This window comes from Rhizobium sp. CG4 (assembly GCF_023701965.1).
Classification (GTDB): Bacteria; Pseudomonadota; Alphaproteobacteria; order Rhizobiales; family Rhizobiaceae; genus Agrobacterium.
On the sequence record NZ_JABAEG010000012.1, the window covers coordinates 1 to 115,343 of the forward strand.

Sequence of the window (115,343 nt, forward strand, 5' to 3'; positions counted from 1 at the left end):
TCGATGAGCGTGTTGCCCGCTCATCCGTCGGTGCTAGCTGGTGTGAGCGCCAGAATTTTAGCGACGCCTGTGCGTCTCTGTGGATCGACGGTGAGTTGGTGCATCTCGAAGACCTCGTCCTCCATGACGCCACCCGTGATGTCCGCGCGCCCACCCATGAACTGACCATCGCCCGCGACGTTCTGAAAACCCGTCGGCGGATTGTTGCACAACCGACAGCCTGGGCGCTGTCGCCAGACGGCATCAGAAGTTTGCGACAAACGTCACCCGACCAGGCTTGGCCTGCAGCATCGTTGGGTAATGCTAGATCGGTCGTGGTGAAAGAGATCGCGGATGACGATCAGGCTGCGGCAGGGCAGGGGACGTCTGAAGACGGTGACGCAGATCAGCCGCCTGACGAGTTTGCCGAGATTGATGCGCTCTTGGCCCGCACGGAAGCCGCCCTCGAGGACGCGCTGCGGCCCGGCCCGGCGAAAGGCAGTCATGACCGGAATTCTTTGGTCTACGATCTCGACTGGGATGAAGACGCCCGGCTTGAGGAATGGCGCACCGTGCTGCGACAAGCCAAGGTTTTGCCGCCGATGCTGCAGGCGATTGTTGTGCTTGATGCCTGGAACAGTCTGGATGTATTGCAGCATGCGCCGTGGCTTGGTCGTTTGTTGTCGGCCGCGCTTTTGCGGCAGGCAGGCATTACGACGCAAAATCATCTCTCCGCCATAAACACCGGCCTGAAAACCATCCCCGTTGATCGCCGCCGCCATCGCAGCCGCGAAGTCCGCCTGCTGGCAATCGCCGAGGCATTTGTCGCCACAGCTGAGATCGGTTTAAAAGAACATGACCGGCTGGCATTGGCCCGTCAGATGATGGAGCGCAAGCTTTTGGGACGACGCACCTCGTCCAAACTGCCCGAACTGATCGAACTGGTCATGGCAAAGCCGTTAGTGTCGGCCGGCATGATTGCCAAAACTCTCGATGTCACCCCGCAAGCCGCACGGCGCATCGTCTCCGAACTGGGCCTGCGCGAGATGACGGGCAGGGGGAGGTTTCGGGCGTGGGGGATTATATAGCCAGCTACGGTTCGACATCGTCGCACACAGAGCAAATCGAGGAGCACTACCCGAAACGCCTGCCACCCGCGAGACATCACCAACAACTGCTCCGGCCTATGCCTCGAGGAGCTTTTTGCGTTTGACCTCCATGTCGATATCGCTAAGGCGCAATTCGGCCCAACAGAGCGTTTTGGGTTAAGGTGACGACTTGCTGCATCTCCGCAATTACATCCATCGCGGCCAATATATTGGCGATGTCGCCTTGCACCTGCAAGGTGCTGGTCGGTGGCCGGGTCTTTTGCCGATCACCACTATTTTTATAAGGTCTTGCTCGATAGGAATGAAACGGAACTTCGCCCTCCGCAGTCCTGTTGCGGGAGTGTATAGTTGAGATGAGTAGTCGATTTTCATGCCTGAAGTGGGCGTGACGCCAGGTTTCACATCGAACACCGTGCGTTTGTCTCAAGTGACCTTGGCGCATATCCGCTTCACGATAGTCGCTTTGATCTTAATCCCGCTTCTATGAGTAATCCGAAATAGCTACGTTGATGTAGGTGTATTTTATAAGTACTCAAAATGTGCTACATTGACTTGAAATTACTATAGTAATATCAATCATGTTTACTCTATGTGGGGTGTAATCATGAGTCCGATCTCGGTGGCGCTGGTTGATGATCACCCCTTAATGCTTGCTGGATTGACTGAAATCCTCAGGAAACAGCCAGAATTTTCAGTCACAGCAACTGGGTCGAGCGCTGATGATATACTGGATATCGGCCTGAGATTGGCGCCAGACGTCTTTGTCGTCGACCTGATGATGCCGGGAAACATTTTCGAAACAATCGCAAAACTGGTCGAAAAAGTCCGAACGAAAATTCTGGTGTTTACCGCAATGACGGGTAGCGATTACGCTGTGCGGGCACTTAATGCTGGCGCAAGCGGCTACGTTCTCAAAGGAAGCAGTGCACAGGAGCTCCTCCAAGCCATCGCAACCGTCCATAGGGGCGATATGTTCATTACTCCTGCATTTGCCTGCAAGGTCATCGAAGAGCTTAAGTTGGCCTCTCTCAAGAAAATCACCGGGGCCGAAGTAAAGCTGAGCATACGTGAAGGCCAGATCATTAGGATGCTTCTACGAGGTTTCACAAATCGGCAAATTGCGGCCGACCTGCAGATCGGCGAAAAAACCGTCAAAAACTATATGACTATCCTGATGCAGAAGTTGAATGTAAGAAATCGTCTGGAAGTATTACTTGCTGCTCAGAAACTTGAAGGCGGCTCTGATACTGTCATACGTCACTAGATGCCATTCCCCTCCATCGGCACCACGACCTGAAGCTCCGTTCCAGAGCGTGGGCGCTTCCGGATTTCAACTCTACCGCCAAAGGCTTCGACGCGGTTGCGAATACCCTGCAGGCCGAGCGGCCTGCGACGGCCTTGGGCGAGGTTCAATCCAAAACCAGGTCCATCGTCGGCAATGACGACGGTGATGGTCAATGGGTCTGCTGAGGCCGATACCCGCTGGTCGCGTCCACCGCCATGCTGGAAAGCATTGTTGAGCCCTTCCTGTACGACGCGATAAAGACAGATCTTCAGCGGGTGCACGACACGCTCGGGCAGGCCGTCATAGTGCTGTGTGACCTTCGAGCCGGTTGTATATTCGTGTTGATCGACCGCCATGCCTAGAGCCGACTCCAACGTCATGTGTTCGATTTCCGGCATTACCAGTCCGGTTGAAAGCTCTCGTAACTCCGTCAAGACCTGACCTGCAATATGCGAGGGAGTAAGATCGACCTCCGAGACGACGGGCGCGCTGTCAATCGTCGTCGTACATCGGATGGGTGCCTCTGAAAATCCTCCAAGTTTGAGGATCAACAGGCTGAGCAGTTGAACGGGACCATCGTGCAGATCAGCACCGATCCGGTTCAGGATCTGCTCATTGGACTTCGTTGCATCCATTCGCGCCCTGTCGGCTGCCTTACGAAGCTCGGTATTCTGCTCCGCCAAGGTCTGGGCCTGAGCAAGCTGCATCTTCAACGTCGTCCTTTGATGAGCGATGATATTGCTCGCCCGCTGGACGATGAGGTACAACAACGCCATGATGGCGAGTGTTGTTGCACCTACGATCGCCCATGTCTGACGCTGAACCATATCGCGCTGAACGACGAATTCGTCAGCATCCTCGTAGAGCTCTCCGACTGCGATGATGTCGTGCGTACCGGCACGGTAGATCGGTGCATAGATTTCGATGAGAGATCTATCAGCCTTCTCTCCATCGCCTTCACCGTCGTCGTGGCCGTATTCAAGTTGCGCGACGACTTGACCGGCGAAGGCCCGCTTCAGATCGGGCGATGGAAACACCCTTCCAATCAGGGACTTGTTGGTGCTGTAGATGACCATCCCATCATTGCGCCAGATCTTGAATCCTTCGACCCGGCGTGCGAGGTCAGTGCCGATTAGCAGGTCGTCAAGTTCCTTGCTGCGGGTTTGGGAAACCTGTGGATCTTGTGCAGACCCCTCGACATGGCGGGCCAGGAAACCCTCCATGTAAAGGGCGCCGGACTCGGTCCTGCTTCTCAGCTGATTTTCGGCAATCTGGCCATTGAGCCACTCGCCAAGAATTGCCATCGAACTGCAGATGACCAGCCCGGCAACTATCAAAAATTGCTGTTTCAGATCAAGAGTATGCCAATAATTTAAGAACCCGGTTCTCATGTAGACAGAGCTCTTCTTGAAAGGGACGTAAGTCACATTTGTTTCCGGGCCTAAAGTCCCGGCCTCCTGAAGACCAAAGTCCATGAATGTCAGTGGACCTTTGGAACTATCTCCTAGCCTTGCCTCAAGACATTATCTGATCATCGCAGACAATGCTGAAGATTTTCTATTGGCGTTCGCAATCTCATCTCCAGAACCCCAGTCCAAAAACTGCAGCAAAGCAGACGATGCCTGCGAATGCAGGGTGGGGAAAAGCATCGCCGGAACAATAGTGTTTTCCGGACAATCCGAGGGGAGAGTAAAATGGTCACCTATATTCGGTCGGATCTCGATTTCATCTTGAAACAGATCAAAATCGCGGAAGCGGACGCCGCCTTCCGGCAAGGCACATCGACCGGCGATCCGAACAACGTCGCAAAGCCGTTATTCGGGGTCGGTGGCTCGATCCCGACCTATAATCTCTCCTGGGGGTTGCGCACCGTTGACGGGACCTACAACAACCCGCTGCATCCGGAATGGGGTGCTGCCGATAACGAATTCCCCGAACCCCTAGGCAACCAATTCAAGACGATCATGGTGCCTGCCGGTCCTGGTGGGGCCTTGGTTCCCGTCACCTATCAGCCCGGCGTCGACAATGACGGGCCTGGCTCCGCAGGTGCTGGTGATGTCTTCGACCCCTATGTCCGTACGGTCTCAAACCTGATCGTCGATCAGACGCTCGGCAATCCCTCAGCGATACTGACTGCGCTGCAGCGTGCGGGCATTGTCCCCGCAGCCCAGCAGATGACGGTAACGGCACAGATTACCGCCGCCTATCAGCCACTCAAGCCACTGTTCAACGACGTGGGGACAGCCGAGCGGCTGAACGCCGAAGCCCAGGCAGCGGCATCTGCGAGCCCCGGTAATCAGGCTTTGCAGGATGCTGCAGCAGCGACCGCGGCCAACCTGGCTACCGCCCGGGCCGCTCTCGATGCCCAGGATGACGCACTGGTCGCGCTGCTGGATGCCAACGGCGTCGAGCTCGATGGTGTCAATGTCGTCATCACCAATGCGGCGCCTGACGAAGGACTGTCGGCACCGTTCAATTCCTGGTTCACCTTGTTCGGCCAGTTCTTCGATCACGGTCTCGACCTCGTCGCCAAGGGTGGCAACGGCACCGTTTTCATCCCGCTGATGCCCGACGATCCGCTTTATGTTGAAGGCAGCGATACCAACTTCATGGTTCTGACACGCGCTACCCTGGCTGGTCCCGGCGCCGACGGAATCATGAACGACGATCCGACAACGGCGGTCAACGAAGCCGCTGATAATACCGATCGTCCGGTCAACACGACCACGTCGTTCGTCGACCAGAACCAGACTTATACCTCCCATCCGTCTCATCAGGTTTTCCTCCGCGCCTATGTACTAAACCCTACTGGCGATCCGGTCTCGACGGGCAAGCTTATCGAAGGCGGCAATGGTGGCATGGCCACCTGGGCTGATCTCAAGGCGCAGGCAGCCGACCTGCTGGGCATCCAGCTTGTCGACGCCAATGTCGGCAACGTCCCGTTGCTCGCCACCGATCCCTATGGCGAATTCATCCGCGGCGCCAATGGCTACCCGCAGATGGTGACAGCAACGGGCCTCGTCGAAGGCGACCCCACGGCCAATGGAGGATTGGGCGTCCTCGTTCCGGCGAATGCTATCTTTACCGGTCATGCATTCCTGGCCGACATCGCGCACAATGCGGTACCGGACGGCCTGGCCGACGGCGATATCGAGATCGGGCTGGAAAACCCCGGCAATGAGCCTGGTGTCTACGACAACGAATTGCTCGATGCGCACTATGTTGCCGGCGATGGCCGTGCCAACGAGAATATTGGTCTGACAGCAGTACACCACGTGTTCCATTCGGAACATAACCGGCTGGTCGAGCATACCCAGGAAGTGGTGTTTGCAGATGCCGTTGCGATGCTGGACGGCGGCGCGTCGCAGGCCGAGGCTGTTGCCTTCCTGAACGAATGGCTCGTTAGCGATGTTACCGAGGTTCCCGCCAACGCGGATAGCCTCGTCTGGGATGGCGAGCGCCTCTTCCAGGCTGCCAAATTCGGCACCGAGATGCAGTATCAGCACCTGGTGTTTGAAGAGTTCGCCCGCAAGATCCAGCCGAACATCAACGTGTTCCTGGTTCCAGACGGGTTTGACGTCACCATTGATCCGTCGATTGTCGCCGAGTTCGCCCACGTAGTCTATCGCTTCGGCCACTCGATGCTGACGGAGTCGATCGACCGCTTCGATCCAAACTTCAACCCCGACCATATTGGCCTGATCGAGGGTTTTCTCAATCCACTCCAGTTCGAGAACAATGGCGGGACAGCGACCGTTGATGCGGATATCTCAGCAGGCGCAATCGTTCGCGGCATGACGCGGCAGGCAGGCAACGAGATTGACGAGTTCGTCACCAGTGCGTTGCGCAACAATCTGCTCGGCCTGCCGCTCGATCTTGCGACCATCAACCTGGCGCGTGGCCGTGATACCGGCGTGCCATCACTGAATGCGGCACGCACGCAGTTCTACAACGCCACCAATCAGGATGTTTTGCTCAAGCCCTATGAGAGCTGGGTCGATTTCGCCGGTCATCTGAAGCACGAGGCCTCGATAATCAATTTCGTCGCAGCCTACGGCACACATGCACTGATCGACGGCCAGACGACACTCGAAGGCAAGCGTAACGCGGCGCTTACCATTATTACTGGTGTGTCGGTCGGCGGACTTGCAATCCCGGCAGATCGCCTCGACTTCCTGAACGCGACCGGAGCCTATGCCGGCGGAACGCTTGGGGGGCTCAACAATGTAGACCTCTGGATAGGCGGCTTGGCCGAAGCGATCATGCCATTCGGTGGCATGCTTGGCTCGACCTTCAACTTCGTCTTCGAAATGCAGATGGAAAAGCTGCAGAATGGCGACCGCTTCTACTATCTGCAGCGTCTTGACGGTCTGCATCTCTTCGGCGAGATGGAGAACAACTCCTTCGCCGCGATGATAATGCGCAATACCGATGCCACACATCTGCCGTCGGACGTGTTTTCGACCCCCGGCCTCATTCTCGAGGTCAACCAGGCCCGCCAGTTTAACGATCTCGATGGCGACGGCACTCTGGAGAGCACCGATCCGCTCGGCGATGGCATTCTCACGCAGCTTGTCATCCGCAACAATCCGGCAACTGTAGGCCCAGACACCAACTATCTGCGCTATACCGGAGGCGACCATGTGGTCATGGGCGGTACCGAAGCCAACGATATCATAATTGCGGGTATCGGCGACGACACGCTGTTTGGCGATGGCGGCAACGACCGTCTTGAAGGCGGGTTCGGCAACGACATCATCAATGGTGGTGACGGCGACGACATCATCGTAGACAGCGGCGGTGACGACAACATCAAGGCAGGCAAGGGCAATGACGTCGTCCATGCCGGGCCTGGTCTCGACCTTGTAATGGGCAATGACGGCCAGGACTTCATCTTCCTCGGAACGGACATGGGCTCGGAAGTCTTCGCTGGCACCGGCAACGACTTTATCTACGGCAACAAGAACGCCGAACGCATCCTCGGCAACGAGGGTAATGACTGGATCGAAACCGGCACCTTTGACGGCGCCCCTGGCGATAACTTCGACGAAGTTTTCTCGCATGACGAAATCGATGGCCACGATGTTTTCCTGGGCGATGGCGGCTTCGACGAGTTCATCGGCGAAGGCGGCGACGAAATCTTCGTCGGCAGCGCCGGTCGCGGCAAGATGGTGGGCATGTCCGGCTTCGACTGGGCAACCTATAAGGACAATCCGAACTTCGTGAACGCCGACTTGTCGATCCCGATCGTCTTCGACGAGGCCCCGACACTGCCTCAGAACGCTGCGCTCGACGAATATGAATCGGTCGAAGGTCTGTCGGGCACGCGGTTCAACGACGTCCTGACGGGTACCAACCTGCTCGCTGCAGATCGGCTTCCCACGCTTCAAGGGGGTACCGAAGGTTATCAGGGTAGCGCCCTCGACGCTGAAGGCATCGCCCTGATCGCTGGCCTGCAGGAAGTCCTCGGAGCTGGGGTCACTGAATATAGCGCTGGCGACATCATTCTCGGCGGCGACGGCAGCGACGTCATCACCGGCCAGGCGGGCGATGACATCATCGACGGCGACAAGTGGCTCGACGTGCAGATCGGTGTCTTTGCAGCAGGCGACACGGAGCACACCGGTCAGCCGATCGCGCTGCACAATAGCATGACGACGCTCGCGGCCGCCATGTTCAACGGCACGATCAACCCCGGCCAACTGTCAATCGTTCGGACGATCCGCAACAGCAATGATCAGCCGGACAGCGACAACATTGCAGATGTAGACAGAGCTGTATTCTCCGGTGCCAGGGCCGAATATGACATCACCTTCAATCCCAACGGCACCGTGACAGTGGCCCATACCGGTGGGCTGGCCACCGACGGTACGGACACCGTCCGCAACGTCGAGGTTCTGGATTTCACCGATCAGGACATCTCGCTTTTGGCGCCGACGCTCGACCTGCATGGGCCGACGGCGTCTACGGCCACTGCCACAGTGGCACAGGCCTACCGGGACACGTTTACCGCCAACGCTTATAATAACAATAACGGCGTTTCGGCCTGGGGAGGCGCCTGGACCGAGACCGGCGACAATGCGAGCGCGGCAGGCGGTGACGTGAATGTCGGCGGCGGCAGGCTGCAATTTGTTGCAGGCATAGATGGTGGCGAGGCTCTGGCCCGCTCGGTAAACCTTACAGGTGTCACCAGAGCCACCCTGACGTTCGACTGGCAAGCCGTTGGCCTTGACGCTGGCGAAACGGTGTCAATCCAGGTGCGTAATACAACAAATCCAAACGGTGCATGGACGAACCTGCAGACGATTGGCGGTAACGCGACCGACACCTTCTCGTTGGCCCTCCCCGCAGGCATGATCGGAGCGAATACGCAGATCCGCTTCCTGACAGCAGGCACTTTCGAAGGCGGCGAGAACTTCTTCGTCGACAATGTCAACATTCGCACGGAGATCGATACAGTCACGCCTGTTCCGGGGGCGCCTGGAAACAATTACGAGACGAATTATGCTGAAAACGGCGCGCCCGTCGCAATAGCGCTGGGCGCTATGATCACCGATGACGGCACAAGCATCGCTTCGGCCCGTGTCGTCCTCACCAATGCCAGCGCAGGCGATGTCCTGTCGGTGCTTGGTATCCTCCCGGGCGGCATCACATCGTCGGCCGACAATACTGTCGCGGGGCGGATCACCCTGACGCTGACGGGCAATGCCTCGCTGGCCGCCTATCAAACGGCGATCCAGCAGGTGCGGTACGCCAACAGTTCTGAAAACCCTCTAGCAGGTGATCGTGCACTGCAAGTCACCGTCAATGACGGTCTGCTCGACAGCCCGGTTTCGACGACGACAATCCATGTCACTGCTACCAACGATGCGCCGGTCGCCAATAACGACACTGTCATCACCAACGTGGCCCAGAATACCAGCTTCACGATCTCGCATGCGGCTCTGCTCGCCAACGATGCCGACCCGGAAGGTTCACCGGTCACCATCACAGCTGTGGGTGGCGCTAACGGCCTGGCAACGGGTCCGACATCGGGAGCAGGCATCATTACCCTCTCCGACAATGGAACGGCCGGAGGCTCCTTCACCTATACAGGCAGCGACGGAACCCTGACCGACCCTGCAACGGTTAACATCACCCGCGTCGAGACCGCCAACATTGCCGGCACCGGCGGCAACGACATCATCATTGGAAACGGCGCGGTCAATACGATCACCGGTGGCGGCGGCAACGACAACATCAATGCTGGCGATGGCAACGACACGATCAGCGGCGGTACCGGCGACGACATCATTTTCGCTGGCACCGGCAATGACACCATCACCTGGAATGCAGCGGGCGCGACAGATGGTTTCGACATGGTCAATGGCGAGGTCGGTGGCATAGACACGTTCATCGTAAACGGGGTGGCCGGAACAGCCGAAATATTCCGCATCTATGAAAAGTCAGCAGCCATCGCGGCCGGCATTGCGGTGTCTGGAGCCCTCACAGAGATCGTCATTACCCGGACCGTCGGACTGACGACCACCATCATCGCCGAGCTCGACAATATCGAGGAGATCAGCGTCAATACGCTCAATACGACCGCTAACAACAACAACAATCCGAATACACCGGACGGTGGGCTGAATAACGGTGATACGATCCAGGTCATCGGCAATTTCAATGCGCCATTCACCAGCCTGAATTTCAATACGATCACCATCGACGGCAATGCCGGTGACGATACGGTTGACATCTCGGCCCTGACCTCTGCGCATCGCATCGTGTTCCGCTCGAATGGCGGCAACGACACGATCGTCGGCACCTTGCGGCCGCAGGACGTCATTGAACTGCCCGCCGGCGCAACTGCCGACGATTATGTGGTCACGACCGATGCGAACGGCGTGACGACAATGACAAGCAGCCAGCACAGCATTCATTTCACGAGTGAGGGAGGCCTGCCGCAGTTCAGCGACACCGCCACTGGTGAAGACGATACGCCAGCTGCCGACCCGTCAGCCGGCGCTCCTGTCGCCGGTACGGCCAACGCTGATGTGCTCGTCGGCACGGCAAGCGGAGAAATGATCGTCGCATTCGCCGGCAACGATGTGGCGACCGGCGGTGCCGGCAACGACATTATGCGTGGCGATGACGGCGACGACCTTCTCAGTGGGGAGGCGGGCAACGACATGGTCTTCGGCGGTGCCGGCAACGACGACCTGCTGGGCGGCGCTGGCAACGACATGCTCTACGGCGATGCGGGATACGACCGCGTATTCGGTGACGCCGGTGACGACATGATCCAGACCGGTCTCGGCAACGACACAGCCCATGGTGGCAGCGGCAACGATATGTTCATCGCCGAAGCCAGCGATGGCGATGACGTCTACTACGGTGATGCCGGAAACGACACGCTGGACATGGCGGCGATAACTGCAAACCTGACTGTCGATCTCGGAAGCGGCTTCATGGGCAGAGGCTATGCATCAAGCAGCCAATCGGGCAACGATACGCTGTGGAGCATCGAGAATGTCGTCACGGGTTCCGGAAACGACACGATCACGGCCAATGCCTCCGTTAACATCATTGACGGCGGAGCTGGGAACGACAAGTTCCTGTTCAACTCCGAAAAGGATGCAGATGGCGATACCATCCTCGGCTTCCAGCCAGGAGACAAGATCGACCTGAGCGGCACGGACGCCAACAATGGTGTCTCCGGGAATCAGGCGTTCACGCTGGTGGCCGGTTCCACACTCAGTGGTTCGGCGCAACTGATCGTCACGCACGAGACGCGTGACGATGGTGATTATACCGTCGTCCAGGGAAGCGTCGACGGCGACAGCAGCGCCGAACTACGCCTCAGCATCAAGGGGAACCACAACCTCACCACTACGGACTTCAACCTGTAAAGCGCGAAATGCGGCGTGCCGGCCTCTCCGGCACGCCGCATAGTCCAATATCAGCAAGAAGTGGTGAATGACATGCGTCCTAAAACTCCGTTGACCGGCACGAAGCGCAGACAGATCGAGAAACTCACCCACGGACTGAGAGGAATTTTCGTATTCCTCTTCATCACGTCGGGTGTGATCAACGTTCTCGCGCTGACCGGTTCCTTCTACATGCTGCAGATCTATGATCGCGCGCTGACCAGCGGCAGCGTTCCGACCCTGCTTGGCTTATCGGCACTGGCGATCGGCCTCTACCTCTTCCAGGGATTTTTTGACATCATCCGATCGCAAATTCTGGTGCGCATGGGGGCGAGGCTCGACAGCCGGATCGCGCCCATGGCGCATCAGGTCGCAATCGACATGCCTCGCTTCGGATTTTCGACAGCCGAGGCTCTCGAGCGCGGACGCGATGTCGATACGGTGCGATCCTTTCTCGGGAGCCAGGGGCCGGTCGCCCTGTTCGACCTGCCCTGGGTGCCTCTCTACCTGGTCTTTGTCTATATTCTGCACCCCTATCTGGGCGCTCTCACCTTCGCCGGAGCTTTCATCCTGTCGATACTGACGATCGTCACAGAGCTCATGACCCGCCGCCTCGCGAGTGCCACCCACAAGTCGGGGATAGAACGCAACGCGATTGCCGATTCCAATGCTCGCAACGCCGACATCCTGAAGGCAATGGGTTTTGCAGGGCGCGCGGTCGATCGTTTCAATCGCGCCAATCAAGACCATCTTGAGCTGCAGACACGTACGAACGACATCAGCGGTACGTTCGGAGCGATATCCCGTGTGCTTCGCATGATCCTGCAATCGGCCGTGCTCGGCCTTGGCGCTTGGTTGACGATCCAGGGAGAGCTTTCGGCAGGCGCAATCATTGCAGCATCGGTTGCCTCGGCACGTGCCCTTGCGCCTGTCGATCTCGCCATTGGAAACTGGAAGGGCTTCGTCGCAGCGCGCACGGCCTTCAACAGACTGAAGGAGACTGTGATTGCATTGTCCGGCACCGCTCCGCCAATGACATTGCCGGCACCCGCTTACTCGCTGAAGGTTGAAAAGATAACTGTTGCTGCTCCCGGATCCGGACGGGTTCTTTTGAGCGAAGTCAGTTTCGAGATCGCCGCAGGACAGGCGCTCGGTATCATCGGCCCAAGCGGCGGCGGCAAGACGACGCTCGCACGCGCCTTGACCGGCGTCTGGCCGACCCTGCGCGGCAGTGTCAGGCTTGATGATGCCGAACTTACGCAATGGTGTGATGCGGATCTCGGGCAGCATGTCGGATATCTGCCACAGGATGTGGCGCTCCTGGATGCGACGATCGAAGAAAACATCTCGCGCCTCGAGCCTCAGGTCGATCCCCGCGCGATCGTCGAAGCCGCCCAGACGACGGGCATTCATGAACTGGTCGTACGTATGCCCGATGGTTACCGTACGGCGCTCGGGCCTCAAGGCATTTCGCTTTCGGCCGGACAACGGCAGCGCATCGGTCTTGCGAGAGCGCTCTATCGCAATCCCTTCATCGTCGTCATGGATGAGCCCAATTCGAACCTAGATGGCGAGGGCGAAATGGCGCTCACCCAGACGATCAAAGCGGTTCGCGCCCGCGGCGGCATCGCGATCGTCATCGCTCACCGGCCGAGTGCGCTTGCGGCCGTTGACATGGTTGCCGTTATCCAGAATGGAAAGATGGTGGCGTTCGGACCCAAGGACGACATCCTCAGACCATCGGTAGCGGACACTAGCAGCAAACCTGCGGCCGCAACACAGGTCGGCTCGCGTATCATAGCGAGGATGTCGGAATGATCGAGGTAAAGGGAACAAAAACCGCAAAGGAAAGTGATGATCCGCACGATCGCTATGTCTTCAGGAATGAGGACAAGCTCTCCAAAGTGCCGATGTTCATGACACTCTTTCTGACGGGATTTGCAGTCTATCTGAAGAGTGCACTTTCGCACCAGCAAGAGGGTTTGCCCCTAGAAGAGACGGAACCTAAGCCACCCACGGATCCTGCAGAAAAGCTGCCGTCGATCGATCCCGTCACCAGCGGCACCGTAATGCAAACAGAGGCCGAAGAGGGAGAGAAGGCGCAACCCGCAAAGAAGAGTGGTATTCACCTCTCCAACTACAAGAACGCAATAAGTCATCCTCTGGAGGATTCTCCGCCGATCGAATTCAACAGGCTCAACCTGCCCAGTCTGGCATTCCTGAAAACATCGGGTGGAGTTTCGGTGTCCTTCCACGCCTCAAACGATAATGCTTGGACGGTTTCAAAGCCAATATCGCCCGCCCGCTTCCACATGTCAGATGACAATGCCTGGACAGGCCCGAGTCGAACTTCGGCTCCTGACCCAGGTGACTTCAAGCCTCCATCAGCGCCGGTCCCGGAAAAGGCGCCTAACCGTGCACCGCGTGCCGGCAGTTCGGTCACACTCGCCGACGTTTCCGGTTGCGCCATCGCCCTGATCGGTCTTACCGATCTCTTGCGCGGCTCGGTGGATCCCGATGGCGACGTGATGTCGGTCAAGAATATTGCTGTTTCTTCCGGCAAGCTTGTACAGACGGCCGGCGGATGGACATATCAAGCCGAGGGGTTTGGCCCCGTAACCATCAATTATCAGATCTCCGATGGCATGGCCTCCGTCGGCCAGACTGCCAGTTTCTCTGTCGTCAAGGCTGCGCCTGTTGTAGGCACAAATGGCGACGACCTATTGGTTGGCACCAGTTGCGGCGATGATATCGACGGCCTGTCCGGCAATGACAATATCGACGCGAGAGATGGCAGCGATACCGTCAATGGCGGCGATGGAAATGATAACATCGTCGCCGGCAACGGCAACGACACGGTCTTTGCGGGTAGCGGCAATGATATCGTTCTCGGCGGCCTGGGCGACGACCACATTTTTGGAGGCACTGGCAACGATCGCCTTTACGGCGAAGACGGCCGCGACAGCCTCTTCGGTGAAGCTGGCGACGATCTGCTGAGCGGCGGCGGCGATAGCGACATCCTCCATGGCGGTGACGGCGATGACGCCCTGAACGGCGACGCCGGCAATGACGTTCTGGAAGGCGAAGCTGGTGATGACAGCCTCTTTGGCGGCGACGGCGCCGACATTCTTCTTGGACAAACAGGCGCCGACAACCTCAATGGCGGTATGGGTAACGACTTTCTGAGCGGCGGCGACGAACGGGACGTCGTCAAGGGAGACGATGGCAACGACACGGTTGCCGGTGATGCCGACCGCTTCGACGACGCCTATGACGGTGGAACGGGGACAGATACCCTCGACTATTCAGGGCTTGCCGAGGCGGTAGAAATCAATCTGGCTGCTGCCAGCGCCTCCGGCATCGAGATCGGCACCGATAAGATCTTGAATTTCGAAATCGTTCGCGCCGGTGCGAGCGACGATTCGGTGACCGGCAGTGCAGAGGCCGAGGAAATGCATGGCAACGCCGGCGATGATTATCTTCGCGGCGGTGACGGTACGGATATTGTGAATGCCGGTGATGGTGATGACGTCGTTGCCGGAGACCTCGATTGCGTGGCTGACAGCTATGACGGTGGAAGCGGCATAGACACGCTGGATTATTCCGCCGCTGTCATGTCCATTGTCGTGGATCTCAATGCTGCTAATGCAACTGGTCCGGAGATTGGAACCGACGCAATCAGCAATTTCGAAATCATCAAGACCGGCGACGGTGAGGATATCCTGCGCGACGGAGACGCCGCCGAATGCCTCTCGGCCGGCGATGGCGATGACATCATCGTCGCGGCGGCCGATGCGTCGGATGATGATTTCCAGGGAGGTGATGGTGTCGATACGATCGACTATTCGCAGGCCGCCCATGCCGTGCTCATCGACTTGAACACGGGCACGGCCACGGGCTTCGATGTAGGGCATGATGCCATCGATGGTTTTGAAAAGGTCCTTGGCGGAGCCGGTAACGACGTCATCCGTGCCGGTCCGGTGGCTGCTGTCGTCGAAGGAGGCGAGGGCGAGGACACGTTCGAGTTCAGCGTCCCTGCCGGCGAGAGCAGCGCTGCTGTTGTCCATCAGATCCTGGATTTCATGGTCGGGGACCGCATCGACGTGTCCAAATACAAGATCTTCGAAGAGGTTATGGACGGACTGGAGGATCACTTCGAGGAGGTCTACGGCGACAAAGCCGATGCTGATCCATTGCCGATCCGCGTTCGCCATGAGGGAACGGACGAGATGAGCCTTACCTTCATCGAAGTCGATATGGACAGGGATGAATATTACGAAATGACGATCAATCTGACAGGACACCATCTCCTCGTGATCGTAGAGAATACTTGATGGCTGGGGGGAGAAAAGGCGTGCTTCAAAAAGAACCGGACACTAAGCTTGGGCAATCGTCCGAGACGAACAATATGTTTCCTGTCGGAACGCGTGTTCTTGCCGGCGTTGCGCTTGGCTTCCTGCTCTTTGCAGGAGCCGGCGGATGGGCAGCGACGACACAGTTGCGCGGCGCAATCATTGCGTCCGGCGTCATCAAGGTCGATCGCAACCTGAAGTCGATCCAGCATCGCGATGGCGGCATCGTCAGCGAGATCGCCGTTAAGGAAGGTGACATCGTCACCAAGGGGCAGATCATGCTGCGCCTTGACGATGCGCAGACGCGCGCCGAACTCTCGATCGTCAAAACGCAACTCGTCGAGCTGGCGGGACGGCAGGCAAGGCTGATCGCCGAGCGGGAAAATCAGGACGAAATCACCTTTGAGCCTAATTTCTCCACCGAGTTTGCGCTCATCTCATCCGGTGAGCGCCGCCTTTTTGATGGGAACCGCCGCAACAGGCAAAACCAGAAACAACAGCTCCAGTATGGCATATCTCAGCTCGAAGAAGAGCTGAAAGGCCTCATCGCACAGTATGATGCAAAGGACGACGAACTGGACCTCGTGCGAACCGAGCATCACAAGATTAAGGGCCTCGCGGAAAAGAAGCTCATCGATACCTCGCGCAAATATATTATTGACCGCGAACTGGCGAAACTGACGGGCGAGAGCGGAGAGATTCACGCTAATATCGCCCGGTCGAGAGCACGGATGAGCGAGATCCAGGTTCAGATTATCGCCATCGACGAAGCCGCGCGCACCGAGGCTCAGCGCGAGCTCAGTGTCGTCGAACCGAAACTATCCGAATTGCGCGAGCGGCGCATAGCTGTCGAGGATCGACTGGCGCGAACCGATATCCGGGCACCACTATCGGGAACTGTGAACGAGCTTTTCGTACACACCATCGGCGGAGTCATTACGCCTGCGGAGAAAGTGGTGACGCTTGTGCCTGCTGACGCTGCACTGAAGATAGAAGCCAGACTGTCTCCCACCGACATCGACCAGGTCTCCATCGGTCAGGAAGCTAGGATGCGATTTTCCGCCTTCAACCAGCGCGCGACGCCGGAGCTTGACGGCAATATCGCTTACATCTCCGCTGCCACCAGCACCGATCCTGCGACGGGCCAGATATTCTATCTCGCCGACGTTGCCGTCCCCGCTACCGAGATCGCCAAACTCGGCGTCAACAAACTACTTCCCGGCATGCCGGTTGAGGTTTTCGTTTCCACGGAGGAGCGAACCGCCATATCGTTCCTGGCCAAACCGCTCACGGATCAATTCAACAGGGCATTCCGCGAGGAATAATTCCGTCCGAGCTAAGGTGATGAACTTGGAGTCAAAACAAGAGCAGTGAAAAATCGTCCGCTAAGGGCGAACGGACTAAAAACTTATGCTACCCGCCGTAGTCCAACTGCCAGACGGAGCGGTCGAAATCCGTTGCGCATCTGATGTTCGGCATCCCAGGTGTAGATGCCTGTAAGGTTGATATGTTCCCAACTCAGCCGCGAGATGTGCTTCAACAGAGTATCGGAAAGTCTCGTCCCACTCGTTTCAGCTGTGTGGCCGCGCGATCAAGATAGACCGTATTCCAGTGCACGATTGCACTGACGACGAGATTGAGCCCTGACGCGCGGAATGCTTGGCTCTCGAACGACCGGTCGCGGATATCGCCCTGCTCGTGGAAGAACACGGCCCGTTTCATCTTATGGCTCACTGGCAAATCCGCTTCTACCAAGCGTGATAATGAACAACATGCACAAAACAGCGATCTTCATGGGAACGACAGCAATAAGCACAAGACAGTTAAGCGACAGCCCATCTTTGACAGCATTATTGATGAATATGTTTTGGAGGGTGAAAGGCTCCTCATAGAAAAAGAAACGACAAAACGTGATGCCAGAATTGTAGCAAAAGCAAAGAGGCAGTTTGGCAGCGTATGTCAGGTTCGCAGTTTTGATTTTGGAGAGGTTTATGGCGAAATTGGGCGGGGTTTCGTCGAGGCTCATCACATCGATCCACTGCATCTTAGGGCGGGTAAGAGCCGTCGCACCTCTGTCAATGATTTCGCACACCGGACTGTCAGCGCGCTTACGATTGAGCAACTCAAAGCCATCGTCGCCGGGAACAAAATTCGTCCGACATGATTAACACTGCTCAAAGCGGCGGTTTTGGTCAGATTACCCCCGCATCCACCTTTTGCTTTTCTCAGCAAATTTCTTTTATGTACATTTTGTCAGACTTGGGCGTTAGCGCACTCCATAGTGGACACATAGCCTGATATCGCAGATCGAAGTTGCATTTGGATTGAGCAGTAGACCATCGCATCTCCTAATTGTTGACTACTCATCTAGAACGCTTCACCTCGAGATACGAAGCGAACACGGTGTCCATAGCCCAGAAGTCCGTCGCGCTTTACGAATGGGGGTTCGAATCAGCTCAAGGCGATCGCAGCTTCGCCGCTGCCGGTGTTGTGCCTAGGCGGCGCACTGTTTTTACAGCCTCTTCGGCCATTTCTGAGAGGCATGCATTACGGTAATGATCTCGATGTCCTGTCGAACCCGATAAGGGATGATGTAAGGAATGTCGGACAATACCACTTCGCGCGTGCTGGCGATGCGAGCGATGCGTCCAGCGGCTGGCATCTCTGCCAGCATATCGACTGAAGCTACGATTCGGGCAACGACCCGTGCAGCGGCATCTGGGTCGTCTTGTTCTATGTACGCGCCGATTTCGTCAAGTCGCCGCAACGCCCGCACGGTCCAGCGGATGCGCCTCTGCTTCATGACTGAGAAGTCGCCTTGACGTATTTGCCGACGACCCGCGCCACGTCGTCGTCACTGGCGAATTCGCCGCGGTCAGCCTCGACAATTCCGGCTTCAATTTCCGCGAGCTGCCATTCTTCGCGCGACACAAAATCTTCAATGGCCTGAGCTGCCATGTAAGAGCGCGAACGGTCGAGCTTTTGAGCAATCTGGTTCAGACGGTCGGCCACCTCGTCCGGGACGCGGATCGTGAATGCGGTCATGAAAAGGTCCTCTCCTGTTCACCTTGAATATCATTGAACCACTTTGGTTCGTCAAGGTTCAACTGATTATTTTCTAAATCCCCCGTGTTGCCTTGTTTCAGGCTGGCCAATCGATGATCATCCCGCTGATGCCTACCACCCCACGCTCAACAGCGTTACCACTGGGCCGTCAGTTCGGCTCCCTTCAAGAGCTACAGGCCGATGATCACCCCTGTGATGTCATAAAGTGAACCGTTGCGCACTGACTGTATCCGCGCCGTCAGGACTTCGGTTCCTGCCGCAGCTTCTCGATATGCTCCCTACAGAGTGTTTCAATCAGGGTATGAAGTTCAGCCGTTCGTTCCTGAAGCCACGAAGCGCCTCTTCGCTGATCTCGAACTGTTTCGAATAGCGCGCCTTGACGTAGGCCTCGTTGAGAATGTTGTACCATGCGGTAAAGCGCTGCTGGTCACGCGGCCAGATGTCGACCAGCCGCCGGTCACGATCCTCGGAGAGTCCGCGCAGGAATTTCAGGTTATGTGAGGGTGGGCTGTAATTGGTCAGCGTCAGAAGATAGCAGGAATATGCTGTCTCCACCGCTTGGTGGAGATTGAAAGCCGCGTGGTTGTATTGACTGTGAGCGATCGAATATAGCGCGAGTTCAAGGAAAAACTTAGCACTGTTAAGCTGGATACCAAAATGCTCCTCTGCCACCCTGAGCGCGTCGGCAGGGCTAAGCGGCTTTGGTTCGGCCAATGGTCGGTCATCGAACTCGTAGAGGACAATGCCCTCACGGGCGAGATCGACAAAGAAATACTGCCCGTCATGCAGGAAATTGCTGATCTCGCGGGCACCATGCAAGATCAGGCCGACGGGTGTCTCGATTTCCTTGTCCCACATCACCCGGTCGGTGGCCTTGTCCCAGTATTTCGGGTCGGCCAGTTCCTTGTTGCTGACGATGACGAGAATATCGAAATCCGAACGATAGCCTTTCGAGGTATGCGGTTCGTCGACAAAGGTACCGCGGGCATAGGAACCAAACAGAATGATCTTGTAGATCCGCCCGTCTTTTTTCGCATCCGACTGCGAACGCTCGACGACGCCAGCAAACTCTTCATGGATGATGCGGACGATCTTTTCCAGTTCGACCTGCTTTGCCTGCGGAAGATGTCCGATATCCGATTTCATCGCCTTCACCATCGATTCTTCTGAACCGTCACCTTAACCGCGATCGGCAGGCCATTGCTACTCCACAATCTTGTAGTGGTTATGAGGAGAACCGTCGGTGCCAGTGGGGAGCCGAAGCAGACAGCGAGTGGCGGATGGGAATGTTGCCGGGGTCGGAGGTTGGGACTGAACCATGGAGCTTCAAGATCGTGTGGATTCCGCTCAAACGAATGTTGGGACCGTCTGCAATTATTGACTACCCATCAATTGATGTGGAAACGCATCATGTGCTGGAAGATGCTCCGTTCGGCCTAATTCCTGCGGTGAGGCTTGCAGAAATCGCTCAAGTCGAAACGCCCCGCACAAAAGCGGCGTCGAATTCCTGAGCGCCTGCTACGGTCGGGCGTGTGCTGACGACGACCTACTCAAGGAGCTCGATTTTGGCGATCAGGATTTGATTTTGGTGGGCTATGAAGCGCTGACCAATGCGCGCAGTGAGAGCGCTGAGCGCCAAGCAATATGTGGTAGTTCTCAAAAGCGTTGATACGTCACCTTCCCCCGATCTTGTTTTAGTCTGCATTGCGCCACGTATTCATTCCGTGCCTTATTCCAGGCACATCTAGACGGTTATCAGAAAACACCTTCTGCAGTGTTAGCGGATATCTCCGAAAAACAGTCCTACGTCAGATTAAGCTGCCGCTATAAGACGCTGACGGGCGCCGTCAGCATGAAGCAGTCCGCATATGCGAGTATCTTAGATCGAGCAACATTATCAAAAGATATCTAAAAAGATCTTATGTTAAGATATGATCCTAAAAGGTATCTTATTATTGACTTGTGTAATGAGTTTAAGGTATTTCGTCGTATATCGAGCAAAATAGTCGGGTAGGGATATGACACGGTCTAAATCAGATGCCTTGCTGGGAATCGGGCAATTGCTGAAAGGCGCCCGTAAAGCCCGGCAACTGACACAGGAACAGGTTGCCGAGATGGCAGGCATATCGCGTCCCCGCTATCGTGAGATAGAAACCGGAAGCAGTGCTGCGCGCACGACGACCCTCATCAACATCTCCCGCGCGCTCGGGCTTGAATTGATGCTCATCCCGCAAGCGATGGTTCCGGCTGTTGATGCCCTGCTGCGACCGCACGACGATCTGGATGATCTCCCGGCATTCATTGCTAACCCAGATGAGGGTGAGAATGTCTGAGGTTGGTGCCGATCCGAGATCTATATCTTCGCTTGAGGTGCTGTTGAACGATGTGAAGGTCGGCACAATCGTTCGGACGCCCGGCGATTTTAACGCTTTCAGCTTCGAGGGCAGTTATCGCGCAACCGGCGGCTTGCCAGTGCTCAGTCTGTCTTTTCGCGCAGCTACTGGCGGCTTGCGTAAGGATCCGAAACCCGTCGCAAGAGCGTTACCGGCGTTCTTTGCCAATCTGCTTCCCGAAGACAAGCTGCGCGAGGCGATGGAAATACACCACGCGGGGAGTGTTCGCGCGGGAAACGATTTCGACCTGCTTGTCGCTCTCGGTTCGGATCTGCCTGGCGCAGTCCGCGTCGTGCCGAGTGACAGAACGGTTGGGCGTTTCGACAACCTGCCTGCTCCCAAGCCGAAGGCCCGGTTCTCGCTTGCCGGCGTCCAGATGAAGCTTTCGGTCATCAAGAATACGGGTAAGGGCGGTGGACTGACACTGCCGCTCGGCGACGACCAAGGATCCTACATCGCCAAGTTTCCATCGACCTCGTTTCCCGGAGTGTCGGAAAACGAATATGCCAATCTCGCATTAGCAGAAGCGATCGGGATGGAGGTGCCGGAACGGGAACTTGTCGAGCAGTCAGAGTTCGAGGGTATACCAAAGGAATTTGAGACGCTGGCTGATGGAAAGGTCCTGCTCGTCAGACGCTTCGATCGCGGCGCAAACGGCGAGCGCATCCATATTGAGGATTTCGCGCAGGTGTTCGGCGTTTATCCCTCGCGGAAATACGAAGGGGGGGCCTATCATGATATCGCCGCAGCCCTGAACGTTGCCATATCGTCCACCGCCGCTCTTGAGTTCGTCCGCCGGTTGGCTCTCGCTGCCATCACCGGAAATGGCGACATGCACTTGAAGAACTGGTCACTGATCTATCGCGAGGCAGGCGAGAAGCCGCAACTCGCACCTGTCTACGATATGCTCGCGACAATCCCTTACATCCCCGCGGATGCCATGGCTCTGTCGCTGGCCGGCGAGCGGTCCTTCAAGGCGCTGAACGTGCAGCGGTGGAAAGCCTTAGCCAATCGTGCACGGCTGCCGGAAGCGGCCGTGCTCAAAGCGGTGGTCGATACAGTTGAACAGGTGAACGGATTTTGGTGGTCGCTGCCGGAACGAAAAGTCGTTCCGGCGAAGGTCCTCGAGCGTATCGATACGCATGTAAGACTGATGACGCCGATACTTGGCACGTGTGCGGAGCGATGCCCTTCGGCCGAGCGGTAGACTCCCTATCCTTAGCTCGTTCCCCAGTCCTCCTGGCGCGTCTTCACCCGTTGCCAGAGGGCATCGTCGACAATTCTAAGCGACGGCACCTCCTGCACGACATGGTGCTCGGAAGCATTCTCCCGTGAGACCCGACGTTCCGTTGTCGGATTTTTGCGATAAGCGAGTCCCTGCAGGCTTCTGATCTTGGTCCCCGTCGACGGCTTCTGCGGGTCGGTGCCCGCGTTGGCCACGGCACTGGCAAGCCGACGACCAAGGTGATCGAGGAAGCGACCGACATGCTGGCTTTCGTAGCCCGTTGGACAGGCCTCGAAGTAGGAGGGTAGACCGTCACCACCAACCTGGAGTAGTGTCGCTCTCGATACGGATCTCCGCTGAAAGTGCCTGCTTCTGGAGTTCAGCGGTGATGATCGGTGCAACCCTGTCAGCTACCCAGGTCGGTAGTTGCCGGTGCACCTCGCTCGACCAGCGCTTCTATAGGCCTTCGATAGTGAGGTTCCGCCCTTGAAGACAAAACGCGGGAAAGAAGAACATTGCCGCAGAAGTCCGTGTTCACATCTTTCGCATGCGCCTTTTGATTGTGCACAGCCCGCGACAACCGACTGTCACAATTTCATTGCAGGTTCATCTGTTTTCGTTTTCAATGCGAGTTGCTTCAAACGAAGCGAGCTCACGTTGGATCGGGAGGATCTGTCGTGGGACCATACTTGGTCAGTGTATAGCTAAACCAAGTGGAACATCAGGGAGGCACCATGTCCACGAAACTCTTCGTTGCATCCGCAGCGACCCTCGCCTTTTCGCTTTCTTTCGGCGCATCCGCCTTTGCTGCCACGGAGCTGCAGTGGTGGCATGCCATGACCGGCGCAAACAACGAAGTTGTCGATCAGCTCGCAAAGGAATTCAACGAAAGCCAGAGCGACTACAAGATCATGCCCGTCTTCAAAGGCACCTATCCGGAAGCTCTCAACGCCGGGATCGCTGCATTCCGCTCGAAGCAGCCGCCCGCGATCATCCAGGTCTTCGATGCAGGCTCCGGTGTCATGATGGGCGCAGAGGGTGCCATCGTTCCGGTCGCCGAAGTGCTCGAGAAGGGTGGATTCGAGTTTAAGAAGTCGGACTACCTTGCCGGTATCGTTGCCTACTACTCAAAGCCAGACGGCACCATGCTGTCCTTCCCGTACAATTCTTCATCGCCGATCCTCTATTATAACAAAGACGCCTTCACCAAGGCCGGACTTGATGCAGAGAACCCGCCGAAGACATGGCCTGAGGTGTTCGATGCTGCGCGAAAGATCAAGGAGAGCGGTGCGGCGCCTTGTGGCATGACGTCAACCTGGTTGACCTGGATCCAGACCGAAAACTTTGCCGCATGGAACAATGTTTCCTATGGCACAAATGAAAACGGGCTTGCTGAAGGCACGGTCGAGCTGAAGATCAATTCGCCGCTTTATGTGCAGCATTTCCAGTCCATCGCAGACCTAGCCAAGGATGGTGCGTTTCGTTACGGTGGCCGCACATCTGAGGCAAAGCAGCTCTTCCTGTCAGGCGAGTGCGCCATCATGACCGAGTCGTCGGGTGGTCTGGGTGACATCGTGAAGTCGGGAATGAACTACGGTATCGGCCAGCTTCCCTACTACGAGGGCAATGGCCCGCAGAACACCATTCCGGGCGGCGCCAGCCTCTGGGTCTTTGGCGGCAAGAGTGATGAGGAATACAAGGGCATTGCCCAGTTCTTCAATTTTCTGTCTCAGACAGAGATCCAGGCACGCCTGCATCAGGTTTCCGGCTATCTGCCGGTGACCAATGCCGCCTACGAGGCGACCAAGGCGTCGGGGTTTTACGAGAAGAACCCGGCGCGTGAAACGCCGATCCTGCAGATGACCGGCAAGGCGCCGACCGAAAACTCCAAGGGCGTCCGTCTCCCGAATCTGCCCCAGGTTCGTGACATCATGAACGAGGAGTTCGAAGCGATGTTGGCCGGTTCCCAAGATGCCAAGACGGCGCTTGACCGCATCGTCGATCGCGGCAATGCGGCCATCGCCGCCGTCTCCAGCAACTGATCTGCCAGACCCAAAACACTGTCCGCATCGTCAGGTGCGGGCAGTGTTTTTTTCTTCGGCCGACTGAGGAGCTTCACCTTGCACACGGTTCACTTCCCGAACAAAATCCTGCCCTACCTGCTCTTGGCGCCCCAGATCATATTGACCGTGGTCTTCTTTTTCTGGCCCGCGAGCCAAGCGATTTATCAGTCCATGCTCAGGGAGGATCCCTTCGGGCTGAAAAGCACCTTCGTGGGGTTTGCCAATTTTTCGGATATCCTTTCGGATCCCAACTATCTCCATGCGTTCCAGGTAACGATCATTTTCAGTGCGCTGACCGCTCTTGTATCGATGGCGGTTGCGCTACTTCTGGCGACGGCCGCTGACAAGGTTGTTCGTGGCCAAACCTTTTACCGCACCCTATTGATCTGGCCCTATGCCGTGGCTCCCGCCGTTGCCGGTATGTTGTGGCTCTTCATGTTCAACCCAGCCATGGGAACCCTGGCATATCTGCTGCGCTCAACAGGCTTCGACTGGGATCCACTTCTGAAGGGCGACCAGGCGATGGCTCTCATCGTCGTTGCCGCTGCATGGAAGCAGATCAGCTACAATTTCCTCTTCTTCGTCGCCGGTCTTCAGGCAATTCCGAAGTCCCTGATTGAAGCTGCCGCGATCGATGGTGCCCGTGGCAGCCGACTCTTCTGGACGATCATCTTCCCGCTTCTGGCACCGACGACCTTTTTCCTGCTGGTGGTGAATACGGTCTACGCCTTCTTCGATACCTTCGGCATCATCCATTCGGTAACCGGAGGCGGCCCCGCGAAAGCCACTGAAACCCTGGTGTACAAAGTTTACAATGATGGCTTCGTAAACCTGAACCTCGGCTCATCCGCCGCGCAGTCCGTCATCCTGATGATCATCGTGATTGGCCTGACCGCCTTCCAGTTCCGCTTCGTTGAGAAGCGGGTCCATTACGGATGAGGACCGGACATGATTGAAAATCGACCCATTGCCAATCTGATTGGCCACCTGATCCTCGTGATCGGCATCATCATCGTTGCCTTTCCAATCTATTACACGTTCATCGCCTCATCGATGAGTTCGCAAGACATCATCCGCCCCCCGATGTCACTGCTCCCGGGCGGCCATCTGGCGGAAAATTATAAAGAATCCATGTCCACCGGCGTCGAGCGTGTTGTCGGAGTCAGCCTTGAGCGCTTGCTCTTCAACTCGTTCGTGGTTGCGATCGCAATTGCCGTCGGCAAGATCATCATCTCGTTCCTGTCGGCATTCGCCATCGTCTTCTTCCGCTTCCGTTTCCGGATGTTCTTCTTCTGGATGATCTTCATCACCCTGATGCTGCCGGTCGAAGTGCGCATTCTGCCCACCTACAAGGTGATCGTGGATCTCGGATTGATAGACACCTATGCGGGTCTGACTTTGCCGTTGATGGCATCAGCCACCGCCACCTTCCTCTTCCGCCAGTTCTTCCTGACAATTCCAGGCGAACTGGTCGAAGCTGCGCGAATCGACAACGCCGGCCCCTTCCGCTTCATGAAGGATATCCTCCTTCCGCTTTCGACCACCAACATCGCAGCGCTCTTCGTGATTTTGTTCATCTACGGCTGGACCCAGTATCTCTGGCCTCTTCTGGTCACGAATGACGCAAAGATGAACACGATCATCATCGGCTTGCGCCGCATGGTCGATTTCACCGACGCCTCCACGCCCTGGAATTACGTCATGGTTACGGCGATCCTCGCAATCATCCCTCCCATCGTTGTGGTCGTTCTGATGCAGCGATGGTTCGTCAAAGGTCTTGTGGAGACAGAAAAGTAATGGCCCAGATTGTTTTGAACGATGTCCGCAAGATCTATGGTAATGTCGAAGCCATCAAAGGCGTGTCTCTAGAAATCGCCGATGGAGAACTGGTTGTCCTCGTTGGGCCTTCAGGCTGCGGCAAGTCCACGCTGTTGCGCATGATAGCCGGGCTTGAGAGCATTTCGGGCGGCGAGATCGCGATCGGGGGCCGGGTCGTGAACAAGTTGGAACCCTCTGAGCGAGACATCGCCATGGTGTTCCAGAACTACGCACTCTACCCCCACATGACGGTTCGCCAGAATCTGGCCTACGGCCTGAAAAACCGCAATATGCCAAAGGACGAGATTGACCGGCGTATCGAGCAAGCTGCAAAGGCGCTCGAGATCGAACAGTTCCTGGAACGCAAACCGCGGCAACTGTCCGGTGGCCAGCGCCAGCGTGTCGCTATGGGCCGCGCCATCGTGCGGGAGCCGGCGGCCTATCTCTTCGACGAGCCGCTGTCGAACCTCGATGCAAAGCTTCGCGTGCAGATGCGCGTCGAGATCAAGCGGCTGCAACGCTCGCTTGCCACGACCAGCGTCTACGTTACCCATGACCAGATGGAAGCGATGACGCTCGCCGACAGGCTTGTGGTCCTGAATGCCGGACGCATCGAACAGGTCGGCACGCCGATCGAGCTCTATGAGCGTCCGGCCACGACTTTTGTGGCGACCTTCATCGGTTCACCCTCCATGAACCTGCTTCAGATTGCGAGGGCGACCGGTAGCTGGTCCATGACCGACGCGTCGGTTCCAACCGGGACCGCCACCCTCGGCATCAGACCGGAAGACCTCCATATGATCACGGATGTGCCCGGGGACGAGATCTTCACCGCAAACGTCAAGGTCGCCGCGGTCGAGCTGGTTGGGGCTGAAAGCTATGTCCATGGAACGCTCGCCGATGGCAGCGACATCGTCTTCCGCGTGGCAGGTCGCTCGCGGATCGAGATGGACGACATGGTGCAGATCGGCGCAAGGGCATCTGACTTGCATTTCTTCGACGCGAATAGCGTTCGTCTCGACTGATGCTACGGGTGAAGGTCTAGCGGGGTCATATCCAGGCCCCGCTCGACACCGCGGCAATACGGAAATCATTTTCTGACAAGGCTGGCGCCTCCAATTGCGATTCGACGGAAGATGGTGTCGGAATGTCACCTGAAGTCTTCGACCAGGCGATGGAACCCTATACGACACGCTCGATAACCGGTGGCTCGGGACTCGGACTGGCATTGGTCTACGGGTTCGTCCGTCAGTCAGGCGGTAAGGTCAGGATCACCTCTCGTCTGGGAGAAGGCACACGCGTGGCGCTTTGTTTTCCTTCCGTCCAAGTCAGATACGACACCGAAACAGGCTGATTGTGAGCAGGTCTGACCTTGGCCTATGGCCATTGCTGTTGAGTTCAGCAGGGTTTGATTCGTTTCATTTCGCGTTAGCCCACCAGATCCGGTGTAGTGAATTGTCAGCAAACAAATTTATTCGGCCTGAGTGGATCACGGCGAGTGGAAAACTGGATCGAACTCACGCGAAAATTAACAACTTTGATCGCTGATTGATTTTTTTTGGCGGCATGTGGGATAGCATCATTTGATCCTTCTTTGGATCGAACCGGCGCTGTTGCGGCGACTTGTCTCGAAGCTATTTCGAAAGTCGGTTCATCAAATAACAAGAGAGACCTAACGAGAAAATTGAAACCATCGATCACTTGTTTGTCAACGTCACGAATGTCGAGCAGTCAGCTCAATGGTACCAGCGGGTGCTTGGAATGCGGCGAGTGGACTATGGTCAAGGTGCAGATCATTCGCGGACAGCGATGCTTTTTGGAGAGCAGAGGGTTAATCTTCGGTCGGTAGCTGTAAGCACGCAAGAGTGGTTCACTGCCGATCACGATGCTGCAGGCCGCGATGATCTCTGCTTCCTTAGTCCTCTCGCTTTCCAGCGTCAGATGCGTCTTCTGGAAGCACGACAACTCCTGTCTACAGGCGGCAGGAGCGTCTCAAGCGTGGCATTTTCAGTAGGGTATATAAGTCCTTCGCAGTTCAGCCGTGAATACAAAGGCATGTTCGGCACGTCGCCCGTCGCTGATCTTACAAGCCCCGAAGCCAAGACAGCTGTACGACGGTGATCTAATAAAGGCTGGCGGCCCAGAAAATCGATGAGCTTGGCCGCATGGGGCCGAAAACGGCCTGATGCCCACGTGAAAAACCGCCCGACTAATTCAACAATATGGACGCAATGCGGTCATGGGCTCATGATTGTTGACTACATAACAGTTTTAGGTGGGTAGCGTCTTGGATGTAGCATCACGAATGCTCATGCTGTTTCTTTCGACGCCAATGTCGAGGCAACCGGAGATGGTTACCTGTCTACCATTGTCGTGTTGATTGGTAGCCCTAGATCGTGGTGCTGCGCTATAGATGTGCTTGCAATAGCTCATCTATAGCGGCAAATATGAGCTATAGAAACGGCGGCTATAACTCATGAAATGGAACTGGCAAAACACTGGTTGGCCGAATTTCAAGTACGATTCCGCAAGCCTAGCACCGCTAGAGCAGAGATTCTTGCAGTCCGCCGGCGAGGTTATCGGAGCTGTGCGACATTTCAACGATGACGACAGCAATCAACTTCGTATTGAATTGCTGAGTGACGAAGCGGTCAAGACCTCAGAGATTGAGGGGGAATTCCTGGACCGCATGAGTGTCCAATCATCCCTCGGTCGGCAGTTCGGGCTGGACACTGATGATAGGCAGATCCGTCCCCAAGAGCGGGGGATCGCCGAGATGATGGCGAACGTCTATCAAAGCTGGCATAGGCCTCTGCATCATGAGGGACTGTTCCACTGGCATTCAATGCTGATGGCCGGAAACCGGTACATTGAAACGGTTGGTGTTTACCGCAAACATGAAGACGCCATGCAGATCGTGTCAGGTCGATTGGATAAGCCGACAATCCACTTCGAAGCTCCCCCGTCTCATCAAGTTACCGGTGAGATGGATACTTTCATCGCATGGTTCAATCAATCCGGGCCAGATGGTCAAACGTCGCTTCAAGCGTTGACGCGCGCAGCAGTAGGCCATCTATATTTTGAAAGCATACATCCATTTGAGGATGGCAACGGCAGAATTGGGCGTGCGCTTGCTGAGAAATCCCTGGCTCAAAACATTGGGCAGCCAACTCTCATTTCACTCGCCTTCACAATCGAGAAGCGCCGGAAGGCCTACTATTCCGAGCTTGAGCGGCACCAGCGCACGCTCGATATCACCAACTGGATCATTTTCTTTTCAGAAACTATCCTGGAGGCTCAACAGGCGACGCTTGAGCGCATAGATTTCTTCATTCAGAAAGCAAAGTTCTATGATCGGTTTCGGGGCCAGCTAAACCAGAGGCAGCAAAAGGTAGTCGCGCGCATCTTCAAAGAAGGCACGGCTGGCCGCAAGGGGGGGGCTATGTGCCGAAAACTACATTTCGATCACAGACACATCCCGGGCTACAGCAACACGCGACCTTCAACAGCTCGTGGAGATCGGTGCACTGACGCGGACAGGCGAGCGTCGCCATACCCGGTACTCGCTGTCATTGAAGAAATAAACTGTTGCTAGTCTCGTGAACTCCCCCAACATAATTATCTACGTGAACGATTGTTCGATTCCGCTCAAGGCGTTAGCCGGGGTAATTGTGGCCGCTCTACAATAGAGATTATCTACTTCGAGTATGCCATTCCTCCTGTACGTTCTGCTTCCGCTGAATATCATCGGCGCACGCCCGGTCGTCGCGCAGCTTTTGCCACATCGAAATTTTTCGCTCGCCGGCCAGCAGTTCCGGCTGGGCCTCGTGCCACGCAGCGCGATAGGGCCGGGCGAGCTGCACGGTCAGAACGTCCTCGTGGCTTTGCCAGGTTTCGTGCAGCATGAAGCGGTTCTCGTCTGCCGGATCCGCATGTAGCGCCGCGTCAACGAACATTTCTTCGTGGCGCATGGCTTCCAAGACGCCGGTCAACAGATCCAGGAAGCGCGTTGCTCCTCAGGTTTCACGGCGAACTCGATCAGATAGGTGACGCTCATCAGTCGTTCCTTGAGGTCTCATTCATATTGCATTAGCGCCGACCGCGTCTCCGCATCGGCAGGGTAGAAGCATTCGAGCGCCAGTTCCGCAAGGGTGACGCTGGTGGCGGTGCTAAACACGGTCGTCGTCGACATGAACCGCAGTATCTGGTCGCTTCCCGGCATCCGCAGTTCCAGCGGCACGGCGAGAAGCGAATGCAAGGAAGGCGCGTTCAGATCAGCTGGAACTGGATACGCGAAAAGTTCTCTGAAGAGTTCGGACAGGAAGGGATCGTCAGATCCCTCAATTTGTACCCGCAACCGCTCCAGCACATGCTGGCGCCATTCCGCCAGGTTCACGATCCGCGTCGCGAGCCCCTGCGGATGAAGACTCAGCCGTAGTACGTTGAGCGGCGGCGTAAGCATCTCCGGATTGATGCCCTCGAATAGGGCGCCTGCGGCCTTGTTCGCCTGCACCAGCGTCCACCGGCTGTCGATGGCAATGGCCGGGAAAGGATCGTGGCCATCAAGGATCGCGCCGACCGTCGCCCGTATCCCGGACATATCGGGCGCATTGAACACGGTCTCCGCATAAGCGGGTGCGTAGCCGGCCGAGAGCATCAGCCTGTTGCGGGCACGAAGCGGCATGGCAAGCCGCTCGGCCAGTTTCAGAAGCAGGTCGCGGCTCGGCGAGGAGCGTCCGCTTTCCACGAAGCTCAGATGCCGCGCGGAAATTTCCGCGTCGAGCGCGAGTTCGAGCTGGCTCATGCGTCGCTTCGCGCGCCATTCGCGAAGCACGGCGCCAACTGTGGTGTGAGGAGCAAGTGGGGCGGTATTGGTGACTGCTTCGGTCATACTGGGAGCCTAGCAGAGTAGACGCGAAAATCGATTACCTCAGAGGTAATTGTTTCGCGGCTAAAGTCGCGTCAGCCTTGAGATCACAACCAAAGACAGGAACATCACTATGACCGACCACCTCTCGATCGCCAACGCCTATCTCGCCCTCTGGAACGAAGCTGAGGACGTGAACCGCACCCGGATGCTGTCAGAAAGCTGGGCGACAGACGCCCGCTATGCCGATCCGCTGATGCAGGGGGAGGGGCCGGATGGAATTTCTGCCATGATCCGTGCCGCTCGCAGCCGTTTCCCCGGCCACCGTTTCGAGCTTTCTGGCACGCCCGATGGCCACGGACCGTTTGTCCGCTTCGCCTGGGACCTCGTCTCGCCGGAGGATGTGACCATCGCTCGCGGCATGGACGTTGTGTGGCTCGACGATGCCGGGAGAGTGCGAGAAGTCATTGGCTTTCTTGAGCGGTAGATTCCAGAGCACTTTGTGCCTCTCCAACCTACAGTCGGCGGGTGCTTTGTGCCCGCCTTGATGATGAGCTTGCAGAGATGCGTTCCCGGGGCATTCACCTTATCGCCGTGCAATCTTCGGAGCCATGTTTATGGCAATGTCCAAGAGCCCTTTGCGAGCGATCAGATCGACCACCTCATAATGAAAGCGTTCGACCCGATCTTAGACTTGCCCGGTCGACAAATCGTGTCGCGTTGGTGCGGCACCTTCGCGTCAGCAAGCGATAGTCCTGTTATGGTGGACGAACCAGCTGAGAACGTCCGGCTTATTATTGTGACCAATGGCAGCGGCGCGTCGACCGGTTTTGCGCTCGGTGAGCAGGTCATTGAGACACTCTATTCATAACGTCGTTGCCGGCAAAACGCGTGCCGCGCGCAACACCATTGCCATACCCTTGGTTTCCGCGCCAATGGTGATGGCCAGTAAGTAGGCGACAACGACCGCGAAAGGACATATTGCGTTCATGACACCTAATTCAAGGTGCTGAATGAACTGCACTACTTTAACAACTTTTTACCAATCCGGATTTCGGCACAATTCCATAGCCGGGCGGCAGCCAATGGAAGAGCCTGATCCCGTAATCGGCCGGGCTAAGGTGCGATGCCAGTCGGTCATGTCGTTTGTATTCCCTTTTTATCGCGGTAATCCTGTGGAAAAGTATCGGGATACTGCGCTCTATCGACGCGTCCACGGCGAGAGCGTTGCTATCGCGATAAGGATGTTCAACAGGAAGCTCCCACATCACGCAAGTGATGCATCGTTGCCCTAGTGTTGCTTGACTTTCGGAACGGCTTCCCGCGCGGGTGCTCTCTATTACCACATTTGTCACGCGGCGTAGGACTCAGCTTGCAAGGTTCTTTGCTTCAAGGCCAATGGTCACGGCGAGTGTGAAAGCAACGAGCGTGGCGACCAGGAATGCCACAGCGAAGGCGGCGGTTGCCTTCACAACGCCCATTCCAGGACTGAACCACCTTATCTCGGCTTGCGCGTACCACAGTACAGCGAGCACCATTACGAAGACGCCGACAATGACACCTTGGGCATGCGGCATGAACAGAAAGTCGAATGCCAGGCCGACGACAAATGCAAATGGTGCGGCGACATAGCATTGACTAAAAAAAGGAGGGCGCAGAGAGTCCCGTGTGATCCTCGTCGAATGATGGACCAACGTGGCGACAGCCATGCAAAGCGGGTAAATCCCGAACACCACCCCGCGCGCGATCAGCAGGTTCGACCCGGACCCCAGTTCCTTCCCCGCAACCCCCGGTATCATAAGCGGACGGAAAGGCACCTGACAGCCCCTGGGACAGTAGAAGCGTGATTAGCAGAAACAAGGGAGGACTCAGGGTGTCTTCGTACTGGTCCTCGGGCCTGTCGGTCAGTTCGCTGTCGGCATACCGCATCATGCTCAAGGGTCTGACAACCGCGCGCCACATGGTGATCGGATAGAAAAGTAGCCAGGAAACCAGTTCGTAAAGCAACTCCTCAAGGGACTTGAGCAATTTCATGAAGTCCAAGGCCATCTCCTTCGCCGTCAACGCAGTGTCGTCCAATCGCCCAGCATGCTTGGCACCGTTACATGAGATCGTGGCGGACACCATTTGCGAGAGCCGCTATTTCAACCTGACAAAGCTTTATCGTGTTCTAGGTAAATATTGGCTGTTTTCAACTCCTCGATGCCTGGTCATGATGGCATTGCAATTCCTGGAGATCCGGTTTCAATTCTCCGTGGAGATACACTCTGAGAGGCCGAGCGAAGAAAACGGTCCGCAATCTGATGATGCTCGTCCTTGCGGTCCTCGCCGCAGCACCGACTTTTGCCGACGAGGTTCGGCGCTAACCCGTCCACTTCTCGCCCGGATCATCAGGCTACAGGATCAAGGCTAAACTGAAAGGTTACGAGACCGTCGAGTACTCTGTCGGGGTAAACGCCGGGCAGAAGATGAGCGTACAGCTCGGTTCAGGTAACTCGAGCCTTTACGTCAATGTGTTGGCGCCTGGTGCCAGTGCCGCCATGTACAACAGTTCGATGGAGAGCAACGGAACGACCATTACAATCCCGTTCAGCGGCAAGTACGTGATCCACGTATACCTGATGCGCAATGCCGCCCGTCGGGATGAAGCGGCGGACTATACGCTGACGCTGTACGTCGAGTGATTTCCCGGTGAGGAGGGAGGATATCGCGAGAATGACGACACCTTGCAGTTCAGGTCTGCGACGAGGCGAGGTCGATTCGCGGGTTTCCAAGTGGTGATTGCCACGCGACAGGATTTTCCCCTTTTAGAGGCTCAGCCGATCGTCGTTGGCGGAGCGGGCTGGTTGCTGCTTCTGGTGTATGTCGCGGTCGCCTCCTGCGCTGCAGCGATATCGAGCAGACCGTTCTGCCCGCTATACTGCACGACTGGAACACCGGAAACTTCAAGCTTCTCGCCAGCCTGCGTGGTTAAGAGCAGACGGCCTTCCTTCTCCGTCACCAGAATCCTTCCGTCTGGTATGAACGCCATCGCCCAAGGCGTGGCAAACTGCGCAATTGTTTCGATCTTGAAGGGCAGGGTCTTTTCAGCGGGTTTAGAGCCTACGTTCACTTACGCCATCAGGCAGAAGGGCCATAGGGCAGAGATCATCAGAGTTATGAGCATCGCCCGGTTTGTTTTCCGCGTTCATAAATACATCGCCTGTTCCTGATCCAACACATAGTTCGTATCGTGATGTCACGTCTTCGGAGCTTTGTCATAACGCTTTCCACCAATCGTTTCGTCTACGGATCACACACAATCTGACTGACAATGTTCAATTGTAAGAAATGGTTCATGCAATTTATGGTGGTTGCTTGGCGCAACGAAGCGTGGTGGTTAGGTGACGGGCTGCGACTGTTAAACGGGTCGTCGCATGTGAATAAGGATAAATCGAGGGACGTGACGGATTGGGCTTATTCTTGTCGGTGTTAAGCTCCTTGTACCCACTGAACAATGCCATGTGGGTCTGCGTTTAGCAGCTCGGCCAGCCCACCAGAAAATGACATAAACGCATCAAGATTAAGACCTTTGACGCCGATGACCACGGGTGTGTCGTTTTCCATAGCCTCGACGATCAGCGGTACGAAACCACGGCCTTCGGCTTCGTGTTTGCCGAACTTATTGACGACAAGCACTGTGGCACCGTCGGAGTGCGCAGCAGCCGCTACTGTTGCAGCTTCGAGAGCTGCGCTATCCAAACGGCAGCCGGTTGAAAGTTCGCCCAAGTCTTGGCTGATACGAAGAACCGGTCCATCGGGCAATATTTTCAGATCCATATCGCATTTGCTGAGATTGGCCCCTTTATACGGTGCATGGATGGCGCCGGATGGCTTGATGCCGACTTCTTCGAACAGCTTGACCACCTGTGACAGGCACAGGTCCATCTCTTCACCGTCGGTCATGTTGACGTATCCAAGCCGCATGTTTTTTCCTCATATGCTCTTTCTTAGTACTGGAAACTCAGTGAACAGATTGGTGTGCATCTGCAATGGCACGTTTAAGGTCGTCAATTGCGGAAGCAGACGGCAGTTGTTCGCCCTGAAGTTCAGGTGGCATTTTCCAACCGGGATCAATACCTTCCATGCTGGGAAGTTCATGAGCGATACCCTTGTGACAATCAATGCACGTCGCCTTGCCAGGGAGCAAAAACCTGGAATGGATGTCAGCCGCACGTTGTGTCTGCTTGGTGAAATCCATGGCAACCGATGCATGGCAATTGCGGCACTCAAGGCTGTCATTTGCTTTTAGACGAGCCCACTCGTGCTGGGCAAGTTCAAGCCGATGGTCGAGAAACTTCTTGCGGGTATTAATGGTGCCAAAGATTTTGCCCCACACCTCCTTGGATGCCTGCATTTTGCGGGCAATCTTGTGGGTCCACTCATGTGGTACGTGACAGTCAGGACACGATGCCCTCACCCCTGAACGGTTGGAGAAGTGCACCGTTCGGGTTAGTTCCTCGTAAACATTGTCCTTCATTTCGTGGCAGGAGATGCAAAATGCCTCCTTGTTGGTCATTTCCAGCGCAGTATTGAACGCACCCCAGAACATGACCCCGCCAACAAAACCGCCAAGCGTCAGGAAGGCCAGGCTGAGTGTCGCTGCCGGTGTTGAAAGCACGGTCCATACCCAGAGCAGCAGCTTTTTGACACGAGTAAACATCATTCGCTTCCTGCTTTTTTGACACCCATCTCGCTCATATCCTGAAAGGTGTTTGGCACGAGTGGGCGCGTGTCCGCCTGCGGCACGTGGCACGCTGTGCAGAAATAACGACGCGGTGAAACGTCAGCCAGCATCTGGCCTTCGCGCGTCATGTAGTGGGTGACGCTGATCATCGGTGCACCAGCATCCTGAGAGAATTCACGCTTGTGACAGGATAGACAGCGGTTCGCGTTCACTGACAGCTGGTAGCCGTCAATTGAGTGCGGAATGACCGGGGGCTGTTCAGGATAAGCGCGCATCCGTTTCAGGTCGTCAATGATCCACTTGGGAAGCGGTTTGGCCGCTTCCGTTCGCATTGGATCGCCACTTGGGCCTGAAAGTTCAGGCACCATCTGGGCAAAAGCGCCTGTTGTAATAAGCGCAATAGTACTGGCGGCGACAATCCAGCCGCGTCTCGCAATTATGCGACGGGTTCTAGTTTGACTGCGCATTTTTTGTAATCCGTTTGTTTGGAAATGGGATCGGTTGCATCCAGCGTCACCTTGTTGATGAGCTGGCTGGCATCGAACCACGGCACAAAGATCACGCCGGGCGGCATGCGGTTACGGCCGCGTGTTTCAACGCGGGAGCGTATTTCACCCCGCCGTGAGATGATGCGGATTTCTGAGCCCTGATTGAAACCACGTTTGCGCGCATCCTCTGCATTCATGAAACAGCGTGCACCCGGGAATGCCTTGTAAAGTTCCGGGACGCGCATGGTCATGGAACCGGAATGCCAATGTTCAAGCACACGGCCGGTAACCAGCCATGTGTCGAATTCGTCATCAGGGGATTCCGCTGGTGGCTCGTAGGGCACGGCAATGATTGCCGCCCTGCCGTCCTTGTTGCCGTAGAATTTCACGCCTTCGCCCGGCTTCACATAGGGGTCGTATCCCTCGCGGTATCGCCAAAGGGTTTCCTTGCCATCGACAACCGGCCAGCGCATGCCCCGCACTTCGTGATAAGCGTCGTAAGGCGCCAGATCATGTCCGTGACCACGGCCAAAAGCGGCATATTCCTCGAACAGACCCTTCTGCAGGTAGAAGCCGAAGTGTTTGGCCTCCTGATTTTCATATTCAGTGCTGACTTCGCTCAACTGGAATTTGCCGACATCGCTGTCCTTATACAGGACGTCGTACAATGTCTTGCCGCGATATTCCGGGTTGGCATCCAGAATGTCGGCGGGCCAAACCTCATCTGTTGTAAAGCGTTTTGAAAACTCGACCAGTTGCCAGAGATCCGACCGCGCCTCGCCGGATGCTTGTACCAACTGATGCCAGACATGGGTGCGGCGTTCGGCATTGCCGTACGCGCCTTCTTTTTCAACCCACATGGCCGCGGGCAGAATAAGGTCGGCACTCATTGCGGTGATCGTTGGATAGGCATCGGAAACAACGATGAAATTCTCTGGATTGCGATAACCGAGATAGGTCTCGTTGCTGGTGTTGGGACCAGCCTGAACGTTGTTATTGACCTGAACCCAGTAGAAATTCAATTTTCCGTCATGCAGCATGCGGTCCTGCTGAACCGCATGATAACCGGGCTTTTCCGGAATGATGCCATGCGGTACTTTCCAGATTTCCTCGGCATGTTTGCGATGATCGGGGTTGGTAACTGTCATATCCGCCGGCAGGCGGTGCGCGAACGTGCCCACCTCACGCGCTGTCCCGCAAGCCGAAGGCTGGCCTGTCAGTGAGAACGGGCTGTTGCCCGGCTCGGAGATCTTGCCCGTCAGCAGGTGAATATTGTAGACCATTTGATTAGCCCACACTCCGCGCACGTGCTGATTGAAGCCCATGGTCCACAGTGACATGACCTTGCGATTTGGGTCGGCATAAAGCTCTGCAAGCTCTTCCAGAAAGCTTGCTTCGACGCCGGTCATCTTCACCGCTTTTTCCAGCGTATATTCGGCAACGAAGGCCTTGAACGTCTCGAAGTCAATAGCTTCCGTCTTGGCCGGATCGGCAGAGTTGGCAGCATTGATCTCCTGCGGGTCATCAGGGCGTCTGCCATAACCAATATCAGTCACACCTCGGACGAATTTGGTATGGTTCTTGACGAAGTCCTTGTTAACGCGACCTGTCTGGATGATGTGGTTGGCGATGTAGTTGAGGATCACCAGATCCGTGCCCGGCTTGAACACCATCGGGATGTCGGCCAGGTCCATACTGCGGTGGGTAAAGGTCGACAGAACAGCAACCCGGACATGTTCATGGCCTAGACGACGGTCCGCGATGCGCGTCCAGAGAATGGGGTGCATTTCTGCCATGTTCGAACCCCAGAGTACAAAGGCGTCTGCGTGTTCGAAGTCGTCATAACAACCCATCGGCTCGTCCATGCCGAAAGTGCGCATGAAAGCGTAGGCGGCTGAAGCCATACAATGGCGAGCGTTCGGGTCGAGATTGTTCGAGCGAAAGCCAGCACGCATCAATTTGGTTGCCGCATAACCTTCAAAAATCGTCCACTGGCCCGAGCCAAACATGCCAACAGCAGTCGGTCCTTTGTCTTTCAGGACACGCTTGCACTGCTCAGCCATCACATCGAAGGCCTCATTCCAGCTTACCGGTTCGAATTCACCATCCTTGGCATAAACGCCGTTTTTCTTGCGCAAAAGGGGTGTTTGCAGACGGTCCTTACCGTACATGATCTTGGACAGGAAGTAGCCTTTGATGCAGTTCAGGCCGCGGTTAACTTCCGCCTGCATGTCGCCATGCGTGGCAACGACCTTACCTTCCTTGACACCAACCATCACACCGCAACCGGTGCCACAAAATCGACAGGGTGCCTTGGACCATTTTATTTCCAGCGCACTAACGCCGCCTGAAACAGGCTGTGCGGAGGCCGGCAATGCAATACCTGCCGTTGCCGCTGCAATGCCTGCGGCATGCGCCTTTACTAAATCACGCCGCGTTAATTGGCTGCTCATCGCCGCTATTCTCCTCTATGTCGACGTGTTCAAAAACCATGTTGGCCGAGATCACCCCGTCGAGTGTCGAAATATAAGTCAGCACACCGCCCATCATGCCGCTGCTGGAACCTTCGATGACGATGACAATCTTGCCGTTACCCTCGCCGTGGATTTCCACATTTTCCAGTCCCTGCAGTGTCGCCATGACTGACTGGGTCAGTTGGGGCAGCGTGGCCACGACAGCACTGGAAACGTGATATCGCTGTGTATTTTCAACCATATTGAACCTCGGCAGATCGTTCGTTGATCTCGATCACATTGGCCGGACAAACGGACACACATGCTCCGCATCCCGTGCATAGGGCCTCGTTGAGTTCTGGAATAAAAGGACCGCCGAGCCTTGGACGGAAGCGGATGGCCTGCGTGGGGCAGGCGTCACGACACGCCTGGCAGTCCACTTTCTGAAATGCCAGACAGTCGCCACCGATTACCATGGCATGATCGAAATGTGCTGCGAGGTCGAGCTTAAAAACCGGTTCCGGGCATGCGGCGGCACACTGACTGCAAAAGGTGCATTCACCTTCTGAAAAATCCAGTGCAGGCAGCCGGTCGACCATTGAAATGATCTTGGTAGGACACTGTTCCACGCACTTTCCACAGCCGCTGCATGCAGTGAGATCACTCAACGTGACCCCGGGAGGACAGATACGTTGTTTTGGGGGCTCAGTTCGGCCTCGCAGTAGGTCTCTTCTGGAAATGAGGTTTGACATCACCACAGCTCTCAGTGACCGGGAGGGCCAGGGGGCCCGTAAATGATCTGGAATGCCCAGACGATGAAACCGTAGGCACCGACAAATCCCACAGCCAGGACCGGCCAGATACCGAAGGCAAGAATGCCAAACGTAATCAGTTCTCTTGTCCGACTTGGTTTGGGTTGCCCCGCCTCGGCAGATACAATTTTAGGCATTGCCGTATTCCTCTCAGATTCATGAGGGATTATAGCAATATGATTGACGCACTCAAGTGTTTGATTTTGTTAATAATTCGTCAAAAATGACGAAAGTCAAAAGATAGTATGCAAGTTGTTGATTTTAAAATAGGCAGGCGCCTTCAAATTGGGCGCAGAAAGGTTGCCACAGCTTTTTTTGGCAGAATTTTGACGGTCCTGATGTTTCAATACTGGACGCTTCAGACAATCCGAATTGTCGCGGGAAAATGGTGTTGCTAATATGAGATTATTTCCACTTAGTCGGCGGGCAGGGTACAACCTATGGAAATCCGGAAACTGAGGCAGCACTTTTGCGTAATTTTGAAAGCGGGGCGCGTGGATTATTAATTACAACACGCTCGCCCTAAACAGGGCTGTCGTCGCTATTGGCACATGGTGCGCATCGGCGAATTGATTTTCAGACGTTGCGCTGGCCTTTCTGGCAAGTTATGTCAAATCATGAATACCTCTCTCATGTTTGGTTCGTCCATGCGCTTCATCACTCTTGCTTTGCTCGGTAGCCTGTTAGCATTTCCCGCTTTCGCCCAATGTGAAGGCAGGCTTATTGAGAACGGTGCGATACTTCATCCGCCACTGTGCGCACCTAAGGAGCCCAAGCGCATCATATCTCTTGTCCCTACCTTCAGCCTCGGCATCGCGCTTGAACTGGGTCTGCCTATTGTCGGTGCTCCCCTATTCGGTATGAGCGATTTGGATCTGAAATCGAAAGCGGAAGCTGCGGGTGTGGTTGATCTCGGCTCATTTATGGAACCGAGCATCGAGAAAATCATCGCACTTCAGCCAGACCTTATCATCGGCAATGACTTTATTGGTGAGGAAGCATACCAGATGGCCTCGCAGTTAGCGCCGACGGCATTGCTTACCGGTGCGAACTGGAAGGAGTTCTATCATACTCTGGCAAACGTCGCGGGTATCTCGGACGGTATAGCGGGTCGCTTTGCTGAATACGAAAAGCGTGTTGCAGCAATTCGCGAGCGAGTTCCAAAAGACCTGCGTGTCTCCGTCGTCCGCATCACGCCGTGGGAGTTTCAAGTCTACCTCGATGAACCCGATGCATGGGCACCGTTTGATGTGATGCGCGAGGCAGGTGTGCGGCGTACTGATTTCGAAACGTCGAAGACCAATATCGGGACGAAACGCCTCGATTTCGAAGGACTAGCTGGTCTCGATGGAGACATCCTTCTCTACATCGTCGGGGGCTCCAACGATTCCGCGACCAGCGGTCGACATGAGGCCGTACTTGCGAATCCGTTGTGGCAAATGTTGCCAGCGGTCAAGGCGGGACGCGTTTACCGCGTTGATGCCGCCACCTGGATTGAGTTCAGCGGATTGGCGTCGACTCACAAAGTTCTCGACGATATCGAGAAATATATCATCGCGAGGCCCTGAAGTGGCGCTCGTCACGCCCAAGCGGAGGTCGGCAACGATCCGATTGATTTCTTTTGGCCTGCTAGCGCTTCTGCTCGCATTTCTCAGCCTGTGGTCACTAACCGTCGGTACAACTGCGATACCGCTTAGTGATGCATTACGTGCCGTAACGTCGGAGGGTACTAGCCACCAGGATGTGATTATTTCGACGATCAGGTTGCCACGAGTTCTAACAGCCATCATCGTCGGTTCGACATTGGGTGTAGCAGGAGCATTGATGCAGGCGGTGACAAGCAACCCATTGGCGTCACCTGATCTGCTCGGGATAAGCGCCGGAGCCGCTTTTGCGGTTGTCATATCCATCGTTTTCTTTAATGCGCAATCGCCACTCGTATTTCTATGGTTTGCCTTCGGCGGCGCTGCGGTCGCAGGTGCAATCGTTTATGTCATCGCAGCGGCCGGAATATCGGGTGTGACACCCGTCAAACTTGCCCTTTCCGGCGCTGTACTCAGTGTTTTTCTGGGCTCGGTTTCTGCGTCGCTACTGATCTTTGACATGAAGGCTATCGATACTATCAGAATGTGGTCTGTCGGTTCTTTGGTGGGGAAAGAAATGGCTTCTGTCGTCGCCGTGGCGCCCTTTGCCCTTGCGGGCGTAGCTGCCACTCTGCTGCTTGCCAAGGAGGTCACGACGCTGAGCCTTGGAGCGGATGTCGCGCAGGCGGTCGGGCAGAACGTCGTGGTATGGAGGCTTATCTCGGGAGCCATGGTTATTCTAATGGCCGGAAGTTCCGTTGCACTTGCCGGCCCGATTGGTTTTGTGGGGCTTGTAGTGCCGCACATCGTGCGCCTGAGTGTTGGGATCGACTACCGATGGATTTTGCCTTTTTGTGCACTGTCAGGTGCTTTGTTGGTCGTGACAGCAGATGGGCTGCAAAGAAGCCTGACCGGGATTGATATTCCAGTCGGGGTCACGCTTGCTCTGATTGGAGCACCTTTCTTCGTGTGGCTGGCGCGATCGCGTTCAGGCGGTATTGCTTGATGCGAAGCGTTCTCGCGTTATTGGGATTAACGGCTGTCTTGCTTTTGAAGGCGTTGGCGATTGGTGATCATCCGATCGGGTTGGAGCAGGTCCTAGCTGTCCTTACCGACAGCCCCTCGGCTGAACCATTGTCGACACGGATCGTACACGATGTTCGGCTCCCTCGGGTTGTAATGGGATTTCTGGTCGGTGCATCGTTGGCCGTCTCGGGCCTCATCGCGCAATCGGTACTTCGCAATCCACTGGCGGAGCCCGGGTTGATCGGTGTCAATGCCGGGGCAGCACTCGCCGCCGTCATCGTAATCGTCAGGTTCGAAGTGCCACCCACTCACCTTTTATCGTGGCTTGCGTTTGCCGGAGCGCTGACAATGGCGCTAGCGATCTATGCATTGTCATGGAACAGCGGCAGTTCATCGCTGCGTATCATTCTCATTGGTATTGGCCTCAGTTCTTTGGCTTGGGCCGGAGCCAATTTCATTTCCGCCTTTGGCGACGCACAGGCGGTGCAGCGAGCAATGGTCTGGTTATCGGGTAGCATCTACAACAGCACCTGGGAAAAAATCCGTACGCTTGCGACGTGGTTGACAATGAGCTGGAAAACGGGATCAATGCATCGCGTGAGCAGGTGACCACTCTGTTTAATGAAGGGCAAAAACGGCTCGAGACGATGCGTGGTCTGGTCTCTGCTCCGGGCGTCGTCGAACCACGGGCCGACAAATTCTCATCAGAAGTCGTGGCCCTCACCGGTGTCATCGCTTCGCTGGGCCAAACTTCGATTGCGCCCTCCATCCGCCGGGCCGCCGACGACCTTTCCCTTGGCTTCATCGCTCCGATTCCAGACGGTGGCGTACAGGATCTGATCAGCCGTCAGGACCGTGTGATGGAGACGATCCGAACCTCTGTTGCGGCTCAATCCAAGGTGCTGTCGGAAGCCGCCGACGAGATCCTTTCGCGTGCTCCCGTGGCCGATCGGCGTTTCGTGCCGCTCTCATCGGCGGAAGCCGTTCTGCGGTATGCCTCGGATTTCATTCCCGCATGGGCAGGGGCCATTTCGATCGATCTGTTACCAGGGGTCATGGTGTTCATTCTGGCGGTGGTAAATGGCGCAATTCGTAGACAGGATGAGACGATGCCGCTTGCCGAACGTATTACGGTGTCTGAGATGATGCAGACAATGGAAATGCAGAAAGCCATCGCGGCCGGATCCATGTCGGCTAGTGAAGTGAAGGCCACAGAGGAAGCTATTGCGGAAACTGAAGGTAGCGCGGACGACACGGAGGTCAATAACATCACTAGTCTCGGCCTCAACAAGACGCCGCGTAAAGGTCCGGCGACATGAAACCAGCATCTGCGCTCAAGGCCGTACTCAGCATCGATGATGGTGTATTAATGCGCGGTGCCTTCTACGTCCTGCTCGCGGCATCATTGGCCTTTTTGGTGGTCGACATCCGGGAGATCAACACAGCCGAAGCGGCGCGACCCGCTTTTGAAACAATGCCGGACCTACCAACCCTTCTCCCACCGACGACCGCGCCAGGTGCCCCAGGCGCACCACTTGTCCAACCCTCTAGCCCCGAGGAAATCTTACGCAAGCCGATGACGTTTAATCTAGTCTCAGGCGGCGTGCTTCGGATGCCATAGTGGGCGTGCATCAGGTGTTCAATGGTAACATCGAGCGCCCGTCGCCGGAGCAGGCGATGTCTAGTGCTCAGGCAGCCACGGCGCGTATAGCGCGACATCTTGAGGAAATGGATATCGGTGCTGGTTTGTGGATCCACGCGCTCGAAACCCCGCCGAACCAGCTCTATTATCTCACCCCCGCTGAGATGGCGGAATACCGCCTGACGACCGACGCAATCGCTGCAAGTGAACCAAACGCTGGATGACGCTTTACCGGACTTGTCCAAACGCGGTGGGCGAGATGCAATACCGGGACTGTTTTCATCAAAGATGGCACATCAGCCGTTAGCTTGTTAGACGATGACCGCCATCGATTTGTGGCGTGTTTTTCTGCTAGCGCACCACCCCCTTAGACTCCGTTGATCATTTCTGACAATTGACAATTCTGATCCATGTTGTGTGTGATCCGTCGACCAAACAATTGATGGAGAGCATTATGACCAAGATAGCAACCGAGCCCGTCGAGATAGCTGCAAAATGTCTCGCATGTCATATCAGATATTCCGGAATTTGCGCTGTCATGTCCGTTGAAGAATTGAGCGAGGTCGGGCGGAGAACAATCCGGCGAACGTTCAAGGCAGGCACTCCGATCTTCTTTGAGGGCGACAACGTACGAGCCAAGAACATTGTGAAGGGCGTGGTCCACCTGTCAAAGGGACTATCAGATGGTCGCCAACAAATTGTTGGGCTGCAGTTTTCTTCTGCACTATTGCCCGCTAGGATCAGTCAAGTGACAGCTCAAGCTGCCACCGACAGCGAATTATGTGCCATTCCGAATGCATTGCTCAATGACATCTTGGGCCGTAATCCCAAGGTAGAAGATGCGATGTACAAACAAACGTTGGATGAGCTTGATCAGGCCAGGCATTGGATGTTGTCAGTCGGACGCAAAACCGCCTTTGAAAAGGTCGCGAGTCTTATTCTGATGTTTGTCACGAAGGCGAGTTCCACCTCAGGCGGTGGTTATAAATGTGACCTTCCCCTCACTCGAGCTGAAATTGCTGACTTTCTGGGACTGACGGTTGAGACTGTGAGCCGCAACATGACGAAGTTGAGAGCAAGTGGCATCATTCAACTCGACAACGGAAGAGCCGTTGCAGTCAACAGCCTTCCACTCTTGAAAAAAGCTTCGGGCGATTAGTGTCGGAAGTGCAATCATGCCATTTGACGAAAATCTGGGCGATTAGCTGTCAAGGAAACATCGACGCGTCAGCGCTTATATTACGCTAAACTAAAGCGCTCTGAACAATGCGCGAACCAAGCTCGAACATTCTATCACCAGTTGCCAGGTGAAACGTTTAAGCAGTCACCAGTCAACTATGCATCGACTTGAGAATTCTCAGTCTCGTTGACTGACCGGGCTTTTATAGCCCACTGGCAACGGGGCCGCGATAACTGAGGCGTATTTAACAGAGAGCTTTTTGGAAAGTCTCTTGTCCTGAGGCGCAAGTCACTCAAGTGCATTGAGGGATGATAGCAACTTCCGAAGCTGGGGCTCATCGACAAGTGGTGCCGCAACCGATGGCCTAAACCACGCCTTCTGTCGCTGTTCAGTTTCCTTGAACTTTGCGGTGTCCTTAGTCACTCTGAGCAAATGAACAGAAACCTGTAGCTCCCTGTCTCCGTCTTTAAGGTACGAATAAAATCCGATCGGCCTCTTTCGTACCTTCCCCTGAACTCCGGATTCTTCGGAAGCTTCGCGTTGCGCGGCGAGATATGGTGCTTCCTTCCGCTCTATATTTCCTTTGGGTAAAATCCACCGGCCAGTGTCTCGGCTTGTCACGAGAAGTAATTCAAGCTCGCCATGTGGTGAAAACCGGCAACATACTGCTGCTGCCTGCTGACACGGTCTACCGTGTGCTTTCAAGCTATGACCTAAGAGTCGATCAATGTGCCTGCGAAAGTTCACGGCTTTCTCCCGAAACACAGGGTATGCGCCAATTCTCTAAAATACAAAGTGTAAGTGTCGTTGCTGACCAATGAGTTAATGTCAGGCCAATGCCTTGGCTTGTGAAAGACTCCGAAATCTAACGATCGACATTTCTCGTGCGTTGTTTGGGATCGAATTATGGATCGGATGTTTCGAACCAGTGCTTCGGCTGGGGCCAACCAACCAGCTAATCAATGTGCCCCACTACGCTGCGACTTAGGGTGCTGGCGTCAGATAATGAGATTTCTCCGTTCAGAACGCCGATAATCTCAGGAACCGTCATCTCGCGCAGGATAACTTGATAGAGGGCCATCGGCGCCAATGGCCCAACATGTCCGGAAACGATTGACTTGATATCGGCACGTTGTTTTTGTGCTTCACTTCGGCATAGCTCCTCAGTCGCAGCATAGAACAACAACTCGTCAGTGCCAGGAATGATCTGATAAGCCCAAATCCGAGTTTCCATCGTCCATTTCCACGTAATAGTTCGCCACGACTTATACGTGTATCTACAGCACGATGGCAACGGACAACCGGAGTTTTAAAACACGCGGTTTGACGCAGACGTCATGAACACCGGCATGGGAGCAACAGGATTTTCTCAGGAGTTTGAGCCAGAGGACCACATGGCTACGAGCAACAGTGGAAGGCTCTAAATCTGTTTGTTGCAAACGATAGGTATGCAATAAGGAAGAAACCACAAGTCCTGCGGAAATAATGTGCGTAACTTACAAATCGCTCCATAAAAGTAGATTGCGATAAAATTATACGCAATTACTACAACTCATTTCAACTGACGGTGGCATATTGGCCTCAACAGCACGCAAATGGCGAGCGTGGACTACCCGGCATGAAGCCACTTTCTAAACGCTATACTTCATCTATTCTTTTAGAAAGAACAACATGCTTAGCCTTAAAACCAACCAGCTTCCCTCAGTGCACAGCAAAATCTTGCCCGCACGAATAATAGCTTGAGAATCTCGATTGAGCGCCTTTCGACGGGCCTACGCATTAACGAAATGGCACAGCTACCTGTCTCACCAGCAAAGGCCGGTAATTCTGCTGAAGCTGCTGCGAGCCAGGTGATCGCCAAGGCGCAGACCGAGGATGCCAATCTCAGCAACGCCCAGCTCGTACGCACAAGAATGTCTACGCTGGTACAACAGGCTGGCGACAGCGCAACAACCGCTACCGACTGCGATGCAATCAACCAGGAACTCTCCAGTCTGAAAGGCGAGTTAAAGACTATTTCTGTTAGCGCCAACAACGACGCATTGTCCAAATCGTATGCAGGCGGCAATGGCGCGTCTTACAGCTTGGTGGGCGCCGCCGGTTCGCGCGACATCAGCATTTCCGCATCGACAACCGCGGAAGACTATGCCGGTATGCTGACGGCTCTGAACGGCGCGCGCGATGGCGTTTCTGCAGCCCAAGCCGGCAACAGTGTTACCATGACCACGGCGTGTAAAGATCATACGGACAGTCTTGTAAACTCTGCAAAAAGCTCTGGTCTGGATGTGCGTGAACTGACCCAGAATGCTGAACTATTTTCGAGCGCTACTGCGGCTCGTGAAGCACTGTTTGCAAGCAGCCTGCCCATCGGCAATTCCAGCATCGCCCTCATTCAGGCAGCACTTCTGCGCGGCTAACCAGCCGCGAATTGCGAAATGAGAACGCGTGAGATATCTCTCACGCGTTCATTCGACGTTAATGGATTATTTATCTTTAGCTGCTGGCTCAACCCGGTCTGAGCTCTGTCATCGCACGCCCACTGCCATCCATTGCCATGGGATAACTACTGTGCTCGTGAATGATCTTCCACTGGCCGTCGCGCCGGCTCAGAACAACTGTCCTTCTGTTCCAGGCATCAACTGGCCCTTCGCCTTTCTTGACGCCCTTCATTTGGCTAAGGCCGAACACGACAGCCAAATCACCTTCGACGATGACTGTCGGGTTTTGAAGTTCGACGGATACGCCGTTTTCCCAGGTATCGAACCATTCCTCGAGACCGGCGATCCCATCGTCTGCGGTACCGACTATTTGGAGCGGTGGAGGCAGATCGAATAAGACAACGTCTTCAGAAATTGGAGCAACAATGGCCCTGGCGTCGCCACGGGCATGCGCTGCGTCCTGATCCTTGATAATCTTGAGAACATCGTTGGCGTCAGACATGTTGGTTCCTCCCTATGTCCGTTGAACTGTACGTCAGTTTACTCGTTCATAAAACGCATTCAACGCCGCGACCTCGATACGCAGTTTCGTCAATGAGGCACGCACACTCATGTGATCTTCATCTTGAAGGAAAAACCAGTCATCAAAACCAAAATTGGTCTTCGAACCATCTGCCATGGGCACACCGCGGGGATGTTTCCATCGAAAGGCATTTCCGCATAGTCGGCCTTCAGATCTACAGCCCGATGATCACCCCTGTGATGCCATAAAGTGAACCGTTGCGCACTGGCTGTAACCGCGACGTTAGGACTTCGGTTCCTGCTGCAGCTTCTCGATATGCTCCCTACAGAGTGTTTCAATCAGGGTATGAAGTTCAGCCGTCCGCTCCTGAAGCCAGGCAAGTGCCTCTTCGCTGATCTAGAACTGTTTTGAATAGCGCGCCTTGACGTAGGCTTCGTTGAGAATGTTGTACCATGCGGTAAAGCGTTGCTGTTCGCGCGGCCAGATATCGACAAGCCGCCGGTCACGATCCTCGGAAAGCCCACGCAGGAATTTGAGATTGTGCGACGGCGGGCTGTAATTTGTAAGCGTTAGGAGATAGCAGGAATAGGCTGTCTCTACGGATTGGTGAAGATTGAAAGTAGCGAGGTTGAGGTTCTCTTCCTGAACGAAGAATTTTGAACCTTTCAGAAAATCGACTGCATTCCGAAACTGCTTTTCAAAATGTTCCTCTGCCACCCTGAGCGCATCCGTTGGGCTGAGCGGCTTTGGTTCGGCCAACGGTCGGTCATCGAACTCGTAGAGAATGATGCCTTCACGGGCGAGATCGACAAAGAAGTACTGCCCGTCATGCAAAAAATTGCTGATCTCGCGGGCACCATGCACGATCAGACCAACAGGCGTTTCGATATCCTTGTCCCACATTAGCCGGTCGGTGGCCTTGTCCCAGTATTTCGGGTCGGCCAGTTCCTTGTTGCTGACGATGACAAGAATATCGAAGTCCGAACGATAGCCTTTCGAGGTATGCGGTTCGTCGACAAAGGTACCGCGGGCATAGGAACCAAACAGGATGATCTTGTAAATCCGCCCGTCTTTTTTCGCATCCGACTTCGAACGCTCGACCACGCCAGCAAACTCTTCATGGATGATGCGGACGACCTTTTCAAGTTCGACCTGCTTTGCCTGCGGAAGATGTCCGATATCCGATTTCATCGCCTTCACCATCGATTCTTCTGAACCGTCACCTTAGCCGTGATCGGCAGGCTATTGCTACTCCACAATCTTGTAGTGGTTGTCAGGAGAACCTTCGGTGCCATTGCGGAGCCAAAGCAAACAGCGAGTGGCGGATAGGAATGTTGCCGGGGTCGGAGGTTGCGACTGAACCGTGAAGCTTCAAGATTGTGTGGATTGTTGGGACCATCTGCAACTATTGACTACCGATCAACAAAAAGCTTCTCGAAGTCAGACCGGAACACACCGTGTTTCAACACACGAGAACCACACGTCGTATACTAGTTTCGCAATAATAATATAGTCATGCCGTCGTGTCGCTGGGCGATGATCTCGCCCGTTCACTCGGTGTCAATATTCTGCAGGCCGTATCCTCACCCTCATTGCTGTAACATTGCTGGCAGGGGCCGGAACAGCTGCTTATGGTCCAGTCGGATTTGTCGGGTTGATGGTGCCGCATGTGGTGCGCTGGTTTGTCGGACCCGATCAACGCTGGATCATCCCGCTGACGATGATCTATGCACCTGTGCTGCTGCTGTCCGCCGACATTGCTGGACGGCTGATCTTGTTCCCCGGCGAACTCGAAGCTGGCATCATGAGCGGGGCGATCTTCCAGTCATTGACCCGCAATCCCTTGGGCTCGCCTGATATCATTGGTTTCTCGGCGGGCTCCTACACCGGAGCACTGGTTGTCATGTTGCTTCTGTCGGGCGGCTATTATGAGACGGCAGCCGGGGCGCTGAATGGTGGCATCATCACGGCGATGGCCGTTTATCTGCTCGCCTACCGGCGTGGTGTGCAGGGTTTTAGGTTGATCATCGTCGGTATTGGTGTGGCCGCCATGCTCTCTGCCTTCAACACATGGATGATCCGCGAGGCCGATCTGCAGGTTGCGATGTCGGCTGCCATATGGGGCGCAGGCTCGCTCAATGGTCCTGGCTTCGAACAGCTTCTGCCTGTTGTCATCGTGCTGTGCCTCGTCTCGCCGCCGGCACTTTTTCTGTCGCGCCCGATGCGCCAGCTTGAGGTGGGCGATGACATGGCGCGCGCATCAGGCGTTAACGCCAACTGAACGCGCGCTTTGCTGATGGTGTGTGGTGTGGCGCTGACCGCCATCGTCACCGCTGCAGCAGGACGATCTCCTTCATTGCACTGGCTGCACCACAGATCGCCCGGCGAATTAACTGCTCGGCTGGGGTTGCGTTGATACCGTCTGCCCTGATGGGTGGTCTTCTGCTGCTGGCTGCCGACTGGGCTGCACAACATGCATTCGGGGTGCAGCTATCCGTTGGGGTGATGACGGTCAGAATCGGCGGCATTTATTTTCTCTGGCTTCTTACGCGCGAGGGTCGCAAATGACCGACACAAACACCGGCAATAGCGAAAGCACCAATACCCATTCCGGTACAGATACCAACCCGAACTCGAACCAACAACCAACGCCAAAACCCAATTCCTGCACATCCGGCCGCACGTTTGCATGCGGACAGTGTGACGCTGCGCTATGATGAGTGCACCATCTCGTAGAACCTGTCAGTATCGATCCCCGACGGTTCCTTCACCGTCATCGTCGGGCCGAATGCCTGCGGCAAGTCCACGCTGCTTCGAGCCCTGTCACGGCTGCTGGCACCGTCATCGGGTCAGGTGATCCTCGATGGCACAAGCATAACCGACATCCCCGCTAAGGAAACCGCAATAAGATCATCGAAGGCGTCATGGCAGATGAAATGAAACGCCTCCTATAGCTTCTCACATTCAACCACTCGAGAATGCGTTCACCGGACGCTGGCTATGGTATGTGGGTGCGAGGTTTCGGGCGGCGCGGGGAAGCCGCCGGTCTGATCCGCAGTGGAACGCCTCGCCCGCGCCAATCGGACGAGGCGTCAGAAACCTATGGCACCCGTACGGTGACCCGCAGGAACGAGGCGGGGATCGTCGTGGCGTCATTGGTCTTGGCTTGGTTCTGGCGGTTGAACAGCAGATCAAGGTCATTCTGCAATTCCTCGCCGTTTCCAGTCTTGGCTGCCGCCTCGAAGGCATTCATAGTCGGACCATAGAAATTACGGAACTGACTGAGGAAATTCGTAGCCGGGCCGGGGTAATTGAATGTGTAAGTATCTTTCTCGCAGGTGATGTTAACAGGAGGGATGCCGGCGGCTTGGAAGCGCTCGATCACGTTGGCTTCCACGCCCCAGGTCATCGGACTGATGAAGCCTTCCGGCGGAGGCGGTGAATAGACCGAGCTGATCCTGAGTATCTGCGCCACGAGGGTAGGGTCGCCGGGGATCCAGTTGCCCATGACGATCCTGCCGCCGGGCTTGGTGACGCGCACCATTTCTCTCGCGACATCGCCGGGCCTGGGTGCGAACATGGCGCCGAAGATCGAGACGACGACGTCGAATCCCCTGTCTTCGAGGTTGACCAGATCGCTCGCGTCGCCCTCTTCGAAGCGAATGTTGGAAAGCTGTAGGGCCTTGGCACGGGCATTGCCGGCCGTGACAAGATTACGGGCGATGTCCACGCCCACAACATTCGCGCCGGCCTGCGCCGCCGGTATCGCTGTCGTACCGTCCCCGCAACCGAGGTCCAGCACCCTTAGGCCTTTTTCGACGCCGATCGATTTAACGAGGGCCTCACCGCTTTCGCGCATGGCAGCGGCAATACGTGTGAAGTCACCCTTTTCCCAGAGCGCCTTGTTGGCGTTGGGAAGGGGAGTAGCGGTCAGATTGGGATCCATCGGGATTTCCTTTCGTGGTTTGAACGAGACCAACCAATCACTGGCTCGACCCGCCAGATAGTGCAGAAAGTGGAGCAAGCCGATACAGATTGCTAAGCGCTGGCTCTGGTTGCGGCCTGATGCTCCGGAGCGGCGGCATAGCTGCTACGCACCATCCATGTTTCCAGCGTGGCAATCAGCTTGCGGTCGCCGATCAAGACAAGAGAATTTGAATTGATTTCACTGCGCAGGGTCGACCATCCCATCCAGGCCGAGGTCATCGCCTTCAGATCGGCCCTTATGAACAGATCGACGTCATGGCGTGGATCGAGCAGGCAGAGATCTACGGGGTGACCCGGACGGGCCACGAGCCAATAGTGCCGCTCGCTTTCGATCAGTTCCGGATAGGTGAACTGGATGACCGTCGTCGTGCCTCGCGGAAAGGCGTTGGTATCGATCTTCTGGCGCATGTTCCACATCAACAGACGCGCATCAAGTTTGCTAAGCGAGACTTCCTTGTCGATATTTCGATGCGCCCATTTGCCTAAAGCCTGCACCACGGGCTTCAATTCGTCAGCCATGGCGGTCGTGGTGTAGCCCGGCTCACCAGCATCGCTTTCGACACGACGAACCAAGCCGTGCTGTTCCATTTCCTTCAGGCGTTTCGACAGGAGAGTAGGAGAGATACCGGGCACACCGCGGCGGATCTCGTTGAAGCGCGTGGCGCCGTGCGACAGTTCACAGAGGATCAGCAGTGTCCAGCGCGGTTCGATGATGTCGCAAGCTTTGGCCACGGGGCAAAAGCTGTCATAGCAGTCGGAAGACATGATAACCTCCCAAAGAAACCATTCTTAATACGGCCTTTGATGGCGTCCAGTCCTGAAAGTGTAGCACTTTCTGGCGGCCGCGTATTAGCTGTCTGGATTGCGTAGAACTGCGTTGCTCCCATCGCCGTGGGAAACGTCCGTTCTTGGCCCAACCTGCGTAGGAGATCTGATGGCGGTAGAACCGACAGTCCGTCTCCGGCCCGATAACGCTGACGGTGCGCCGGACAGGAACGTCGGCTGCCGAGAACCCGACCAGGAGATTGGAATGGCGACAATGGCTCGGACGCGGTCATAGGGCTCGCCCGCGCTCTATGCAGCTATTTCATCCCGGCCTCCAAGACCGGACGGGCCGTTGTGGCCCGATATTGGTCATTCCATACAGTCAAAGTCCGGCACTGAGTGCTTTCAAACAGATCACTTCAGCGAAAACCGGGTCTCGGGTTCAAATCCGTTCAAGGCGGACACGGGCAACACATCTGCTAAAGCACCGTTTCAATTGCCCTTTATAGGCGATGACCTTTAGCGGCATTTAAGGGGCAGCTTTATTCCGAAGCTCGGCGACAAGCGCCTCTTGCCGTGCCTGCAGTCTGCGCAGATCGTCAACGTCGGTCGATGTTCCCAGCCATTCGATAATGTTCCCCTTCTCGTCGCGGACAGGAGTGGCGCGTGTGTGAAACCAGCGATACTCGTTCGTACTCGCTTGTCGAATCCGATACTCAACCTCGAATCCACCCGTTTCTCCAGCTTTCGACCAGTTCATATGCGCAGTGTCACGGTCGTCTGGATGCACCGGTTCCAGCCAGCCCATACCATGGCTCTCTTTTTCCGCCTGTCCCGTATATGCTGTCCACTGTGGGCCAGACCACGTTAAATTTCCACCGTCGCCAGCGCGCCATACCAACTGTGGAATACCCTCCAAGAGCGCACGTTGGCGTATCTCCGCGCGGGCTAGTTCTTGTTCAACATGTTTGATTTCAGTAATATCGTGGACGATGCCACCAACGTGGATGACTTCCCCTCGATTGTCTTTAATAGGAAAGTCTGTGTTCCTCAGCCATCGAATTTCACCGTCTTCGGGTCGACGTATGCGATACTCAAACGTGACCCATTCGCCGTTTCGAACCCTTTGTAAGTATCCTGCGACGGCATCACGGTCTTCAGCCAAGATCAGTTCAAGCCAGCCGACCATATTGTCTCCGCGTAGCGCCGCTTCCCGGTCAAGTCCGTAGATTGCTTCGAATGCAGGGGTGAGGTAGGACCATTGAAACGTTTTTGCATCGCGGATCCAAAGAATGTCTTGGGATGCCTCGCCAAATTGACGGAGCCGGTCTTCGGATGCTCTCAAGGCCGCTTCTATTCGTGCCCGCTCCGAGACGTCCACAAAGGTAACCACTGTGCCATCGATGCGGTCTTCTACTGTTCTATAGGGCCGTAGCCGCATAGTGAATTCTCGACCTTGCCGACTTGTTACCTCACGCTCTATGGGAATCAGGTCCTTAAGAACCTTGCGTGCGTCCTTATCCATCGCGTCATAGTCAAGTTGGTGAGTAAAGTCTGTAATGGCACGACCAATGTCATGCCGCGTGACGTTGAAAAGCTCGGCCACAGGAGCCGTAAACATGCGGATGCGTAGGTCGGGGTCGAGAAACAGAGTGCCTATCTCGGTAGCTGCTGAAAGATTTTGCAAGTCGCTATGGGCGGCTGAAATGCTGTCGAGTTTGCTCTTCAACTCGGCATTGACCGTGTGCAGTTCCTCGTTAATGGATTGCAGCTCTTCCTTGGACGTTTCGAGTTCCTCGGCCGTCGACCGATATTCCTCGTTCATTGATTGGAGCTCTTCGTTTGCTGCGCGGAGTTCCTGAACCAAGGCCTCATGGCCGTTGCGGCTCATCATGAGTGCCTCTTGCGAGGCCTTTAATTCGGCGTAGACGCGCCGCACTTCTCCTGGCCGAGTGTCAGACGCGTTCTCAAGTTCGTCGTTGTCGACAACGATCCCGCCATCCATAAAAAATACGAGAACCTGAGATACCTTACCTTCGCTCGGAAGCGGCGTTACTTGCAAAGAAACCCGCCTCTTTCCTTGATCGAAACTGACCACGCTTGGAAGCGTGACGCTGGGCTGCCCCATCTCGAACGCCCTAGCAAGCGCAATTCCGAGATCGAGACGCAACTCGGGTCTCACAACAGATGTCAAAGACTTCGAGACAGGCCCCGCGGAGTGGAGAATAAAGCGACCTGCCGTTGGCGACAAATGCAAAATGTTTTGAGCGTCGTCAACTAGCGCGCTGGCCGGTGCGTGTTGCTCCAATGCAGCTACATGGACGGCCGCCGGGATCGATGCCCGTTCCGTAACGAGTGAAGTGGGTCGAACGTAATTTGCGGGTTGTTCCGGAGCGGCAAACTGCGGAAGAATTGGTAGTAGATGACCACTTTGCGGGCGAGAAGCATAGATGCGAGCCTGTCTGTCAATACTCGCAAAGAGGTCCGCGGCTACATCAACTGTTTCTGCTGACCCGAGGAAAAGATATCGCCCTGTTCGCAAACCGTATTGAAACAGTGAGCAAACTTGTGCCTGAAGCGCACGCTCGAGGTAGATCAGCAAATTTCGACAGGTGATCAGGTCGAGCCGCATGAAGGGCGGCTCTTTTAGGACGCTATGTTTTGCAAATAAGACGGTGTCACGCAGTTCTTTCCGGACGCGAAAGTGGGTACCTTCATCGATGAAGAACTTTGCAAGCCTCTCCTGCGAAACATCAGCTTCGATGGCGCGTGGATAGCGTCCTTCTCTGGCCACTGCGAGTGCCGCGTCATCAAGATCGGTTGCGAAAATCTGCAATGGAATCTTAATGTGCTGCAAGGCCATTTCTTCTTGCAGCAGAATTGCAACACTGTAGGCCTCTTCGCCGGTAGCACAACCGACGACCCACACCCTAATGCTGTCTGCGCTTTCGGCATCGTAATCACTGATTATAGGCCGTATCGCCTGAACGGCCAAAGCCTTGAAAGCGTACTCATCTCGAAAAAACATAGTGACGGAAATTAGAAGATCCGAAAAAAGGTTCTGGGCTTCTTCTGGAGTGGTTGTCAGATGGTCGGCATAGTCCGCCAGACTTTTCATCCGACAAACCTGCATGCGCCGGACGACACGGCGCATCACGGTGGCGCGCTTGTATGCGGAGAAATCATGACCAACTCTAGAACGTAGTAATGCCACGATACGGCGAAGGTCGTTGGCAGATCCGGCCATATCGAGTGATCGTACAGCATCCTTGCTGCGGGCAACTTCTATTAGATACTCGGCAAGGCGAGATATTGGAGCCACAAAGTCTGCCGCACCTGTTGCGATCGCATTTGCTGGCATATCAGGAAAGCTGGCTTCCGAGGGTTCCTGCACCATTATAACGCCGCCAGCTTCTTTGACCGCTTTTACTCCCAAGGCACCATCTGCACCCGCACCAGACAAAACGATTGCAACACCATCACCGCGAGCTGCCGCAACGGAGCGAAAGAATATGTCGATCGGCGCGCGCTTGGCTCTGGGTTCGCTGAAACGACGAGCCTCTATCCCATCTCCATTGATGACAACTTCATGGTCTGGCGGGATGACGTACACACAGTTTGCATTGAGCGTAGTATAATCGCCAATCTCGTATACCGGCATGGGCGTGCAAACCGACAAAATTTCGCTAAGGGCGCTGGGCTCGTCAGGTGAGAGATGAAGAATAACGACATAAGCTAAGCCCAGGTCGACGGGGATCTGTCGAAACAAACTTTGTAAAACGCCACCCCCACCTGCCGATGCACCGATGGCGCATACCGGTAGGAGTTCATGGTTCGTGGACGACACATGGCCCAAGTAATCCGTCATATCGTGTTCGCCATCATCATTTGTCACGCTGCCGACTAAAAAACGGCCTGTCTCGACGTGACACTATAGCTGTCGAGCGATCTAAGCTAGGCAACTGTTTTGGCGTCAGGCGAATTGCTGTAGGAAATTTCATCGAGCGTGGCCAACATTTTCGCAATCGCTTCCGATGAGCATGAGTAATAGATAGTCTGAGCGTCTCTCCTGACGTCGACCAAATTGGCTTGTCGGAATCTACTGAGATGTTGAGACAATGCGGATTGGCTGACTTTCACCTCATTTGCAAGTGCCGATACGCTCCATTCTTGCCCCATGATCAGCCCAAGAATTTCCAAGCGACGTGTATTGGCTAGAACACTAAGTAAATCTGCAGCTTTCTCAGCATCGAATTTGAAATCGTGACTCACCAGCATTTCCTATCATTGGATCGGGTGGAATAATTCAGCTTCAGCCACACTCTTTTAAATTGCATAAAAAAGCCTATACTAATTTGCTTATATTTACAAATGCCACCAAGGAGCTTTGTCAGATGCAACAAGCGGAGCGTGCTAAAGTTCTTGCTTCAGAAATTGCAGGGCTCTTAACCGACGTCAGGGTAACCTTGGATGTCAGTAGAGGATTGCTGAATGAAATTCCTGCTGGTGGAGCTCGTAAGGAGGAAAAAGTTCGACTAGTGATCCCGGAGATGGGATTTTTCACATGGTTCGTTTCAGGAAATTTGTTTCACGGGGACAGCGTGTTTGGTGCTTTACATGCGTTGAGTTTGGAAGATCTATCATCGGGCGTTGGTGTTGAAGATGTACTATCACGGATCGCTACAAACGATCAGCCACAGGTAGCTAGAGGCCTTCGTTTTGCAATATCGTCTGGCCAGCGGTGTACGCTTAGCTACGCCACATATTGTGACAATACTCGCCGCGACATTGTGCTAATCGGTTGCTGCCTTCGCAACGAAGAGGGCATGCCGTCGTTTTTTTCCGGCATTGTGATTGAGAAGACTGAGGCAGTGTTCCTGGACGGGTCCGATCCCTTCAAGGCTTATTGCGATGCCGCTTTGTCGTTGGCGCAAGCGAGAGGTAATCTTCTCGCAACCCGGTATCTTAGGTCGGCACTGAATTCGGCTGCGAACTAGATCGCGCCTTCCTAATCGACAATCGAATGGGATCAGTCATGTTTGTCTTGCGAAGGACCTTCTCCGCTAAGGAATAAATTCCGAGACGATCGGAAAATAATGGAGGCCAGCCGCCGGAAATATCGCGCGGCGTTTGCAGGATCTCCGGTTCGATTCCGTTCAAGAGTATACAGGCCCATGATCACCTCCGTGATGCCATAAAGTGAACCGTTGCGCACTGGCAGTATCCGCTACAGCCCGGCCAGTCGGGATTAAGTTTTTGAAGGTCTGGCCTGATCGCACGAACGTGAAGCAGTGGAACTCCAGTCGCTCAACGCAGTGGGTTGGTCGGAGAACGACGCGAGGTCCGCACATGTTCAAACCACCATTTGTGATCGTATTTGCCGCACTCGCAGCTTCTCCAGCTTTTGCTATATCCCGCTATGACACGCCGAGCATGACATGTTCTGCGGTTCAGCGAACGATTGACCAGGAGGGCGCGGCCATACTTCGCTACCCATCCACGCGTGTGAAAAACATGACGCTTTACGACCGCTATGTCAGGAATAGTCGGCAATGTGAATTCGGCGAAAACGCTGAACGGACCACGGTTCCGACACGTGACCGACAGAACTGTTCGGTGTACCAATGTGAACCGCGCTGCAGCCCTTCAGCTTTTCGCGACTGCTGAGCGTTCACGCAATATCGTTAATAGCACGCCGCGAGCCGGCAATTTTTCAAGGTTTGATATTCATCTGGATCAGTGCGGTTTCCAACTCGATTCCAGAAATCGGCTTCGAAAGGTAAAGCGCTTCATTGGGGAGAATGCCTTGAGATGGACTGTAGCGGCCGGAGATAACGACAATCTTGCAATGCGGCCGTTGCTCTTTGACACGGTGAGCCAGACGAAGACCATTGATTGAGCCAGGCATGTCGATATCGGTCAGCAGCGCAGAAATGGCAGGCTCACGCTCCAGAACCTCAAGTGCTTGATCAGCATTAGCTGCTTCAAGCACTTGATAGCCAGCGTCAACCAGCATGTCGACGAGATCCATTCTGATCAATCCATCGTCTTCCACGACAAGCAAGCGGTTGGACTTCATTCAATGTTCTTTCTGAAATGTTTCAAGGTCAGCAGTGATGAAGCAGCGAATGCCTTCGGGACCATATTCTATGTTGACCGAACTGTCGGATGTGCCGTTTAAACCGGCCGAGATGAGACGCATGCCAGAGCCGTTGGACGCTGGTGCAACAATGCACGGCACTCCGCTCTCAATCCATTCCAATTCGAAACGATCCCTCTGAAGTCCCCCGACACGCCATTTAAGATCGATCCGTCCAGTGGCTAATGACAGAGCACCATGCTTTACGGCATTGGTGGCCAATTCGTGCAGTATAAGCGAGAGCGACAGAGACGGTCGCGAGCCAATCCGCAGGTCTGGACCCGATGTCGAGATGCGAGGCTTGGCGACGTCGTCGTGCAGCGCAGTCATCTGACCAACCAACTGCCGGACTGTGGAAGAACCGCGTCCACCCTCCAAGATTACGTCGTGAGCATCGCTCAACACTGAGATCCGGTCCGACAATCTCTTTCGCGCTGTCGCGATATCTGGGGCTGTCCTCAGCGTCTGTGAGGCAATAGCCTGAACCATAGCAAGCTGGTTTTTCAGCCGGTGACCAAGCTCATGTGAAAGAAGCGTCTGGCGCTCTTCCTCAGCGCGGAGTTGAGTAACGTCCTGAGCCTGCACCAGAATTCCAGTCACTGAGCCGTTTTCACCCCTCATCGGTTGGTAGACGAGATCAATCAGACGGGTCTGCATCTCTCCTTCAGGGCCACGGTTGAGCTCAACCGGGAGGTTCTTCGCGATGAACGGCTCTCCGGTAAAATAGACATCATCGAGTATTTTGATAAATCCTTGCCGAACAACCTCGCTAACCGCCTCGGCCACCGTCTTGCCGATGATCTCGCGTCCAACGCCGATCATCGCGTAATATTGCTCGTTCGCATAATCGAAGGTGTGATCCGGACCGACAAGCATGGCAATACCGCCCGGATTAAGCTCGAATACCTGCATGAAGCGTTCGCGCTGCGTGCGTTCCTTTCGGGCCATCGCTACCTGGGCAGTTATTTCGTTGCAGGCGCAGAACATACCCAACACTGTTCCCCACGGATCTCGCACGGGCGTGTAGCTGAAGGCGAAGTGGGTTTCCTCAGGATAGCCGTTGCGATGCATGGTGAACTGGATATCGTCCATAGCCGTGCCATGTCCGTTGTAAGCCGCGGTGATAATCGGATCCACCTGATCCCAAATATCGTGCCACAAATCACGGAAAGGCTTCCCAAAGGCATGTGGATGGCGGTTTCCACACATTGCCGCGTAGCCGTCGTTATAAAGCGTGATCTGGGATGGGCCCCACACCATAAGCATTGGCTGGAGCGAACCGAGCATGACGTTTGTCAGGGTCTTCAGTTCGACGCCCCACTCCTCCATCGGCCCAAGGGGCGTCAAGGCCCAGTCAAGGTCGCGGAAGAGACGCCCGCAATCCGGGTTCGTAGCAGTCATACATTTTCCTGAAGTTGAGCCCAATCCAACAGCGCGTGAACGCAACTGTCGTCCTTATGTTCCATAAGAATGCAATGTTTGTGCAATTTTACGGACCTGCGCGCCCATGTCAGGACGAGAGATGTTGTTGACAATCCCGTTGTTCTTTTTCAGCTTCGTCTTTGATATAGAGTGGGCCCATCTGAAAACCTCTAAAAATAGATATCCCTATTTATACCGAAACGATATCCAAACTGTAATAACAAAGACTAAAATAGCCGGATTTGGCCTGTTTTTTCAACGGCGTGAACGTGCTTCGGTTGCTCTTCAATTTTGACGGTTGGAACCGATACAGGCACAGCCGCAGACGACAACAGCATTTTATTCTCGTCTATCGGATCCCACTGCTTGAAAACTTTGCATCCCATTGCTCAAGGATGTGCGCCGGGGTTTCCATTCATCGCGAAACTCAAGGGAAAGCGTGTTGCGCGCGCTATTGGAGGGGTCGGTCATGCTATTAATTCTTGGGATTCTGGTTGTTGAGCCGCGATCAACGCGCCATGCTGACGCAGGTGGTGGCGAAACAGGTCGGGATAGGTGTCGATAACGGCGTCCTTGACGCTGGATCGCTCGGCAAGTGCCACGCGCCACGCCGTCACACGGGGCAGACCAGCAAAGATCGGGTCCACCAGTTGGCGATTGAGGATCCCGAAATAGCGGAACAGAGGCGCGTAGACCGCATCGACCAGACCAAATTCTGCTCCGCCGAAATAAGGGCCGTCGCCCAGTTCGGCCTCGATCTTGCTCAGCCGATCGCGGAAGGCGGCTCGCCGGACGTCGGCGGTCGCCATGTCCTTGGCGTGGAGGAACTGCCAGCCCTCCGTAAAGGTCTGGGTGGCGAATTCGATCCACGCGCGATGTCGAGCGCGCAGCAACGCATCGTCGGGATACATCGCCGCGCCGCCCTGCGTCTCGTTCAGATATTCGCAGATGACCACGCTTTCGAAAAGGATTGCGTCTTTGCCGCTCAGTTGGCGCACCTTCAGCACCGGTACCTTGCCGGTCGGCGACAGGGCCAGAAACCAGTCGGGCTTGGCGGATAGATCGATGTTGACCCGGTCAAACGCCACCCCCTTTTCGAGGAGGACGATCGCGGCACGCTGGACGAATGGGCACAGCGGGTGGCTGACAAGAGTGAGGTTTTGCTCGGTCATGATGGTGTCTCGATGCACTATAGATCAGAGCGACTGGCCGCCCGACACGTCGAATGTCGTGCCGTTGGCCCAGCCGAAATCGTCGGACAGGATCGCCGCGACCGCGCCACCGATATCGTCGGGCTGACCGACGCGGCCAAGCGCGATCTTGCTCGCGACGAAGGCATGAGCCTGTTCGTCGTCGCGGACCCGGCCACCGCCGAAATCGGTGGCGATGGCACCGGGCGCGATGGCGTTGACGCGGATCTGCCGCGCGCCGAGTTCCAGCGCCATGAACCGGGTCAGCGTCTCGAGCCCCGCCTTGGCCGCCGCATAAACGCCGAAGCTGGCCATCGACGTGCGGGTGAAGCCCGTCGACACGTTGAGGATGCGTCCGCCGTCAGCGATGAACGGTAGCAACGCCTGCGTCAGGAACATCGGTCCACGCAGGTGCATGTCGATCATCATGTCGAACTGTTCCTCGCTGGCGTCAGCGACCTGCACGTGGACGACCGCACCGGCGTTGTTGACCAGATAGTCGAACCGGTCGCTGTCGAAGCGGTTCCGGAGCGTCTCGGCGAAGGATGCGGCAAAGACCGGAAAGCTTGCCACCTTGGTGACGTCGAGCGCGAGCATCGCCGCTGTGCCGCCCAGCGCTTCGATCTCGCTTGCCAGAGCATCGGCTTCCGCGGCGCCTTGGCGATAGGTGCCGACGATGCCGACACCGCGACGGGCGAGGTGCAGCGCCATGCTGCGACCGAGGCCGCGGCTGGCGCCGGTAATGAGTGCAATCTTCTGTGACATGGCTACGTTCCTTGTGATTTGGATTTTCCGGACGGCACGCCGCTGAGGCGTCGCGTTCGCTGCCAGTGGAATAGGCGATCGCTGTGTCCGATACCCCGCCTAATGCTCTCAATTGTTTGCCTGATTGTCTCAAGCGCTTTGCATGCGTGAAGATTGGTGTCATAGTCCTAGGCATGACCGATAACCTACAGCCGCATCGCGATCTCGCATTCCGCCATGGCCGGACCGGAATGACCTTGACGCCAATCCCGCGCTTGGAAATCGGCGTAGGACAGGCAACCTCAGGAACCTCGCCGTGTCTCTACCGCTCGATGATCTGCTTTATTCTGCAGGGATCGAAAGAGGTGGTTATCCATGACGACCTGCTGCGTTACGACGCGTCTCAATATCTGGTTAGCGCACTCGATCTGCCTTTGAGCGGACAGATCCATGACGCTGACAACGGCAGCCCTTACGTGTCGGTTTCGCTGGTCCTTGATCCGGCTCTTCTCGCCGAGGTCGCATCGACGATGCCGGCGGTGCGTGACGCGGAATCACCAGGCAGCGGCATTGCGATCAATCCGATGACGCCCCCGCTGCGCGATACGCTGCTACGACTGCTGGCGTTGCTCGACACGCCGGCGGACATCCCGGTGCTCGCGCCGATGGCCGAACGCGAATTGCTCTATCGTCTCCTGCAAGGCCCGCAGGGGCGACTGTTGCGCCACATCGCCCGCCCGGAAGGCGCGATCGGCGGCATCCGCCGCGCGGTCGAATGGATTCGAGACCACGGCAATAGGCGGCTGCGGATCGAGGCGCTGTGCGAAGCCGCCGGCATGAGCCGCGCCAGCCTTCACCGCCACTTCGTTGCGCTGACGGGACTGAGCCCGATCCAGTATCAGAAGCAGCTACGCCTTCAGGAAGCACGTCAATTGCTGCTCGCTGGCGACCGTAGCGCCTCCGATGTCGCCTATGCGGTCGGCTATGAAAGCGCCTCGCAATTCAGCCGCGAGTATCTGCGGCACTTCGGAGCTCCGCCTGTACGCGACGTGCGCAAGCTCAGGCAGTCGATCGACAATCAAATAATCAATTAGACGGCCGTCAATTGGCTGGGAAGTTGTCGACTCAAATCGGCCCAATCCTCTCTGGTCAAAGGTTTTGAGATGAGCGTCTTGGGCCAACTTTTGACGATATTCGACTCCCGTCAGCTAGAGGATAGGCGAAGAAGCGTATGACCTCAGCTCGCCGATTAGAGAAGTGGCCGCATAGCGGGGCGGGACCGGCTACGCCCCGGATCATGACCGCTTCCTTCTAGAACGACGACGAGCGCGTATTTTGCTGAAATCATCACTCATCATCAGCGCACCAGAACGATAGCAACAAGCCTTAGTAGCTTTCTGATATGCATCCTCGAAAGCCGGGTGCCGACCAAGGTTGGTTTACGGTTTGCCCAATTTACCCGTGCCCTTGGCCGGTGATCAACGGCCTACAGATGCCAGCTTGACGTGCCTTTGGGTATCCACCCAAGCCGCTCTTTGCCTCCTGATGAGAACCGTCTCGGGACGACAACGAAGCGACGTCGCGTCCGCGCCAAAAGCTCGGCATGGTCGGAGCAAATGCTTCTATTGTCACCGCAATCGTTCATGCAACGCCGGCCCGCAGGACAACATGGCTTAACGGTTATATCGCTCTCGGTCTTCGGCCACAGGTCGGCGCTGTCGCAATAGGTTTCAATTGACGGGAGATCCAACAGGCTGCCAAAACTCACATGGAGCGAGGTTGTTTAAAGTCGATTCCGATGAGGTAGGCCACTGCGGTGTTTTCTGCAGTGAAATGTACCGATTCATCGAAACCTATATCGACGAGAGTATCAAACGCGCCGGCTTGCAACGGCCGATCTTCGATAACGCACTGGGCTCGCTCGGTAAAAACGATGATTGTAACATCATGCTTGCCGGTGACCGTTTTGACGGTCGCCAAATCCAGACGTTTCATCACATGGGTCGCGTGATCGCGCAGCGTCATGATGTTGAGATCAGTTGTTTCCCCGCCATCATTGACGGCCTCGACAATAGCCTCTCCCAAGAAATTGAAAGGCGTCCCAAGCGCTACAAGTTTCGTGCTTGGGTTTCCGTCAACGATCAATTGTACAGTATTGCCTTTCAGCGCGACGATGGACCGGTCGATACCAGGAAACACGGAGAAAGGGCCTGAACCCTTGATCGTGGCGAGGCTGACCCGCCACAGGAATTGCGCGCCATCCACGGTAGACGGTTCCAGCGCCACCTCATGGGTGACGCCGAGGCCATTTTTCCATGGCATTGTTTTGTGTTCACTGGCGCGCAAAAGTCTCATTGTGCTGCCTCAGTTTCCAAGGATACCGGGCAAACGAAGGCCCTTTTCCTTGGCGCAATCCAACGCGATGTCATAACCGGCATCGGCATGGCGCATCACACCGGTTGCCGGGTCGTTCCACAGCACGCGCTCAAGACGTTTGGCGGCATCATCAGAGCCATCAGCGCAGATCACAACGCCGGAGTGCTGCGAAAAGCCCATGCCAACGCCACCGCCGTGGTGCAAGGAAACCCAAGTTGCACCGGAGGCCGTGTTGAGAAGGGCATTGAGCAGTGGCCAGTCAGACACGGCGTCCGAACCATCTTTCATGGCTTCGGTTTCGCGGTTTGGCGATGCGACCGAGCCGCTGTCGAGATGGTCACGGCCGATCACGACCGGCGCCTTCAATTCACCGTTTTTGACCATCTCGTTGAAGGCGAGAGCCAGGCGGTGTCGATCACCCAGACCAACCCAGCAAATACGCGCCGGCAGGCCCTGGAAGGCTATGCGTTCGCGTGCCATGTCCAGCCAATTGTGCAGGTGTTTGTTGTCTGGCAGCAGTTCCTTGACCTTGGCGTCCGTCTTGTAGATGTCTTCCGGATCGCCGGAAAGAGCGGCCCAGCGGAAGGGGCCAATGCCACGGCAAAACAGCGGACGAATATAGGCCGGAACGAAGCCCGGGAAAGCAAAGGCGTTTTCGAGACCTTCCTCCTTGGCCATCTGACGAATATTGTTGCCGTAGTCGAGTGTCGGAACGCCCATGTTCCAGAAATCCACCATGGCCTGAACCTGAACCTTCATGGAGGCGCGAGCCGCAGCTTCGACGGCTTTGGGGTCACTTTCCTGTTTTTCGCGCCATTCGGCGACGGTCCAACCGGATGGCAGATATCCATGAACCGGATCATGTGCCGAGGTCTGGTCCGTGACAACATCAGGGCGAATGCCGCGCTTCACGAGTTCCGGGAAGATATCAGCGGCATTGCCAACAAGACCCACGGACTTTGCTTCACCTGCCTTCGTCCACTGTTCGATCAGGGCCAGTGCTTCGTCCAGCGTGTGCGCTTTTGCGTCGACATAACGGGTGCGCAGGCGGAAATCGATGCGGGTTTCATCGCATTCGACGGCAAGGCAGCATGCGCCTGCCATGACAGCGGCGAGAGGCTGAGCACCACCCATGCCGCCAAGACCACCGGTCAGGATCCATTTGCCGGTCAGGTTGCCGTTGAAGTGCTGGCGACCCGCTTCAACAAAGGTTTCGTAGGTTCCCTGAACAATACCCTGCGTGCCGATGTAAATCCACGAACCGGCAGTCATCTGGCCGTACATGGCCAGACCCTTGCGGTCGAGTTCGTTGAAATGTTCCCAGGTTGCCCAATGTGGAACGAGGTTGGAATTGGCAATCAAGACACGGGGCGCATCCTTGTGGGTGCGGAAAACACCCACCGGCTTGCCAGACTGTACCATCAAGGTTTCGTCTTCGTTGAGGTCTTTTAATGTGGCGACGATACGGTCGAAATCTTCCCAGGTGCGGGCTGCACGGCCAATGCCACCGTAGACCACTAGCTCATGCGGACGCTCGGCTACATCGGGATCCAAGTTGTTCATCAGCATGCGCAGAGGCGCTTCTGTCATCCAGCTTTTGGCGTTCAGCTCAGTACCCTGCGGGGCGCGGATTTCGCGTTCGTTATGGCGTGGGTTTGTCATGCTTTATCCCCTTATCGTTTGCTGGCGAGCGCAAATTGCTCCATGCGCGTCAGAATGGTTTTGAGATGTGTGCGAAGCTGTCCGGCCTTGTTGTCGTCATAGGCAAAGGGCGGTGCTTCCGTGATGAGGTGGGTGGATTGCGCCAGTTCCATTTGAATGGCGTGTACTCCGGTCTGTGGCTGGCCGTAATGACGGGTTGTCCAACCGCCCTTGAAACGACCATTCAGGATGCTGGTGTAACCTTCGGCGGCTCCGGTCACCTCAACCGTAATCCTCTCAATGGCTGGATCACAGGTTTTGCCGAGATCGGTACCGATGTTGAAGTCCGGCAGCTTGCCCTCGAATAGAAAAGGAATATGCGAGCGAATGGAGTGGCAGTCATAGAGAATGGCGATGCCGTGAATGGATTTTACCCGCTCGATTTCGGCCGCAAGCGCGGCATGATAGGGTGCGTGGAATGTCTGCAATCGGTACGCCATATCGGCTTCAGTTGGTTCACATCCGTCCTTCCAGATCGGTTTACCGTCAAAATCCGTGTCCGGAACAAGCCCGGTGGTGTTCTGGCCGGGGTAAAGGCTGGTGCCGGAGGGATCACGGTTTGCATCGATGACATAACGATGGAAGGTAGCGCGCACTGACGTCGCATCTTCCAGCAGATCGCGATAGAGGTCATGAATATGCCAATCGGTATCAGCCAGGATCTTGCCGTTGTCATTCAGACGGTCATGGATATCTGCCGGAACTTCGGTGCCGGTGTGTGGCAGACCGAGAATGATCGGTGAGGTGCCTTGGCGACGCTCGAAAGCCGGCATGTTCACGCCTCCAGCTTAGGCAGAATACCGTCGGAAATCGCGGCGACCAATGCGCCGGATGCGACGAGGTCGGAGGCGTGCTTGAGATCCGGCGCCATGTAACGATCGTCCTCCAGAGATGGGATGATGGCGCGAAGCACGTCGATTGCCTTTTGCAGTTCCGGGCTGGTTTTCAGCGGACCGCGAAGCTCGACGCCCTGGACAGCCGAAAGTGCCTCAATGCCGAGAATGGCGAAGAGATTTTCGGTCATGGGGAGAAGACGGCGCGCACCATGGCATGCCATGGAAACGTGGTCTTCCTGATTGGCAGAGGTCGGTGTGGAATCCACGGATGCCGGATGCGACATCTGTTTATTTTCGCTCATCAGTGCCGCCGAAGTTACCTCCGCTATCATCAGACCGGAGTTCAACCCAGGCTTTTTGGACAGGAAGGCGGGCAGGCCGTAGGAGAGGGCTGGATCCACCAGAAGCGCGATGCGGCGCTGGGCAATAGCACCGATTTCGCAGATCGCCAGGGCCGTCTGATCGGCTGCGAAGGCAACCGGTTCTGCGTGGAAGTTGCCGCCAGATACCACCGAATTGTCAGAGAGAACCAGCGGATTGTCAGTTACCGCATTGGCTTCGATTTCCAGTGTGCGGGCAACCTGTCGCAACAGGTCAAGGCATGCACCATCGACCTGCGGCTGGCAACGAATGCAATAGGGGTCCTGTACGCGTTCGTCGCCTTCGATGTGGCTGACGCGAATTTCTGAGCCTTCGAGCAGTTGACGCAGGGCAGCACCGGCATCGATTTGGCCCTTGTGGCCGCGCAAGGTGTGAATATCGGGGTGGAAAGGCGCGGACGATCCCATTGCCGCGTCCGTCGACAATGCGCCCGTGACAAGCGCTACTTGTGCAGCGCGGTGAGCCCGGAACAGGCCAGCCAGCGCGAGCGCTGTGGAGGTCTGTGTTCCATTGATCAGTGCCAGGCCTTCTTTCGCGGCCAGTACGACAGGTGACAGACCTGCCTTTGACAAAGCCTGTGCTGCAGGAAGTGCGTTGCCTTCATAGAAGGCTTCGCCTTCGCCCATCATTACGGCTGCCATATGCGCGAGGGGTGCCAAATCGCCGGAGGCTCCGACCGAACCCTTCTCGGGAATGACCGGAGTAACGCCTTTCTCCAGCATGTCTTCGATCAGGCGGATCAGGTCCAGCCTTACACCGGATGCACCACGGCCGAGTGAAATCAGTTTCAGCGCCATGATAAGGCGAACAACATTTTCCGGCAGTGGAGCGCCGACGCCGCAGCAGTGCGACAGGATCAGATTGCGCTGCAGGGTCGCGACATCGGCGGCATCGATCTTGATCGAGGCCAATTTTCCGAAGCCGGTGTTGATGCCATACACTGGTGCATTGCCAGCTGCGATTTCGGCGATGCGGTTTGCCGCTTTTTCGATGGCAGCATCAAAGCTGCGGTCGAGGACGACATTTTCATTTTGCCAGTAAATTCGGGCAAGATCGGCAAGCGGCACTGAGCCGGGATGAAGTGTAATGGTCATGAATGACCTCCCATAAATGAAGGCGAGAGAGCGCTGACATCGCCGGCGAATACGCGGGCATGCAGTGGATTGAACCCTATGCGGTAAACCAGTTCCGCGGGTTCGTTGATGTTCCAGATAGCAAGATCTGCGCGTTTGCCGGCCTCGATGGTGCCGATCTCGGCAAGGCGGCCAAGTGCGCGCGCAGCTTCGCGGGTGATGCCGGCAATGCACTCATTCACTGTCATGCCAAAGAGTGTGGCCGCCATGTTCATGGTCAGCAGCAACGAGGTCAGCGGAGAGGTGCCGGGATTGTTGTCTGTGGCCAAAGCGATTTTGGTGCCGTGTTTGCGGAACAGATCAACCGGCGGCTTGCGGGTTTCCCGGATGAAATAAAACGCGCCCGGCAACAGGACGGCAACCGTTCCGGCCTTTGCCATGGCAGCCGCGCCTGCATCGCTTGTATATTCGAGATGGTCGGCTGAAAGCGCACCGAATTCGGCGGCAAGGGCCGCTCCCGACAGATCGGAAAGCTGGTCTGCATGCAGCTTTACCGGCAGGCCAAGTTCCAATGCGCTGTTAAAAACCACACGCATTTCCTCAGGCGAAAAAGCGATGCCTTCACAAAAGCCGTCGACAGCATCTACCAGCCCTTCAGCATGGGCTTTGTGCAGAGCTGGCAGGACAACATCCTGAATGAAGTTGACGTTTCTACCCTTGTATTCTGCTGGCGTAGCATGGGCGCCGAGGAAGGTCGTGTTGACTGAGACGTTGCGGGCTTTCGCCATCGTGCGGGCAACCCGCAACATCTTCAGTTCATCTTCAACTGTCAGGCCGTAGCCGGACTTGATCTCGACCGTGGTGACGCCTTCGGCCAGGAGTGTGTCCAGACGTGGCAGGCTCTGGGCAATCAGATCATCTTCACTTGCCAACCTTACCTGCGATACAGATGACACGATGCCGCCGCCAGCGCGGGCTATTTCTTCATAGGTTGCACCGTTCAGGCGCATCTCGAATTCGCGGGCGCGATTGCCAGCGTGCACCAGATGGGTATGGCAATCGATGAGGCCGGGCGAAATCCAGCGACCTTCGCAATCGATGGTGTGTGTTCCGGCCGGAGCGCTGATCTCTTCAATGGGTGCTACCTGAAGGATAACACCGTTCTCAATCAGGATCGCACCGTTTTCAATGATACCGAGATCGGAACGGTCGGATTGCATCGTCATCAGACGAGCATTTGTCAGAAGCGTTTTCATGGAAGTCTCTCCGGCTCAATGACCGATGTGTTGCCAATCACCGCAGACAGGGTTGCAACATCGGTATTCAGAGGGCGGTCATCATGGTAGGCCGCAATATGCGTACGGATCAGCTCGTACACCTGGCCGGTCTTCACAGCCTTGGCAGCAGGCTTCGGCTGCACGTCATAGGCTTGTGCGGCGGCCAGCAGTTCGATTGCCAGCACGGTCTGCAGGTTTGAAACGATCGAAAGGGCCTTGTCCGCCGCCGGTGTCGCATGGGTGAGGATATCTTCCTGCAATGCAGAGGTGATCCCACCATCAAGACTTGCCGGGGCTGCAAGACGACGGTTTTCCGCAACCAGTGCTGCGGCCGTATATTGAATGATCATGTAGCCGGAGAACACGCCGCCTTCGGCCGCCAGAAAGGCAGGCAACCCGCTGACAAGCGGATTAACGAGGCGGTCGATCCGCCGCTCGGAGACCGCGGCCAGTTCAGCCGCTGCGGTTGCCAAACTGTCCATCGCCAGACCAAGTGCGGCACCCACAGCATGGGCCTGTGAATGGACCAGCGGGTTGTTGGCGCTGCCGGTGACGACTGGATTGTCGGTGACGCTTTCGAGTTCCTGATTGACGACATCGCCAGCGTTTACGAAGGCGTCTCTGACGGCTCCGTGTATTTGCGGCACGGCGCGCAGGCTCAACGGGTCTTGCGTACGGCTGCCAGCGGACTGCGCCAGCAGTTCACTTCCTGCCAGCCAGTGACGCAGTGTTTTGCCAACCTGCTGAAGTCCTTGCGACTTGCGCAAGGCAAGCGGCTCTGCTGCAAACGGATCGGACTGACTGCCAAGATTTTCATAGGTCATGGCGGCGCTGACATCCGCCCAGTCGAGCAGACCTTCTAGCCGCGACAAGGCAAGGCTGGCCAGACCGGTTGCGCAAGGCGTGCCGTTGACGAGGCTCAAGCCTTCTTTTGCCTGAAGTGTCAGGGTCGAAAGACCCGCCTGTTTCAGAGCCTCTGCTCCAGAGATGACGTTTCCTTCAAAAACGGCTGTGCCTTCACCAATCAGCACCGTTCCGATCGCGGCTGCATGGGTGAGGTATCCGATAGAACCGCCCAACGGAATGACCGGCAATATGTTGGCATTCAAAAGTGTGAGCAAAGCTTTGACGGTGTCTGGATGAATGCCGGAAAAGCCGTGCGCAAAATTGGCAATCTGTGCGGCCATAATGGCACGTGTCGGTGCCTGTCCTAGTGCTGGGCCAACACCACAGGAATGACTGAGCAGGATATTGCGTGACAATGCCTGCTGTTTGTCCCTGTCGATGATGACATCACACAATGCACCAACACCGGTGTTGATGCCGTATCCACGAATACCGCGCTCCACCAATGCATCGACAATGTCGCGTGCATTAGAAATTCGCTGCCATGCCGCTTGCGACAACTGCAGTTCGGCTCCATTGGCAATCGCACCGATGTTGCGCCAGGTCAGCGGGCCGTCGAGGATGATGGTCTCAGGCATGGGGTGTCACTCCCGCACGTCGTTGAACGAACCGTGCGACATAGTCATTGGCCGGATTGTTGAGAATCTCATGCGGCGTTCCGACCTGAACCAGCTTTCCATCCTTGAGAATGGCGATTTCGGCGCCAATGCGCAGCGCCTCATCCAGATCATGGGTAATAAAGATGATGGTCTTGGAGAGGTTCTTTTCCAGCTGCAGCAACTGATCCTGCATATCGCTGCGGATCAGCGGGTCGAGCGCAGAAAATGCCTCGTCCATCAGGATCACGTCGGTGTCTGCGGCAAGGGCTCGCGCCAGTCCGACACGTTGTTTCATGCCGCCAGACAGCTGATGCGGGAACTTGTTCTCGTAACCTGAGAGGCCAACCATCTCGATCCATTTCATGCCGATCGGATTGGCGTCTGCCTTGCTGAGGCCCCGCACGCGCTGGCCGTAGGTGACGTTCTGCAACACGGTGCGATGCGGCATCAAGCCGAAGTTCTGAAACACCATGCTGACGCGGCGTGTGCGGAATTCACGCAGGTCACGGGCGGAAAGATCGAGCACATTATTGCCGTCAAAAATGATCTCACCGCTGGTCGGTTCGATCAGCCTGTTGATGTGGCGAACAAGTGTTGATTTTCCTGAGCCGGAAAGCCCCATGATCACAAAAATCCGTCCGCCGCCGATCTTAAGGCTGATGTCGTTCAGGCCAACACTGCATCCTGTCCGCGAAAGGATTTCGGATTTTTCAACGCCTTCACGCGCCAGTGCCAACGCAGCCTTGGAGTTCCCGCCAAAAATCTTGAAAACGTTTTTGATTTCGATGTCAGTCATTGGGGCCGTCCTTTTGTCTGGATTGACCAAGGCTCTGGGTGATCCGGTCGAGCACGATGGCGAGAATGACGATACCAATGCCAGCTTCCAGACCCTTGCCGACGTCCAGTGTCTGGATGCCGTTGAGAACCTGTTCGCCAAGGCCGCGTGCACCGATCATCGAGGCGACGACAACCATGGAAAGCGCCATCATGATTGTCTGGTTCAGACCGGCCATGATGGTGGGGGTTGCCAGTGGAAGCTCCACACCGAACAGGATTTGTCGTGGGCTACCGCCAAAGGCTGTCGCAGCTTCAACCACTTCACTGTCAACCTGACGAATGCCGAGGTCGGTGAGGCGGATCAGTGGCGGAACCGCGTAAATGATGGTGGCGAGAACGGCGGGTACCTTGCCGAGACCAAACAGCATGATGGCCGGGATAAGATAAACGAAACTCGGCATGGTCTGCATGACGTCGAGAACAGGAAGGGTGATGCGCCGCATGATGCTGCTTTTGGCCAGCCAGATGCCCAGGGGCACGCCGATGGCAACCGAAATGACCGTTGAAATCAGCATCAGTGCCAGGGTCTGCATCGTCAGATCCCAGAGACCGAGAGCGCCGACCACCATCAGCAATATTCCCACCATGGCGACCAGAGAAACCTTGCGGCTTGCAAACCAGGCAAGCGCCATGAAGGCAATCAGGACTGCCCACCATGGTAAACCGCGCAAAATCCATTCGAAGAATAGAATGGCTTGCAGGATGGTTTGTGAAATTGCTTTGAATACAAAGCCGTAATTCACGACAAGGTTTTGTACGAACTCGTTTATCGGCCCGCGAATGGAAATGTGTAAGGCATCAGGAAACATCGCTTAAGCCCTCGGTATGGGAGACGGAAGAAAAGAACAGGGGCAGGGAATGTGCAAGGTTGCGGCAAACGCTGTTGGTTCGCCGACCCCGCACATTCCCGTTCTGTTTAGTTGAGGGAGGCTTCGATCTTTGCCTTGGCTTCAGGTGAAACCCAGCCACCCCATACGTCGCCCTTCGTCTTCAGGAAACGTGCCGCTGCAGCCGGAGCGTCAGCCTTTTCGTCGACCATATAGGCAAGGCTTGCATTGACTTCGTCCAGTGGGAAGGTTGCCTTTTCGAGGATGCTGACGATTTCAGGCGCTTCTTCCGCAAATGTGCTGTTGATACCGTAAGCGACTTCAACAGCCGGGAATGCACAACCGGCTTCACGCTTGCCCGTGGCGCTGGTCAGCTCTTTCCAGCATTCTGCATTGTAGGTTGGCTCTTCCAGCTGAACGAGCTTGAACTTGCCCATGATTGCCGTCGGGTTCCAGTAGTAAAACAGGACTGGTTCGCCCTGAAGGTAAGCGGAGCTGATGCCTGCATCGAGTGCCGTGCCTGTGCCTGGGCGGAAGTTCACGTAGGTTTCACCCAGCTTGTAGGCTTCAAGCTTTGCGGTGTTGACGCCTTCACATGTCCAGCCCGATGGGCAGTTCAGGAAACGACCCTTGGATGGTTCTTCCGGGTCCTTGAACAGTTCAACAATTTCGGGATTGGAAAGCTGGTCGACACTTTTCAGATCAGGCGCCTTGGCTTCGATGCCACGGCTTGCATCGCCCTTGACGAGATATTCTGGCACGAACCAGCCTTCGGATGCGCCGACAAATGTCTTGCCGATCGACTTGACCTTGCCAGCTGCAGAGGCTGCATTCCAGACGTCAGAACGGCCAATCCACTCTTCGGCGAAAATCTGCACATCGTTGTTTGCTGTTGCCTGTTCGAGCGTCACGGAGTTACCGGGAATGGAGTCGACCTTGCAGTCATAACCCTTTTCGAGAATGGTCTTCATCACCTCGGTAATGAACGAGCCGCTTTCCCAGTCAATGCCCGCGAATGTAACGGTTTTGCCGTCGCCGCAATAGGATGCCTGGGCCGAACCGACAGAACCGCCAAGGATCATGGCCGCGGCTGCAATTGTATATTTCAATTTGTCATTCAACATTATGTTCCCCTTTTTTGATGAATGTCAGTGACGTTAAAAATGCAGTCTAATGTTGCCGCTTGAGGGCAGCATGAAATGCGCGATCGATCTCCTCCTGACGGATGTGACGACCGTCCTGAACAACCCATTGTCCGGCAACCATGACGTCCCGAACGGCTTTTGACCCAAGGGCAAAAAGCCAGCGGTCCAGAATTTTTGTCGATGGCGCGGTGGCGATAAAGGCTTCAACCTCACTCAAAACCACCAGATCAGCAGACGCGCCGATGCTAAGCCCGTGCTTTGGTTGGCCCGCTGCCTGTGCGCCGCCTGCCAATGCGCCCTTGAACAGTGTCTCGCCAACAGACGTGCCGCTACCAGCTGTTATTCTGTTGCGTCTCTGGTCTCGCAACCTCTGGCCATATTCGAGCAGGCGCAGTTCTTCGCTGACGCTGGTGGCGACATGGCTGTCCGTTCCAATGCCAAAACGGCCATTGGCACCAAGAAAATCGGTGGCGGGGAATATGCCGTCGCCCAAATTGGCTTCGGTTTCCGGGCAAAGACCGGCAACCGCGCCGCTGCGTGCAAGACGCGACGTCTCTTCCGCTGTCATGTGGGTCGCGTGAATGGCACACCAGCGTTCATCGACAGGCATTTCATCGAGCAGCCATTGCACCGGTCTGCGACCGCTCCACGCCAGGCAGTCGTCCACTTCCTTCTGCTGTTCGGCAACATGGATATGGATCGGGCCACCGGTTTGTTCGGCGCTGAGAATGGTGTGCATTTCATCCGGCGTGGCAGCGCGCAGGGAGTGAATTGCCAGCCCCAGATTGATCGCCGTGCCCGCTCGCTCTTTCTCCAGACGTTCAAGAAGCGTCAGAAAACGATCTACTGAATGAATGAAGGGGCGCTGACCATCGCCGGGAGCGGTGCCGCCAAAACCAGCATGGGCGTAAAAGACCGGAAGATGTGTGAGGCCAATGCCGGATTGCTTTGCAGCGTTAAAAATGCGCAGCGACATTTCCGCCGGATCGTCATATGCTGTGCCATCTGCCTGATGGTGCAGGTAATGAAATTCTACGATGTGGCCGAAACCGCCTTTGAGAAGTTCACTATACAACTTTGCGGCAACAGCTTGCATGTCTTCCGGGGAAAGCTGGCCAACAAGCCGATACATAGCGTCACGCCATGTCCAGAAACTATCCTCGGATGAACTGGAAACTTCGGCAAGACCAGCCATGGCACGCTGAAAGGCGTGTGAATGTAGATTTGCAATTGCCGGCGCAACCGGGCCTTTTGCCTGCTCTTCAGCATTGGTTTGCGTGGTTTCAGCCTGAATGTCGGTTATTGTGCCATCATGGTTGATGGAAAGCGTGACATTGTTTGCCCAGCCGTCAGCCAGAAAAGCACGTTTGCAGAAAAGAGTTCTTGTCGATGCCATCGTCGCGCCTCAAGTTGTATATGGAACATTGCAGCTTTTTAGATGACAATCAAGCGGGATATTGAAATAATGGGCTTAAATTTCGGCTGCATATTTTGTATGCAGATGAGGACTGTAACAAGGATGCCATTGTATGCCGCAGGCTGAAGTCGAGGCTATCGTCAAGGATGCCAGCGCACGCGAGGCGCCGCTATACGAGCGTATGAAAGCCCAGATAAAGGCACGTATCGAATCGGGCGAGTGGCCGGTTAACTCGCGTATTCCTTCGGAAAATGAGCTGGTTGACGTTTTGGGTGTCAGTCGCATGACCGCCAACCGGGCGCTGCGGGAGTTGGCCAGTGAAGGCGTGATTGTGCGGGTTCAGGGGCGCGGATCGTTTGTTGCGCCGAAAAAGCGCAGTGCCAAATTTATGGGCGTTCGCAACATTGCCGATGAAATTGCCGAGCGGGGAGCAACACATCGCGCCGAATTGATTCTCGCGCAGAGAGAACCTTGTGGGCCGGAATTGGCTGAAGCACTGGAGATCAAGGTTGGAAATATCGCCTTCCACACCATCATCGCGCATCATGAAGATGATGTGCCGATCCAAATCGAGGACCGCTTCGTTAATCCCGGTATTGCACCTGACTATCTCGATCAGGATTTTACGGTAGTCACACCGAACGCTTTCCTGACGCGGGTCGCACCGATCATTCGCACGGAGCAATTCATCGAAGCGGTGTTGCCGCAGCCATGGGAATGCAAGCTTCTTTCGGTGGCGCGTTCAGAACCGTGCCTTCTGGTTCGTCGCCGGACATGGTCGGGAAATCAGGTGGCCTCGTCCGTGAGACTTCTTTACCCGGGCTCGCGGTATCGACTTCAAAGTTCTTTTTAAAATTTCTGGTTGAGCAAAGGTAGATCGGTCGGTCGGTTGGATTTTCGAAAATCACCGAAGAGGCTGATCGGGTAGACGTTCAGTGCCGCTGCTCACCCAATGGACTAGAAGTCATCTACTGAAAAGATGTTCTAAAATAATCGTATTTTTCAGGTCGCCATGGCTTGCGAAGCCGCGTCAACGATGAGATCAACCACTCCAGAAGAGAAAATATATCTCATAAACCGCGAAGTTATATCATGCCAAATCAGAAAAATTTCCCCGTTCCGCAAGCTCACTCCCGACGCCAGTTCCTGGGCCTATCCGCCACGGCGGTCGCCGCGGCTGGATTTGGGTTGACGTCTTCCGGGCTTTTCATTCCGTCTGCCGCACGGGCGCAGGACGCAGGCCCACGCAAGGGTGGCCATCTCGTCATAGCGATGCACTCCGCTTCGAGTTCCGATCACCTTGATCCGGCATCCTACACCATGGCCTATATGTATACCGTGGGCTTCCAGCTTTTTAATACGCTCTTGGAGCTTGGGCCGGATGGAAAGCTGACGAGCGCTTTGGTAGAGACCTGGGAACCTGCTAATCCGGACGCTAGCAAATGGGTATTCCGTTTGCGGCGAGGCGTGACGTTCCACAATGGCAAGGAATTAACCGCCAAGGACGTCGTTTACTCACTTAATCATCATCGCGGCGAGGACACTAAGTCGGGTGGTAAGGGTGTGCTGCTGGCTGTAAGCGATATTGTGGCATCGGACACCTATGAGATTACAGTTACCCTGACAGCCGGCAATGTAGACTTCCCGTCTGCGTTTCTTGACTACCATCTGGGGATTGGCCCTGAGGGAGAGGATTTCGACAAGGGTATCGGGACCGGTGCATTTGTTCTTGAGGATTTCCAACCGGGTGTGCGCGCGCTGACACGACGTAATCCGAACTACTGGCACCCGGACCGGGCCAATGTTGATTCCGTTGAAACAATTGCGATGGATGATGCAACCGCGCGCGCTGCCGCCCTGATGAGCGGTCAGGCACATATCATCAATGCCGTCGAGCCTCGTATTGTCAGCCGTTTGACAACCCGGCCAGACATCCAGATTCTTCGCACGCCTGAGAACTCGATGTATTGCTTCCCGATGCGCACAGACTCGGAGCTTCTTAAGAACAATGACCTCCGTCTTGCCCTGAAATATGCGATTGACCGAGAGGAGCTCCAGAAAAGCCTGCTCGTAGGCACAGGCGCGATTGGTAACGACCATCCTATTCCGTCTTGGAACCCGCTTTATTCAAAGGATGTGCCACAGCGTGCATATGATCCGGAGAAGGCGTCTTTCCATCTGAAAAAGTCCGGTTTCTCTGGCTCCATCCCGCTCAGCGTTTCTGATAATGGCTTCACCGGTTCAGCCGATGCTGCGCAACTGTATCAGGCTTCCGCCGCGAAGGCTGGCATTACGATCGATGTCGAGCGTGTGCCATCGGACGGTTACTGGGATGAGGTCTGGCTGAAAAAGCCATTTGTTGCATCCAATTGGTCCGTGAGGCCGACAGCCGACGCTATGCTTTCCATGCTGCTTCAGAGCGATGCGCCCTGGAATGAAACAGGTTGGAAGAACGAGACCTTCGATAAATTGCTGGCAACATCGCGCGTTGAGCTCGACGAGACAAAACGCAAGCAGATCTATCATGATATGCAGGTCCTGATCGTTGAAGAGGGTGGCGAGTTGATCCCTGTCTTCACCGACAATCTCGCCGCGGCAAACGGCAAGGTGAAGGGATATGTTTCCATTCCCGGTGGCGGCGACATGAGTGGCTATCGCCTTGCGGAAAAGGTCTGGCTCGAAGAATAAGCCTTATTTTCCTTCAAGACATGGAAATGGCAGCGATGACCATATAGACGGTTTATCGCTGCCATTTCGTTATAACTTGCAGGCGGAAAAAATGCCAAATCTTGCAAGACCTGACACCGGACTGTGATGACACAAAAGCCAATACAGACAGCGCAACGCGCTCAGATCGCCCAGTTTACATTGCGACAGGCTGCGGCGCGCATCTGGCAAAGCAGCGGATTGCTGTCGATGATTGTCCGCCGGCTACTTTTGGGGATTTTGCTGCTTTGGGCGACGTCTGTCGTAATATTTGCGGGAACGCAGATATTACCCGGTGATGTCGCGACAGCAATGCTTGGTCAGCAAGCGACGCCTCAGGCGGTGGAGAGCATCCGTAAAGAGCTTGGCTTGGAGAGGCCTGCTATCCAACGCTATAGCGAATGGCTGGGGAATGCTGTTCAGGGTGACCTCGGACGTAGCTATTCAAACAGACAGGACATCGCAAAAAGCATCGCGCCTCGCTTAAGCAATACGTTGTATCTGGCTTCTGTCTCTGCGCTGTTTGCCATTCCATTGGCGCTTATACTCGGCATCATTTCCGTGCTGTATGCGGGGCGGGCTGTAGACAGAACGATTGCAGTGGCAACTCTCGGGACGATTTCGCTGCCAGAGTTTTTCGTCGCCTACATATTGATCGCTTATCTGGCGGTCTCGCTTGGGCTTTTGCCGTCGAGTGCCTTGGTGACATCATCGATGAGTGGCTGGCAAAGGTTGGTTGCGGTATCGCTTCCCTGTATGACGCTGGTGATTGCTGTGACAGGGCACATGGCGAGAATGACACGTGCCTCTCTCATGGCTGTTATGTCTTCACCTTATATCGAGACTGCGCAGTTAAAAGGCTTGCCGCGGTGGCAAATTCTTTTGAAACATGCCTTGCCCAACGCCTTGTCGCCCGTGGTCAACGTCATTGCATTGAACCTGGCATATCTCGTCGTCGGTGTCGTCGTTGTCGAGGTTATTTTCGTTTATCCAGGCATGGGACAATACATGGTCGACCACGTCGCCAAACGTGACGTCCCCGTAGTGCAAGCATGCGGCCTTATCTTTGCTGCCGTTTATATCGGACTGAATATCATTGCCGATGTAATGGTCATGCTCACCAATCCAAGATTAAGGCATCCGCGATGAGACAAAGGACAACTTCACGTCTTCTCGCGGTCATCGGCTTTGGCGGCGTCGCATTCTTTCTTTTCATTGCGGTTTTCGCAAACGTCATTGCTCCGCATCCCATATCGGAAATTGTTGGCGGCGTATGGGAAGGCCCGTCGACGCAGGCTCTTCTTGGTACAGACAACATAGGTCGAGATCTTTTGTCCCGGGTTATCTGGGGAACCAGACTGACCTTGTCCATCGCGGGGGCAGCAACCATTCTTGCGTTTGCATTCGGCGTGCCGTTGGGCTTCCTGGCCGCCCTTTCGGGTGGGTGGCGGGATCAGGTGTTATCGCGCACAAATGATCTGCTGATGGCGATACCGACGCTAATTTTCGCTCTGGTGGTTCTGGCTGTGTTGCCCAAGAATGTGTTCGTGTTGATCTCTGTAATGGCTGTGCTGGAGGCCACACGCGTGTTCCGGGTCAGTCGCGCAATTGCCTCCGACCTTGTTGTGCTAGACTATGTAGAGATTGCGCGCCTGCGCGGCGAAAGCAAAGTGTGGATCATCTTTAACGAGATACTTCCCAACGCTATTTCTCCTTTGTTGGCAGAGTTGGGCCTACGTTTCGTCTTCGCCATCCTGTTTTTGTCGACGCTGTCATTTCTCGGCCTTGGTGTTCAGCCCCCGGTGGCTGATTGGGGAAGTCTGGTTAAAGAAAACAAGGATGGTTTGATGTTCGGCGTGTTTGCGGCGCTCATCCCAGGAGCTACCATCGCGATATTGGCTATCAGCATCAACTTCATTGTTGACTGGATTGGGCAGCGCAAGCGCGGCGTAATGAGAGGCGTCAAAAAGGATGACTGAAATCGCGCTTGAAATTACCGATCTCGAAATCAGATCGGTTGAAGGCATTGTTGTCGACCGTATCGGTTTGCGTCTTCAGAAGGGGCGCGTTCTTGGCCTCATCGGTGAATCCGGTGCTGGCAAATCCACCATCGGTCTTGCGGCACTCGGCTATGTCCGCAATGGTCTTCATATCGCCAGCGGACATATTCTTCTCGACGGAAAAGACATTCTCGCTGCGGGAAAAGGACAAGAACTGCGCGGTTGCAAGGTCACATATGTGGCGCAATCGGCTGCAGCGGCCTTTAATCCTGCCCACAAATTGATCGACCAGGTCATTGAGGCAACCGTCTGGCATGGCGTGATGAAAAAGCCGGATGCACGCAAGCGGGCCATTGAACTCTTCGCAATGCTGGGGCTTCCCGATCCCGATCGTTTTGGTGAGCGATATCCCCATCAGGCATCCGGTGGTCAGCTTCAGCGCGCAATGACCGCTATGGCCCTTTGCCCGAATCCCGACTTGATCGTCTTCGACGAGCCGACGACCGCCCTTGATGTGACGACACAGATTGAAGTGCTTATCGCCATAAAAAACGCGATTGCGACGACTGGAACTGCTGCGCTTTACATCTCCCATGACCTGGCTGTCGTTGCGCAAGTTGCAGATCAGATGATGGTTCTTCGTCACGGGCGAATGGTTGAAGCGGGGCCAGCGGCGCACCTCCTTGAGGCACCTCAACAGGACTATACAAAACGACTATTGGGGGCCAGGCAGAACGAAACAGAGGAGCGATCATCAACCACTACTCTTCTTTCTGTGAAGAACGTATTTGCGGCCTATGACCCTTTAGTCCCTGTACTGAGTGATGTTTCTCTAGATGTTGAAAAAGGGCGTACAACGGCGATTGTCGGGGAATCGGGTTCGGGTAAGTCGACGCTTGCTCGGGTGGTCAGCGGCTTATTGAATGCGGCGGGTGAGATTCATTTCGAAGGGGTTCAACTCGCATCGCGCGTTGATGACCGCCCGAAGGACGTGTTACGCAACATACAGATGATCAGCCAGCTTCCAGATTTGGCACTTAATCCGAACCGGACAGTGGCTGACATTATCGGTCGTCCGCTTAAGTTTTATTTTGGCATGCGCGGCAAAGAGCGCCTCAAGGCTGTTGAAGAATTGCTCGAGCTTGTCGAGTTGTCACCAACTCTTCAGGCCCGTTATCCGACAGACCTTTCGGGCGGACAAAAGCAGCGGGTTTGTATTGCTCGCGCTTTGGCTGCACGTCCCAAACTCATGCTGTGTGACGAGCCAACCTCTGCACTTGATCCACTGGTGGCAGAGGGAATTCTCGATTTGCTGCGGCGTGTGCAGGCGGAAAACGGCACGTCATATCTGTTTGTAACCCATGATTTGGCGATTGTGCGCGCAATCGCAGATAAGGTCGCGGTCATGCATAAGGGACGGGTGGTTCGTTACGGACAGAAGGCAGATGTGCTGAGCCCGCCATTTGACGATTATACCGGCAAACTTCTCGCATCCGTTCCCCAAATGGCGACGGGGTGGCTCGACAGCGTCGTTGCTGCACGGCAGAGCCTCTAGAAATTTTGATACTGAAAAGGACATTTCGCCATGAGCAAGAAGACAATTATTCTGGACGGAGGCATGGGCCGTGAGCTGGAACGTGTTGGCGCACCATTCCGGCAACCGGAGTGGTCGGCACTGGCACTTATCGAAGGGCCTGAATATGTTCGTAAAGTCCATGACGAATATATTGCAGCTGGCGCGGACGTAATCACGACCAACAGCTATGCCGTTGTTCCTTTTCATATTGGTGAAGATCGCTTTGCCAAAGACGGGCGTACGCTTGCAGCTCTTTCTGGCACTCTGGCGCGTGAAGCCGCCGATGCCGCGCCGCGCAGTGTAAGGGTTGCTGGTTCGCTTCCACCTGTCTTTGGCTCCTACCAGCCTGAACTTTTTGATCCGGCGCGTGCCGGTGAACTGCTCGGAGTACTGGTGGAAGCACTTGAGCCATCGGTGGACTTGTGGCTCACGGAAACGCAGAGCAGTCTTATCGAGGTAAAGGCGGCACATCAGGCCATTCGGCACACAGGCAAGCCGCTGTGGATTTCCTATACATTGCGCGACGATGTTTCTTCCGAAGAAATGGGAGAAGCGCAGCTCAGGTCTGGCGAAACAGTTGCGGACGGCGCCCGCCTTGCCGCAGAACTCGGTGCAGAAGCGCTTCTGTTCAACTGCGCTATGCCAGAGGTCATGGATGCTGCCATTGCGGCCGCAAGCAAGGTCTTTTCGGATCTGGGCAAGGACATCCCTGTCGGAGTTTACGCCAATGCGTTCCCATCACAACAGGGTGATGAAGAAGCAAACGCAACGGTGACAGAAGTTCGTGCTGATCTCGATCCAGAATCTTACGGCAACTGGGCGAAGCGTTGGGTCAATAACGGCGCCTCAATCATTGGCGGCTGCTGCGGCATCGGCACCAACCACATTCATGCTCTTTCAACACGGTATCTTTGCAATTAAAGCAAACGCATAATTGAAGGGCGGCCTATCTGGCCGCCCCTTAGTCTCTCAAGACAAGATACGCGCAGCCGTCAGTGACAACGCCACGACGCCGTTGGCAATGCACCGTTCATCCGGCTGGTAATCCGAGTTGTGCAGCTTGTCGTGGCGGCCCTCCTGAGACGCTCCGATGCCAAGCTGGAATGATGGTACCTTTTCCGCGACCAGAGCGAAGTCTTCGGAACCCAGGCTGGCTTGGCGCTTGAACATCACGTCGCCATATCGCTCGTGGATGGCGGCTGTTGTTGCCTCGATCAAAAATGGGTCCGACACCATTGATGGGACGCCGCGCACGTAATTGACCTCGGTTTTGACACGCATAGAGGCTTCCAACCCAGCGCATATACGGCGCACGGCTGCCTCAATGACATCCCGGGTGCCTGGATCCTGGCAACGAACCGTCCCCATGATCATTACTGAATCTGGAATGATATTGTGAGTGTTGCCGCCATGAATAGCACCGACGGTCAAAACCGCGGTGTGCATGGGATCAACTTCACGCGAAACAATGGTCTGCAGCTGAAGTACGAGCTGAGCCGTAGCGACAATTGGATCGACGGCATGATGAGGCCGTGCAGCATGGCCGGATTGTGCGTGCACTGTTATTTCGAACTCGTCAGACGAGCCATTGGCAATGCCTTCAACAAAACTGAAGGTGCCGGTTGGTTCATCCGGATGATTGTGGAAACCAAGGGCCAAGTCGACACCATCGAGGATGCCGTCGGCAATCATGGCACGCGCGCCACTTTCCTGCGTTTCTTCTGCAGGCTGGAACATCAGTTTTACATTGCCTGCAAGATGCGGCGCGATTGTTTTCAATACACTGCCGATGCCAATCAAGGTTGCGGTATGCAGATCATGGCCGCAGGCGTGCATCTTGCCTTCGTAGACGCTGGCAAAGGGTAGGCCGGTCTGCTCTTCAATAGGCAAGGCATCCATGTCCGCACGAATAACAAGGGTCTTGCCAGGGCGACCACCTTTGATAAATCCGACAACACCGGTTCGTCCTACGCCTGTTTGATGTTCGATGCCAAGGCGTTCAAGCTCTTGCGCCACGACATTGGCCGTACGTGTAACGTCAAAACCCGTTTCTGGATGTGCGTGGATATCCCGACGTATCTCGATCAACTGCGGCTCGATTTGGTCTGTGAGGTCCTGAACGACGGATACGAGGTCGTTAATCCGAGCAACATCAGGGGGCGAGACTTTCGTCATGGTCTTTCCAATCAGGCTATGGCGACGTTATCGACAACGTCGGTTTTGTAAGCCCTCGCCATATCAGGATTTTTTCTCTCTAGACAGAGTTTGGCGTGTAAGTTTCTCTTCAAAAAAATTGCTGAGCGTTATGCGTTGAGGCGCGCTTGCGCGCGCCTCCATTATTGTCGTTCCATTCTTAGCCAAACATGCTCAGCGATTTTGTTGTCTCAGACGGGCTCTGGGGCTTGTCGTCCTGTTCTTCAGCATGTTTGTGCTGCACAAGTGCACGGTTTCCGGTGAGCTTGCGAACAAGTACGTAGAACACCGGTGTCATGAAGATACCGAAGAACGTTACCCCGATCATACCCGAGAACACTGCAACGCCCATGGCAGCGCGCATCTCGGCACCTGCGCCAGTGGAGATGACCAGAGGCACCACGCCCATGATGAAGGCGAGCGATGTCATCAAAATAGGACGCAGGCGCAGACGGCTGGCTTCGATTGCCGCAGCAACCGGTGTTTTGCCCTCAAACTCAAGTTCCCGGGCAAATTCCACGATCAGGATCGCATTCTTTGCCGATAGTCCCACAAGAACGATTAGTCCTATCTGGGTGAAGATGTTGTTGTCACCGCCGGTCAGCCACACGCCGGTCAATGCGGCCAGGACACCCATGGGTACGATCATGATGATCGCCAGTGGAAGTGTCAGACTTTCATATTGTGCGGCCAGCACCAGATAGACCAACAGAAGTGCTAGCGGGAAGACGAGGAAGCCTGAGCTTCCAGCCAGGATCTGCTGGTAGGTGAGGTCGGTCCATTCGTAGTCAATGCCGGAAGGCAGTGTTTCAGCGGCTATGCGTTCAATCGCGGCCTGTGCTTCACCAGATGAGAAGCCTGGGGCTGGACCACCATTGATATCGGCCGAGAGGAAGCCGTTATAACGGTTTGTACGTTCCGGACCGGTTGTGGCATCCACCTTCAGCAGAGCTGACAGGGGGATCATTTCGCCGCTTGCCGAGCGTACCTTCAGCTGGCCGATATCCTCGGACTGCGAGCGGAACTTGGCATCAGCCTGCACCCGCACGCTGTAAGTACGGCCAAACGCGTTGAAGTCGTTGACGTAGAGTGAGCCCAGATAGATCTGCAGGGTTTCGAAAACGTCAGTGACTGATACGCCAAGCTGTTCTGCCTTGGCACGATCTAAGTCCGCGTAAAGCTGCGGCACATTGATCTGGTAGCTTGAGAACAAACCAGCCAGTTCCGGAGCCTGATAGGCCTTGGCAAGGAATGCCTTGTTGGCTTCATCAAGTGCCTGGTAACCGAAGCCAGCCCGGTCTTCGAGTTGCAGTTTGAAGCCACCTGTTGTGCCAAGGCCGTTGACCGGTGGTGGCGGGAACATGGCGATAAATGCATCCTGGATTGCGCCGAATTTCTGGTTGAGCGACATGGCAATCGCACCGCCGGAAAGATCGGCCGTCTTGCGCTCCTCAAACGGGCTCAAGGCAACAAACACTACGCCTGCATTCGAGCTGTTGGTAAAGCCGTTGATCGACAAGCCGGGGAAGGCAATGGCGTGTTCGACGCCTGGCTGTGCCAAGGCAATCTCACTCATGCGCTTAATGACGTCTTCTGTGCGGTCAAGGCTGGCAGCGTCAGGTAACTGGGCAAAGCCAATCAGATACTGCTTGTCCTGTGCGGGCACGAAGCCACCGGGCACGGCATTGAAGATGCCGTAGGTTGCACCGGCCAGCGCCATGTAGACAAACATGACGACACTCTTGCGTGACAGCAAGCCACCAACGCTGCGACCGTAACCATTGGACGCAGCACCAAAGCCACGGTTGAACAGGCGGAAGAAACCACCGAACACCTTGTCCATGCCACGTGTCAGCCAGTCTTTTGGAGCGTGGTGCCCCTTGAGCAACAAGGCAGCCAGAGCTGGAGACAATGTCAGGGAATTGATAGCCGAGATAACCGTTGAAATGGCGATGGTCAGCGCAAACTGGCGATAGAACTGGCCAGAAAGACCAGAGATAAACGCCAGTGGCACAAACACCGCAACGAGAACCAGTGCAATCGCAATGATCGGACCGGACACTTCCTTCATGGCGCGGTAGGTTGCCTCGCGTGGAGACAGTCCGTTTTCGATGTTACGTTCGACGTTTTCGACCACAACGATGGCATCGTCCACCACAATGCCGATTGCCAGCACAAGCCCGAACAGACTTAGTGCGTTAATCGAGAAGCCAAAGACATACATGACCGCAAAAGTCCCGATGATTGAAACCGGAACGGCAATCAGCGGGATGATCGAGGCGCGCCATGTCTGCAGGAACAGGATCACGACGACCACTACAAGCGCAACGGCTTCCAGCAGCGTATCAATAACCTTGTCGATGGACGAGCGGACAAACTGTGTGGTGTCGTAGACGATTTCGTACTTCACGCCGTCAGGCATTGCCTTTTGCAGTTCTGTCATGGTGGCAGAAACGCTGTCGGAAATGGCAATGGCGTTGGAGCCGGGAGCCTGGAAAACGGGAATGGCAACGGCAGATTCACCGTCCAGCAATGAGCGCAGTGAATAGTCGGAAGCACCGAGTTCAACGCGAGCAACATCCCGCAGACGAGTGATCGCACCGTTTGAGCCGCTCTTGACGATGATATTGCCAAATTCTTCCGGCGTGCTCAGACGGCCCTGTGCATTGACATTGAGCTGCATGTCGATGCCAGACAGGTTGGGTGAAGCGCCGATAATACCAGCGGCTGCCTGCACGTTCTGGGAACGGATGGCATTGGTGATGTCCGCGGCGGCAAGACCATGTTCTGCTGCCTTTTGCGGGTCGAGCCAGATGCGCATGGAGTAGTCGCCCGCGCCGAAGATCTGTACCTGACCAACACCTTCGATGCGTGCCAGCCGGTCCTTGATGTTCAAAACGGCATAGTTACGCAGGTACGTCAGGTCGTAACGATCACCTGGCGAAACCAGGTGGATCACCATCATCAGATCGGGAGAGCTTTTGACGGTTGTTACGCCAAGGCTGCGTACCTCTGAAGGCAAGCGGGGTTCAGCCTGCGAAACACGGTTCTGCACCAACTGTTGTGCCTTGTCGGGATCGGTGCCTAGCTTGAAGGTGACTGTCAGCGTCATCACGCCGTCAGACGTGGCCTGGCTAGACATGTACAGCATGTCTTCGACGCCGTTGATCTGTTCTTCAAGCGGTGTTGCCACCGTTTCGGCAATGACCTTGGGATTGGCGCCAGGGTAGGTGGCGCGCACGACGATCGATGGTGGCACGACTTCCGGATATTCGGAAATTGGCAGAGCGCGCATACCAAGCAGGCCCGCTACCACGATCAGTACCGACAGAACGGCGGCGAAGACCGGTCGATCGACAAAAAATCTGGAGATGTTCATAACAAAGTCCTCTCCGGTTAAATTCTGGATACAGAGAGCCGTTTCGGTGGCACCGGACCACCAAATGGCGAATTTTTTGGGATGATTGGGCGAGGCGGGTCAGGCCCGCCTTTGCCCTTTGGTTATTGTGATGCTGCGACGGTCTCTTCGGCCTGTGGCGCAATGGTGGCGCCGGGGCGAATCCGCTGCAGGCCATTCACGACGATCGTGTCACCGGCGGAAAGACCGCTTTCGATGATGCGTGCGCCTTCGGCTGCCCCACCCGGCTTGACCTGGCGGTAGCTGACCTTGTTTTCACTGTCGACAATAAAGACGAACTTCTTGTCCTGATCTGTTCCGATGGCGCGGTCGCTGATGACGATATGGTTTTCAGCCTTTGGCTGACCCATGCGGACACGAACGAACTGGCCGGGGATCAGGCGACCATCGGGATTGTCGAAGATGGCGCGCACACCAATTGTGCCACTGGCTGCATCGACCTGGTTATCAACGAGGTGCAGCGTACCCTTGATCGGTGTTCCCTCATCGGCGAGCGTACCGGCCTCGACGGGGATTTGTTCAAGCGCAGGGATTGCCGAAGCGGAAACAGGCAGTTGCGACAGCGCCTTTGCGACCATTTCTTCGCTGGCATTAAAGCTGGCATAGATCGGATCGACGGATACCAGTGTGGTCAAGGCCGGTGCAGCAGAACCGGCAGCAACCAGGTTGCCAACGGTGATTTCAAGTTTGCCGACCTTGCCGGAAACAGGTGCGCGGATTTCGGTGTAACCGAGGTCAATTTGCGCGGTCGTCAATGCAGCACGGGCGGCGCGCAGTTGCGCTTCGGCTTCGGCGAATGCCCCCTGACGCTGGTCCATGTCACTTTGTGAAATGGTGCGGTTATCCGACAGTCTTCGACCACGCTCGAGTTCTGTACGAGCCAGACCAATCTTTGCCTCGGCTGCTGCAACCTGTGCTTCGGCGCCCGCCAGAGTTGCCTGGAATGGTGCCGGATCGATTGTGAAGAGGGCATCGCCCGCCTTGACGAGGGCACCTTCGCGGAAATGAACCGATTGCACCTGACCGGCGACGCGTGAGCGTATTTGCACACGTTCTACTGCTTCCAAACGTCCGGAAAATTCTTCCCAACGCATGACATCACGGCTTTGTACCGTTGCCACTGTCACCGGAATTGCTGGTGCTTCGGCAGGTGTCGAGGCCGCAGTTGCATTGGTCTGCGTGCTCATTTCAAAAAGTAAAGCTGCGGCTGCAACGGACACAGCAAGGCTTATGCCGGCACCCGTCAGGGCCCAGCGCTTGTTTTTCAGCGTCATGGGTTTCTCCTTGGCCCTGCGTCAGGGCCGATCAGTGATATGAAAATGCTGTTTTAATGTTTCAGTTCTGCAATAAAGGCGTTGAATTCGGTACAGACGGTTGGCAACCACTGACCTCCTCCTCCGCGATAAAGTTCCGTCCAGCCTTCGCCAGCGGGGAATACATGTTGTCTTACAAAAGTGCCCGCGTCACGCAGCCTGTCGGCATAATTGACGGTCTCATCCCGTAGCGGGTCGTCCTCGGCAGTGAACACCAGCGCTGGCGCGACCTTGCTGAGCCGTGTGCACTGGCAAGGAGCAGCATAAGGATGGAAAAAGCCACACGCTTTTGCCAGATAGTGACTCCACCCATCAGCCCAGCGTTGTCGCATGCCGATGCTGTCGGCATTGCGGAATGACGCTGTTGCCATCATCGGATCAATCATAGGAGAGAGCAGGATCTGTCCTGTCAGTTCTCCGGGCATGCGGTCGCGTGCCTTGAGCGCTAGTCCTGCTGCGACATTGCCGCCGGCCTCTTCACCAGCCACAAACAGCTGAGACTTTGCACCGCCATATTGTTTCCGGTGGTTGTAAAGACAGTTCAATGCCTCAAATGCGCAATCAATGGCCTGAGGAAACTCATTGTTCGACGGTGTAATATAATCCGCCTCGACAACGATCGCACCCGTTTCGGCCAACGCTCTCGCGACAGGCAGTTCCGGACATTGGCCGCTCTGTTCCTGAAACGAACCGCCACGCAGGTAAAGGATCAGCGGCGGTGTGCGTGAGACAGTCTCATTTTGATAAAGACGCACAGAGAGACAGGGGGTATCAGCCCCGCCAATCTCAATGTTTTTCCAATACGTCTTCATCGTGTTTTGTCCGGTTTGGGTAGTGACTCGCGCGCCACTTGCCATAAATCATGAAATGCATATTATTGTTCGGATAAAATCGATCAAGCATGCATAATTGAAAACACTATTCCAAAATTCGGAACAATAGAGCGAAAATGAAAGGATGTCGGCGTGGATCAGTTGTCGGCGATGCGTGTATTTGTGCGAGTTGTTGAGACCGGCAACTTTTCCCGTGCTGCGGATTCGCTTAATATGCCCAAAACCACGGTCACGAACATGGTGCAGGGGTTGGAAGCGCATCTGCGTACAACGCTGCTGAACCGCACGACGCGACGGGTAATGCTGACGACGGATGGCGCCCTCTATTATGAACGCGCCATTCAGATCATCTCGGAAATTGACGAACTCGACGGCAGCCTTTCCAATGCGCAGGTCCAGCCCTCCGGGCGGTTGCGCGTAGAAATGGCAGGGGCCTTTGCCGACCTTGTGGTTATTCCCAACGTCTGCTCCTTTCACGAGAAATACCCGCTGATCAAGTTGGATCTGGGTGTCGGCGACCGATTGGTGGACTACATCGCCGAAAACGTTGATTGCGCTTTGCGGGTCGGTACGCCGCGAGACCAGTCGCTGATCGCACGCAAGGTTTCAGAACTGAGGCTGGCCTCTTACGTTGCACCACGCTATCTGGATAAATTCGGATCGCCGCAGCATCCGCAAGAGCTTGAAGATAAACATTTTTGTATCGGCTATCTGAACGCAGTGTCCGGGCAGATCATGACCATGGATTTCGAAAAAGACGGCCAGAAACTTGAGATCGCGCCCAACTACATCATGTCCGTCAATGACAGTCGAACCTATCTCAATGCCGCGGTTGCCGGAATGGGTGTGGCACAGCTTGCACCCTTCATGGCCGATGATGCCATAAAGCGCGGTGAGCTTTTGCCCGTCTTGTCCGATTGGGAACATGAAAGCTTGCCGATTTATATCGTCTATCCACAGACACGCCATGTGACGAACAAGGTAAGGGTATTCGTCGACTGGCTGGCACGGCTGATGCACAATCTTGATGTAAAGACTCCAGCCTGATCGCTGTGTCTCAGGCCCGCTCGCCGTTTTCCGCATAAATGCGGGCATAGGCTGCGAGGATGAAACGTTCAGCCTGGAGGAGATATTTTTCCAGGCTCTCAGCTGCGGTGGCCGCGGCTCCGCGCTCCAATTGGCTAAGGATCGTCTGATTCTGGTCGATATAGGGTCCGTGCAAATACTCAGGATCACGCAACAAGCCAAAGACCAGGCGCAGCTCCAGCGATATCTGGCCATAAAATGCGGTCAGGCGCGGGCTGTCTGCCAATTGCACGATTGCTGAGTGAAAAGCGATGTCAGCGCTACCGACGCCTAGCCATTCACCTGCTTCACGGTGGCGTTTGGCGGTTTCGACGGCTTCGCGCATGACTGAAACGCTCGGGTGGCGCGGATGGGCCTGCGCCAATGCCGGACACTCGATAAAACGTCTGACGCGGTAAATGTCGATAATTGTCGACATGCTGGGTGTTGAAACGAATACGCCGCGGTTGGCTTCGTAACGCAGCAGGCCTTCTTTGGTCAGCAGTCTGAAAACTTCGCGCAAGGTGTTGCGCGACACCTGCAGCTCCTCGCCCAGCGCAATTTCCGAAAGATGGCTGCCGGGCGGCAGGGTGCCGGATACAACGCGTTCGCGTATGCGGGACGCGGTGGTTTCCGCGAGCGTTTGCACTGGCTCTGTCGAGGCCGCCGTTGTGCTCACGGATTTCGCCTTCTTCATCTGCGTTCCCAACATGTTGGTGTCTTTCTGCGCTTCAGGAAAGGGCCGACTATGACGGCAACGATATTGATGAAGCGCGCGCAATCTATGCGCCGTGGTGCGAGGCTTCAAGCGAGATAAGTGCTATAATGGCTGCTAAGACAAGAAAAAATAACCTGCAACACAAAATAAGTGCTTATTTTATGTGCATAATTTTATTTTTTGTAGGTTGATAATGAAAGATTGTTCAACAGTATAGACATGATTGTTGCCCTTTGCTAGATTTTGCTGATGGTTGACCCCGCAGGTGGTCGGCTTTTTGCCATTCTCCGCTCTCGATGGGTTATTGATGCTGACATTCGATCTGAACAGCGATCTCGGTGAAAGTTTTGGTCCCTGGGCGATGGGAGATGACGTGGCGATGCTGGACATTGTCAGCAGCGCCAATGTCGCCTGCGGCTTCCATGCCGGTGATCCGGCCGGAATTTTGCGGACGTTGCAACAGGCGAAAGCCAAAGGCGTCGTGATCGGCGCTCACGTCGGTTACCGCGACCTCGCAGGTTTTGGTCGACGCAATATGGACCCGACAAGCGAAGAACTGGTTGGCGATGTCATCTATCAGATTGGTGCGTTGAAGGGCCTTGCGACCGCCGCCGGTACCCGTGTCGATTATGTGAAGCCACACGGCGCGCTTTATAACACGATTGCCTTTGATGAACGTCAGGCGGCTGATGTGATCAAGGCAATTCTCAGTGTTGATCCCGGACTTGTGTTGATGGCGCTTGCTGGCTCCCCCTTGATCGAGCAGGCGCGTGTCGCGGGCCTTCGCGTTGTCGCAGAAGCTTTTGCCGATCGTGCCTATACTGCCGACGGAAAGCTTGTGTCGCGCCGCGAAAAAGGTGCCGTCCTGCATGATCCTGACGTGGTGGCGCAACGCATGTTGCGACTTGTGCGTGAGGGTGTTGTTCAGTCCATCGCTGGAACTGACGCTCGGGTCGAGGCGCAGTCGATCTGCGTGCACGGCGATAGCCCGGATGCAGTCTCGATGGCAGCCCGCCTGAGTGCCGTGTTTGCGGAAGAAGGCGTATCCATCCGGTCCTTCGTCGCGGAAGGACACGCCTGATATGACACTCGCAGCCTCATCTTTTGCTGTTACCGTGCCGTCGCTACGGGTTTTGCCGTTGCGTCCCGGTGCGTTGCTGTTGGAGTTGGTTGGGCTGGACGAAACGCTGTCGCTTTATGATGCCTTCCAGCAATCACCTGTGCCAGGTGTTCTGGAAATCGTGCCCGCTGCGCGGACCCTGATGATCTCTTTCGATCCACTCAGCCTCGACCAGGCCGAGTTGCTGCAAGCCGTTGCCGCGCGGTTGGGCAAAAAGCGCAGTATTGGAGTGGCCGAAACAGTCGATATCCCCGTCCATTATGATGGCGAAGATATCGCTGATGTTGCCGAGCTGCTGGGATGCTCCGCGTCTGAACTCATCAGGCGCCACACTGAAGCGGAATATACCGTTGCCTTTACCGGCTTTGCACCGGGTTTTGCCTATCTTTCCGCGCCGGGAGCAGAGCTTGTCGTTCCCCGTCGCAAATCACCCCGTACAGTTGTGCCCGCCGGTTCCGTCGGCCTTGCCGGTGAATTCAGCGGTGTTTACCCCAAGGCTAGCCCCGGTGGCTGGCAGTTGATTGGTAGAACACCACTGGCGATGTTCGATCTTGCCCGTGACCCCGCAACGCTTTTGCGTCCTGGCCTGCGTGTTCGTTTCCACGACATTGCTCGCTCCAGCATGCACGCGGTTGAAACGCCAGCTGTTGTTGCGGAGCCTGTCGCACGTGTTTCGTCCGATATTCGAAACGGCATCGAAATCTTGAGCTCCGGTCTGCCGGTTCTGGTGCAAGATTTGGGGCGGGCCCATATGGCAGCGCAGGGGGTCAGCCTGTCCGGAGCGCTTGATCATGGAAATTTCAAGCTCGCAAACCGCATTGTTGGCAATCGTCCCGGCACACCGGCACTGGAAATCGCACCGGCCGGCTTCTCCTTCAAGGCGATTGGACGCGGTGTCATGGCCTTTACGGGCGCACCGGCTGCTCTGTCTGTGATCAATTCAAACGGCGCTGTTGCCAGCGTAGATTTCAATACGCCCGTTGCGTTGGATGATGGCGATGTGGTTGCTCTTCAGTCTCCGCTAAGCGGTACGCGCTCTTATCTTGCGATGCGTGGCGGCTTTGTCGTCGAGCCTGTGCTGGGCAGTGTGGCAACCGATACGCTGGCGCAGATTGGTTCTTTGGCACTTGATGCCGGTACACAGGTGGCTGTTAATTCTCAAAACGTAAAAACCCCAGTGCTGCCGGGTGAGCAACCCGCTTTTGCCATGCCGAAAGCCGACGAGATCGTGACGCTGGATATTTATCTGGGGCCACGCACCGACTGGTTTACCAATGAGGCGGTGGAAAGTTTCCTTTCGCAGAGCTGGCAGGTGACACCACAATCCAGCCGCGTCGGCATTCGTCTGTCGGGCGAACCGCTTGAGCGCCTAAACCGCAATGAATTGCCGAGCGAAGCAACACTTCGCGGTGCATTGCAGGTGCCTGCCAGCGGGCAGCCGGTGCTTTTCCTGTCCGATCATCCGCTGACGGGCGGTTATCCCGTCATAGCCAATGTTGCGGCTCATCACCTTGATCTGGCAGGTCAGATACCTGTTGGCGCTCATATCCGTTTTAATGCCCTGAATGCTTTTACGCATATCGATTTCGTTGCGAGTGATCCCCGATGAAAAAAGTCCTGATTGCCAATCGCGGTGAAATTGCTGTTCGCGTCATTCGTGCCTGTAAGGATTACGGTCTTCGCGCGGTGGCGGTATATGCCGATGCGGATGCTGACGCATGTTTCGTCAAAAAAGCCGATGAAGCCTATGCGCTGAAAGGTGTGACGGCCGCTGAGACCTATCTCGATATCGCCAAGCTGATTGATGTCGCAAAGCGTAGCGGCGCAGATGCCGTACACCCTGGTTATGGTTTTCTCTCGGAGCGTTCCGAATTTGCCCGCGCAGTTATCGATGCAGGCCTGATCTGGATTGGTCCCGATCCTGAGGTCATCGAAGTGCTTGGCGACAAGCTTTCGGCACGCCGTATCGCACAAAGTGTGGGTGCGCCGCTGGTTGCCGGCAGTGATGGTGCAATTGAAACGGCGTCTGAGGCGCTTGCTTTTGCTAAACAACATGGCGTTCCAATTGCCATCAAGGCTGCCCATGGCGGCGGCGGACGTGGTCTGAAAATCGCTCGCCATCTGGACGAAGTCGAAGAGCTGTTTGAGTCAGCGACACGTGAAGCGGTGGCGGCATTTGGCCGTGGTGAGTGTTTCATCGAACGCTTTCTGGACAAGCCGCGCCATATCGAGGCACAAATTCTTGCCGATCGTAGCGGCAATGTGGTCGTCGTCGGCACACGCGACTGTTCGCTGCAGCGCCGCAACCAGAAGCTGGTCGAGGAAGCGCCTGCACCGTTCCTTTCCGACGTGCAGCGTCAGGCCATCCATAAAGCTGCCCGGGATATCTGCGCAGAAGCAGGTTACACCGGCGCTGGCACTGTGGAGTTTCTGCTGAGCGTCGACGGTGTCATTTCTTTCCTTGAGGTCAATACCCGTCTTCAGGTGGAACATCCGGTGACCGAAGAAACAACCGGAATTGATCTTGTCATAGAGCAGTTTCGCATTGCCGAAGGCAAAACGCTGTCGTTTACACAGACACCGGAACCGCGTGGTCACGCCATCGAGTTTCGTATCAACGTGGAAGACCCTGGTCGTGGCTTCTTACCATCCGCCGGTCGTATCACCCGTTTTGAAGCGCCTGCCGGTCCGGGTGTCCGTCTGGACAGCGGCGCGAACAATGGATGCGATGTGCCGCCTATGTTCGATTCCCTTGTGGCAAAACTCATCGTCTGGGGCAGAGATCGTGAGCAGGCAATTCTGCGTGCGCGTCGCGCACTTGGTGAGTTCGTCATCGAAGGTGTGCCATCGACCCTGCCGTTCCACCGTGCAGTCATGCAGGAAAATGACTTTGCGGGCGCCGACTTTAAGGTTCATACTCGCTGGATCGAGACTGATTTCGCAGCTGTGCTTGAACAGGCTGCACGCCCGGCACAACAGGGCAACGCTGCCCTGCTGCGCGGTGTTGCCGAGATTGACGGCAAGCGTGTCGAGATTGGCCTGCCGGAGAGTTTCTTGCGACTTTTCGGGCAGGCTCACATGACACCGGCAGACGCCACAGCGGACGTCGCGGCAGATGAAAATGCATTGCGTGCGCCACTCGCCGGAATGCTTGCCCACTGGCGCATTGAAAACGGTGCAGAAGTCGAAAAAGGCCAGGTTATTGCGATGATGGATGCCATGAAAATGGAAACGGCCATCTCTGCACATCGTTCTGGTGTCATAACGCTGCTCGCCGAAGCCGGTACATTCCAGCAGGCGGCAAATGTCATTGCGCGCATCGACCCGATTGAAACGGGCGCATCTTCCCATAACGCCGGACAGGCCAAGCCGGAGACAAAGGCATGACCAATTCCCCGATCGCTCAGCGACCGCTGCTTGCAGTCAACAACTTAAGTGTCAGCTTTGGTGGACGCCGGGTCGTTGACGACCTTTCATTCAAGGTGGAAGCCGGCCGCACGGTTGCTGTTGTGGGTGAGTCCGGCTCCGGTAAATCCGTAACCTCTTTGTCGACCATGCGATTGGCCGACATGATGGGTGCGAAGTTCGACACCGGTAGCATTCTGTTTGACGATAGAGATCTGCTGAAACTGACCCAGAAGGAAATGCGCTCCATCCGTGGCAAGGAAATTGCCATGATCTTCCAGGAACCTATGACCTCCCTGAACCCGGTTTTCACCATCGGTGACCAGGTATGTGAAGTGCTGATCCTGCACGAAAAGATCGGCAAGGCTGAAGCACGAAAAAAAGCCCAGGAACTGCTGGAAATGGTGCGCCTGCCGGATGCCGGAGAGCTTCTGGACCGTTATCCGCACCAGTTGTCCGGTGGCATGCGCCAGCGCGTGATGATTGCCATTGCATTGGCCTGTCGTCCCCGGCTGTTGATCGCCGATGAACCAACGACGGCGCTAGACGTGACCATTCAGGCGCAAATCCTCAACATCATGCGTGACCTGCAGCAGAAGCTCGGCATGGGCATGATCTTCATTACCCACGACATGGGAGTTGTCGCCGAAATGGCAGACGATGTTGTTGTCATGTGGAAGGGCAAGAAGGTTGAAGAAGGCCCGGTTGCCGAGATTTTCGCTAACCCGAAACACCCTTATACACGCTCCCTGCTGTCGGCTGTGCCACGTCTTGGCAGCATGACAGGCGAAGAGTTCCCGATCCGCAAGCCATTGACGGTGCTTGAGGACGGTGAGCCAAAGACAGTTGGCGAGGAACGTGTTCAGAACACGGTTCGCCGAGAGGGTGAACCTCTGCTGTCGGTGCGGGATCTGTTTGTGCGCTTCGATATCAAAAAGAACTGGTACGGCAAGGTGACGCATCGCTGCAGTGCCGTTTCCAAAGTATCGTTTGATATCCGTCCGGGTGAAACACTGGCGCTTGTCGGTGAATCCGGCTCCGGCAAATCGACAATCGGCCGCACGATCCAGCAGCTGCAGGCGTCACGTGCTGGCGAAATCTCCTTTGCCGGAAAACGCTACAGCGATATGTCGGCAGCCGAGCGTTTCTCCATGCGTCAAAAGGTGCAGTACATCTTTCAGGACCCGTTCGCCTCACTCGATCCGCGCAAGACCGTGGGCTTTTCGATTGCCGAGCCGATCAATACCCATCGTCTGATCCTGGGGACCAAAGAGGTGCGTCGCCGGGTCGATGAGTTGCTGGAGCGTGTTGGTCTCGATAGCTCATTCGCCAGCCGCTATCCGCACGAGTTTTCCGGCGGTCAGCGTCAGCGTGTCTGCATTGCCCGTGCACTGGCATCCGATCCGCAACTGATTATTGCCGATGAGGCGCTTTCGGCTCTCGATGTGTCCATTCAGGCGCAGATCATCAATCTGTTCATGGACCTTCAGGCAGAGCGCGGGTTGGCCTATCTGTTCATCAGCCATGACATGGCAGTGGTGGAGAAAATGAGCCACCGCGTTGCCGTGCTTTATCTTGGTCAGATCATGGAAATGGGCAGCCGCCAGCAAGTGTTTGAAACGCCTGCGCATGACTATACCCGCCGTCTCCTGTCAGCTGTGCCGGTTGCCGATCCGACCCGTGCCCGCAATACGGCGATGCTGGAAGGCGAAATCCCAAGTCCTATTCGTGCTGTGGGCAACGAACCAAAAATTCTCGAACGTGAGGAAATAAATCCGGGTCACTTCGTAGCAAAAAGTGCCTGAAAATAGCGATTAATCGCGTATCACTAAAAGGAAGAGGTACATGAAAATAATCAAATGGGGAATAAGTGCTACTTTCATGGCGCTGGCTCTTGCTTCGGCGCAGCCAGCCGCTGCCGCTGGGAAACTGACGGTTTCCTTGCAACAGGATCCGGGAAGCTGGGACCCGATCGACACGTTTCTGGTGGCATGGGCTTCCGTTTCTACCAACATTTTCGATGGTCTGACTTACCGTGGTCCTGACCTTAAAGTTGTTCCGGGACTTGCTGAATCCTGGGAAGAGCTGAATGACGGCAAACTGCTGCGCTTCAAGCTGCGCCAGAATGTCAAATTCCATAACGGTGAAGACTTCAATGCTGCTGCCGTCAAGTTCACCTTTGACCGTCTTCTGGGAGATGAAGGCGCCAAGGGTCCACAGCGTTCCAACTACACCGTTATCGAAAGCGTTGATGTTATCGACGACTACACGGTCGAGATGAAACTCAAGTCGCCGGACCCAGTGCTGCTGACCAAGCTGGCCGGTTATGGCGCGATGATCGTTCCGCCAAAATACATTGAGGAAAAGGGTGAAGACAACTTCAACGTCAACCCGGTCGGTACCGGCGCGTTCAAGTTCTCGTCCTATGCTCCGAAGGTTGACATCAAGCTGGAAGCCAACCCGGACTACTGGGGTGGTGCACCGAAGATCTCCGAGCTTGAGTACCGCTTTATCGCCGAGCCGGCCACAGCCGTTGCCGAACTTCAGGCCGGTCGTGTCGACATCGTCATTCCGCCAACCATTCCGATTGGCATGATCCCTGTCATCACCGGCGATTCCAAGCTGGAGATTGTCAGCGTTCCCGGCCCAACCGTAGATGCGCTGCGTTTCAACACCCGTGATGGCATCACTGCCGATCCGCGTGTTCGCAAGGCCATCATCATGGCTGTCGATCGTTCCACCATCGTCCAGTCCATTCTGGCTGGTCAGGCGTCCGAGATTGCAAGCTTCCAGAGCGCGCTGTCCTTTGGTTATGATCCCGAACTGAAGCCGCTGCCTTACGATCCTGCCGGTGCAAAGAAGCTTCTTGCTGACGCTGGCGTCAAGGCTGGAACGCCTTTGCAGATCGACGTTCGCGGTGCAGATTCCACCATGAATGAAGTGGTACAGGTTATTGCCAGCTACCTTCAGCAGGTCGGCCTGAATGCAACCATCAAGCCTTATGAGACCAACGTGCTGGTCAACGATATCATCCCGCAGGGCAAAACCGGCGCGATGTTCCAGCAGAAGTGGGGCGGTTGGACATTCGACTTCGATAACACGGCCTATGCCATGTACCACTCGGGTGAAAAGTGGAACCCGTATGAAAAGGACGAGACGCTGGACAAACTGCTGGAATCGCAGCGTCCGCTGACCGACCGTGCAGAGCGTGAAAAGATCCTTCGCGAAGTTGGCCAGTATGTTGCCGACAAGGCACTTGAACTGCCGCTCTACAACTCCAACGCCATCTTCGGCATCAACAAGCGCGTGAAGGGCTTTGTCGCTCCTCCCGACAACCGCTTGAAGCTGAATGAGGTAACCGTCGAGTAATCCGACGAAAACGGCGCCGTCTGCCTGACGGGCGGCGCCTCTGACTTGCGAAGGGAAAAAACGTGGCCGGTTTCCTCATCAAACGATTGTTGCAGGCGCTTTTTGTCGTCATTGCCATTACGCTTCTTGTGTCTTTTGCCGTGCGCCTGACAGGCGACCCGGCCCTGATGATGTTTCAGGGCGGCGGCGGAAGTATGACGGAAGATGATCTGGCGCGTATACGTGAAGCACTGGGCACTGACCGGCCGTTCTTCGTGCAATATGTGAGCTTCCTCAAAGGGCTGGTCACGTTCGACCTCGGACGCAGCTTTACCGGCGGCACCTCCGTTTCCCGTCTTGTTGGCGATGCGCTTCCGGCTACGTTGCTGCTGGCCTTTATCTCGATGTTCGTGTCGATTGCCCTTTCCATTCCGCTCGGCATCAAGGCTGCGACGTCGCGTGGCAAGGCTGCCGATCAGGCCATTCGCATCTTCTCGCTGATTGGTCTTTCCTTCCCGAATTTCTGGTTGGCGACAATGCTGGTACTGCTGTTTGCCATAACGCTCGGCTGGTTGCCGCCAAGCGGCATGGTTGGCATGTCCAGCTACGTCATGCCCGCATTGACCATGGGCGTCATCCTGACCGCGACCAATGTTCGTCTTGTGCGCACAGCCATGCTGGACACTCTGCAGTCGCAATATGTGATGGTTGCCCGCGCCAAGGGCTTGAGCGAAAGCAAGGTGCTCTACAAACATGCGCTGCGCAATTGCGCCATTCCGCTCATTACCTATTTCGGCCTGCAGTTCGGCGGCCTTCTCGGTGGTATCGTGGTCATTGAACGTGTGTTCAACTGGCCGGGCCTGGGGACGCTTGCTTTTGATGCGGTCGCCGCGCGCGACTATCCTGTGCTGCAGGGTGTCATCACCGTTCTTTCCCTGCTGATTGTCGGCATTAACCTGCTGGTCGATATTGCCTATGGGCTGGTCGATCCGCGCATTCGCACGGAGTAATCGCTGATGGCTGCCAATTCCTCACGCGCGTCCCGCTTTGCAAGTCTTGAATTTGTGCTTGGCGCTTGCCTGACCGTTGTTATCTGCCTTGCAGTGCTATTTTCCGATTTCCTGTTCCCCGGCGGGGCAGAAAAGATCGATCTCATGGCCCGTCTGGCAAGACCCTTTGCAAGTGCTGCACACCCGTTTGGCACTGATCCACTTGGACGTGATGTGCTGGCGCGTGTTGTTGCCGGCGGCAAGATTTCGCTGCTTGTCGGCTTTTCGTCTGTTCTCGGTGCCGTCGTGTTTGGCGTGGTGGTCGGACTGGTTGCCGGTTATTACCGTGGCTTCTGGGACATGCTGGTCATGCGCTTTGCCGACCTGCAGCTTGCCATGCCGTTCATCCTGTTGGCGATCACCTTCATTGCCATCGTCGGTGGCAGCCTGACCAACACCATCATTCTGCTGATCGTATCGCAATGGGTGCAGTACGCCCGTCTGGTGCGTGGCTCGGTGCTGACATTGCGTGAGCGCGAATTCATTCTGTCGGCGCGAGCGATCGGGGTCAAAGACTGGCGCATCATCTTCCAGCACCTTCTGCCGAACCTGATTGGTCCGGTAATCGTGTTGATGACCCTGAACGTTGCCAACAATATTCTGCTGGAAAGCAGCCTGACATTCCTGGGCCTTGGCGTTGATCCGACAATCCCGAGCTGGGGTGGCATGCTGGCAGACGGCCGCACCTACCTGCAAACGGCCTGGTGGGTCAGCGTATTCCCCGGTCTGGCCATTCTGTTGACCGTTCTTGGCCTAAACCTTCTGGGTGACTGGCTGCGTGACAGTCTCGACCCGACCGGCCGTACTTCGAGGTAAATTGCCATGACAATTCTATTCGACCGCCGTTTGACGCGCACGCTTGATACTTTGCTTGCAGAAGCGTTGCCTGGCAGCACATTGCAGGCCTGGACTTTCGACGACCGGGCGAGCCGCCGTACCGCCGAGCGCGCCTTTGCTGAAAAGGGCGTTACGGCACGGCTGCGCAGCGCCTACAAGCCGCTTCTTTTTGCTTTTCTTGAAGAGATCAATCTCGATGGCGTCGAAAGCATTGAGGTGTTTTATCCCGTGCATCCCAATGCACCGGAAAACAGGTTTCGTCTGGAGGCCTATCCCCTTGCAGAAATGGTCGGAGCGCGCGCGATAAGCTTCACCGCTCGCAAGGACGCGAACCTGCATTATGACGTTGTCCTGCAGCGAACAGGTCGGACAGAAACCATCAAGGTCTTTGCTCCCAACCGTGTGCATGTTGATGCGGCGGACGAAACCAATCTGTCTCCGACCGGCTGGGTGCAGCGTGACGACGAGCCAGGGGTGCGATTGGAAACCGATTATGAATCGCTGTTTGCCTCTGCAATCGATGCTGTTGCCACTTATGATTGGGGCATGGATGAGCCTTATTTCGAAGAGCTCAATATTCTTGTTGCATTTCCTGCCGACGATGAGCGGATTGCGGTTGGCGACGAGGCGATAAGCCTGCGTGAAGCGCTGCACGAAGATTTCTACTTTTCGCTTCTAGAATTTTTCCAGAAAAAGTCCGGGCGACCCATTGGCGATCGCGGCTTGAAACCTGGCCAGATCGTGCCGGAGATCGTCAGGGACGGAAATGCCGTATCGGTTTGCGTTTCTGTGCGCCCGCTGACGACCGGCTACCTTGATGGTGAGGTCCAGGATCTCGATACGGCGACACGCCCGCTAGCCACGCAGCAGATCGTTGCCGCACTTTCCGAGGTGGGTGGCGAGGCCTTTGAGGCGCGCTCCAGAGCAGGACGTGTGCTGCATGCCCGTTATATCAATGGCACCGACGCTGCCGTGATGATCAGCGGTGGTCAACATCCCAATGAGACCACTGGCATTTGCGGCGCGGTCAGGGCCGCAAAACAGCTCGTGCAACGGCCGGGCGCACATTTTACGATTTCTCCGCTGGAGAACCCGGACGGTTACGCACTACACCAGCGCCTTTGTGTCGATAACCCGCGCCATATGCATCATGCTGCGCGCTACACGGCACTTGGTGACGATCTTGAGTATCGCACCGAAGAAACCGCAGCTGGTCATATCAACGAAAAGCAGGTCCGCTTTGATGCGCAGCAATTGAGCGGCGCATTGTTGCACGTCAATCTGCACGGTTACCCCTCCCATGAATGGACGCGGCCGCTTTCGGGTTACGTGCCGCGCAATTTTGCGATGTGGACGTTGCCGAAGGGCTTTTTCCTGGTGGCGCGTTACCACGCCGGTTGGGAACCGCAGGCCGAACGTCTACTGGACCGTGTCACACGGCACCTCAGTGCGATACCGGGCCTGCTGGCCTATAATGAGCGGCAGGTTGCGCTCTATGAAATTCATGCAGGAGAAACCGGTTTCCGTGTCATCAATGGTTTCCCGTGCCTGGCATCGGTTGATGATCGCCACACAGTGCCAATGACGCTGATTACCGAATATCCTGATGAAACCATCTATGGTGATGACTTCATTGCCGGTCATACCGCGCAGATGGAAACGGTACTTTCGGCCTATGAGGCCTGGCAGGATATCGTCGCGACATCCTGAACAGCCCTGACCGCATTATAAAATAAGGGCGACTTCATACGGCAAGATGAGGTCGCCCTTTGTTTTTATCAGAGCGCGTGCTGCCGGTTTAAGCCGGATGTTGCTGTACGCTCAATCCGCCGTCGACGGTCAGGCATGTGGCATTCATGAACGGGCATTCGTCCGAAATCATGAACACCGCTGCCATGGCGATTTCTTCTGGCGTGGCGATGCGGCCGGTCGGGTGCAGTTTCATGGTTTCGGCCTTGGCGGCTTCCGGGTCCGGGAAACTGTTCCAGTAGTCGATGACCTTCTGGGTCGAGACATAACCAGGTGCCAGCGCGTTGACCCGCACATTTTGCCCCGCATATTCAAGACCGAGCGACTTCGTCAGTCCCAGCAGCGCATGTTTGGCCAATGGGTACGGGAATGTGTGCGGAATAATGGTGAAGGCATGGGTCGAAGCAATATTGAGGATAACCCCGCCACCCGTTGCGATCATCTCAGGCAAAACTGCGCGGCAGCAATTCCAGGCGCCCTTGAGATTGATATCAAAGCAACGCGTCCATTCTTCATCGGTTGTCGACAGTGGATCGGAAAACACGTTGACGCCGGCATTGTTCACCAATGCGTTGAGTGTTCCAATTTCGTCCTTTGCATAGGCTACGGCGTCAGCCATGCCAATGGCGTTGGAGATGTCACCTGTGCGATAGGCGATCTTATTGCCGGACTGTTTCAAACGCTGTGCCGTTTCAGCCAGCAGATCGCCATCCAGATCAACCAGCAGCAGATCGGCACCCTCGCGCGCGAATGCTTCCGCGATAGCAAGGCCGATACCTTGCGCGGCACCCGTGATCATGATGCGTTTGCCGTTTAATCTGCTAGTCATTTGATGATTTCCTGAATTGGATGCTGAAACCGGACTGAAGTTGCTGGCCGTTTTCAAGGAGGACCAGACCTCCAAAATCAGCCAAATGGTGACCATTGGGAAGATGTGTCATCGGCTCGAAACAAAAGAAGTCGCGACGTTCGGTTGGTGTGTAAAACATGACGACGTCGTTGTTGGGCGTTGCCTCAAGTTCTGCGTATATGCCGAGTTCCGGCCAGATGATTTGAGCGCGGCCATCCCATCCCGAAAACGCATTGTTGATAAAACGGGCGGGCAGGGTGGTACCATCAGCAAGATTAATATCCGCAGGAATAGAAGCGACCGGTCCCGGTAGATGCCCTTGGCGTTCTGTCCAGAAGGTTTGAACTGCCGCCTTTACCGTAACAGCTTCGGTGCGGGCAAAAAACGGATGAAAACCAACGCCAAATGGCATAGGCTTGGCCGCTTCATTCTGCACCGACAGTTCCATTGTCAGGCGCCCTTCGAAGACAAAGATCTTTTGACGCGCCAAATAGTCATACGGCGTTATATCATTGGCGCAATGACGCAGCGACAGTTCAATCGTCTGTGAGTTGCTATCGGTGATTGTCCAGTCTTCCAGCCAGCCATCGCCGTGCACATAGAGTGGATCACTGCTGTTCGGCTGAAAGCGATAGACCTCATCTCCAACATTGAAGCTGTTGAATTCTACCCGATTGCCAAATGGCACCAGAGGAAAACATGCAGCCTGGCTGTCTGGTCCGCCAGCCGCCACAAAGACAGGTGTTCCTTCAAAAAAGGCGGCGCTTACGCTACCGCCCTTTGTTGAAACCCACACGTCCAGCTGTCCGTCGTGCAGATGATGTCCTGTCTGTTCTGTCACTGGCGGCGACCGGCTGCAGAGGAGCGCAGATTGTCGAGCAACACGGCCAACAACAAGATCAGGCCACGCACCACATATTGGTAGAAAGCCTGAATGTTCAGGAGGTTCATGACGTTTTCGGCAATCCCCATAATGAGGACACCAACGATAACGCCGCTAATGGCCGCACGACCACCTGCCAGAGACACGCCCCCAAGAACGCAAGCCGAGATAACCGACAGTTCAAGGCCGGTCGCGGCATTGGGCTGGCCAGAGGTAATTCTGGACGCAAGCAGCACACCGGCGACGGCGCAGACCAGCCCCTGCAACATGAAGATCCAGACACGCATGTTGACGACGTTGACGCCGGCAAGACGCGAGGCTTCCGGGTTGCCGCCAATTGCCAGTGTGTTCTTGCCGAATACGGTGCGGTTCAGCAGAAATCCGAAGGCAATAAACATAGCAGCCATGACCCAGATCGGTGTGGGAATGCCCAGGAATTTGGACAAGGCCAGCTGGTAAAAGCTCGGATCATTAATGCCCACGGCGCGACCATCCGACGCGATAAGCGCAAAACCACGGACAATCTGCATGGTGGCAAGCGTGGTGATCAGCGCATTGATGCGGAATTTCGCAATCACCAGACCATTGATGAGGCCAACAGCGCCACCGCACAGCAGCGCCGCGATCAGGCCGAGAATAATGGACCCGGTGGCGTTGGAGGCCATGACTGCCACCATGCCTGAAAAGGCAACGGTTGAGCCGACCGAGAGGTCAAAGTCACGTGAAGCTAGGCAGAACATCATGGTGCAGGCAACGATGCCGATCGTCACGACGGATTGCAGCAGGCCAAGCATGTTGCGTTCAGTCAGGAAGTTCGGAACGGTCAACGACACGATCACGAAGGCGATGGCAAAAAGAACGACGAGCCCCTGTTCGCCGAGAAGGAGTTTTTTCAGAGAGGTCATCGTGCTTGTACCTGTTGAGTTGGAAGTTCGCTGGCGTTGGACACATCAGGCAGTGCCGCCGCCAATATGCGGTGTTCGTTGAAGTCTGGCCGTTCCACATCGACTGCGACACGACCTTCACACATCACCAGGATGCGGTCGGAAATGCCCATGATCTCAGGCAATTCACTGGAAATGACGGCAATCGCCATGCCCTGCGCAGCCAGTTCATAGAGGATTTCGTAAATTTCGGCCTTGGCGCCGACATCAATGCCACGCGTGGGTTCGTCGATAATCAGGACTTTGACGCCCTGTTCGGACAGCCAGCGTGCCAGGATGACCTTCTGCTGGTTGCCGCCCGACAGGTTGATGATGTCCTGCTGACGTGACGGCGTGCGCACACGCAGCTTTGCGATGAAGGTGTCAGCCAATTCTGCTTCTTTTTTCGGCTTCAACACGCCAAATGGCGAGAAATGGCGCCGCGAGGAAATTGAAATGTTTTCCTCGATGTTGCGCCCCTGAATGATGCCGTCAAATTTTCGGTCTTCAGGGCAAAGAACAATGCCTGCCCGTATGGAGTGGGGAGGGCTGTCAGCCGCGACAGCTTGTCCGTCGACACTGACTTTACCTTGCGAACGGGTGTCTGCACCATAAACCAGGCGCGACATTTCGCTGCGGCCGGCACCAATCAGACCGAAGAAACCAAGAATTTCTCCTTGACGGAGGGAGAAACTGATCGGCTTGGGTAACTTATGGCCACTGAGGTCTTTCACTTCAAGGCGAACTTCGCCTTTTGGACGGTCACGCCAGCCCCAGATGTTCTTGATTTCGCGGCCAACCATCTCTGAAATGATCTGCTCGCGTGTGACATCTGCAATATGAGGATGATGTGCGGCAAGTTTGCCGTCACGCAGCACTGTCATGCTGTCGCAGAGGCGGAAAATCTCATCCAGTCGATGGGACACGTAAAGGATGACGATGCCCTGAGATTTGAGTTTCTCAATCAGTGCAAACAGGATTTCGCTTTCACGGGATGAGAGCGATGAGGTGGGTTCATCGAGCGCTATGACGCGTGCATCCGCCATGATCGCCTTGGCAATTTCCACCATCTGGCGTGCGCCAATCGATAATGAAGCAACCTTGTCGGAGGGGTCGATATCGATGCCGATTTCGACGAGCTTCTGTTTGACGACGCTGATCATTTCGCGGCGGTTGATAACACCAGCCTTGCCCGGAAACCGGCCAAGCCAGAGGTTTTCCGCCACTGTCAACTCAGGAACGAGTTGCAGTTCCTGATGGATGACGATGACGCCGGCATCGAATGCATCACGCACCGATCGATAATTTTGAACGGCACCATCGATAAGGATTTGCCCCTCATCAGCCGCCTGATCGCCCGACAGAATACGGATGAGGGTCGATTTTCCCGCCCCGTTTTCACCCATAAGGCCGTGCACGCAACCTTTGCGTACGCCGAGAGAAATGTCAGCGAGCGCCTGCACGCCGGGATATCCTTTGGATATCGACCTGAATTCCAGAAAATCTTGCATAGTGCACTCCGACAGGAAATCCGGCCGCCTTACGCGGCCGGTCATTGCTTTTCGGATCAGTGGTTATTCAATGCCGAGGTCGGCACGAACTGCCTCGTAGTTATCGCGCAGCGCGACCTGACCAGCCGTCAGAATAAGCTTTTCCGGCTCTTTGTCGTTGGCAATCCACTCATACATGTTGAGAGCGGTTTCATAACCGTGGCGCTTCGGGGAAATGATGACGGTACCGAAGAAACCGGTCGCGTCAGCCTTCTTGAACTCGTTGATCGCGGATTCTGCGCCGCCGATTCCAACACCGATCATGTTGTCAGCCGTAATGCCAACGCTTTCCGTTGCGCGGACCGCACCGAGGACGGCTTCGTCATTCAGGCCGACGGCAACCCACTTCTTGATCTTGGCGTTCTTGTTGAGAACGACAGTTGCTGCGTTGAGAGCGGCTTCCGTATCAGTTTTTGCCTGCGGCGCATCAAAGATGTTGGCTTCAGGGAAGCCTGCAGCTTTCAGGGCGTCAAGCGCACCGTTTACGCGGTCAACTGCGGTTGGCAGCTGATCGTAGGAGACGCGGATTGCGCCCACTTCGTTCATGTCCCAGCCACGCTTCTTGATTTCATCAACGATTGTCTGGCCAGCTGCTTCGCCAATCTTTGCGGCAGAAATGCCCATATGCGGCACATCTTCAATCGGGCTGCCATCTGCATTTACCAGGCGGTCATCAACAGTCATGATCTTGAGGTCGTTGGCTGCCGCCTTCGCAACGATGCCAGGGCCGAGCTTCACGTCGGGTGTGCAGATGATGAAGCCCTGCGCGCCCTGTGCGCCTAGGTTGTCGATGGCTGATTGTACTTTTTCACCATCTTCAGCGCCAATCTTGACAAGGGTAAAACCCTTTTCCTTTGCGGCGATGTCAGCGAATTTCCATTCGTCCTGGAACCACGGTTCTTCCGGCTGCTTGACGATGAAGCCGATCTTGACGTCGGCGGCGAATGCGGAGGTCGCGGCGAATACGGCGACAGTGCCAGCCAGTATGGCTGTTTTAACAAAGCCCATTGTCTCTCTCCCTAGGTGACTGCCTTTGCAGTGTATGTTGTTTAGTTTCTTTCATCATATTCGTCAATTACATTTGTATGATGAATAAAAAGTCAGTATATGACATATCGCGGTCGTGATATGCGACACGGCATCGCCATGTGAGTGAAACTGCGATAAGGATCGCGACATGTGGCGAAGCAAGCGGGAGGTTAAGAGTGGCGTTGCAAGAACGGCAGGAACAGGCTGTGCCAGCCAATGGTGCCGGGAGCGTCAAACGCCCTCGTGTCCAGAAAAATGTAACGCGAGCGATTGCGACTGATATCTTTGCCGATGTGTTTCCCGCAGGAAGCATGCTGCCCACAGAAAACGAGCTGTGCACGCAATATTCCGTCAGCCGGACAGTGATCCGGGAATCGTTGAAGATTCTGGAATCCAAAGGCCTGGTACGTGGACGTTCCCGTATCGGCACGCAGGTCTGCGTCAAGGAAGACTGGAACATCCTCGATCAGCAGGTTCTTGAATGGATCGGTCCGCGCATTTTTGAACTGGATCTTTTGCAATGCGTGCTCGATGCCCGCCGGGCAATCGAACCATTTGCCGCCGAACTTGCCGCGCAACGCGCCAGCATGCAGGAGATTGCCGAGATAGAGCAGGCTTGGCAGCAGATGCGTGGTTCTGAAGGCGATGTGGAGAAATTCACGCAGGCGGATGTTGCCTTCCATGCCGCTTTGCTCAAAGCCAGTCACAATCAGGTTTTCATGCAGCTTTCGAGCATTATCAGCGCCGCGCTGGAGTTTTCCCTGCACGCCTCCAACGAGGCGGTGGATACCCGGGTAGAGGCGCTGGATGTGCACTATCAGCTTGTTGAAGCGTTGCGTTTGCGTGATGCCAATGCGGCACGGACATGCGCCAACCACATGCTCGAAATTGCAGCGCGCGATCTTGCAATCGCTGTGCGCAAACATCCCGATCACTGTCCCGTCTGATCGCGGATTTCCCTTCCGGACTTTATTGCTAGATGAGTGAAGCTTCATGAAAATTACGAAACTGACGACCTACATTGTCCCTCCGCGCTGGATGTTCCTGAAGATTGAAACGGATGAGGGAATTGTCGGGTGGGGTGAACCGGTTGTCGAAGGCCGTGCGCTGACCGTTGAAGTAGCCGTGCATGAACTGGCCGATTATCTCGTTGGCAAGGATCCAATGATGATCGAAGACCACTGGCAGGTCATGTACCGCGGTGGTTTTTATCGTGGTGGCGCTATTCATATGAGTGCGCTTGCCGGTATCGATCAGGCGCTTTGGGACATCAAGGGCAAGGCGCTGGGCCAGCCCATTCACGCTTTGCTGGGTGGACAGGTTCGTGATCGGATCAAGGTTTATTCCTGGATCGGGGGTGACCGGCCGAGCGATGTGGCCAACAATGCCCGTGATGTCGTTGCCCGTGGTTTCAAGGCAATCAAGCTCAATGGCTGCGAGGAAATGCAGATCGTTGATACCTGGGAAAAGGTTGAAAAGGCCGTTGAAACCATCGCGATAATTCGCGAGGCCGTTGGCCCGCATATCGGCATTGGCGTTGATTTCCATGGCCGTGTGCACCGGCCGATGGCCAAGGTCCTGGCCAAGGAATTGCAGCCCTATAACCTGCTGTTCATTGAAGAGCCCGTGCTGTCTGAAAACCGGGAAGCGCTGAAGGAAATCGCCAACCATTGCTCGACGCCGATTGCGCTTGGTGAACGTCTCTATTCACGTTGGGACTTCAAGTCTGTTCTATCTGACGGTTATGTCGATATTTTACAGCCGGATTTGTCCCATGCTGGCGGCATTACCGAGTGCCGAAAGATCGCGACGATGGCGGAGGCTTATGACGTGGCGCTTGCTCCGCATTGCCCGCTTGGTCCAATCGCTCTTGCTGCCTGCCTGCAGGTTGATGCCGTGAGCTACAATGCCTTCATTCAGGAGCAGAGCCTCGGCATTCACTACAACAAGTCCAACGATATCCTTGATTACATCTCCAACAAGGACGTGTTTCAGTATGCCGATGGTTTTGTTGGCATTCCGCAGGGACCTGGCCTCGGTGTTGAGGTTGATGAAGCCTATGTGATTGAGCGCGCCAAGGAAGGGCATCGCTGGCGCAACCCCGTCTGGCGCCATGAAGATGGCAGCGTCGCTGAGTGGTGATAAAGCAATAGGTGCGGTGATAGAGTTCACCAAAAACAAACGCCGTGACATATCGCTGTCACGGCGTTTTGTCGTTGTCTATTTATGGCCGGAATTTGTTTTGGCGGATACGACTAGTCGACGCCACAATCATGTTTTTTTAGGCAGAAAACCGCCGAAATTTTTCGACGGTTTTCCTTAGCTTCAGACTTTCGGCGGGATCAGATCATTCTGCTGCAAGCTGCTTAGGGCTCAGGCGCAACGCCGCAGCGCGGCGGTGACCTTCAAGCTGTTCTGTCGCGCTCTGGCGAACAGCGGCAGGAGCAACCGCAGCAACGCCACGCTCATCCAGCCACTGGTGGGTGGCGATCTTTACATACGAACCAACCCAAAGGCCTCCAGTATAACGACCCGCGGCCATCGTTGGCAGCGTGTGGTTGGTTCCGCAGCACTTATCTGAGTATACAACGCTTGCGAGTTCACCGATAAAGATGGAACCATAGTTGCGCAGCTTCTTCGCTGTTGCCTTCGCGTCGCGCGTGTGGACCTGAAGGTGCTCAGTTGCGATGTAATCGGAATAGGCGATCATCGTTTCCTCGTCCTCTACGAGGGTAACTTCGCCGTAGTCCTTCCACGCGACACCGGCAACAGCAGCCGTCGACAGTGTTTCGAGCTGCTTCTCGACTTCCTTTATGGTCTCATCTGCGATCTCACGGCTGGTCGTTACAAGACCAACACGAGTACGCACATCGTGTTCGGCCTGGGCCAGCATGTCGGTCGCGAGTGTTGCTGGGTTGGCAGTTTCATCGGCAACGATGAAGATTTCACTCGGTCCCGCCAACTGGTCAATACCGACTTGACCAAAGACCTGACGCTTCGCTTCGTTGACAAATGCGTTGCCCGGGCCGACGATTTTATCGACGGCAGGAATGGTCTCGGTCCCGTAAGCCATTGCTGCAATAGCCTGTGCACCGCCCACTCGGAAGATACGGTCTGCGCCAGCGAGGTGGCAGCCAGCAATCATGGCAGGATGTGCATTTGGGGGTAGGCAAGCAATCACCTGGTCGCAGCCAGCTACCTTAGCGGGGACTATCGTCATAACCGGTGCCGAAAGAAGTGGATAGCGTCCACCTGGCACATAGCAACCGACGATCTCAATGGGAATAACGCGGTGCCCCAAGTGCAGGCCCGGAAGACTCTCGATTTCGAGCGGAAGAATGGTGCCGAGCTGAGCCTCTGCGAAGCGGCGGACGTTTGCTATGGCAAACTCGGTGTCTTCGCGTGTCTGTGGGTCAAGATCAGCAACAGCCTTCTGCTTCTCTTCCTCTGTGACTTCAAAGGTAGCGACATCGGCTTTGTCGAAAGCGAGCGAGTATTCACGAACCGCTGCGTCGCCACGCTCGCGGACATTAGCGATAATGTCCTTCACCGTTTTTTCAACGGGAGCCGTGTCGGAGACAGCGTCTCGCGTGGGTTCTTTAATCTTTATAAATTTGCCTTTCAGCGCATTGAGACGCGACGTCATCGAAACCTCCTATGTGGTATGATTGACGTGAGCATCTTCCACGACGAGCTTTCCGGCAATTGCCCCTAAACCACTTGTTCATTATATTCACCACATGAAGTGTATTTGCTGGGGCTGGGTATCTCACCCGGGCTTGGGGTGTCATGGTCGTCCGCATGCTGAAACAGAAGGGTCTGACTGATGCCTAAAATTGGGAGTAAACTTCGAGAGCTCCGCCGCCGCCGAGACTTGGGCGTTAGGGAGCTGGCAGCGCGCTCGGGAATATCGCATTCGACGATTTCCTTGATCGAGCGTGACCGGATGAGCCCGTCTATAGATACGCTTGGTGCGGTTCTGGATGCACTTGGTACAACACTTCCCGGTTTTTTCTCTGATCTGCAATCCAGTCTGCCGTATTCACCCTTCTACTCGTCCGCAGACCTCGTGGAGATTGGAAAGGTTGATACAATTTCATATCGCGTTATCGGACTGGACCATCCCAACCGGCAACTCCTGATGTTGCATGAGCGCTACGCGCCTGGTGCAGACACCGGCGAGGAATTCACTCACGCAGCCCAGGAAGCGGGCATGGTGCTGTCGGGAATGGTTGAGATCACTGTGGGCAATGTTAAAAAGGTCCTGAAGCCTGGGGACGGATATTATTTTGATAGCAGGCTTCCCCATCGCTTCCGCAATGTTGATGAAGGGCCTAGCGAAATCCTGAGCGCTATTACACCACCGACTTACTGATGTTCAAACCTGCAGAAGGGTGGTGAGTATAGTGAACAAGGTGGTTAACCCCGCTTTTCAAAGTTTGGAAACGTGCTTTCCTATTGGCCGGTCGATAACACAAAGGGGAGCGTCCGATGAAAATCTTTAAAGCTACAATCATTGCATCCACCATCCTGATGGCAGGCAGTTTGAGTGCGCAGGCACGTGATCTGACAGTCGTGTCTTGGGGTGGAAACTTTCAGGATGCTCAGCGTAAAATCTTCTTCGAACCCTATGCAGCCGAAACTGGTAAGCCGGTTCTCGACGAAAGTTGGGATGGTGGCTACGGCGTTTTGCAGGCCAAGGTCAAGGCTGGCGTGCCCAACTGGGATGTCGTCGAAGTTGAGGCTGAAGAACTGGCGCTGGGTTGCGCCGATGGCATATATGAAAAAATCGACTGGGAAAAACTTGGCGGTAAGGACGCCTACCTTGCTGCCGCGGTCAGTGACTGCGGCGTTGGCAACATCGTATGGTCGACTGGTCTCTCTTATGACGGAGAAAAACTGAAGGAAGCCCCAAAGACCTGGGCAGACTTCTGGGATACCAAGAAGTTTCCTGGCAAGCGCGGCTTCCGCAAGGGTCCGAAATACGCTCTCGAGTTCGCTCTGATGGCTGATGGTGTACCTGCCAAAGAGGTCTACGACGTTCTCAGTGGTGAAGGTGGTGTTGATCGCGCATTTAAAAAGCTCGATGAATTGAAGGCCGACATCATTTGGTGGGATGCAGGCGCTCAGCCACTGCAGCTCCTGTCGTCGGGACAAGTGGTCATGACCACGGCCTACAATGGCCGTATCAGCGGTATCAACCGCTCGGAAGGCAAGAAGTTCGGCTTTGTGTTCCCGGGTAGCATCTACGCTATCGACAGCTGGGTGATTTTGAAAGACAGCCCAAACAAGGACGCAGGCATGGATTTCATTAGCTATGCGAGCAAGGCCGAAAATCAGGCCAAGCTGCCCGAGTATATTGCTTATGGTCTGCCCAACCTGGGAGCGACCAAGTTGGTCCCTCAGCAGTTCCAGGAAGAACTTCCGACGACTGAGGCAAACATTAGTGACGCAATCCCGCTTGATGTAGACTTTTGGACCGACAACGCGGAGGAGCTGACGCAACGCTTCAACGCCTGGCTCGCGCAGTAAGCGCCAGCCTTTTCATGTCCTGATATCCGTTGCCCGAAAAAGGGCAACGGACCTTCCCTCATCAGAGAGAGGAGGGAGGTTGCGTTATCCAATACGAGCGTAGGTTATGATGAGCGACGCGTTTATAAATTTCGACAAAGTCAGCAAAGCGTTCGGCATCATGACTGTCGTTGATAATCTAGACTTGTCTATCGGCAAGGGCGAGTTCGTCAGTATGCTTGGGCCTTCCGGGTCTGGAAAGACGACGCTTCTCATGATGCTGGCAGGGTTTGAGAGCCCGACCAGCGGTGCGATCTCCGTAGCTGGTAAGCGCGTCGATTCCCTTCCACCCCATAAGCGAAATATGGGTGTCGTTTTTCAGAACTATGCACTCTTTCCCCACATGACCGTTGCTGAGAATGTGGCGTTTCCGTTGAGAATGCGTGGCGCCTCCAGGAGTGAGATCGTTGAACGGGTGACGAAGGCGCTCGACATGGTTCAGCTCGGTGCGTTTCAGGAACGCAAGCCCATACAACTGTCCGGTGGGCAACAGCAGCGCGTTGCTTTGGCCCGCGCATTGGTTTTCGAACCAGAGGTCGTCTTGATGGACGAGCCATTGGGCGCTCTCGACAAAAAGCTTCGCGAGCAGATGCAAATGGACATTCGCGATCTTCATCACCGCTTGGGGCTTACCATTGTCTTCGTTACGCACGACCAGACAGAAGCACTGACAATGTCGGATCGGATTGCTATCTTCAATCATGGAAAAATTGAACAAATCGGAGGTCCGTCGGAAATATACGACAGGCCAAGAACTCAGTTCGTCGCCGAGTTTATTGGAGAAACAAATCTTCTCTCTGGAAAGGTGACGTCTTCATCTAACGGCCTTCTTAACGTTACGTTGGAAGGCAGTCAGCCGATAAAGGTAGCTTCTACCGCAACTTATGAACCTGGAAAGCACGTTAAGGTATCGGTGCGCCCAGAACGTATTGAGCTCGACGCGGTCGGTGAGGGCCAAAACGAGCTCAAGGTGAGAGTGACTGACATTGTCTACCACGGAGACCATCTTCAAGTGGAGGTCAATGCTGGTGGTCGGAGGCTTGTCGTCAAAGCCAATCGAAAGGCAGTGGCTCCAGAGATTGGGCAAGACATTGTAGCGTCGTTCAGCCCCGAACAATGTTGGATCGTCACATGACGCAAACATCGTGGCTATCCAAACAAACCAAGTCGTTTGCGCTCATTGCACCACTCGCAATTTTTCTAGTTTTCTTCTTCGTGGCGCCTCTCTTCACGATGATGAAGTCCGCTGTTTCTGATCCGGTCGCGTCAAATGCTCTTCCTACGGTTTCAGAGGCGTTGGAAGGTTGGGATCGGTCATCGACACCTTCTTCAGAGGCACAAGCGTCGCTGGCCGCTGATATACGTAATATCAGTGACGATCAGTTATTTGGTGATCTCGTCCGTCGACTGAACAGTGCTAAGTCCGGTTTCCGCACTCTGATGACCAAGACACGTAATGCTGTAGCTGACCAGACAGTTACCGACTTGGTGTCCGTTGATGCGCGGTGGAGCGACCCGGCATTCTGGATCGCCGTCCAAGACGCCGCGAGCGCTTCCCTTACAGACAGAAACCTGCTGGCAGCTGTCGATCTGCAACGAGACGCCAGCGGCAACATTGCGAACGCTCCAGAGGGTACCTCGGCCAATC

91 protein-coding genes and 11 pseudogenes (1 of these 102 running past the window's edge) are annotated in these 115,343 nt (G+C 55.5%); 51 read left to right on the forward strand and 51 right to left on the reverse strand.

Annotated elements, in window-relative coordinates; all coding sequences use genetic code 11:
• Together HGO37_RS24400 and HGO37_RS24405 are read left to right on the forward strand one after the other, a co-directional pair.
• Positions 1 to 1,067, forward strand: a 1,067-nt coding sequence (locus HGO37_RS24400) for an RHE_PE00001 family protein (RefSeq protein ID WP_250985635.1), incomplete at its 5' end; no start/stop codon positions are given.
• A 625-nt stretch (positions 1,068 to 1,692) separates the two neighbouring features.
• Entirely contained in the window at positions 1,693 to 2,352 is a 660-nt protein-coding gene (locus HGO37_RS24405) for a response regulator (protein WP_250985636.1), read from the forward strand.
• Here the strand turns inward: HGO37_RS24405 and HGO37_RS24410 are convergent.
• A complete protein-coding gene (locus tag HGO37_RS24410) occupies positions 2,349 to 3,848 on the reverse strand; it encodes a sensor histidine kinase (protein WP_250985637.1) in 1,500 nt (499 codons plus the stop codon). The genes HGO37_RS24405 and HGO37_RS24410 overlap by 4 nt on opposite strands.
• 219 nt (positions 3,849 to 4,067) lie before the next feature.
• Here HGO37_RS24410 and HGO37_RS24415 point away from each other — a divergent pair, with 219 nt between their 5' ends.
• The 4 genes from HGO37_RS24415 (at position 4,068) to HGO37_RS24430 (ending at position 16,959) form a co-directional block, all read left to right on the forward strand.
• Positions 4,068 to 11,264: a peroxidase family protein gene (locus HGO37_RS24415; RefSeq protein WP_250985638.1), complete on the forward strand. Its 7,197-nt coding sequence runs from the start codon at positions 4,068 to 4,070 to the stop codon at positions 11,262 to 11,264.
• A gap of 72 nt (positions 11,265 to 11,336) precedes the next feature.
• Positions 11,337 to 13,100, forward strand: coding sequence for a type I secretion system permease/ATPase (locus HGO37_RS24420; RefSeq protein ID WP_250985639.1), 1,764 nt, complete (start codon positions 11,337 to 11,339; stop codon positions 13,098 to 13,100).
• On the forward strand, positions 13,097 to 15,616 hold the full coding sequence (locus tag HGO37_RS24425) for a cadherin-like domain-containing protein (RefSeq protein ID WP_250985640.1): 2,520 nt from the start codon (positions 13,097 to 13,099) through the stop codon (positions 15,614 to 15,616). The genes HGO37_RS24420 and HGO37_RS24425 overlap by 4 nt, the downstream gene beginning before the upstream one ends.
• A 20-nt stretch (positions 15,617 to 15,636) precedes the next feature.
• Complete coding sequence (locus tag HGO37_RS24430; protein ID WP_250985641.1) at positions 15,637 to 16,959, forward strand: HlyD family type I secretion periplasmic adaptor subunit; 1,323 nt, start codon at positions 15,637 to 15,639, stop codon at positions 16,957 to 16,959.
• An 83-nt stretch (positions 16,960 to 17,042) separates the two neighbouring features.
• Here HGO37_RS24430 and HGO37_RS24435 read toward each other — a convergent pair.
• Positions 17,043 to 17,365: pseudogene (locus HGO37_RS24435) on the reverse strand (Tn3 family transposase); the annotation flags it as partial.
• On the opposite strand from HGO37_RS24435, the gene HGO37_RS24440 reads away from it, so the two are divergent.
• On the forward strand, positions 17,271 to 17,798 hold the full coding sequence (locus HGO37_RS24440) for an HNH endonuclease (RefSeq protein ID WP_250985740.1): 528 nt from the start codon (positions 17,271 to 17,273) through the stop codon (positions 17,796 to 17,798). The pseudogene HGO37_RS24435 and the gene HGO37_RS24440 overlap by 95 nt on opposite strands.
• 348 nt (positions 17,799 to 18,146) lie before the next feature.
• On the opposite strand, the gene HGO37_RS24445 is transcribed toward HGO37_RS24440, so the two are convergent.
• The 3 genes and pseudogenes from HGO37_RS24445 to HGO37_RS24455 form a co-directional block, all read right to left on the reverse strand.
• Positions 18,147 to 18,437, reverse strand: coding sequence for a type II toxin-antitoxin system RelE/ParE family toxin (locus HGO37_RS24445; RefSeq protein WP_250985642.1), 291 nt, complete (start codon positions 18,435 to 18,437; stop codon positions 18,147 to 18,149).
• Complete coding sequence (locus tag HGO37_RS24450; protein ID WP_250985643.1) at positions 18,434 to 18,679, reverse strand: CopG family ribbon-helix-helix protein; 246 nt, start codon at positions 18,677 to 18,679, stop codon at positions 18,434 to 18,436. Before HGO37_RS24450 ends, HGO37_RS24445 begins: the two co-directional genes overlap by 4 nt.
• 259 nt (positions 18,680 to 18,938) lie before the next feature.
• A pseudogene (locus HGO37_RS24455) lies at positions 18,939 to 19,846 on the reverse strand (nucleotidyltransferase and HEPN domain-containing protein).
• 872 nt (positions 19,847 to 20,718) lie between these two features.
• On the opposite strand from HGO37_RS24455, the gene HGO37_RS24460 reads away from it, so the two are divergent.
• Together HGO37_RS24460 and HGO37_RS24465 are read left to right on the forward strand one after the other, a co-directional pair.
• On the forward strand, positions 20,719 to 21,033 hold the full coding sequence (locus HGO37_RS24460) for a helix-turn-helix domain-containing protein (RefSeq protein WP_250985644.1): 315 nt from the start codon (positions 20,719 to 20,721) through the stop codon (positions 21,031 to 21,033).
• Entirely contained in the window at positions 21,026 to 22,300 is a 1,275-nt protein-coding gene (locus HGO37_RS24465) for a type II toxin-antitoxin system HipA family toxin (RefSeq protein WP_250985645.1), read from the forward strand. Before HGO37_RS24460 ends, HGO37_RS24465 begins: the two co-directional genes overlap by 8 nt.
• A 348-nt stretch (positions 22,301 to 22,648) precedes the next feature.
• On the opposite strand, the pseudogene HGO37_RS26650 reads toward HGO37_RS24465, so the two are convergent.
• Positions 22,649 to 22,842: pseudogene (locus HGO37_RS26650) on the reverse strand (hypothetical protein); the annotation flags it as partial.
• A gap of 210 nt (positions 22,843 to 23,052) precedes the next feature.
• Here HGO37_RS26650 and ugpB point away from each other — a divergent pair.
• From ugpB to HGO37_RS24500, 7 genes and pseudogenes are all read left to right on the forward strand, one after another.
• Positions 23,053 to 24,360 carry a sn-glycerol-3-phosphate ABC transporter substrate-binding protein UgpB gene (gene ugpB / locus HGO37_RS24470; RefSeq protein WP_250985646.1) on the forward strand — a complete coding sequence of 436 codons (1,308 nt, stop codon included), beginning with the start codon at positions 23,053 to 23,055 and terminating at the stop codon, positions 24,358 to 24,360.
• Positions 24,361 to 24,438: 78 nt separating this feature from the next.
• A complete protein-coding gene (ugpA, locus tag HGO37_RS24475) occupies positions 24,439 to 25,320 on the forward strand; it encodes a sn-glycerol-3-phosphate ABC transporter permease UgpA (RefSeq protein WP_250985647.1) in 882 nt (293 codons plus the stop codon).
• A 9-nt stretch (positions 25,321 to 25,329) separates the two neighbouring features.
• Positions 25,330 to 26,178 carry a sn-glycerol-3-phosphate ABC transporter permease UgpE gene (ugpE, locus tag HGO37_RS24480; protein WP_250985648.1) on the forward strand — a complete coding sequence of 283 codons (849 nt, stop codon included), beginning with the start codon at positions 25,330 to 25,332 and terminating at the stop codon, positions 26,176 to 26,178.
• Positions 26,178 to 27,224 carry a sn-glycerol-3-phosphate import ATP-binding protein UgpC gene (locus tag HGO37_RS24485; protein WP_250985649.1) on the forward strand — a complete coding sequence of 349 codons (1,047 nt, stop codon included), beginning with the start codon at positions 26,178 to 26,180 and terminating at the stop codon, positions 27,222 to 27,224. Before ugpE ends, HGO37_RS24485 begins: the two co-directional genes overlap by 1 nt.
• Before the next feature lie 104 nt (positions 27,225 to 27,328).
• Positions 27,329 to 27,553: pseudogene (locus HGO37_RS24490) on the forward strand (ATP-binding protein); the annotation flags it as partial.
• Between the two features lie 347 nt (positions 27,554 to 27,900).
• Positions 27,901 to 28,320 (forward strand): helix-turn-helix domain-containing protein, encoded by a 420-nt coding sequence (locus tag HGO37_RS26590; protein WP_352230602.1) that lies wholly within the window; start codon positions 27,901 to 27,903, stop codon positions 28,318 to 28,320.
• Between the two features lie 355 nt (positions 28,321 to 28,675).
• A pseudogene (locus tag HGO37_RS24500) lies at positions 28,676 to 29,783 on the forward strand (Fic family protein).
• Positions 29,784 to 29,891: 108 nt separating this feature from the next.
• Here HGO37_RS24500 and HGO37_RS24505 read toward each other — a convergent pair.
• A complete protein-coding gene (locus tag HGO37_RS24505; protein ID WP_352230603.1) occupies positions 29,892 to 30,170 on the reverse strand; it encodes a putative quinol monooxygenase in 279 nt (92 codons plus the stop codon).
• A gap of 104 nt (positions 30,171 to 30,274) precedes the next feature.
• Positions 30,275 to 31,090 carry a helix-turn-helix domain-containing protein gene (locus tag HGO37_RS24510; RefSeq protein WP_250985650.1) on the reverse strand — a complete coding sequence of 272 codons (816 nt, stop codon included), beginning with the start codon at positions 31,088 to 31,090 and terminating at the stop codon, positions 30,275 to 30,277.
• Between the two features lie 109 nt (positions 31,091 to 31,199).
• Here HGO37_RS24510 and HGO37_RS24515 point away from each other — a divergent pair, with 109 nt between their 5' ends.
• The gene (locus HGO37_RS24515; RefSeq protein WP_250985651.1) at positions 31,200 to 31,553 is read left to right on the forward strand and encodes a nuclear transport factor 2 family protein; all 354 of its coding nucleotides are present in this window, start codon (positions 31,200 to 31,202) and stop codon (positions 31,551 to 31,553) included.
• Positions 31,554 to 32,433: 880 nt separating this feature from the next.
• Here the strand turns inward: HGO37_RS24515 and HGO37_RS24520 are convergent.
• A complete protein-coding gene (locus HGO37_RS24520; RefSeq protein WP_250985652.1) occupies positions 32,434 to 32,775 on the reverse strand; it encodes a hypothetical protein in 342 nt (113 codons plus the stop codon).
• A gap of 759 nt (positions 32,776 to 33,534) precedes the next feature.
• On the opposite strand from HGO37_RS24520, the gene HGO37_RS24525 reads away from it, so the two are divergent.
• Positions 33,535 to 33,750: a hypothetical protein gene (locus HGO37_RS24525; protein WP_250985653.1), complete on the forward strand. Its 216-nt coding sequence runs from the start codon at positions 33,535 to 33,537 to the stop codon at positions 33,748 to 33,750.
• A gap of 131 nt (positions 33,751 to 33,881) precedes the next feature.
• On the opposite strand, the gene HGO37_RS24530 is transcribed toward HGO37_RS24525, so the two are convergent.
• The 8 genes from HGO37_RS24530 to napE form a co-directional block, all read right to left on the reverse strand.
• Positions 33,882 to 34,178 (reverse strand): PQQ-dependent sugar dehydrogenase, encoded by a 297-nt coding sequence (locus tag HGO37_RS24530; RefSeq protein WP_250985654.1) that lies wholly within the window; start codon positions 34,176 to 34,178, stop codon positions 33,882 to 33,884.
• 359 nt (positions 34,179 to 34,537) lie between these two features.
• Positions 34,538 to 35,032: a DUF2478 domain-containing protein gene (locus tag HGO37_RS24535; RefSeq protein ID WP_250985655.1), complete on the reverse strand. Its 495-nt coding sequence runs from the start codon at positions 35,030 to 35,032 to the stop codon at positions 34,538 to 34,540.
• A 37-nt stretch (positions 35,033 to 35,069) separates the two neighbouring features.
• Positions 35,070 to 35,771, reverse strand: coding sequence for a NapC/NirT family cytochrome c (locus HGO37_RS24540; RefSeq protein ID WP_250985656.1), 702 nt, complete (start codon positions 35,769 to 35,771; stop codon positions 35,070 to 35,072).
• The gene (locus HGO37_RS24545; RefSeq protein ID WP_250985657.1) at positions 35,768 to 36,259 is read right to left on the reverse strand and encodes a nitrate reductase cytochrome c-type subunit; all 492 of its coding nucleotides are present in this window, start codon (positions 36,257 to 36,259) and stop codon (positions 35,768 to 35,770) included. The genes HGO37_RS24540 and HGO37_RS24545 overlap by 4 nt, the downstream gene beginning before the upstream one ends.
• Complete coding sequence (gene napA / locus HGO37_RS24550; protein ID WP_250985658.1) at positions 36,229 to 38,733, reverse strand: periplasmic nitrate reductase subunit alpha; 2,505 nt, start codon at positions 38,731 to 38,733, stop codon at positions 36,229 to 36,231. Before napA ends, HGO37_RS24545 begins: the two co-directional genes overlap by 31 nt.
• Entirely contained in the window at positions 38,708 to 38,995 is a 288-nt protein-coding gene (locus HGO37_RS24555; RefSeq protein WP_250985659.1) for a chaperone NapD, read from the reverse strand. The genes napA and HGO37_RS24555 overlap by 26 nt, the downstream gene beginning before the upstream one ends.
• Positions 38,988 to 39,485 carry a ferredoxin-type protein NapF gene (locus tag HGO37_RS24560; RefSeq protein ID WP_250985660.1) on the reverse strand — a complete coding sequence of 166 codons (498 nt, stop codon included), beginning with the start codon at positions 39,483 to 39,485 and terminating at the stop codon, positions 38,988 to 38,990. Before HGO37_RS24560 ends, HGO37_RS24555 begins: the two co-directional genes overlap by 8 nt.
• Positions 39,486 to 39,496: 11 nt before the next feature.
• Positions 39,497 to 39,682, reverse strand: coding sequence for a periplasmic nitrate reductase, NapE protein (napE, locus tag HGO37_RS24565; RefSeq protein ID WP_250985661.1), 186 nt, complete (start codon positions 39,680 to 39,682; stop codon positions 39,497 to 39,499).
• Between the two features lie 414 nt (positions 39,683 to 40,096).
• Here napE and HGO37_RS24570 point away from each other — a divergent pair, with 414 nt between their 5' ends.
• From HGO37_RS24570 to HGO37_RS24595, 6 genes and pseudogenes are all read left to right on the forward strand, one after another.
• Positions 40,097 to 41,113, forward strand: a complete 1,017-nt coding sequence (locus tag HGO37_RS24570) for an iron-siderophore ABC transporter substrate-binding protein (RefSeq protein WP_250985662.1) — start codon at positions 40,097 to 40,099, stop codon at positions 41,111 to 41,113.
• Positions 41,114 to 41,156: 43 nt separating this feature from the next.
• Entirely contained in the window at positions 41,157 to 42,134 is a 978-nt protein-coding gene (locus tag HGO37_RS24575) for a FecCD family ABC transporter permease (protein WP_250985663.1), read from the forward strand.
• A complete protein-coding gene (locus tag HGO37_RS24580; RefSeq protein ID WP_250985664.1) occupies positions 42,134 to 42,763 on the forward strand; it encodes a FecCD family ABC transporter permease in 630 nt (209 codons plus the stop codon). The genes HGO37_RS24575 and HGO37_RS24580 overlap by 1 nt, the downstream gene beginning before the upstream one ends.
• Positions 42,724 to 43,473, forward strand: a pseudogene (locus HGO37_RS24585) (hypothetical protein); the annotation flags it as partial. The gene HGO37_RS24580 and the pseudogene HGO37_RS24585, both read left to right, overlap by 40 nt.
• Positions 43,470 to 44,020: pseudogene (locus tag HGO37_RS24590) on the forward strand (hypothetical protein). The pseudogenes HGO37_RS24585 and HGO37_RS24590, both read left to right, overlap by 4 nt.
• Before the next feature lie 230 nt (positions 44,021 to 44,250).
• Positions 44,251 to 44,955: a Crp/Fnr family transcriptional regulator gene (locus HGO37_RS24595; RefSeq protein WP_250985665.1), complete on the forward strand. Its 705-nt coding sequence runs from the start codon at positions 44,251 to 44,253 to the stop codon at positions 44,953 to 44,955.
• A gap of 309 nt (positions 44,956 to 45,264) precedes the next feature.
• Here HGO37_RS24595 and HGO37_RS26595 read toward each other — a convergent pair whose 3' ends face one another.
• Together HGO37_RS26595 and HGO37_RS24600 are read right to left on the reverse strand one after the other, a co-directional pair.
• Positions 45,265 to 45,741 carry an NUDIX hydrolase gene (locus HGO37_RS26595; protein WP_352230604.1) on the reverse strand — a complete coding sequence of 159 codons (477 nt, stop codon included), beginning with the start codon at positions 45,739 to 45,741 and terminating at the stop codon, positions 45,265 to 45,267.
• 190 nt (positions 45,742 to 45,931) lie between these two features.
• The gene (locus HGO37_RS24600; protein ID WP_250985666.1) at positions 45,932 to 46,210 is read right to left on the reverse strand and encodes a hypothetical protein; all 279 of its coding nucleotides are present in this window, start codon (positions 46,208 to 46,210) and stop codon (positions 45,932 to 45,934) included.
• 472 nt (positions 46,211 to 46,682) lie between these two features.
• Here HGO37_RS24600 and HGO37_RS24605 point away from each other — a divergent pair.
• Positions 46,683 to 47,393, forward strand: a pseudogene (locus HGO37_RS24605) (flagellin); the annotation flags it as partial.
• Between the two features lie 88 nt (positions 47,394 to 47,481).
• Here HGO37_RS24605 and HGO37_RS24610 read toward each other — a convergent pair.
• From HGO37_RS24610 to HGO37_RS24620, 3 genes and pseudogenes are all read right to left on the reverse strand, one after another.
• On the reverse strand, positions 47,482 to 47,916 hold the full coding sequence (locus tag HGO37_RS24610) for a YybH family protein (protein ID WP_250985668.1): 435 nt from the start codon (positions 47,914 to 47,916) through the stop codon (positions 47,482 to 47,484).
• Positions 47,917 to 47,949: 33 nt separating this feature from the next.
• Positions 47,950 to 48,138, reverse strand: a pseudogene (locus HGO37_RS24615) (DUF3833 family protein); the annotation flags it as partial.
• An 81-nt stretch (positions 48,139 to 48,219) separates the two neighbouring features.
• Positions 48,220 to 49,128 (reverse strand): annotated as a pseudogene (locus tag HGO37_RS24620) (nucleotidyltransferase and HEPN domain-containing protein).
• 412 nt (positions 49,129 to 49,540) lie between these two features.
• Here HGO37_RS24620 and HGO37_RS24625 point away from each other — a divergent pair.
• The 3 genes and pseudogenes from HGO37_RS24625 to HGO37_RS24635 form a co-directional block, all read left to right on the forward strand.
• Entirely contained in the window at positions 49,541 to 50,218 is a 678-nt protein-coding gene (locus HGO37_RS24625) for an iron chelate uptake ABC transporter family permease subunit (RefSeq protein WP_250985670.1), read from the forward strand.
• Positions 50,219 to 50,238: 20 nt separating this feature from the next.
• Positions 50,239 to 50,505, forward strand: a complete 267-nt coding sequence (locus HGO37_RS24630; protein WP_250985671.1) for an iron chelate uptake ABC transporter family permease subunit — start codon at positions 50,239 to 50,241, stop codon at positions 50,503 to 50,505.
• A 117-nt stretch (positions 50,506 to 50,622) separates the two neighbouring features.
• Positions 50,623 to 50,841: pseudogene (locus tag HGO37_RS24635) on the forward strand (ATP-binding cassette domain-containing protein); the annotation flags it as partial.
• A gap of 196 nt (positions 50,842 to 51,037) precedes the next feature.
• On the opposite strand, the gene HGO37_RS24640 reads toward HGO37_RS24635, so the two are convergent.
• From HGO37_RS24640 to HGO37_RS24655, 4 genes are all read right to left on the reverse strand, one after another.
• Complete coding sequence (locus HGO37_RS24640) at positions 51,038 to 51,883, reverse strand: class I SAM-dependent methyltransferase (RefSeq protein WP_250985672.1); 846 nt, start codon at positions 51,881 to 51,883, stop codon at positions 51,038 to 51,040.
• Positions 51,884 to 51,975: 92 nt separating this feature from the next.
• On the reverse strand, positions 51,976 to 52,689 hold the full coding sequence (locus HGO37_RS24645) for a winged helix-turn-helix transcriptional regulator (protein WP_250985673.1): 714 nt from the start codon (positions 52,687 to 52,689) through the stop codon (positions 51,976 to 51,978).
• Between the two features lie 529 nt (positions 52,690 to 53,218).
• A complete protein-coding gene (locus HGO37_RS24650; RefSeq protein WP_250985674.1) occupies positions 53,219 to 56,584 on the reverse strand; it encodes a chemotaxis protein CheB in 3,366 nt (1,121 codons plus the stop codon).
• A gap of 59 nt (positions 56,585 to 56,643) precedes the next feature.
• Positions 56,644 to 56,961 carry an ArsR/SmtB family transcription factor gene (locus HGO37_RS24655; RefSeq protein ID WP_250985675.1) on the reverse strand — a complete coding sequence of 106 codons (318 nt, stop codon included), beginning with the start codon at positions 56,959 to 56,961 and terminating at the stop codon, positions 56,644 to 56,646.
• Positions 56,962 to 57,083: 122 nt separating this feature from the next.
• On the opposite strand from HGO37_RS24655, the gene HGO37_RS24660 reads away from it, so the two are divergent.
• A complete protein-coding gene (locus HGO37_RS24660) occupies positions 57,084 to 57,686 on the forward strand; it encodes a hypothetical protein (protein ID WP_250985676.1) in 603 nt (200 codons plus the stop codon).
• A 716-nt stretch (positions 57,687 to 58,402) separates the two neighbouring features.
• Here the strand turns inward: HGO37_RS24660 and HGO37_RS24665 are convergent.
• The 4 genes from HGO37_RS24665 to HGO37_RS24680 form a co-directional block, all read right to left on the reverse strand.
• A complete protein-coding gene (locus HGO37_RS24665; RefSeq protein WP_250985677.1) occupies positions 58,403 to 58,768 on the reverse strand; it encodes a response regulator in 366 nt (121 codons plus the stop codon).
• On the reverse strand, positions 58,769 to 60,229 hold the full coding sequence (locus HGO37_RS24670; protein ID WP_250985678.1) for a PAS domain-containing HWE histidine kinase family protein: 1,461 nt from the start codon (positions 60,227 to 60,229) through the stop codon (positions 58,769 to 58,771).
• A gap of 488 nt (positions 60,230 to 60,717) precedes the next feature.
• Positions 60,718 to 61,422, reverse strand: coding sequence for a glutathione S-transferase family protein (locus HGO37_RS24675; protein WP_250985679.1), 705 nt, complete (start codon positions 61,420 to 61,422; stop codon positions 60,718 to 60,720).
• Between the two features lie 24 nt (positions 61,423 to 61,446).
• Positions 61,447 to 62,205, reverse strand: a complete 759-nt coding sequence (locus tag HGO37_RS24680) for an SDR family NAD(P)-dependent oxidoreductase (RefSeq protein WP_250985680.1) — start codon at positions 62,203 to 62,205, stop codon at positions 61,447 to 61,449.
• A 173-nt stretch (positions 62,206 to 62,378) separates the two neighbouring features.
• Between HGO37_RS24680 and HGO37_RS24685 the strand changes: the two genes are divergently transcribed.
• The gene (locus HGO37_RS24685; protein ID WP_250985681.1) at positions 62,379 to 63,278 is read left to right on the forward strand and encodes an AraC family transcriptional regulator; all 900 of its coding nucleotides are present in this window, start codon (positions 62,379 to 62,381) and stop codon (positions 63,276 to 63,278) included.
• 670 nt (positions 63,279 to 63,948) lie between these two features.
• On the opposite strand, the gene HGO37_RS24690 is transcribed toward HGO37_RS24685, so the two are convergent.
• From HGO37_RS24690 to hutF, 10 genes are all read right to left on the reverse strand, one after another.
• Positions 63,949 to 64,539, reverse strand: coding sequence for a HutD/Ves family protein (locus HGO37_RS24690; RefSeq protein WP_250985682.1), 591 nt, complete (start codon positions 64,537 to 64,539; stop codon positions 63,949 to 63,951).
• A 9-nt stretch (positions 64,540 to 64,548) separates the two neighbouring features.
• The gene (hutU, locus tag HGO37_RS24695; protein WP_192489383.1) at positions 64,549 to 66,222 is read right to left on the reverse strand and encodes a urocanate hydratase; all 1,674 of its coding nucleotides are present in this window, start codon (positions 66,220 to 66,222) and stop codon (positions 64,549 to 64,551) included.
• An 11-nt stretch (positions 66,223 to 66,233) separates the two neighbouring features.
• The gene (gene hutG, locus HGO37_RS24700; RefSeq protein ID WP_250985683.1) at positions 66,234 to 67,034 is read right to left on the reverse strand and encodes an N-formylglutamate deformylase; all 801 of its coding nucleotides are present in this window, start codon (positions 67,032 to 67,034) and stop codon (positions 66,234 to 66,236) included.
• Positions 67,035 to 67,036: 2 nt separating this feature from the next.
• Positions 67,037 to 68,572: a histidine ammonia-lyase gene (gene hutH / locus HGO37_RS24705; RefSeq protein WP_250985684.1), complete on the reverse strand. Its 1,536-nt coding sequence runs from the start codon at positions 68,570 to 68,572 to the stop codon at positions 67,037 to 67,039.
• Positions 68,569 to 69,807, reverse strand: coding sequence for an imidazolonepropionase (gene hutI, locus HGO37_RS24710; RefSeq protein ID WP_250985685.1), 1,239 nt, complete (start codon positions 69,805 to 69,807; stop codon positions 68,569 to 68,571). Before hutI ends, hutH begins: the two co-directional genes overlap by 4 nt.
• A complete protein-coding gene (locus HGO37_RS24715; protein ID WP_250985686.1) occupies positions 69,804 to 71,312 on the reverse strand; it encodes an HAL/PAL/TAL family ammonia-lyase in 1,509 nt (502 codons plus the stop codon). Before HGO37_RS24715 ends, hutI begins: the two co-directional genes overlap by 4 nt.
• Positions 71,305 to 72,129, reverse strand: a complete 825-nt coding sequence (locus HGO37_RS24720) for a quaternary amine ABC transporter ATP-binding protein (protein WP_192489378.1) — start codon at positions 72,127 to 72,129, stop codon at positions 71,305 to 71,307. The genes HGO37_RS24715 and HGO37_RS24720 overlap by 8 nt, the downstream gene beginning before the upstream one ends.
• On the reverse strand, positions 72,122 to 72,979 hold the full coding sequence (locus tag HGO37_RS24725) for an ABC transporter permease (RefSeq protein WP_250985687.1): 858 nt from the start codon (positions 72,977 to 72,979) through the stop codon (positions 72,122 to 72,124). Before HGO37_RS24725 ends, HGO37_RS24720 begins: the two co-directional genes overlap by 8 nt.
• 107 nt (positions 72,980 to 73,086) lie before the next feature.
• Positions 73,087 to 74,121, reverse strand: a complete 1,035-nt coding sequence (locus HGO37_RS24730) for an ABC transporter substrate-binding protein (protein ID WP_250985688.1) — start codon at positions 74,119 to 74,121, stop codon at positions 73,087 to 73,089.
• A 46-nt stretch (positions 74,122 to 74,167) separates the two neighbouring features.
• Complete coding sequence (gene hutF / locus HGO37_RS24735; protein ID WP_250985689.1) at positions 74,168 to 75,538, reverse strand: formimidoylglutamate deiminase; 1,371 nt, start codon at positions 75,536 to 75,538, stop codon at positions 74,168 to 74,170.
• A 133-nt stretch (positions 75,539 to 75,671) separates the two neighbouring features.
• Between hutF and hutC the strand changes: the two genes are divergently transcribed.
• The 6 genes from hutC (at position 75,672) to HGO37_RS24765 (ending at position 82,762) form a co-directional block, all read left to right on the forward strand.
• Positions 75,672 to 76,412 carry a histidine utilization transcriptional repressor HutC gene (hutC, locus tag HGO37_RS24740; protein ID WP_250985690.1) on the forward strand — a complete coding sequence of 247 codons (741 nt, stop codon included), beginning with the start codon at positions 75,672 to 75,674 and terminating at the stop codon, positions 76,410 to 76,412.
• Positions 76,413 to 76,651: 239 nt separating this feature from the next.
• Positions 76,652 to 78,247: an ABC transporter substrate-binding protein gene (locus tag HGO37_RS24745; protein ID WP_250985691.1), complete on the forward strand. Its 1,596-nt coding sequence runs from the start codon at positions 76,652 to 76,654 to the stop codon at positions 78,245 to 78,247.
• Between the two features lie 228 nt (positions 78,248 to 78,475).
• Entirely contained in the window at positions 78,476 to 79,414 is a 939-nt protein-coding gene (locus tag HGO37_RS24750) for an ABC transporter permease (RefSeq protein WP_250985733.1), read from the forward strand.
• On the forward strand, positions 79,411 to 80,244 hold the full coding sequence (locus HGO37_RS24755) for an ABC transporter permease (protein ID WP_192489371.1): 834 nt from the start codon (positions 79,411 to 79,413) through the stop codon (positions 80,242 to 80,244). Before HGO37_RS24750 ends, HGO37_RS24755 begins: the two co-directional genes overlap by 4 nt.
• Positions 80,237 to 81,820, forward strand: coding sequence for an ABC transporter ATP-binding protein (locus tag HGO37_RS24760; protein ID WP_250985692.1), 1,584 nt, complete (start codon positions 80,237 to 80,239; stop codon positions 81,818 to 81,820). The genes HGO37_RS24755 and HGO37_RS24760 overlap by 8 nt, the downstream gene beginning before the upstream one ends.
• A 30-nt stretch (positions 81,821 to 81,850) precedes the next feature.
• Complete coding sequence (locus HGO37_RS24765; protein ID WP_250985693.1) at positions 81,851 to 82,762, forward strand: homocysteine S-methyltransferase family protein; 912 nt, start codon at positions 81,851 to 81,853, stop codon at positions 82,760 to 82,762.
• Positions 82,763 to 82,810: 48 nt separating this feature from the next.
• On the opposite strand, the gene HGO37_RS24770 is transcribed toward HGO37_RS24765, so the two are convergent.
• The 4 genes from HGO37_RS24770 to HGO37_RS24785 all read right to left on the reverse strand — a co-directional run bounded on the left by HGO37_RS24770 (position 82,811) and on the right by HGO37_RS24785 (position 89,577).
• A complete protein-coding gene (locus HGO37_RS24770) occupies positions 82,811 to 84,016 on the reverse strand; it encodes a M20 metallopeptidase family protein (RefSeq protein ID WP_250985694.1) in 1,206 nt (401 codons plus the stop codon).
• A gap of 178 nt (positions 84,017 to 84,194) precedes the next feature.
• On the reverse strand, positions 84,195 to 87,413 hold the full coding sequence (locus HGO37_RS24775) for an efflux RND transporter permease subunit (protein ID WP_250985695.1): 3,219 nt from the start codon (positions 87,411 to 87,413) through the stop codon (positions 84,195 to 84,197).
• Positions 87,414 to 87,535: 122 nt separating this feature from the next.
• Complete coding sequence (locus tag HGO37_RS24780; RefSeq protein WP_250985696.1) at positions 87,536 to 88,726, reverse strand: efflux RND transporter periplasmic adaptor subunit; 1,191 nt, start codon at positions 88,724 to 88,726, stop codon at positions 87,536 to 87,538.
• 53 nt (positions 88,727 to 88,779) lie between these two features.
• On the reverse strand, positions 88,780 to 89,577 hold the full coding sequence (locus tag HGO37_RS24785; RefSeq protein WP_250985697.1) for an alpha/beta hydrolase fold domain-containing protein: 798 nt from the start codon (positions 89,575 to 89,577) through the stop codon (positions 88,780 to 88,782).
• A gap of 153 nt (positions 89,578 to 89,730) precedes the next feature.
• Here HGO37_RS24785 and HGO37_RS24790 point away from each other — a divergent pair, with 153 nt between their 5' ends.
• Positions 89,731 to 90,645: a LysR family transcriptional regulator gene (locus HGO37_RS24790; RefSeq protein WP_250985698.1), complete on the forward strand. Its 915-nt coding sequence runs from the start codon at positions 89,731 to 89,733 to the stop codon at positions 90,643 to 90,645.
• Positions 90,646 to 90,655: 10 nt separating this feature from the next.
• Here HGO37_RS24790 and HGO37_RS24795 read toward each other — a convergent pair whose 3' ends face one another.
• A complete protein-coding gene (locus HGO37_RS24795; RefSeq protein WP_250985699.1) occupies positions 90,656 to 91,360 on the reverse strand; it encodes a GntR family transcriptional regulator in 705 nt (234 codons plus the stop codon).
• 328 nt (positions 91,361 to 91,688) lie between these two features.
• Between HGO37_RS24795 and HGO37_RS24800 the strand changes: the two genes are divergently transcribed.
• From HGO37_RS24800 to HGO37_RS24835, 8 genes are all read left to right on the forward strand, one after another.
• A complete protein-coding gene (locus HGO37_RS24800; RefSeq protein ID WP_250985700.1) occupies positions 91,689 to 92,462 on the forward strand; it encodes a LamB/YcsF family protein in 774 nt (257 codons plus the stop codon).
• Position 92,463: 1 nt separating this feature from the next.
• The gene (pxpB, locus tag HGO37_RS24805; RefSeq protein ID WP_250985701.1) at positions 92,464 to 94,110 is read left to right on the forward strand and encodes a 5-oxoprolinase subunit PxpB; all 1,647 of its coding nucleotides are present in this window, start codon (positions 92,464 to 92,466) and stop codon (positions 94,108 to 94,110) included.
• Positions 94,107 to 95,888 (forward strand): acetyl/propionyl/methylcrotonyl-CoA carboxylase subunit alpha, encoded by a 1,782-nt coding sequence (locus HGO37_RS24810; protein WP_250985702.1) that lies wholly within the window; start codon positions 94,107 to 94,109, stop codon positions 95,886 to 95,888. Before pxpB ends, HGO37_RS24810 begins: the two co-directional genes overlap by 4 nt.
• Complete coding sequence (locus HGO37_RS24815; protein WP_250985703.1) at positions 95,885 to 97,711, forward strand: ABC transporter ATP-binding protein; 1,827 nt, start codon at positions 95,885 to 95,887, stop codon at positions 97,709 to 97,711. The genes HGO37_RS24810 and HGO37_RS24815 overlap by 4 nt, the downstream gene beginning before the upstream one ends.
• A 40-nt stretch (positions 97,712 to 97,751) precedes the next feature.
• Positions 97,752 to 99,275 (forward strand): ABC transporter substrate-binding protein, encoded by a 1,524-nt coding sequence (locus tag HGO37_RS24820; RefSeq protein ID WP_250985704.1) that lies wholly within the window; start codon positions 97,752 to 97,754, stop codon positions 99,273 to 99,275.
• A 62-nt stretch (positions 99,276 to 99,337) separates the two neighbouring features.
• A complete protein-coding gene (locus HGO37_RS24825; RefSeq protein WP_192489357.1) occupies positions 99,338 to 100,264 on the forward strand; it encodes an ABC transporter permease in 927 nt (308 codons plus the stop codon).
• Between the two features lie 6 nt (positions 100,265 to 100,270).
• Positions 100,271 to 101,119, forward strand: a complete 849-nt coding sequence (locus HGO37_RS24830; protein ID WP_250985705.1) for an ABC transporter permease — start codon at positions 100,271 to 100,273, stop codon at positions 101,117 to 101,119.
• A 6-nt stretch (positions 101,120 to 101,125) separates the two neighbouring features.
• On the forward strand, positions 101,126 to 102,850 hold the full coding sequence (locus HGO37_RS24835) for a M14 family metallopeptidase (RefSeq protein WP_250985706.1): 1,725 nt from the start codon (positions 101,126 to 101,128) through the stop codon (positions 102,848 to 102,850).
• A gap of 88 nt (positions 102,851 to 102,938) precedes the next feature.
• On the opposite strand, the gene HGO37_RS24840 is transcribed toward HGO37_RS24835, so the two are convergent.
• From HGO37_RS24840 to HGO37_RS24860, 5 genes are all read right to left on the reverse strand, one after another.
• Entirely contained in the window at positions 102,939 to 103,718 is a 780-nt protein-coding gene (locus tag HGO37_RS24840) for an SDR family oxidoreductase (protein ID WP_250985707.1), read from the reverse strand.
• Complete coding sequence (locus HGO37_RS24845; protein ID WP_250985708.1) at positions 103,711 to 104,580, reverse strand: aldose 1-epimerase; 870 nt, start codon at positions 104,578 to 104,580, stop codon at positions 103,711 to 103,713. The genes HGO37_RS24840 and HGO37_RS24845 overlap by 8 nt, the downstream gene beginning before the upstream one ends.
• Positions 104,577 to 105,527: an L-arabinose ABC transporter permease AraH gene (araH, locus tag HGO37_RS24850; protein WP_250985709.1), complete on the reverse strand. Its 951-nt coding sequence runs from the start codon at positions 105,525 to 105,527 to the stop codon at positions 104,577 to 104,579. The genes HGO37_RS24845 and araH overlap by 4 nt, the downstream gene beginning before the upstream one ends.
• A complete protein-coding gene (gene araG / locus HGO37_RS24855) occupies positions 105,524 to 107,056 on the reverse strand; it encodes an L-arabinose ABC transporter ATP-binding protein AraG (RefSeq protein WP_250985710.1) in 1,533 nt (510 codons plus the stop codon). Before araG ends, araH begins: the two co-directional genes overlap by 4 nt.
• 63 nt (positions 107,057 to 107,119) lie before the next feature.
• Complete coding sequence (locus HGO37_RS24860) at positions 107,120 to 108,103, reverse strand: arabinose ABC transporter substrate-binding protein (protein WP_250985711.1); 984 nt, start codon at positions 108,101 to 108,103, stop codon at positions 107,120 to 107,122.
• Positions 108,104 to 108,306: 203 nt separating this feature from the next.
• Between HGO37_RS24860 and HGO37_RS24865 the strand changes: the two genes are divergently transcribed.
• Together HGO37_RS24865 and dgoD are read left to right on the forward strand one after the other, a co-directional pair.
• The gene (locus tag HGO37_RS24865) at positions 108,307 to 109,071 is read left to right on the forward strand and encodes a FadR/GntR family transcriptional regulator (RefSeq protein ID WP_250985734.1); all 765 of its coding nucleotides are present in this window, start codon (positions 108,307 to 108,309) and stop codon (positions 109,069 to 109,071) included.
• Positions 109,072 to 109,117: 46 nt separating this feature from the next.
• Positions 109,118 to 110,266: a galactonate dehydratase gene (dgoD, locus tag HGO37_RS24870; protein ID WP_250985712.1), complete on the forward strand. Its 1,149-nt coding sequence runs from the start codon at positions 109,118 to 109,120 to the stop codon at positions 110,264 to 110,266.
• A 205-nt stretch (positions 110,267 to 110,471) separates the two neighbouring features.
• Here the strand turns inward: dgoD and hisD are convergent, their stop codons facing one another.
• Positions 110,472 to 111,770, reverse strand: coding sequence for a histidinol dehydrogenase (hisD, locus tag HGO37_RS24875; RefSeq protein ID WP_250985713.1), 1,299 nt, complete (start codon positions 111,768 to 111,770; stop codon positions 110,472 to 110,474).
• A gap of 180 nt (positions 111,771 to 111,950) precedes the next feature.
• Between hisD and HGO37_RS24885 the strand changes: the two genes are divergently transcribed.
• From HGO37_RS24885 to HGO37_RS24900, 4 genes are all read left to right on the forward strand, one after another.
• A complete protein-coding gene (locus tag HGO37_RS24885; protein WP_192489347.1) occupies positions 111,951 to 112,499 on the forward strand; it encodes a cupin domain-containing protein in 549 nt (182 codons plus the stop codon).
• Positions 112,500 to 112,615: 116 nt separating this feature from the next.
• Positions 112,616 to 113,656, forward strand: coding sequence for an ABC transporter substrate-binding protein (locus tag HGO37_RS24890; RefSeq protein ID WP_250985714.1), 1,041 nt, complete (start codon positions 112,616 to 112,618; stop codon positions 113,654 to 113,656).
• Between the two features lie 109 nt (positions 113,657 to 113,765).
• Positions 113,766 to 114,830 (forward strand): ABC transporter ATP-binding protein, encoded by a 1,065-nt coding sequence (locus HGO37_RS24895; protein ID WP_250985736.1) that lies wholly within the window; start codon positions 113,766 to 113,768, stop codon positions 114,828 to 114,830.
• A protein-coding gene (locus HGO37_RS24900) for an ABC transporter permease (protein ID WP_250985715.1) crosses the window boundary here: on the forward strand, positions 114,827 to 115,343 show its beginning. Its footprint extends 662 nt past the window's final position; 517 of the gene's 1,179 nt are visible here — the first part of the coding sequence; the start codon lies at positions 114,827 to 114,829; its stop codon lies beyond the right edge, outside the window. Before HGO37_RS24895 ends, HGO37_RS24900 begins: the two co-directional genes overlap by 4 nt.

Excerpts from the sequence above, each read along its gene's own strand:
- HGO37_RS24405 (WP_250985636.1), top strand. The coding sequence starts at position 1,693 with ATGAGTCCGATCTCGGTGGCGCTGGTTGATGATCACCCCTTAATGCTT.
- HGO37_RS24410 (WP_250985637.1), bottom strand. The coding sequence starts at position 3,848 with ATGGACTTTGGTCTTCAGGAGGCCGGGACTTTAGGCCCGGAAACAAAT.
- HGO37_RS24415 (WP_250985638.1), top strand. The coding sequence starts at position 4,068 with ATGGTCACCTATATTCGGTCGGATCTCGATTTCATCTTGAAACAGATC.
- HGO37_RS24420 (WP_250985639.1), top strand. The coding sequence starts at position 11,337 with ATGCGTCCTAAAACTCCGTTGACCGGCACGAAGCGCAGACAGATCGAG.
- HGO37_RS24425 (WP_250985640.1), top strand. The coding sequence starts at position 13,097 with ATGATCGAGGTAAAGGGAACAAAAACCGCAAAGGAAAGTGATGATCCG.
- HGO37_RS24445 (WP_250985642.1), bottom strand. The coding sequence starts at position 18,437 with ATGAAGCAGAGGCGCATCCGCTGGACCGTGCGGGCGTTGCGGCGACTT.
- HGO37_RS24450 (WP_250985643.1), bottom strand. The coding sequence starts at position 18,679 with ATGACCGCATTCACGATCCGCGTCCCGGACGAGGTGGCCGACCGTCTG.
- HGO37_RS24460 (WP_250985644.1), top strand. The coding sequence starts at position 20,719 with ATGACACGGTCTAAATCAGATGCCTTGCTGGGAATCGGGCAATTGCTG.
- HGO37_RS24465 (WP_250985645.1), top strand. The coding sequence starts at position 21,026 with ATGTCTGAGGTTGGTGCCGATCCGAGATCTATATCTTCGCTTGAGGTG.
- ugpB (WP_250985646.1), top strand. The coding sequence starts at position 23,053 with ATGTCCACGAAACTCTTCGTTGCATCCGCAGCGACCCTCGCCTTTTCG.
- ugpE (WP_250985648.1), top strand. The coding sequence starts at position 25,330 with ATGATTGAAAATCGACCCATTGCCAATCTGATTGGCCACCTGATCCTC.
- HGO37_RS24485 (WP_250985649.1), top strand. The coding sequence starts at position 26,178 with ATGGCCCAGATTGTTTTGAACGATGTCCGCAAGATCTATGGTAATGTC.
- HGO37_RS24505 (WP_352230603.1), bottom strand. The coding sequence starts at position 30,170 with ATGCGCCACGAAGAAATGTTCGTTGACGCGGCGCTACATGCGGATCCG.
- HGO37_RS24510 (WP_250985650.1), bottom strand. The coding sequence starts at position 31,090 with ATGACCGAAGCAGTCACCAATACCGCCCCACTTGCTCCTCACACCACA.
- HGO37_RS24515 (WP_250985651.1), top strand. The coding sequence starts at position 31,200 with ATGACCGACCACCTCTCGATCGCCAACGCCTATCTCGCCCTCTGGAAC.
- HGO37_RS24520 (WP_250985652.1), bottom strand. The coding sequence starts at position 32,775 with ATGGCTGTCGCCACGTTGGTCCATCATTCGACGAGGATCACACGGGAC.
- HGO37_RS24525 (WP_250985653.1), top strand. The coding sequence starts at position 33,535 with ATGAGCGTACAGCTCGGTTCAGGTAACTCGAGCCTTTACGTCAATGTG.
- HGO37_RS24535 (WP_250985655.1), bottom strand. The coding sequence starts at position 35,032 with ATGCGGCTTGGATACGTCAACATGACCGACGGTGAAGAGATGGACCTG.
- HGO37_RS24540 (WP_250985656.1), bottom strand. The coding sequence starts at position 35,771 with ATGATGTTTACTCGTGTCAAAAAGCTGCTGCTCTGGGTATGGACCGTG.
- HGO37_RS24545 (WP_250985657.1), bottom strand. The coding sequence starts at position 36,259 with ATGCGCAGTCAAACTAGAACCCGTCGCATAATTGCGAGACGCGGCTGG.
- napA (WP_250985658.1), bottom strand. The coding sequence starts at position 38,733 with ATGAGCAGCCAATTAACGCGGCGTGATTTAGTAAAGGCGCATGCCGCA.
- HGO37_RS24555 (WP_250985659.1), bottom strand. The coding sequence starts at position 38,995 with ATGGTTGAAAATACACAGCGATATCACGTTTCCAGTGCTGTCGTGGCC.
- HGO37_RS24560 (WP_250985660.1), bottom strand. The coding sequence starts at position 39,485 with ATGTCAAACCTCATTTCCAGAAGAGACCTACTGCGAGGCCGAACTGAG.
- napE (WP_250985661.1), bottom strand. The coding sequence starts at position 39,682 with ATGCCTAAAATTGTATCTGCCGAGGCGGGGCAACCCAAACCAAGTCGG.
- HGO37_RS24570 (WP_250985662.1), top strand. The coding sequence starts at position 40,097 with ATGGTGCGCATCGGCGAATTGATTTTCAGACGTTGCGCTGGCCTTTCT.
- HGO37_RS24580 (WP_250985664.1), top strand. The coding sequence starts at position 42,134 with ATGCGAAGCGTTCTCGCGTTATTGGGATTAACGGCTGTCTTGCTTTTG.
- HGO37_RS24595 (WP_250985665.1), top strand. The coding sequence starts at position 44,251 with ATGACCAAGATAGCAACCGAGCCCGTCGAGATAGCTGCAAAATGTCTC.
- HGO37_RS24600 (WP_250985666.1), bottom strand. The coding sequence starts at position 46,210 with ATGGAAACTCGGATTTGGGCTTATCAGATCATTCCTGGCACTGACGAG.
- HGO37_RS24610 (WP_250985668.1), bottom strand. The coding sequence starts at position 47,916 with ATGTCTGACGCCAACGATGTTCTCAAGATTATCAAGGATCAGGACGCA.
- HGO37_RS24640 (WP_250985672.1), bottom strand. The coding sequence starts at position 51,883 with ATGGATCCCAATCTGACCGCTACTCCCCTTCCCAACGCCAACAAGGCG.
- HGO37_RS24645 (WP_250985673.1), bottom strand. The coding sequence starts at position 52,689 with ATGTCTTCCGACTGCTATGACAGCTTTTGCCCCGTGGCCAAAGCTTGC.
- HGO37_RS24660 (WP_250985676.1), top strand. The coding sequence starts at position 57,084 with ATGCAACAAGCGGAGCGTGCTAAAGTTCTTGCTTCAGAAATTGCAGGG.
- HGO37_RS24665 (WP_250985677.1), bottom strand. The coding sequence starts at position 58,768 with ATGAAGTCCAACCGCTTGCTTGTCGTGGAAGACGATGGATTGATCAGA.
- HGO37_RS24670 (WP_250985678.1), bottom strand. The coding sequence starts at position 60,229 with ATGACTGCTACGAACCCGGATTGCGGGCGTCTCTTCCGCGACCTTGAC.
- HGO37_RS24675 (WP_250985679.1), bottom strand. The coding sequence starts at position 61,422 with ATGACCGAGCAAAACCTCACTCTTGTCAGCCACCCGCTGTGCCCATTC.
- HGO37_RS24680 (WP_250985680.1), bottom strand. The coding sequence starts at position 62,205 with ATGTCACAGAAGATTGCACTCATTACCGGCGCCAGCCGCGGCCTCGGT.
- HGO37_RS24685 (WP_250985681.1), top strand. The coding sequence starts at position 62,379 with ATGACCGATAACCTACAGCCGCATCGCGATCTCGCATTCCGCCATGGC.
- HGO37_RS24690 (WP_250985682.1), bottom strand. The coding sequence starts at position 64,539 with ATGAGACTTTTGCGCGCCAGTGAACACAAAACAATGCCATGGAAAAAT.
- hutU (WP_192489383.1), bottom strand. The coding sequence starts at position 66,222 with ATGACAAACCCACGCCATAACGAACGCGAAATCCGCGCCCCGCAGGGT.
- hutG (WP_250985683.1), bottom strand. The coding sequence starts at position 67,034 with ATGCCGGCTTTCGAGCGTCGCCAAGGCACCTCACCGATCATTCTCGGT.
- hutH (WP_250985684.1), bottom strand. The coding sequence starts at position 68,572 with ATGACCATTACACTTCATCCCGGCTCAGTGCCGCTTGCCGATCTTGCC.
- hutI (WP_250985685.1), bottom strand. The coding sequence starts at position 69,807 with ATGAAAACGCTTCTGACAAATGCTCGTCTGATGACGATGCAATCCGAC.
- HGO37_RS24715 (WP_250985686.1), bottom strand. The coding sequence starts at position 71,312 with ATGCCTGAGACCATCATCCTCGACGGCCCGCTGACCTGGCGCAACATC.
- HGO37_RS24720 (WP_192489378.1), bottom strand. The coding sequence starts at position 72,129 with ATGACTGACATCGAAATCAAAAACGTTTTCAAGATTTTTGGCGGGAAC.
- HGO37_RS24725 (WP_250985687.1), bottom strand. The coding sequence starts at position 72,979 with ATGTTTCCTGATGCCTTACACATTTCCATTCGCGGGCCGATAAACGAG.
- HGO37_RS24730 (WP_250985688.1), bottom strand. The coding sequence starts at position 74,121 with ATGTTGAATGACAAATTGAAATATACAATTGCAGCCGCGGCCATGATC.
- hutF (WP_250985689.1), bottom strand. The coding sequence starts at position 75,538 with ATGGCATCGACAAGAACTCTTTTCTGCAAACGTGCTTTTCTGGCTGAC.
- hutC (WP_250985690.1), top strand. The coding sequence starts at position 75,672 with ATGCCGCAGGCTGAAGTCGAGGCTATCGTCAAGGATGCCAGCGCACGC.
- HGO37_RS24745 (WP_250985691.1), top strand. The coding sequence starts at position 76,652 with ATGCCAAATCAGAAAAATTTCCCCGTTCCGCAAGCTCACTCCCGACGC.
- HGO37_RS24750 (WP_250985733.1), top strand. The coding sequence starts at position 78,476 with ATGATTGTCCGCCGGCTACTTTTGGGGATTTTGCTGCTTTGGGCGACG.
- HGO37_RS24755 (WP_192489371.1), top strand. The coding sequence starts at position 79,411 with ATGAGACAAAGGACAACTTCACGTCTTCTCGCGGTCATCGGCTTTGGC.
- HGO37_RS24760 (WP_250985692.1), top strand. The coding sequence starts at position 80,237 with ATGACTGAAATCGCGCTTGAAATTACCGATCTCGAAATCAGATCGGTT.
- HGO37_RS24765 (WP_250985693.1), top strand. The coding sequence starts at position 81,851 with ATGAGCAAGAAGACAATTATTCTGGACGGAGGCATGGGCCGTGAGCTG.
- HGO37_RS24770 (WP_250985694.1), bottom strand. The coding sequence starts at position 84,016 with ATGACGAAAGTCTCGCCCCCTGATGTTGCTCGGATTAACGACCTCGTA.
- HGO37_RS24775 (WP_250985695.1), bottom strand. The coding sequence starts at position 87,413 with ATGAACATCTCCAGATTTTTTGTCGATCGACCGGTCTTCGCCGCCGTT.
- HGO37_RS24780 (WP_250985696.1), bottom strand. The coding sequence starts at position 88,726 with ATGACGCTGAAAAACAAGCGCTGGGCCCTGACGGGTGCCGGCATAAGC.
- HGO37_RS24785 (WP_250985697.1), bottom strand. The coding sequence starts at position 89,577 with ATGAAGACGTATTGGAAAAACATTGAGATTGGCGGGGCTGATACCCCC.
- HGO37_RS24795 (WP_250985699.1), bottom strand. The coding sequence starts at position 91,360 with ATGAAGAAGGCGAAATCCGTGAGCACAACGGCGGCCTCGACAGAGCCA.
- HGO37_RS24800 (WP_250985700.1), top strand. The coding sequence starts at position 91,689 with ATGCTGACATTCGATCTGAACAGCGATCTCGGTGAAAGTTTTGGTCCC.
- pxpB (WP_250985701.1), top strand. The coding sequence starts at position 92,464 with ATGACACTCGCAGCCTCATCTTTTGCTGTTACCGTGCCGTCGCTACGG.
- HGO37_RS24810 (WP_250985702.1), top strand. The coding sequence starts at position 94,107 with ATGAAAAAAGTCCTGATTGCCAATCGCGGTGAAATTGCTGTTCGCGTC.
- HGO37_RS24815 (WP_250985703.1), top strand. The coding sequence starts at position 95,885 with ATGACCAATTCCCCGATCGCTCAGCGACCGCTGCTTGCAGTCAACAAC.
- HGO37_RS24820 (WP_250985704.1), top strand. The coding sequence starts at position 97,752 with ATGAAAATAATCAAATGGGGAATAAGTGCTACTTTCATGGCGCTGGCT.
- HGO37_RS24830 (WP_250985705.1), top strand. The coding sequence starts at position 100,271 with ATGGCTGCCAATTCCTCACGCGCGTCCCGCTTTGCAAGTCTTGAATTT.
- HGO37_RS24835 (WP_250985706.1), top strand. The coding sequence starts at position 101,126 with ATGACAATTCTATTCGACCGCCGTTTGACGCGCACGCTTGATACTTTG.
- HGO37_RS24840 (WP_250985707.1), bottom strand. The coding sequence starts at position 103,718 with ATGACTAGCAGATTAAACGGCAAACGCATCATGATCACGGGTGCCGCG.
- araH (WP_250985709.1), bottom strand. The coding sequence starts at position 105,527 with ATGACCTCTCTGAAAAAACTCCTTCTCGGCGAACAGGGGCTCGTCGTT.
- araG (WP_250985710.1), bottom strand. The coding sequence starts at position 107,056 with ATGCAAGATTTTCTGGAATTCAGGTCGATATCCAAAGGATATCCCGGC.
- HGO37_RS24860 (WP_250985711.1), bottom strand. The coding sequence starts at position 108,103 with ATGGGCTTTGTTAAAACAGCCATACTGGCTGGCACTGTCGCCGTATTC.
- dgoD (WP_250985712.1), top strand. The coding sequence starts at position 109,118 with ATGAAAATTACGAAACTGACGACCTACATTGTCCCTCCGCGCTGGATG.
- hisD (WP_250985713.1), bottom strand. The coding sequence starts at position 111,770 with ATGACGTCGCGTCTCAATGCGCTGAAAGGCAAATTTATAAAGATTAAA.
- HGO37_RS24885 (WP_192489347.1), top strand. The coding sequence starts at position 111,951 with ATGCCTAAAATTGGGAGTAAACTTCGAGAGCTCCGCCGCCGCCGAGAC.
- HGO37_RS24890 (WP_250985714.1), top strand. The coding sequence starts at position 112,616 with ATGAAAATCTTTAAAGCTACAATCATTGCATCCACCATCCTGATGGCA.
- HGO37_RS24895 (WP_250985736.1), top strand. The coding sequence starts at position 113,766 with ATGAGCGACGCGTTTATAAATTTCGACAAAGTCAGCAAAGCGTTCGGC.